The sequence below is a fragment of the Streptomyces sp. NPDC047017 genome, from assembly GCF_040644175.1.
Classification (GTDB): domain Bacteria; phylum Actinomycetota; class Actinomycetes; order Streptomycetales; family Streptomycetaceae; genus Streptomyces.
The window spans coordinates 1-115,343 of sequence record NZ_JBEYVW010000012.1 but is presented as its reverse complement, the minus strand read 5'-3'; the positions used below and the strand labels follow the sequence as shown (position 1 = coordinate 115,343).

Annotated in this window: 57 protein-coding genes; 40 read left to right on the top strand and 17 right to left on the bottom strand. The window is 74.5% G+C overall.

Going from position 1 to position 115,343, the window contains the following annotated elements:
• Positions 1-9: 9 nt before the first annotated feature.
• The 10 genes from ABZ858_RS20900 (at position 10) to ABZ858_RS20855 (ending at position 13,033) form a co-directional block, all read left to right on the top strand.
• Positions 10-570: a hypothetical protein gene (locus tag ABZ858_RS20900; RefSeq protein ID WP_361380413.1), complete on the top strand. Its 561-nt coding sequence runs from the start codon at positions 10-12 to the stop codon at positions 568-570.
• Positions 567-1,874 carry a carotenoid oxygenase family protein gene (locus ABZ858_RS20895; protein ID WP_361380410.1) on the top strand — a complete coding sequence of 436 codons (1,308 nt, stop codon included), beginning with the start codon at positions 567-569 and terminating at the stop codon, positions 1,872-1,874. The genes ABZ858_RS20900 and ABZ858_RS20895 overlap by 4 nt, the downstream gene beginning before the upstream one ends.
• Positions 1,875-1,971: 97 nt before the next feature.
• Entirely contained in the window at positions 1,972-3,786 is a 1,815-nt protein-coding gene (locus tag ABZ858_RS20890) for a fatty acyl-AMP ligase (protein ID WP_361380407.1), read from the top strand.
• Entirely contained in the window at positions 3,780-5,510 is a 1,731-nt protein-coding gene (locus tag ABZ858_RS20885) for an acyl-CoA dehydrogenase (RefSeq protein WP_361380404.1), read from the top strand. Before ABZ858_RS20890 ends, ABZ858_RS20885 begins: the two co-directional genes overlap by 7 nt.
• Positions 5,511-5,565: 55 nt before the next feature.
• Entirely contained in the window at positions 5,566-5,868 is a 303-nt protein-coding gene (locus ABZ858_RS20880; protein ID WP_361380401.1) for an acyl carrier protein, read from the top strand.
• Positions 5,868-8,873, top strand: coding sequence for a beta-ketoacyl synthase N-terminal-like domain-containing protein (locus ABZ858_RS20875; protein ID WP_361380398.1), 3,006 nt, complete (start codon positions 5,868-5,870; stop codon positions 8,871-8,873). Before ABZ858_RS20880 ends, ABZ858_RS20875 begins: the two co-directional genes overlap by 1 nt.
• A gap of 94 nt (positions 8,874-8,967) precedes the next feature.
• On the top strand, positions 8,968-9,984 hold the full coding sequence (locus ABZ858_RS20870; RefSeq protein WP_361380395.1) for a 3-oxoacyl-ACP synthase III family protein: 1,017 nt from the start codon (positions 8,968-8,970) through the stop codon (positions 9,982-9,984).
• Between the two features lie 3 nt (positions 9,985-9,987).
• Complete coding sequence (locus ABZ858_RS20865; protein WP_361380392.1) at positions 9,988-11,934, top strand: HAD-IIIC family phosphatase; 1,947 nt, start codon at positions 9,988-9,990, stop codon at positions 11,932-11,934.
• On the top strand, positions 11,931-12,191 hold the full coding sequence (locus tag ABZ858_RS20860; RefSeq protein WP_361380389.1) for an acyl carrier protein: 261 nt from the start codon (positions 11,931-11,933) through the stop codon (positions 12,189-12,191). Before ABZ858_RS20865 ends, ABZ858_RS20860 begins: the two co-directional genes overlap by 4 nt.
• A complete protein-coding gene (locus tag ABZ858_RS20855) occupies positions 12,188-13,033 on the top strand; it encodes a 4'-phosphopantetheinyl transferase superfamily protein (RefSeq protein WP_361380385.1) in 846 nt (281 codons plus the stop codon). Before ABZ858_RS20860 ends, ABZ858_RS20855 begins: the two co-directional genes overlap by 4 nt.
• Positions 13,034-13,099: 66 nt before the next feature.
• Here the strand turns inward: ABZ858_RS20855 and ABZ858_RS20850 are convergent, their stop codons facing one another.
• On the bottom strand, positions 13,100-14,161 hold the full coding sequence (locus ABZ858_RS20850) for a helix-turn-helix transcriptional regulator (RefSeq protein WP_361380382.1): 1,062 nt from the start codon (positions 14,159-14,161) through the stop codon (positions 13,100-13,102).
• A gap of 219 nt (positions 14,162-14,380) precedes the next feature.
• Between ABZ858_RS20850 and ABZ858_RS20845 the strand changes: the two genes are divergently transcribed.
• A complete protein-coding gene (locus ABZ858_RS20845) occupies positions 14,381-14,551 on the top strand; it encodes a hypothetical protein (RefSeq protein ID WP_361380379.1) in 171 nt (56 codons plus the stop codon).
• Positions 14,552-14,622: 71 nt separating this feature from the next.
• Here ABZ858_RS20845 and ABZ858_RS20840 read toward each other — a convergent pair whose 3' ends face one another.
• Complete coding sequence (locus tag ABZ858_RS20840; RefSeq protein ID WP_361380376.1) at positions 14,623-15,333, bottom strand: 4'-phosphopantetheinyl transferase superfamily protein; 711 nt, start codon at positions 15,331-15,333, stop codon at positions 14,623-14,625.
• A gap of 319 nt (positions 15,334-15,652) precedes the next feature.
• Between ABZ858_RS20840 and ABZ858_RS20835 the strand changes: the two genes are divergently transcribed.
• From ABZ858_RS20835 to ABZ858_RS20825, 3 genes are all read left to right on the top strand, one after another.
• Positions 15,653-16,483 carry a metallophosphoesterase gene (locus ABZ858_RS20835; protein ID WP_361380373.1) on the top strand — a complete coding sequence of 277 codons (831 nt, stop codon included), beginning with the start codon at positions 15,653-15,655 and terminating at the stop codon, positions 16,481-16,483.
• 228 nt (positions 16,484-16,711) lie between these two features.
• Entirely contained in the window at positions 16,712-19,666 is a 2,955-nt protein-coding gene (locus ABZ858_RS20830; RefSeq protein ID WP_361380369.1) for an AAA family ATPase, read from the top strand.
• 65 nt (positions 19,667-19,731) lie between these two features.
• The gene (locus tag ABZ858_RS20825) at positions 19,732-19,953 is read left to right on the top strand and encodes an MbtH family protein (RefSeq protein WP_361380366.1); all 222 of its coding nucleotides are present in this window, start codon (positions 19,732-19,734) and stop codon (positions 19,951-19,953) included.
• Here the strand turns inward: ABZ858_RS20825 and ABZ858_RS20820 are convergent.
• Positions 19,918-20,820 (bottom strand): hypothetical protein, encoded by a 903-nt coding sequence (locus ABZ858_RS20820; protein WP_361380363.1) that lies wholly within the window; start codon positions 20,818-20,820, stop codon positions 19,918-19,920. The two genes, ABZ858_RS20825 and ABZ858_RS20820, sit on opposite strands and share 36 nt — an antisense overlap.
• Before the next feature lie 2 nt (positions 20,821-20,822).
• Positions 20,823-21,107 (bottom strand): hypothetical protein, encoded by a 285-nt coding sequence (locus ABZ858_RS20815; RefSeq protein WP_361380360.1) that lies wholly within the window; start codon positions 21,105-21,107, stop codon positions 20,823-20,825.
• Positions 21,108-21,421: 314 nt separating this feature from the next.
• Between ABZ858_RS20815 and ABZ858_RS20810 the strand changes: the two genes are divergently transcribed.
• Positions 21,422-22,363: a polyprenyl synthetase family protein gene (locus tag ABZ858_RS20810; RefSeq protein WP_361380357.1), complete on the top strand. Its 942-nt coding sequence runs from the start codon at positions 21,422-21,424 to the stop codon at positions 22,361-22,363.
• 242 nt (positions 22,364-22,605) lie between these two features.
• Here ABZ858_RS20810 and ABZ858_RS20805 read toward each other — a convergent pair whose 3' ends face one another.
• Positions 22,606-24,405, bottom strand: a complete 1,800-nt coding sequence (locus tag ABZ858_RS20805) for an AMP-binding protein (protein WP_361380354.1) — start codon at positions 24,403-24,405, stop codon at positions 22,606-22,608.
• A complete protein-coding gene (locus tag ABZ858_RS20800) occupies positions 24,402-26,849 on the bottom strand; it encodes a LuxR C-terminal-related transcriptional regulator (protein WP_361380351.1) in 2,448 nt (815 codons plus the stop codon). The genes ABZ858_RS20805 and ABZ858_RS20800 overlap by 4 nt, the downstream gene beginning before the upstream one ends.
• 146 nt (positions 26,850-26,995) lie before the next feature.
• Here ABZ858_RS20800 and ABZ858_RS20795 point away from each other — a divergent pair, with 146 nt between their 5' ends.
• Positions 26,996-27,706 (top strand): DUF2993 domain-containing protein, encoded by a 711-nt coding sequence (locus tag ABZ858_RS20795; RefSeq protein ID WP_361380348.1) that lies wholly within the window; start codon positions 26,996-26,998, stop codon positions 27,704-27,706.
• A 390-nt stretch (positions 27,707-28,096) separates the two neighbouring features.
• On the opposite strand, the gene ABZ858_RS20790 is transcribed toward ABZ858_RS20795, so the two are convergent.
• The 3 genes from ABZ858_RS20790 to ABZ858_RS20780 all read right to left on the bottom strand — a co-directional run bounded on the left by ABZ858_RS20790 (position 28,097) and on the right by ABZ858_RS20780 (position 33,433).
• On the bottom strand, positions 28,097-30,616 hold the full coding sequence (locus tag ABZ858_RS20790) for a BTAD domain-containing putative transcriptional regulator (RefSeq protein WP_361380345.1): 2,520 nt from the start codon (positions 30,614-30,616) through the stop codon (positions 28,097-28,099).
• Between the two features lie 13 nt (positions 30,617-30,629).
• Positions 30,630-31,619 (bottom strand): AfsA-related hotdog domain-containing protein, encoded by a 990-nt coding sequence (locus ABZ858_RS20785; protein ID WP_361380342.1) that lies wholly within the window; start codon positions 31,617-31,619, stop codon positions 30,630-30,632.
• Between the two features lie 368 nt (positions 31,620-31,987).
• Positions 31,988-33,433 carry a helix-turn-helix transcriptional regulator gene (locus tag ABZ858_RS20780; protein ID WP_361380339.1) on the bottom strand — a complete coding sequence of 482 codons (1,446 nt, stop codon included), beginning with the start codon at positions 33,431-33,433 and terminating at the stop codon, positions 31,988-31,990.
• 156 nt (positions 33,434-33,589) lie between these two features.
• Between ABZ858_RS20780 and ABZ858_RS20775 the strand changes: the two genes are divergently transcribed.
• Positions 33,590-35,047 (top strand): MFS transporter, encoded by a 1,458-nt coding sequence (locus ABZ858_RS20775; protein ID WP_361380336.1) that lies wholly within the window; start codon positions 33,590-33,592, stop codon positions 35,045-35,047.
• 81 nt (positions 35,048-35,128) lie between these two features.
• Here ABZ858_RS20775 and ABZ858_RS20770 read toward each other — a convergent pair whose 3' ends face one another.
• The gene (locus ABZ858_RS20770) at positions 35,129-36,139 is read right to left on the bottom strand and encodes an AIR synthase-related protein (RefSeq protein WP_361380333.1); all 1,011 of its coding nucleotides are present in this window, start codon (positions 36,137-36,139) and stop codon (positions 35,129-35,131) included.
• A gap of 276 nt (positions 36,140-36,415) precedes the next feature.
• On the opposite strand from ABZ858_RS20770, the gene ABZ858_RS20765 reads away from it, so the two are divergent.
• From ABZ858_RS20765 to ABZ858_RS20690, 16 genes are all read left to right on the top strand, one after another.
• A complete protein-coding gene (locus ABZ858_RS20765) occupies positions 36,416-37,972 on the top strand; it encodes an amidase (RefSeq protein WP_361380330.1) in 1,557 nt (518 codons plus the stop codon).
• A gap of 28 nt (positions 37,973-38,000) precedes the next feature.
• Entirely contained in the window at positions 38,001-38,792 is a 792-nt protein-coding gene (locus ABZ858_RS20760; protein ID WP_361380327.1) for an alpha/beta fold hydrolase, read from the top strand.
• A gap of 124 nt (positions 38,793-38,916) precedes the next feature.
• On the top strand, positions 38,917-39,732 hold the full coding sequence (locus tag ABZ858_RS20755) for a hypothetical protein (RefSeq protein ID WP_361380324.1): 816 nt from the start codon (positions 38,917-38,919) through the stop codon (positions 39,730-39,732).
• Positions 39,733-39,737: 5 nt separating this feature from the next.
• Positions 39,738-41,690 carry a non-ribosomal peptide synthetase gene (locus ABZ858_RS20750; RefSeq protein ID WP_361380321.1) on the top strand — a complete coding sequence of 651 codons (1,953 nt, stop codon included), beginning with the start codon at positions 39,738-39,740 and terminating at the stop codon, positions 41,688-41,690.
• Positions 41,691-41,775: 85 nt separating this feature from the next.
• Positions 41,776-42,807 (top strand): methyltransferase, encoded by a 1,032-nt coding sequence (locus ABZ858_RS20745; RefSeq protein WP_361380318.1) that lies wholly within the window; start codon positions 41,776-41,778, stop codon positions 42,805-42,807.
• A gap of 71 nt (positions 42,808-42,878) precedes the next feature.
• Complete coding sequence (locus ABZ858_RS20740; protein WP_361380315.1) at positions 42,879-43,130, top strand: phosphopantetheine-binding protein; 252 nt, start codon at positions 42,879-42,881, stop codon at positions 43,128-43,130.
• Positions 43,131-43,201: 71 nt separating this feature from the next.
• Entirely contained in the window at positions 43,202-58,450 is a 15,249-nt protein-coding gene (locus tag ABZ858_RS20735; protein ID WP_361380312.1) for a type I polyketide synthase, read from the top strand.
• A gap of 74 nt (positions 58,451-58,524) precedes the next feature.
• Positions 58,525-70,314, top strand: a complete 11,790-nt coding sequence (locus ABZ858_RS20730) for an SDR family NAD(P)-dependent oxidoreductase (RefSeq protein WP_361380309.1) — start codon at positions 58,525-58,527, stop codon at positions 70,312-70,314.
• A gap of 126 nt (positions 70,315-70,440) precedes the next feature.
• Complete coding sequence (locus ABZ858_RS20725) at positions 70,441-75,807, top strand: SDR family NAD(P)-dependent oxidoreductase (protein WP_361380306.1); 5,367 nt, start codon at positions 70,441-70,443, stop codon at positions 75,805-75,807.
• Between the two features lie 6 nt (positions 75,808-75,813).
• A complete protein-coding gene (locus ABZ858_RS20720; protein ID WP_361380303.1) occupies positions 75,814-78,918 on the top strand; it encodes a beta-ketoacyl synthase N-terminal-like domain-containing protein in 3,105 nt (1,034 codons plus the stop codon).
• Positions 78,919-79,042: 124 nt separating this feature from the next.
• On the top strand, positions 79,043-79,903 hold the full coding sequence (locus tag ABZ858_RS20715; RefSeq protein ID WP_361380300.1) for a hypothetical protein: 861 nt from the start codon (positions 79,043-79,045) through the stop codon (positions 79,901-79,903).
• A 1-nt stretch (position 79,904) separates the two neighbouring features.
• Positions 79,905-81,311, top strand: coding sequence for an ABC transporter ATP-binding protein (locus tag ABZ858_RS20710; RefSeq protein ID WP_361380297.1), 1,407 nt, complete (start codon positions 79,905-79,907; stop codon positions 81,309-81,311).
• Positions 81,308-82,045: an ABC transporter permease gene (locus tag ABZ858_RS20705; RefSeq protein WP_361380294.1), complete on the top strand. Its 738-nt coding sequence runs from the start codon at positions 81,308-81,310 to the stop codon at positions 82,043-82,045. Before ABZ858_RS20710 ends, ABZ858_RS20705 begins: the two co-directional genes overlap by 4 nt.
• 555 nt (positions 82,046-82,600) lie before the next feature.
• On the top strand, positions 82,601-83,500 hold the full coding sequence (locus ABZ858_RS20700) for a proline iminopeptidase-family hydrolase (RefSeq protein WP_361380291.1): 900 nt from the start codon (positions 82,601-82,603) through the stop codon (positions 83,498-83,500).
• 244 nt (positions 83,501-83,744) lie between these two features.
• Positions 83,745-85,160: a DEAD/DEAH box helicase gene (locus tag ABZ858_RS20695; RefSeq protein ID WP_361380288.1), complete on the top strand. Its 1,416-nt coding sequence runs from the start codon at positions 83,745-83,747 to the stop codon at positions 85,158-85,160.
• A 67-nt stretch (positions 85,161-85,227) separates the two neighbouring features.
• On the top strand, positions 85,228-85,470 hold the full coding sequence (locus ABZ858_RS20690) for a DUF5302 domain-containing protein (RefSeq protein WP_361380285.1): 243 nt from the start codon (positions 85,228-85,230) through the stop codon (positions 85,468-85,470).
• A 104-nt stretch (positions 85,471-85,574) separates the two neighbouring features.
• On the opposite strand, the gene ABZ858_RS20685 is transcribed toward ABZ858_RS20690, so the two are convergent.
• The 6 genes from ABZ858_RS20685 to ABZ858_RS20660 form a co-directional block, all read right to left on the bottom strand.
• A complete protein-coding gene (locus ABZ858_RS20685) occupies positions 85,575-87,716 on the bottom strand; it encodes a condensation domain-containing protein (protein ID WP_361380283.1) in 2,142 nt (713 codons plus the stop codon).
• 53 nt (positions 87,717-87,769) lie between these two features.
• The gene (locus ABZ858_RS20680) at positions 87,770-98,638 is read right to left on the bottom strand and encodes an SDR family NAD(P)-dependent oxidoreductase (protein WP_361380280.1); all 10,869 of its coding nucleotides are present in this window, start codon (positions 98,636-98,638) and stop codon (positions 87,770-87,772) included.
• 22 nt (positions 98,639-98,660) lie between these two features.
• Entirely contained in the window at positions 98,661-99,929 is a 1,269-nt protein-coding gene (locus tag ABZ858_RS20675; RefSeq protein WP_361380277.1) for an alanine racemase, read from the bottom strand.
• A complete protein-coding gene (locus ABZ858_RS20670) occupies positions 99,926-101,434 on the bottom strand; it encodes an AMP-binding protein (RefSeq protein WP_361380274.1) in 1,509 nt (502 codons plus the stop codon). The genes ABZ858_RS20675 and ABZ858_RS20670 overlap by 4 nt, the downstream gene beginning before the upstream one ends.
• A gap of 157 nt (positions 101,435-101,591) precedes the next feature.
• The gene (locus tag ABZ858_RS20665; protein WP_361380271.1) at positions 101,592-103,172 is read right to left on the bottom strand and encodes an AMP-binding protein; all 1,581 of its coding nucleotides are present in this window, start codon (positions 103,170-103,172) and stop codon (positions 101,592-101,594) included.
• Between the two features lies 1 nt (position 103,173).
• Complete coding sequence (locus ABZ858_RS20660) at positions 103,174-104,130, bottom strand: ACP S-malonyltransferase (protein ID WP_361380268.1); 957 nt, start codon at positions 104,128-104,130, stop codon at positions 103,174-103,176.
• A 233-nt stretch (positions 104,131-104,363) separates the two neighbouring features.
• Between ABZ858_RS20660 and ABZ858_RS20655 the strand changes: the two genes are divergently transcribed.
• On the top strand, positions 104,364-105,971 hold the full coding sequence (locus ABZ858_RS20655) for an acyl-CoA carboxylase subunit beta (RefSeq protein ID WP_361380265.1): 1,608 nt from the start codon (positions 104,364-104,366) through the stop codon (positions 105,969-105,971).
• Positions 105,968-106,156, top strand: a complete 189-nt coding sequence (locus tag ABZ858_RS20650; RefSeq protein ID WP_361380262.1) for an acyl-CoA carboxylase subunit epsilon — start codon at positions 105,968-105,970, stop codon at positions 106,154-106,156. The genes ABZ858_RS20655 and ABZ858_RS20650 overlap by 4 nt, the downstream gene beginning before the upstream one ends.
• A gap of 1,046 nt (positions 106,157-107,202) precedes the next feature.
• Here ABZ858_RS20650 and ABZ858_RS20645 read toward each other — a convergent pair.
• Positions 107,203-107,772 (bottom strand): hypothetical protein, encoded by a 570-nt coding sequence (locus ABZ858_RS20645; RefSeq protein WP_361380259.1) that lies wholly within the window; start codon positions 107,770-107,772, stop codon positions 107,203-107,205.
• Positions 107,773-107,948: 176 nt separating this feature from the next.
• On the opposite strand from ABZ858_RS20645, the gene metK reads away from it, so the two are divergent.
• From metK to ABZ858_RS20620, 5 genes are all read left to right on the top strand, one after another.
• Positions 107,949-109,148: a methionine adenosyltransferase gene (gene metK, locus ABZ858_RS20640; RefSeq protein ID WP_361380256.1), complete on the top strand. Its 1,200-nt coding sequence runs from the start codon at positions 107,949-107,951 to the stop codon at positions 109,146-109,148.
• Between the two features lie 14 nt (positions 109,149-109,162).
• A complete protein-coding gene (locus tag ABZ858_RS20635) occupies positions 109,163-110,149 on the top strand; it encodes a carbohydrate kinase family protein (RefSeq protein WP_361380253.1) in 987 nt (328 codons plus the stop codon).
• Positions 110,146-113,664: a methionine synthase gene (gene metH / locus ABZ858_RS20630; RefSeq protein ID WP_361380250.1), complete on the top strand. Its 3,519-nt coding sequence runs from the start codon at positions 110,146-110,148 to the stop codon at positions 113,662-113,664. Before ABZ858_RS20635 ends, metH begins: the two co-directional genes overlap by 4 nt.
• A complete protein-coding gene (metF, locus tag ABZ858_RS20625) occupies positions 113,661-114,587 on the top strand; it encodes a methylenetetrahydrofolate reductase [NAD(P)H] (protein WP_361380247.1) in 927 nt (308 codons plus the stop codon). Before metH ends, metF begins: the two co-directional genes overlap by 4 nt.
• A partial coding sequence (locus ABZ858_RS20620) for an adenosylhomocysteinase (RefSeq protein WP_361380244.1) occupies positions 114,568-115,343 on the top strand: 776 nt, incomplete at its 3' end. The genes metF and ABZ858_RS20620, both read left to right, overlap by 20 nt.

Sequence of the window (115,343 nt, the reverse complement as noted above, 5' to 3'; positions counted from 1 at the left end):
GAGAGATCAATGTCCTACCTGCGTGCGTTTCTTCCGTGGATCGTCTTCGCCGTGATCCCTTCGGGCAGCTGGCAGTGGGGCGCGCTGGCCGCCCTGGTGGCCGCCGTGGCGATCATCGTGCAGCAGGCGCGGGACGGGGCCCGTTTCGACGCACTGATCATCGAGACCGGATCGGCGGTCTTCTTCGCGGTCCTCGCCGCCATCGCCTTCGCCGATCCGCACTCGGGCGTCCATGACTACTCCGCGGCCCTGTCCTCGGGTGTCCTCGCCCTCATCGCCGGTGTCTCGCTCGCCATCGGCAAGCCCTTCACCCTGGGCATCGCCAAGCGCACCACCCCGCCCGAGGTGTGGAACCTGAAGCCCTTCATCCGCACCAACACGGTCATCACCGCCGTGTGGACCGCGGCCTTCCTGGTCACCGCCCTCGCGCTCGCCGCCATGGCCCACGCGGGGCACGGCCACTCGACCACCGCGACGATCGTGCAGATCGCCGGCTTCGTCGTCCCGATGGTCTTCACCGTCCGCTACGTCGCCCTCGTGCAGGCCCGCGCCGGGCAGGTGGCCCGATGAGCTCCCCCACCCCCAAGCACCTCGCCGGCAACTACGCCCCGGTCACCGAGGAACTCACCGCGCACGACCTGCCGGTCACCGGCACCGTCCCGCCCGAGCTGTCCGGCTGGTACCTGCGCAACGGCCCCAACCCGGCGGACGCCGCCTCCGGGCACTGGTTCTTCGGCGACGGGATGATCCACGGCTTACGGCTGGACGGCGGGCGCGCGGTCTCCTACCGCAACCGCTGGGTGCGCACCACGAGCTTCACCGAGGGCGCGCGGATGTACGACGAGCAGGGACACCGCGACCTCAGCGCGGGCCCGGCCAACACCCACGTCGTCCGGCACGCCGGCCACACCCTCGCCCTGGTCGAGACCGCCCTGCCCTACGAGCTGACCTGCGACCTGGACACCAAGGGCCCCTACGACTTCGGCGGCCGGCTGCACACCGCGATGACCGCCCACCCCAAGACCTGCCCGGCCACCGGCGAACTGCACTTCTTCGGCTACGGCGTGCTGGAGCCCACGCACCTCACCTACCACCGCGCCGACGCCTCCGGCGAGCTGGTGATCAGCCGGCCCATCGAGGTGCCCGCGGCCACCATGCTGCACGACTTCTGCCTGACCGAGCGGTACGTCGTCTTCCTGGACCTGCCGGTCGTCTTCGACCTCGAACTCGCCATGGCGGGCCGGACCATGCCCTACGCCTGGGACGACGGCTACGGCGCCCGGCTGGGCGTGCTGCGCCGCGACGACCCGTACGGCGAGGTGCGCTGGTTCGAGATCGACCCGTGCTACGTCTTCCACTCGCTCAACGCCCATGAGGCCCCGGACGGCACCCTCGTGCTGCACGTGATGCGCTACGCCGAGATCTGGCGGCGCACCCCGCAGGGCCTGACCCCGCCACAGGACGCCGTGCTGTGGAAGTGGACCATCGACCCGGCCGCCGGGCGGGTCCGCGAGGAGCAGCTCGACGACCGGCCGGGCGAGTTCCCCCGCGTCGACGACCGGCTCACCGGCCGCGCCGCCACCCACGGACACGTCACCTGCGACAACTCCCTGGTCCGCTACGACCTGACCACCGGCGCCGTGACCGCGCACGACTTCGGCCCCGACCGCACCCCGGGCGAGGCCGCCTTCGCCCCCGCCGACGACCGGCCCGGCGGCCCCGGCTGGCTGCTGACGTACGTCCATGACGCCGCCACCGACCGCAGCGACCTCGTCGTCCTGGACGCCGACGACCTCGCCGCGGAGCCCGTCGCCACGGTCCATCTGCCCTCCCGGGTGCCGTTCGGCTTCCACGGCAACTGGCTCGCGGACTGACCGGACACCCGGCGGGGGCGTGCAAGCGCCCCTTTAGGCAACCCGTGGAAGATCCCTTCGACATGGGTACGCGAGCCATGCGCGACATGCGAGGGGGATGCAGTTGTCACGCTTCGCCACTTTCACCGACCTCGTCCGGACGCGGTGCGCCGAGTTCGCGGGCGATGACGCACACATCCAACTGCGCGACGCCAAGGACGGCCCGGACGCCGACCGGCTGACGTACGGGGAACTGGACCGCGCCGCGCGCCGCGTCGCGCGGGCGCTGCGGGCGCACGGGGTCGAGGGGCGGCCCGTGCTGCTCATGTACCCGGGCAGCCTGGAGTTCCTGAAGGCGTTCACCGGCTGCCTGTACGCCGGGGCCGTCGCCGTGCCCGCGCCGCTGCCCGAGGGCACCGCGCACGGACGGCTCGGCCGCAGCTCGTCGATGCTGCGCGACTGCGGCGCCAAGGTCGTGCTCACCGACCGGGCCAGCGCCCCGGACGTCGCGCTGTGGCTGGCGACCGAGGGCTGCGGCGACGACGTGGTGTGCGTGGCGAGCGACGCCCTCAAGCCGGACGCCGCGGACGAGACCTGGCAGCCGCCCGCGACCGGACCCGACGACCTCGCCTTCCTGCAGTACACCTCCGGCTCGGTGTCCGAGCCGCGCGGTGTCATGGTCACCCACCGCAATCTGCTGGCCAACCAGGCCGCGTTGCAGCGGGTGCTGGGCACCACGCCCGAGGACCGGTTCGGCGGCTGGCTGCCGCTCTACCACGACATGGGTCTCATCGCGCACCTGCTGCACCCGATCTGGCTGGGCAGCGCTTCGGTGATGCTGTCGCCGACCGCGTTCATCCGACGGCCGCTGCGCTGGCTCCAGGCCATCGACAGCCACCGCGTCACCATCGGCGGCGGCCCCAACTTCTGCTACGACCTGGCGCTGCGCCGTGTCACCGACGAGCAGATCGGCCGGCTCGACCTGTCCCGCTGGCGGCTCGCGCTGAACGGCGCCGAACCGGTGCGCGCCGACACCCTCGACGCGTTCGCCCGCCGCTTCGCCGCCGCCGGTCTGCGCGCCGAGGCCATGTACCCGTGCTACGGGCTGGCCGAGGCCACCCTCGTCGTCTCCGGCGGCGTGCGCGGCGAGGGCTTCCGGCGCCGGGCTGTGGACGCCGCGGCGCTGGCCCGTGACACCGTCGTGACCGCCGAACCGGGCCAGGACAGCCGCACCCTGGTCAGCAGCGGCCGGATCACCGACTTCGACGTGCGGATCGTCGACCCGGTCGGCTACCGGGAGCTGCCCGAGGGCGCCGTCGGGGAGATCTGGCTGCGCGGCGACAGCGTGGCCGCCGGGTACCACGGCAGGCCCGAGCAGAGCGAGGCGACCTTCCGGGCCGTCCTGGACAACGGCGAGGGCGGCTTCCTGCGCACCGGCGACCTCGGCGTCCTCGACGACGGGCAGCTCTATGTCACCGGGCGGCTCAAAGAGGTCGTCATCATCAACGGGCGCAACCTCTACCCGCAGGACGTCGAGCACGCCGTGAAGGCGCTGCACCCCGCGCTCGCCGCGGGCTCCGGCGCCGCGTTCTCCGTGGAGGCCGGCCGCGAACAGCTCGTCCTCGTCCAGGAGGTCCGCGGCGGACAGCTCGACGGGCCGCGCCTGCGCGAACTCGCCCAGCACATCCAGCAGTTGATCGGCAAGGACTTCCACGTCCCGGCGGGCAACGTGCTGCTGGTACGGCCGGGCACCGTGCGCCGCACCACCAGCGGCAAGGTGCAGCGCACCCTCATGCGCAAGGAGTTCCTGGCCGGCGAGGTGCACGGCGAGTACGAGGTGTTCGACCCGGCCGTGCGCGCCCTGGTGCGCCCCGACGACGTCCTGCTCGGGCAAGGGCTCCTGCAGTCCGCCGCCGGCGGTGGCGCATGGTGACGCTCACCGCGGCACCGGTGCGCGAGGCCGAGGCCCAGCGCCGGGTCGCCGCCGTCGAGGACCTGCTGGGCGACCCCGGCGACAGCGCCAACCCGTGCGGCTACGCGGCGCTGTTGGAGGCCGACCGCGACGCCGTGCGCAGCGAGGCCGGCGAGGACGCCCTGGAGCGGTCCGGCATGCACCGCGAGTACGTGCCCGTGGAACTCGGCGGGCGCCTGGAGTCGATGGACACCCTGGTTCGCGTCATGCGCCCGGTCTTCCGGCGGGACGTCGGCCTCGGCATGGGATACGGCGCCATGTCCTTCATGGCCGCCGTCGACGTGTGGATGGCCGGCACCGGCGGCCAGCAGGCCGAGCTGGCCCGGCGGATGCTGCGCGGCTCGCGCGCGGCCATCGCCCAGCTGGAGACCGCGCACAGCAATGACTACGTGCGCAGCCAGGTCTCCGCCCGGCCCGGCGCGCACGGCGGGCTGCTGCTCAACGGCCGCAAACCCGTCATCAACAACTACGACCGGGCCGACGCCCTGGTGCTGTTCGCCCGCACCGACCCCGAGCCCGGCCGCCGCAGCCACACCGCGCTGCTGCTGGACCCGGCCGCCTTCCCCGAGGGCCGCGCCGAGCCGCTGCGCCGCCACACCTCGCTCGGGCTGCGCGGCTGCGTGTTCGGCGGGGTCGACTTCGACGACTGCCCGGTCCCGGACGGCGCCCTGCTCGGACCGGTCGGCGACGGCGTGCCGATCGCGCTGCGCTCCTTCCAGGTCACCCGCACCGTCATCTCCTCGATGGTGCTGGCCGCCGTCGACACCAGCCTGCGCACCGCCGTCGCCTTCGACCACGAGCACCGCGGCGGCGGCTGGTCCACCGGCGGCTCCGACCCGCAGCGCACCGCCGCCACCATCACCGGCGCCTTCGTCAACCTGCTGCTGTACGACGCGCTCGCCACCGTCGCGACGAGGGCCCTGCACATCCTGCCCGAGCAGACCAGCGTGTACTCGGCGGCCGTGAAGTACCTGCTGCCGCGGGTGCTGACCGAGACGATGTACGACCTGTCGATCGTGCTCGGCGCCGGGCTCTACACCCGCGAGGGCACCCTCGGCATCTTCCAGAAGCACCTGCGGGACGTGCCCGTCGTCACCCTCGGGCACGCCGGCAGCGTCGCCTGCCAGGGCACGATCATCCCGCAGCTGCCGCGCCTGGCCCGCCGTTCCTGGTTCGTCGAGGACGAGGCACCGGCCGCGCTGTTCCGGCCGCGCGAGGCGCTGCCGCCGTTCGACGCCGACCGGCTCGCGCTGGCCTGCGGACAGGACAGCCTCAGCGCCACCCTGCTCGCGGTGGCCGCCGAGACACCCGGGCGGGGCGCCGCCGAGCGCGCGCTGCGCGACCTCGCGCTCGTCCTCGTCGACGAGTTCCGCGACCTGCGCGCCCGGGTGCTGGCCCTGGGCCCCGAGCCGGGCGCCGCGCCGTTCCCGCTGATGGACCGCTACGCCCACCTGCTGGCCGCCGCCGCGGTGCTCGGCGTGTGGCGGCACAACCAGGACGGCTCCGACCCGTTCCTCGCCGACCCCGCCTGGGCGGCGGCGGCCCTGCACCGCGTCGCCCGCCGGCTCGGCGCCCCGGCCCCCGACCTGCCGCCCGAGTGCGAGCTGCGCGTGCGCCACGAAGTGCAGCTGCGCTTCAGCGACCGGCGCGGCTACGACCTCTACGACACCCCGCTGCCGGGATGAGCGCGCCCCACGCCCCGCGTCCCGTCCGGCGAATTCCAGCGAAAGGCGTTCGGCCATGAACGTACCGACCACCCGGCAGACCCCGCTGTCCACCTCCGTCCATGTCCCGCCGCGCGGCTGGCTGCTCGACCGGGTCGCGCTCTACCTGGGCAGGGACGCCGACACCATCGACCCGGCCGTGCCGCTGGCCGAGTACGGCATGGACTCGGTGTGCGCGCTGAGCCTGTGCGGCGACCTGGAGGACGAGTTCGGGCTGATGGTCGAGCCGACCCTGCTGTGGGACCACCCCACCGTGGCCAGCCTGCTGGACTTCCTCGCCGTGCAGCTGGCGCCGGCCGGCGCGAACGAGGAGCGGTGATGGCGGACGGGCCCGCCTACGGCGACGGCGTCGCGATCGTCGGCATGGACTGCGCCTTCCCGCTCGCCCGGGACACCGACGCGTACTGGGAGCTGCTGCTGCGCGGCGGCGACGCGATCGGGGACGTACCGGCGCAGCGCTGGGACCCGGCGGACTTCGCGGCCGGTGACGGGCCGGGGCGGGCCGGTCTCGACCGGGGCGGGTTCCTCGACGACGCCGATGTGTTCGACAACGAGTTCTTCTCCGTGTCGCCGCGCGAGGCCGCCGCCATGGACCCGCAGCAGCGGCTGCTGCTGCACTGCGCGTGGCGGGCCGTGGAGGACTCCGGGGTGGCGCCCGGCGCGCTGGCCGGCAGCGGCACCGGGGTGTACGTGGGCGTGATGGGCGGCGAGTGGGGCCGGCTGCACCTGGGCGACTACGACCGGGTGACACCGCAGCTCGGCGCGGGCAGCAGCGCCGGCATGACCGCCAACCGGATCTCCTACCAGCTCGGTTTCACCGGCCCCAGCATGGCCGTCGACACCGCCTGCTCGTCGTCGCTGGTCGCGGTGCACCTCGGGGTGGGGGCGCTGCTGTCGGGGGAGTGCGACACCGTGCTCGCCGGCGGCGTCAACCTCGTCATGTCGCCCACGCTCGGCCTCGTCTACCACCAGCTGGGGCTGGCCGCCGAGGACGGGCGGTGCAAGCCGTTCAGCCTGCACGCCGACGGGATCGGCCGCAGCGAGGGCGTGGGCCTGGTCGTGCTGCGCCGGCTCGCCGACGCGGTCGCCGACGGGCAGCGGATCTACGCCGTGATCCGCGGCACCGCCGTCAACCAGGACGGCCGCAGCAACGGCATCACCGCGCCCAACCGCTGGTCGCAGGAGCAGGTCGTGGCCACCGCCTGCAAGCGGGCCGGGGTGCAGCCGCGGGAGATCTCCTTCATCGAGGCGCACGGCACCGGCACCGCGCTCGGCGACACCATCGAGTGCGCGGCGCTGGGCAGCCTGCACGGCGAGGGCCGCGAGGAGCCGTGCGCGATCGGCTCGGTCAAGGGCAACCTCGGGCACACCGAGGGCGCCGCCGGGATCGCCGGACTGATCAAGGTCGCGCTCGCCCTGCACCACCGGATCGTGCCCGCCAGCCGGTTCGCGGACCGCGAGAACCCGCAGCTGCGGCTCGCCCGGCGCGGGCTGCGGCTGCTCAAGTCACCGCTCAGGCTGCCCCCGGCCCCGGTCCTTGCCGGACTGTCCAGCTTCGGGATGGGCGGCACCAACGCGCACGCCGTGCTCGGCTCCGCGCCGCGCCCCGCCCCGCGCACCAGCGCCGTACGGTCCCGGCCCGGCGTCGGCGTGTTCACGCTCACCGCGGACACCCCGGGCGCCCTGATCCGCAACCTCACCGAGCAGGCGGACGCCGTCGCCCGCCGTCCGAGGACCGGCGCCGCCGCGCTGTGCCGGCGCAGCAACCGGGTCAAGACCGGTCTGCCGTACCGTTTCGCCGTCACCGCCCGGGACACCGAGGAACTGGCGGCCGCGCTGCGCCGGGCGGCCGCCGGCGGCCTGCCCGAGCAGGTGGCGCACCGGCCGTGGAGCCTGCCGTCGGTGGCGTTCCTGTTCTCCGGGCAGGGCGTGCAGTACCCCGGGATGACCGAGGGCCTGTACCGCGAGTCGGCCGCCTACCGGCAGGCCCTGGACGCCGCCGACCGGGCGCTGCTGCCCTACACCGACGTCTCGGTGCGCGCAGCACTGCTCTCCGGCGACGAGCAGGGCGTGCGCGGGGAACTCACCCAGCCCGCGCTGTTCGCCGTTCAGTACGCGCTGGCCGCCACCCTCACCGGGCTCGGCGTACGCCCCGCCGCCGTGCTCGGGCACAGCATCGGCGAGTTCGCCGCCGCCGTCACCGCCGGGGTGCTCACCCTCGACGAGGCCGCGCATCTGGTCGCCACCCGCGGCCGGCTGACGCACGCGCTGCCGGAGGGCGGCGCCATGCTCTCCGTGCAGGCCGGGCCCGAGGCGCTGCGGCAACTGCTCGCCGAGGAACCGCGGGCACACCTCGCCGCGCTGAACGGCCCCCGCGACACCGTGCTGTCCGGCACCGCGGAGGCGCTGGAGCGGATCGCGGAGACCTTGCAGGAGGCGCAGGTCCGCGCCCGTGACCTGGCGGCACCGGCCGCGTTCCACTCGCCGCTGATGCGCCCGGTGCTCGACCGGCTGCGCGCGGCGGCCGCCGGCACCGACCCGAAGGCACCCGAGGTGCCCGTCTTCTCCACCCGCCACGGCCGCTGCCTGGAGCCGGGCGAGCGCATGGACGGCGACTACTGGGCCGAGCAGGCCGCCTCGCCGGTGCTGTTCGCAAACGCGCTGGCCGACCTGGAGACGGTGTGCGCGCCCACCCACCTGGTGGAGATCGGGCCGCGCCCCCAGCTGCTGCCGCTGGCCGGCCGGGCCGGGCTCTCGGCCGGCGTGGAGTTCCTGCACCCGGCCCCGGGACCGGAGGCCGGCGGTGCCGAACTCGCCGACATCGTCGCCCGGTTGTACCGGGCCGGACTCGACCCCGACTGGGAGCGGCTGTACGACTGGGAGACCGCCTCCGGCACCACCGAGAAGCTGCGCGGCTACGCCTTCTCCACCGCGCACCGGTACTGGACCGCCGCACCGGCGCCGCGCGCCGGGCAGGGTGCCCGGCCACGCACCGAGGCCGCGCCGCCCCGGCCCGTGTCGCGCGCCGAGGCGCCCGGGACGGCCGACCCGGTCTCCCGGGACCGCGATCCGGTGCTGGCCGCCGTCGTGGACGCGGTCGCGGAGGTCGGCTCCTACCCGCTGGAGCAGGTCGTCTCCACCGCCCGCTTCTACGAGGACCTGGGCTTCGACTCGGTGATGATCATGCAGTTGAAGGACCGCGTCGAGGCCCGGCTGCCGCACCTGGGCGAGCTGTCCGTGCAGCAACTGCTGCCCGCCCTGCGGTCGGTGGGCACCCTCGCCCAGTTCCTCGGCGGGCACCTCAGCGAAGGGGCCATGGCGTGAGCGCGGCGGGGAACCGCACCGGAGGAGTGACGCCCGGCGGCGTCGGAGTGACCGGGGCCGGCACGTTCGGCCTCCGACCGGAAGGAGTGTGCGCGTGAGCGCAACCGTCTACGTCGCGGCGACCGCGAGCGCGCTGCCCGGCCCGCCCGTCGACAACGCGACCCTCGGCAGGGCGCTCGGGGTCAGCGAGGAATGGGTCGACATCTTCGTCGGCACCCGCACCCGGCACTTCGGCTGGGACCTGGAGACCGGACAGGTCCGGCACACCCTGGCCGACCTGTGCGCGCAGGCCGGCGGCGCGGCCATCGAGGCGGCCGGACTCGACCCGGTCGACATCGAGTTCGTGCTGCTGGCCACCGCCACCCCGGACACCCTGCTGCCGACCACCGCCAGCGAGGTCGCCGACCGGCTCGGCCTGATGTACCTGCCGGCCTTCCAGCTCCAGTCCGGCTGCTCGGGCGCCGTGCAGGCGCTCGACCTGGGCCGCACCCTGATCTCCGGCGGCGCCCGGGCCGGCCTCGTCATCGGCGGCGACGTCACCCACCGCCACCTCGACGTGCACCGCGACGTGGCCCGGATGCCCACCGAGGAACTCGTCAACTACGTGCTGTTCGGCGACGGCGCCGGCGCGGCCGTGCTCACCGCCGAACCGGTCGCCGAACGCGTCGCCATCCGCGGTGTCCTCAACCGCTTCACCGGACTGGGCCGCCCGGCCGGCCAGACCGTCGACTGGTACGGCATCAGCGACCGGCACAGCGAACGCCCCATGGTGATCGAGGACTACAAGGCCATCGAGGAGTCCGTGCCGGTGATGGCCCGCGAGATCCTCTGGGAACTCCTCGACCAGCTGGAGTGGACCCCCGACGACCTGGACTTCCTGCTGCCGCCGCAGCTGTCGGGCCGGATGACCGAGCGGATCACCGAACAGCTCGACGTGCCCGGCGCCAAGGAGGTCTCCTGCGTCGCCGAGACCGGCAACACCGGCAACGCCCTGGTCCTCCAGCAGCTCTCCCGGCTCCTGCCCGACCTGCCCACCGGCGGCCGGGCCCTGGCCATCGCCGTGGAGTCCAGCAAGTGGATCAAGACCGGGCTCGGCCTGGAGAAGGTGTAGGACATGGCCGTACTGGAGCGCGCGACGAGGCGCGGCGAGCCCCTGGACAGACTGCGGGAACTCGCCGCGCAGGGGCGCCTGGAGACGGCGTACGACGAGGTCGCACCGCTGCTGGCCGAGCTGGCCGACGACCCGGCGCCCCGGCCCGGCTGGGCCCGGCGGGCCGGGCGGCTGCTGGGCCGCGCCGACACCGCCGCCGTGCTCGCCCGCCATCCCGCCCTCAGCCGCGTCACGGTCGCGGTCACCGGGCAGTCCACCGTCGCGGACGTCGTCGAACCGCTGACCGGGGAACTGGCCCGGCACGGACTGCTGCTGGACGCGGTCGTCGGTGACCACGGCGCCTATCTGCGCGACCTCACCGACCCGTCCGGTGCCTTCGCCGGCGTCGCCGCCGACCTCACGCTGTGCCTGCTGGACGACTCCACCGTCTTCGCCGAGGTGCCCGCCGTATGGGGCCCCGACGACGTCGCCCGCGCGGCCGGCGAGGTGGCCGCCCGTATCGAGGGCCTGGTCCGCCGGCGCGCCGCGACCGGGGCCGGCACCCTCGTCCTCACCACGCTGCCACTGCCCCGCGAACGCACCCACCAGCTCCTCGACCACCGCTCCCGGGCCCGGCTCGGCATGGTGTGGCGGGAGTTCAACACCCGGCTGCTGCGCCTGGGCGCCGAGGAGGCGGGCGTCGTCGTCCTCGACCTCGACCCGCTGCTCGCCGCCGGCCCCCCGGCCGCCGACGTCCGCCTCGCCCAGTACGCCGGGGCCCGCCTCGGCGCCGCCCTCCTGGACGCCTGCGCCCGCGAAGTCGCCCACCTCGCAAGGGCGTTGACCGGACGCACCCGCAAGTGCCTGGTCCTGGACCTCGACCACACCCTGTGGGACGGCGTGCTCGGTGACGACGGCCCCGACAAGATCGCCGCCGCCGGGACGCTGCGCGGCGAGGCGTTCGGCGCCTTCCAGCGCGTGGTGCGCCAGCTCGCAGGACAGGGCGTGCTGCTCGCCGTGAGCAGCAAGAACGACCGCGACACCGTGCTGCGGACCCTGCGCACCCACCCCGACCTGCTGCTGCGCGAGGACGACTTCGCGCGCGTGCACGCCGACTGGGAACCCAAGAGCGGCCATCTCGCCGCCGTCGCCGGTGCGCTCGGCATCGGTGACGACGCGCTCGTCCTCGCCGACGACTCGCCCGCCGAACGCGCCGAGGTACGCCACTCGGGCGTCCGCGCCGCCGTCGTACCGCTCGACGACGAACCCGCCCTGCACGTGCAACGGCTGCTCGCCGACGGCTGGTTCGACACGCTCGCCGTCACCGACGAGGACCGGGCCCGCACCGCGCACTACCGGGCCGCCGGGGAGCGCGCCGCACTGCGCGCCACGGCCGGCACCCACCAGGACTTCCTGCGGGAACTCGGGGTCAGCGTCGAGCTGTCCGCGCCCGCGCTCCACGAGCACGAACGGCTCTCCCAGCTCACGCAGCGCACCAATCAGTTCAACCTGACCGGGCTGCGGCTGACCCCCGCCGAGGTGGCCCGGGCCGCCGCCGACCCGGGACGGCTGCTGCTGGCGGCCCGCACCGCCGACCGGTTCGGCGCCGGCGGCCTGACCGGCGCCCTGCTGGCCGGCCGCGAGCAGGACGTGCTGCGGATCGACAACGCCTGGCTGAGCTGCCGGGTGCTGGCCCGCGGCATCGAACAGGCACTGCTCGCCGCCGTACTGGACCACGCCCGGCGCCAGGGGCACCGCGCGGTGCTCGCCGTCTTCCGGCCCACCGCGAAGAACACCCGGGCCCGCGGCCTGTACCCCTCGCTCGGCTTCACCGCCGAGGGCGAGCGGGAAGGGGCGCTGCACTTCCGGCACGACCTGCTGGAGCTGCCCGCCCCGCCGGAGCACGTGCGGATCACCGGGCCGCTCACCGGCGGCCTCGACCGAAGGAACGACAGAAGGAAGCAGACATGAGCGCGGCCGACACCCTCGACGGGTTCCTCGCACTGCTCAGGGACGAACTGGGCCTGGAGGCGACGGCCGGGCAGGCCCGCGGCAACCTGACGGACCTGCCCCGCTGGGACTCGCTGTACCTGCTGCGCCTGGTCACCCTGGTCGAGGAGGAGACCGGCCGGCGGCTGCCGCTGTCCGAGGTCCTCCAGGCCCGCACGCTCGTCGAGATCCACGCCGTCGTGGCACGGCGCCAGCATCAGGTGGAGGCACAGGCATGACCGTCCCCGGCAATTCCACGCTCGGGCCGCCGCTCGGCACACCCGTCGAGGTGGGCACCGACGACGCCGCGTGGGACCGGGTCAGGGCCGACCTCAAGGAGCGCGGGACCGCCCTGCTGTACGCCCACCGGCCCGTACTGCAACCGCGGTTGCCCTCCGGGGACGGGCTGCGCAGGCTGCTCGGCCGGGACTGGTCGCGCTACCTCGACCTCGCCCACGCCGACGTCCGCGACCGGTACGCGGCCTCCCGGATGCTGCTCAAGTCGGCGGCGGCCGCGGTGCTGCGCGGCGACCCGGAGGCGCTGGAGCTGGCGTACGGGCCCACCGGGCGGCCGTATCTGCGCGGCTGCGACCAGGTCGACATCAGCCTCAGCCACACCGACGAACTCCTCGTCGTCGGACTGACCACCCGCGGCCTGATCGGCGTCGACGCCGAGCGCGCCGACCGGCAGATGTACGGCGGCGGCCTGGGCCGGCACGTGTGCACCCCGTACGAGATGATCACGCTGGCCGCGCTGCCCGAGGAGCAGCGCAATCCGTCCCTGGTACGGCTGTGGACGCTGAAGGAGGCGTACAGCAAGGCGATCGGGCAGGGCATGCAGTTCCGGTTCACCGAGTTCGGGTTCGGACCCGACGGCAAGCCGGTGCGGGTGCAGCGGCCCGACGGCAGCGCCGGAACCGGGGACGAGTGGGCCTTTCGTACGTTCCCGCTGGCCAGCGGTTACTGCGTGAGCGCGGCCGTGTACGACGCCGGGTTCGGGGAGCCGGGCGACACGGACATCACGACCATGCTGGACGCGGACTGCGTGGAGACCATCGAGGAGACGCTGGACGAGACGTGAGACGTGAGACGTGGGAGGTGGGAGGTCGGAGGTGGGAAGTGACAGCTGAGGCGCGGGGCCGGGGCGTCAGGCGGGACCCGGGCCGGGGTCGGTGTCCCGGCCGGGGTTCACGCGCTGCCGCATCTCGGACATCGCCGCGTTGTAACCGGCCTGGAAGCGGCTGGTGGCCTCCAGTTCCTCGGTGATCTCCGAGATGTGCCGGCGGCAGGTGCGCACCGACATGCCCAGGCGCCGGGCGACCATCTCGTCCTTGTAGCCCTTCGCCATCAGGCGCAGGATGGACTGCTTGAGGTCGTCGGCGATGGTGGGCGCGCGCGTGGTGTCCGGCACGAACGGCGTGGCGCCGTCCCACAGATGCTCGAAGACGTTGCAGACGAACGCCACCAGGGTGGGTTCGCGCACGACGATCGCCCCGTTGATGGCGTGCTCCTCCGCGTCCGACCGGTCGCGGGTGGGCAGGAACACCGTCTCGCGGTCGTAGATGAGGATCCGCTCGATCACCTGGTCGGCGGTGCGTATCTCGGCGCCGGCCGCCGTCACGTCGCGCACATAGGCGCGGGTGGCGAGGTCGCTGCGGGCGGTGTGCTGGTAGACGGTGCGCACCGCGACCCCGCGCTCGCGCATGCTCAGGGCGGACTGGCGGGCCGCGAGCAGGGCGGGGCGGGGGCGGGAGCCGCCCGGGGCGACGGATTCCATGGTCTGCCGGCAGTGCTGGCTGAGGTGGTCGAGCATGGACTGCACGGTGTCGCGGTCGGTGATGACGTCGAACGCCTCCAGCCGGTTGCGCAGCCGGCGGCCCTCGAAGTAGACGGGGGTGAGCGACATCAGGCGGCCGCGCACATCGGTGACCGCCTGCTGCAGGTCGCGGACCTGCGTCTCGGCCGAGCTGACCAGGTCGGCGGTGGCGACGTCGGGGGCCACGGGGACGAGGACGTCGGGGCTGCCCGGCATGGGCTGGAGCAGGCGCAGCAGGATGAGCACCTTTTCCGCGCGCTCGATCTCCGCCGGGGAGAGCGCCAGTTGAACGGCTATGTCCTTGCCGATGAAGCGGCCCAATTCCACAGCCTGTCCATAGGCTGCGGCGCTGATGTCGTCCAGCTCCGCGAATTCGGAATGGGAGTAATTCATTCCGTCCACCCGAACGAAGCGCGGCCGGTGCGGAGTTGTTGCCGTGCAGCTTTGAGCCAGCGCGTGACTCTTGGGTTGTGCTCGGGTGTTTCGAGATGGTGTTCCTGTCGGCGGGAGAGACCGGCGGTGAACTCGGAACCCACCGGGTTCATGACGCTCCTTCCCGTTCGGCACCGACACATCGATCCTGTGGGGGGAACCGTGCACGTCATGTCAAGCATGATCAACATCGTCGCTCGTGGTGCAGCTCTGGGTAGTGCTCTTGGTGTGTTGTTTACCGGCGCCTTGCTCGCCGGGCAGCACGACGGCGCGGCGGGGGTTGCCGCGCAGTCCAGAACGGTGATCAGTGTATCGACCGGCATGCACACCGACGACGACCAGTGGATCTGACCGCGCACTGTCCTCGCACCGCTTCCGGGACATCCGCGCGACCCGTGCACCCGTGACAGGCGCCTCCCCGCTCAGACGAGCTGGGGGGCGCCTGCCGTCGTACGGGGCAGGGTGGCGGCGTGCCGCGCCGCCGGTACCGCGATGGCGCTCAGCACCAGGCCGCCGGTGGCCGAGAAACGGCCGGTGAACACGCGCCGGGGGGAACCGGGGGCGGCGGCCGGGTCGTTGAGCAGCGCCGCGCGGAACGTGCCGCGTTCGGCGTCCACCGTGAGCAGCGCGTCCTCGAACTCCAGGGTGTGGCCGGTGAGCGGGAAGTACGCCTTGTAGACGGACTCCTTCATGGAGAACAGCAGCCGGTCCCAGCGGACTTCGGGCAGGGTGCGCAGCAGCCGCGCCACCCAGGACCGCTCCTGCGGCAGCCCGATCGACTCCAGGATGCCCTCGGGCAGCGGCTGGTTGGGCTCGGCGTCGATGCCCAGCGCGGCGATGTCGCCGGCCCGGGCCAGGGCGGCGCCCCGGTAGCCGGCGCAGTGCGTGACGGAACCGACCAGGCCGGGCGCCCACTGCGGCGCGCCGCGCAGGCCCGGCAGCACCGGGGCGGCCTCCTGGCCGAGGACGGCCATCGCGCGCCGGGCGCACCAGCGGGCCGTGGTGTACTCCCGCCGCCGCGCCTCGACCGCGCGGGCGATCTGCTCCTCCTCCGCCGGGAAGAGAGCCACGTCGGTGCGGTCCACGGTCGTGTCGACCGCGGCGACCTCGGCCGGGAGCAGCGTTTCGATCATGGTGATCACCCTTGCGGACGGGCCGCTGCCAAGGGGGCCGCGGCGGTGAATCCACCGTCGCCGCCGGCCCCCCGCCCCCTCAACGCGTAGCCGCCCGCCCGGCCCGGAGGGCACCCTTCCGCCCCACTGGAGCACCTGTGCCCTGCTAGGGGCGGGGCGGTGGGGTGGGGGGCTGTCATGAGGTTGCTATAGGTCCACGGTCCACCCTCGGCGGGGGCCCGCGGTCCCCGCTCCGCGCCGCGCGTCGTCGCGCCGCCCGGTGGCGGTAGGGGGTTTCAGGGGGTACGGCGGCGGTGGGCGGGGCGCCTATGGTCGCGGGATGGCGCACGGAAAGCTGATGGCCATCAGTGACCTGCACGTGGCGTTCGAGGACAACCGGCGGGTTCTGGAGGAGCTGCGGCCCGAGGACCCCGGGGACTGGCTGCTCGTCGCGGGGGACGTGGGGGAGCTGCTGTCGGACGTCGAGTGGGCGCTCGGGGTGCTCGCCGACCGCTGGGCGCGGGTGGTGTGGGCGCCCGGCAACCACGATCTGTGGACCGCCCAGGAGGACCCCGCCCAGCTCCGCGGCGACGCCCGCTACCGCCGGCTGGTGCAGATCTGCCGGAGTCTCGGCGTGCACACCCCCGAGGACCCCTACCCCGTCTGGTGCGGGCCCGGCGGCCCCGCCGTCGTGGCGCCGCTGTTCCTGCTCTACGACTACTCGTGGCGCACCCCGGCCGCGGCCACCGCCCAGCAGGCGCTGGAGCAGGCGTACGCGGCCGGCGTGGTGTGCTCGGACGAGTTCCTGCTGCACCCGGACCCGTACCCGAGCCGCGAGGCATGGTGCCGGGCCCGGGTCGCGCAGACCGGACGGCGGCTGGCCGAGTGCGACCCGAGCCTGCCGACCGTGCTGGTCAACCACTTCCCGCTGGTGCGCACCCCCACCGACATCCTGCGCCACCCCGAGTTCGCCCAGTGGTGCGGCACCGAGCTGACCGCCGACTGGCACCTGCGCTTCCGGGCCGCCGCGGTCGTCTACGGCCACCTGCACATCCCGCGCACCACCGTGCACGACGGCGTCCGCTTCGAGGAGGTGTCGGTCGGCTATCCGCGCGAATGGCACCGCCCCGGCCGGCCCAGGCCCGTCCCGCGGCGCATTCTGCCCGCTTGACAGTCGCCGGCCGCCGCCGCTGGGGACTTGCTGTCGTGCAGCTTTCGGCCAGCGGCAGCCGCCGATCCGCTCCGTAGACTGCTCCTTGATGGACGGTTGCCCCGCGCAAGGGAATTGCTTTGCGCTGTCTTGGGGAAAGCATGGGGGCGCCTGGAGGAAGTAACCAAGAAGTCCCCGTCGGTACTCCTGAAAGTCCCGGTGGATTTCGGCTTCCTTGACAACGGGGGGATGGTGACGGCGGCGATGCGCAGGAACCGGGAAAACCAAATCCGCTTGCTGAAAAACGCGGTGCGCGAAGCGTTCGACGGATCGGCCAGAGTCGTGCTCGGCGAAGGCGCGGTGGGCTGCGGAAAGACGGAACTGATCGAATCCGCCGCCGAAATGGCGGCCGGTGCGGGGGCGCTGGTGCTGCGCGCGGAAGGCACCCGGGCTGAACGGAACATTCCCTTCGGGGTGATCGCCCAGTTGGCGGCCTGTGCCCCGGAGGGCGCCTTCGACGCCGTACCGCCCGCCGTACCGCCTTCCGTACCGCCCGCAGCGCCGGACGGGGACCCGGCGCGCGGGGCCGGCGGCGTCGCGGCCCGCCAGGCGTTCGTCACCGCCGTGCAGCGGCTCGCCGCCCGCGCGCCGGTGGCCATCTGCGTCGACGACCTGCACCACGCCGACGAACCCTCCCGCCGCTACCTGCTGCACTCGGCGGGCCGGCTGCGCCAGGCCAGCGCCCTGCTGGTGTTCACCGAGTCCCTGCACGAACGCACCGACGACCCCGAACTCGGCACCGACCTGCTGCGCAGACCCGGCTTCGCCCGGATACGCCTGGAACCCCTCACCCGCGAGGGCGTCGCCGCGGCCCTGGCCCGCACCGGCGACACCTCCCGTGACCCGGCCGAGGCGCACGCGCTCACCGGCGGCAACCCGCTGCTGCTGCGCGCCCTCACCGAGGACGACGGCCCCGGACGCGCCTATGTGCAGGCGTTCCTGGCCTGCCTGCGGCGCAGCGGCGACCACACCGAGGACATCGCGGGCGCGCTCGCCGTCCTCGGCGCCCTCGCCACCCCCGCCACCACCGCGGGCCTGCTCGGCCTGCCGGAGGCCCAGGTACGGGCCGGCCTGGACACCCTGCACCGCGCCGGGCTCCTGGACGGCACCGCCTTCCGGCACTCCGCCGCCCGCGCCGCCCTGCTCGACCAGCTCGACCCCGCGGTACGCGCCGAGCGGCACCGCAAGGCCGCCGAACTCGCCCACGCCCAGGGGCATCCCGCCGCCGACGTCGCCGCCCAGCTCCTCGCGGCCGGCGGTCCGGCGCCCGCCTGGGCCGTCCCCGTGCTGCGCGCCGCGGCCGACCGGCTGCTGGCCGACGGGGAGCACCGGCGGGCGCTGCGCTGCCTGACGGCGGCCCTGGAGGGGGCCGGCGACGACGCGGCCGGCGCCGAACTGCGCACCGCGCTGGCCGCCGCCCAGCTCGCCGTCGACCCGGCCGCCGCGGAACGGCAGTTGGCGGAGCCGCTGGCCGCCGCGCGGGCCGGACGGCTGCCCGCCCCCGTCGCCGCCCGGCTCGCCCGCCTCCTGGTCACCCAGGGCCGGATCGACGAGGCCGGCGAGGTGCTGCGGGAACTCGGCGTCGACACCGCCGCCGCCGAGGGCAGTCCGTGGGACGACCTCAGAGGCGTACCGCTGCTTGACGGCCTGTCCGCCTTCCCGTACTGGTCCGCGCGGACCGCGCCGCCCACCGCCGCGCCCCGTCCGAAGGACCACCCCGCACCCCACCGCGGCGCCCCGGCCGCTGCCGCGCCGCACCGCCCCGCCCTCGCGCCGAGTGGCGGCCATGGCTATGTGTCGGGCGGCCTCGCGCAGAGCGGTCACGGGCAGAGCGGCTTCGCGCCGAGCGGCAACGGACAGCTGGGCCACGGGCAGCTGGGCCACGCACCCGGCGGCCATGCCCAGAGCGCCCACGCCCCCGGCACCCCCGTGCCGGGCGGTCCCGGCTGGGCCGCGGCCTTCTGGGGCGTGCCCGAGTGGGAGCGCTCGGCCCGCGGCACCGAGATGGCCGAGGCGCTGCTGCGCCGCACCAGCCCCGCCGAGACCACCCTCGCCCCCGTGCTCCAGGCGATGCGCGCCCTGCTGTACCTCGACGGGCCGCGCCGCGCACTGCCCTGGACCCGTACCTACATGGACGAGGCGGCCCGCCGCGGCGCACCCGGCTGGCAGGCCGTGTTCGCCCTGGTCCGGGCCGAGGCACTGCTGCGCCAGGGCGACCTGCCCGGCGCCGAGTCGCTCGCCCTCCAGGCCCGCGCCCTGGTCCCCGAACACGACGACAGCCTCTTCCACAGCGGCGCGGGCGCGCTGCTCGCCGCCGCCCGCACCCCGATGGGCCGGCACGACGACGCGGGCCGCGAGGTGTGCCGGCCGCAGCCGGACCACCTCGCCCAGAGCCGGTACCTGCTCACCCACCTGCGGGCGCGCGGCTCCTACTACTTCGCCACCAACCGCTACCAGGCCGCGCTCGCCGACTTCCTCGACATCGGCCGGGCCATGCGCCGCTGGGGCATCGACCGGCCGGTCGTCCTGCCCTGGCGCACCCTGGCCGCCGAGGCCCTGCTCCAACTCGGTGAGGTACGGCAGGCCGGGCGGCTGGTCGCCGACCAGTTCGCCTCGCGCGACATCGCGCACCCCTGGGTCAACGGCCTGACGCTGCGCACCAAGGCCGCGCTGGGCGAGCCCGCCGAGCGGCCCGCGCTGCTCACCCGCGCCGTCGACGACCTGCGCCGCTCCGGGGACCGGCTCGAACTCGCCCGCGCCATGGCGGACCTGGGCGACGCGTTCAAGCAGTGCGGCGACCCGGGCCGGGCCAACATGGTCAACCGGCGCGCCTGGCAGCTGGCCAAGGAGTGCGGCGCGCAGACCCTGCGAGAGCGGATCCTGCCCGGCCGGACGGCGGGCGTCGCCGAGCCGCCCGACGCCGCCCGGCACGCCGAACTCGACGCGAAACTCAGCGAGTCGGAGAAGCGGGTCGCCCTGCTCGCCGTGCACGGCCACACCAACCGGGAGATCGCGCTGAAGCTGTACATCACCGTGAGCACGGTCGAGCAGCACCTCACCCGCGTCTACCGCAAGCTGAACATCACCCGCCGCCAGGACCTGCCCGCCGACCTCCCGTTCAGCGAGGCCCTCGACCTGGCCTGAGCGCGCCCGAGCGTGCCGGAGTCGCCGGAGTCCCCGGCCATCATGAGGAAGAAAGAGGTACGACCGTGAGCGGTACGCCGTTCGAGAACCCCGACGCCGAGTACCTGGCGCTGGTCAACGACGAGGGCCAGTACTCGGTGTGGCCGGCCGCCGCCGAGGTGCCCGCGGGCTGGCAGGTCGCCCTGGCGCGCTCGCCCCGGCAGGCCGTGCTCGACCACATCGACCGGCACTGGAGCGACGCCCGGCCCGTCTCACTGCGGGCCGCCGACGGGCAGCCGCGCGAGTGAGGCCCGCGCGTACACCGCCTGGCAGCCGGGGACGATGAACAGGGACTCGCGCAGCGCGGAGGCGGACTCGGTCGTCAACTCCTCGACCGCGTCCGCCTCTTCGTACATCAGAGCGCGTTCCAGCTCGAAGTAGTGCAGGTTGAAGGCGTCCACCTGCCGCTGGTACAGCCACCAGCGGTGGCCCTCCTCGGGGGTGCCGCGCGCACGCAGGTAGGCGGCCGTCAGCTGCTCCTCCAGGCGGTGCGCCAGCCGCTCGGAGGCCAGCCGGGCGCGGATGCCGGTGCCCGGCCGGGCCCGTTCGTACAGGCAGTGGCCCAGCTCGTGGGCGACCCCGGCCAGTGCGCCGAGGGTGGGTCCGTCGGCGCCGAGGATGACGGCGGCGTGCGGCGGGCCGACCGTGCGGAACGGTGTGCCGCGCTCGGCCAGCGAGGATGCGGCGAGGATGCGCAGCACCTGCGCGCGCCAGGGCCGTAGCTGCGGCAGTTCGGGCAGGATCTGCGCGGCCGGGGCGTGCGTGGGGTGGCTCAGGATCAGGTCGTCGGCCGGCAGCGGCAGCGGCAGCTCGGCCAGGTGCACCAGCATGGAGCGGCGCAGCGGGAGCACGGCCGCGTACCGGGGCGCCGCCAGGACCTGGCGCACCTGCCGGTGGGTCACGTCGAACAAGCGCCGGACCCAGGGCAGTCGCCGCAGTGCGGCGAGCCGGGCGCGGCGCTCGGTGAGCAGCTTCTCGATCAGGTCCCCGGTACCGAGGACGGCCTCGCGCTGGAGGCGCCGGCGTTCGTCCCGGTAGGCGGCGACGGCCAGAGGGTCGCCGGGGAGGTCGTGCTGCGGGGCGGGCCGGTGCGCCCCGCCCCGCGGGGAAGCCATCGTCAGTTGTTGATGCTGTTGTTCGCGTTGTCGCTGCTGATGTTGTTGCCGTTGTTGTTGTTCGCGTTGTTGTTGCTGTTGTTGTCGTTGGCAACGATCGACAGGTCCTCCGCGAGCGCGTTGATGTCCGTGGCGGTCACGCTCTGCAGGCGCGGGGCGTTGATGTCGTCGGACATCGACGGGTTGGCGTTGTCGTTGTTCGCGTTCTCGTTGTTGTTGTTGTTGTTGCTGGTGTTCGCGTTGGTGCTGTTGTTCGACAGGGAGTTGTTCGCCGGGGAGTTGTTCACGGTGGGTCTCCTGTGGACGAGCGGGTCGCCGGGGCGGTGCCCGGTCTGCGTGTCGAGCAGCGAGTCCATTGACGGCCATGGCGCTAAAGCGGCGGATGGCCGACGCAAGCGCAGGGCCTGCGGCGTCGGCGGCATGCAAGCGCATGGCAAGGGCATGGCAAGGGTGCCGGCGGGCAGGCCCCGGACATGGCAGGAAACAGCCGCGTGCCCGGCGGGGGCCGGGGAAAGACTCGGAACGTCCGCTTCCCGCGTTGTGGTCGGGTGACGTATCCGGCAGGGTCGGTCGCAGTCCGTAGCCCGGCAGGAGGCCCATCATGATCACGGATTGGGACCACACGGCGCCGTCCCCGACACGGCAGCGCGAGGAGCTGCTCGACCGCGTCGAAGCCAGGCTGCGGTCACTCCTCAACGACGAGTACCGCCGCCACTCGGGGCACGCGCGGGCCGCCGTCCTCGTCGAGTCGCTGGCCGAGCTGGTCGCGGCGGGCGGCGAACGGGTGCGTCCCGTCGTGCTGTTCACCGGCTACCTCGCGGCGGGCGGCAGCCCGGACGACCCCCGCGCGGTCGACACGGCCGCCGCCCTCGAACTCCTGGACACCGCGACCCTGCTGCGCACCGACGTGCACGACAACGTGGCCGTCCGCCGCGGCATGCCCACCCCGCACGTGGTCCGCGCCGCCGAGCACGAGCGCGGCGGCTGGGGCGGCGACGCCCGGCGCCACGGCGCCTACTCGGCCACGCTCGCCGGTGACCTCGCGCTGGCCTGCGCCGACCGGCTCGCGGGCGCGCTGACCGGCACCGCCCGGGCCCACTGGGACGAACTGCGCGCCGACCGCTGCGTCGGCATGTACGCGCGCGAGGCGATGACCGTCGCCTACCTCGACAACCCGTGGCCGGGCCGGTGCGTGTCCGGCTGCGACAGCGGCTGCCGGGCGGGCTGGTACGCGCTGCGCGGTCCGCTGCTGATCGGCGCGGCGCTGGCCGGCCGCGACGACCTCGCCCCCGCCTACGAGGCGTACGCCGGCGCCCTGCACGCCGCCTGGCGGCTGCGCGGCTTCCTCGACGGCGGGCCCGAGTACGCCTGGGAGGCGGACCTGCTGCGCGAGATGCTGCTCGACGGTGAGGAGCGCGACATCGCCGAGCGCATGATCCGTGACCTCGTCCACCGCGCGGGCCGCGCGGCCGACGGCGCCCCCCTGACCGGCCAGTGGCGCGGCGAACTGGCCTCGTTCGGGGAGCGGGTGGCGTCGGTGTGAGGCGGCGGGGCGGCGCGGGGGCGTCGGTGTGAGGCGGTGGGGGTGCGCGGGGCGCGGGGGTCCGATGGCGGGCGCGGTGACGGCTTCCGCGTGCGCGGGGGTGTGACCCTTGCGGGTACGTACGGTACGAGGCTCTGGGCGGTGCGGGGGCGGGCGGTCGCCCTGGTCGTCGGCCGGGGCGGGCGCCGTACGGGGTGCCGCGCCGCCGGTGGCGGAGTGCCCATATCCCGACGGGCGTGGCCTCACTCGTGCGGCGGGTCCTCCGGGGCGGTCGGCGCGCGGCGCGGGGTGCCCGGGCGCAGGCGGGTGAGCCAGGTGCGCAGAACCTCCTTGCGGAGTTCGCCGCGGGCGTCGCGGGGCAGGGAGCCGACCAGTTCCAGGCGGGTGGGCAGGAACGCCTCCGTCAGGCCGCGCCGGGCGAGGTGGTCCCGGAGTTCCACCAGGCCCGGCGGCTCCTCCTGGAGCGCGGGGACGACGACCGCGCAGGGCATCTCCCCGTACGTCGCGTCCGTGTACTCCACCACGGCCGCCTCCCGTACCCGCGGATGCGCGCGCAGCCCCACCTCCAGCTCGTCGACCGGTACGACGAACAGCCCGCCGGTGCGTTCGCCGGCCCGGCCCACCACCGTCACCTCGCCCGGCCGCCCCGGAACGGCCGCGTCCCCCGTGTCCAGCCAGCCCTCCGCCGTCCCCCAGGCGCCCTCGACGCCCTCGCCGTGCCGCCAGGCCGCCAGCGCCACCGAGGGACCGCGCACCCGCAGCCGCCCGCCGGACACGGTGGCCTCCACGCCCGGCAGCAGCCGCTTCCCGGACCCGTACGACCGCTTCCCGGACCCGTACGACAGGGCTCCGAGCCCCGCCTCCGGGGAACCCCAGGCGCTGCGCACCCGGACGTCGAACTCCCCGCTCAGCTCGTCGAGCAGGGCCTCGGGAGTCTCCACCCGGCCGCCGGTCAGGGCGTACCGCAGCCCGGACAGGTCACGGCGTTCCTGGCGCTGGGCGGCCAGCAGCTCCGCCCACAGCGCGGGGGTGGCGTACACCCGGTCCACCCGGGCGGACTCGACGAGACCGAGGAACACCCGCGGGTCCCACCCGTCCTGGAGCACCCCGGTGCCGCCGGACGCCAGCGGCCAGCACACCGTGTAGAGCAGCCCGGCGAGCGAGGTGAGGGGGAGGGGCGAGGCGAACACCGGGTTCGCCGGGGGCGGTACCGCCGCCTCTTCCGTGTCCTCCGTCGCCGCCTCTGCCCGCTGCGCCGCCAGCCCGGCGTACAGCGTGTTGCCCGTGTGCAGCACCGCGCCGTGGTCCTCGCCCATCCCCATGACGTTCAGCAGCAGCGCCGGGCGGTCCGGGCCGGCCGGGGAGAGGGACGACTCCCGTCCGTGCGGCCCGCGTTCGTGGGCGGTGCGCAGGAAGTACGTACCGAAGTCCACCGCGCCCGTCGCCGCCGCGTCACCGATCACCACCCGGCGGCGCAGCCAGGGCAGCCGGTGCGCGAGCTGGGCCAGCACCTCGGCGTTCCCGTACTCCTCCCAGCGGTCCGGGACCACGCACACCCGGGCCTGCGCGGCGGTCAGGACCCGCTCCAGGTCGGGCGCGCGCACCCCGGGCAGCACCGGCACCACGACCGCGCCGATCCGCCAGCAGGCCAGCGCCAGCGCCGCCGCCTCCCACCAGTTGGGCAGTTGCAGCGCCACCGGATCGCCCGCGCCGATGCCCAGTGAGCGCAGCGCCGCCGCGAAGCGGTCCATGTACAGCGCGAGCCGGGCGTACGACACGGTCACCGACCTGCGGCCGGCGGGCAGGTGGGCGCGGTGGCCGGTGAACGCCGGGCGGTCGGGAGCCGCGGCGGCCGTGCGCAGCACGTCGTGCACGAAACCCCCGGCCCGCCACAGCCCGGCCGCGCGCCAGCGGTCCGCGACCGGGGCAGGGACGCCGGAGCCGTCGGGCAGCGGGCCCAGCGCCCGGGGGGCCGGGGTATGCGTGTGGTCCGCGATGCCCCTCGCGTTCGTCTTGTCCGCGATGCCCGTCGCGTTCGTCATGACCACCGGCCCACCGACCAGGCGACCTGGAGGCGGGAGGCGCAGCCGAGCCGGCGCATGATCTGCCGGACGTGGTTGACGACCGTCCACTCGGAGATGTCCAGGCGCGCGGCGATCTGCCGGTTGGTCAGCCCCTCCGCGACCAGCATCGCCACCTGCACCTGGCGCGGGGTGAGCGGCTGGGCCTCGGGGGTGGGGGCCGCCGGGCGGGCGTCCGGGGCGGGCGCGGCCAGGGCCTCCGCCACGGCGACGGCGGGCGGCATGCGCGTGCCCTCGGCCCAGGCGGCCGCGTAGGCGGTGGCGTGCAGGCGGGACCGCAGGGTCTCCAGGGCCTCGTCGACGGCGGCCCGGCGGGCGGCGGGGGGCGTGCTGCCCAGGGCCCGGCGCAGGGCCGCGCAGGCCGCCAGCGCGCGGGTCGCCCGGGGCCCGGCCGAGGGGTCGGTGCGCAGCCACAGCAGGGCCAGTTCCTCCAGTACGCCCGGCAGTTCGGTGCGTTCACCGAGCGTGTGGTACAGCTCCAGGCACTCGCGCAGCGCGGCGGCCGCGGCCCGGGTGTCGTCGTGTTCCCCGGCGGCGGCCGCCGTCTCGCGCAGCGCCGCCGCCAGGCCGCGGGCGTCGGCGACCCGGCGGTGCGCGTCCAGGCCCTTGTCCAGCAGGTCGCGCGCCTTGCGGGCGTCGCCCCGGGCGCGCAGCGCCGCCGCCAGCGCGACGGCCGCGTCCGCCGCGGGGGCCGCCGCGCCCAGCGACTCCAGGGAGGTGAGCGCGGGGCCGAGGGCCGCGACGGCACCCGCCGGGTCACCGAACTGGAGCAGTGCCGACCCCATCCGCGCCGTGACCAGCGCCGTCTGCCGCCGGTCACCGAGCCGTTTGCACAGGGCGAGGGCGCGCCGGTGGCGGCGTACGGCGAGGTCGGCGTCGCCGAGCGCCAGCGTGAACGTCGCGGAGAGATCGACGAGACGGGCGCGCAGCGGCTCGGACAGCGCGGACCGGACGGCGCCCACGCCGACGGCTCCCCCCGCTTCCCTCACCGGACTCGCCGCCCCCACGCCTGCCGCGCCCGCCGTCCACGCGCCCCCCGCCGCCGTCCCGGCCTCCGGCTCCGCGTCGGGGTCGGACGCGTCGCACCACTGGACCCACTCCAGGCCCTCTCTGAGGTGCCCCCGCACGAGCCAGGGCAGGCGCAGCGCGAGGACCAGCGAGGCGACCTCCTCGGCCGCACCGCACTGCCGCAGGCGGCGCAGCGCGGCCACGATGTTGCCGTGCTCGGCGGCCAGCACGCGCAGCCAGTGGCCCTGCCGGGGCCCGGTCAGGCGCGGCTCCACGCCGGTCACCAGCCGCCGGTACGCGGCGGCGTGCCGGTCCAGGGCCGCGTCGAGCAGGCCGTCGGCGGCCAGTTCCTCGCCCATGTGCGAGCGGACCGGCTCGGGCACCGCGAACCTCGGCTCCTCCTGCTCCTGGTCGAGCGCCACCACGAGGCTCCGGTCGAGCAGCGAGTCGAACACGGCGTCGGTGTCGGCGCGCGGCAGCGGCGTCACCCGTTCCAGCATCGGCAGCCCGAACCCCGGTTCGAACACGGCGAGTTGCCCGAGCAGTGCGAGCTGGCCGCGGCTCAGCCGTGCCACGGAGGACTCCGCGAGCGCCGCCAGCGAACGGTGCCGGGCCGGAGCGCCGGCCGGCCCGCCGGACAGCGCGGTCAGGGCGCCCCCGCGGTGCCGCAGCCGGGCCAGCAGCACCTGCGGCGTGAACAGCCGCAGCCGTCCCGCCGCCAGTTCCAGCGCCAGCGGCAGACCTTCGAGCAGGGTGCACAGGGCGGCCACCGCGCCCGCGTTCTCCTCGGTCAGCGCGAAGCCGGGCACCGCGTCGCGCGCCGCGTGGGTGAACAACGCGGCCGAGGCGTTGCCGGCCAGGTCGGCCAGGTCGGCCAGGTCGGCCGGATCGGCCGGAACGTGGGCGCCGGTCGCCGGAACCGGCAGCCGGCCCACCGGGAACAGCCGCTCACCGGCCACCCGCAGCGGCTCCCGCGAGGTGGCCAGCACCCGCAGCCGGCCCGCCGGGGCGAGCAGTTCGGCGAGCATCGTGGTGAGCGGCTCCCCGTGGTGGTCGCAGCCGTCCAGGACCAGCAGCGCGTCCGCGGCGCCGGGCACGCGGCGCAGTTCGGCCGCCAGTCGCAGCACCGTCGCCGCTGCCTCGTCGGCGGACGCCGCAGGCCCCAGATGGGCCGCCCGCACCCCGCGGAACTGCTCCGGTTCCGCCTCGAACGCCAGCGCCAGCGCGCTCTTGCCGACGCCTCCCGGGCCGATGAGCGTCACCAGCCGCGCGTCCGGGTCCGCCAGCCTGCCGCGCAGGACGAGGAGTTCGGTCTCCCTGCCGACCAGCGCGCGCCCGCTGCCCGCCGGCACCGGCCGTATCCCCTGCGCACCCGGAACCTGCTGAGCGACGGTCATGGCTTCCCCCTGGAGGTTTGCAGGGGAGCAGGGTGCCGGGTCCGGCCAAAGCGCGGCTAAACGCCTCCTCGGGGAGGGCGCCCGGAGGCGGGTGTTCGTGATCGAACTATCATCGCCCGGACATCAGGACAACGGGGGGAAGAGACGTGGGACGTCGATGGGTGAAGGTCCTGGCGATCACCGTGGTGGTGCTTGCCGTGCTGTTCACGGCCGCCGACCGGATCGCCGTGCACTACGCGGACAAGGAGGCCGCGCGGCTCGCGCGGGAGAAGTACGACTACGGCAACACCACCGACGGCTCCCTGGACGTGTCGGTGAAGGGCTTCCCGTTCCTGACACAGGCGGCCGGCGGTGACTTCGACCATGTCGAACTGACCGCGCAGAAGTTCTACGTCGACAGCACCGGCAACCGGCAGGGCGGCTATCTCACCGTCGACCGCCTCCACCTCGACCTGCGCGGCGTCACGGTGTCCTCCCTGACGGCGCGGAGCGCGGAGGCGAACCTCGTCACGGGCACCCTCACCCTGTCGTACGCGCAGTTGTCCGACGTGGTGACCCGGATCGGGGGCAGCGGCCCGATCCGGGTCTCCCAGGCCCCGGGCTCGGACGGCCAGGCGGCCCGCCTCAAGGTGTCGGGCACGGTCGGCGGTACGCCGCTGAACAGCACCGGAACCCTGCTGGCCCAGGGCGACGAGCTGTCCCTGACGGTGCCCGGCGCCGGCCGCGCCACCTCCTCGTGGCGGATCGGCCTCCCGCAGAACGTCGGCTTCACCGCGGCCCGCTCCACCGCCGACGGCGTCGAGATCAGCGTGGTCGGCCACCAGGTGTCCCTCGGCACGTCACGCTTCGGGGGCTGAGGGACGGACGGGACGACCGGGAAGTCACCGGGGCCGGCCGTGACGATCTCGGGCCCACCAGCACCTGGAGCGCTCCGTCGACGACGGAGAACGGCTCGGACGAGTGGTCGTGCCGGTGCGGGACCGCGCCGTCGGCGCCGCGCGCGACCTGGACCCGGCGGGGGCGCTGAGCGCGCCGCCGGTGGCACCGGCGTCGGCCAGTAGCCGGTGCCCGGTCTCGGGCACCTGCTCGGCGTCGTCCGCGCGGACGACGACCGGGGCGTACGGAGTGGAAGGCATCGAAGCGGTGTTCGTGGACGCACACCTGGGGCAGGAGCGCGGAGTTCTTCCAGGAACTCGGTGACGAGCCGGAGACCTCCGAGGGCGACGGCTCCGGGGCGGGCCGTCCGGTTACGCCGCCTCCCGAAGGCGCCACACCCCCGGGCGGACCTCCACCGCCGGGTCGGGGTCGTCCGGGGTGTCGGTGAGGCGGCGGAGGCAGCGGCGGGCGTAGGCCTCCAGGCGGCGGTCGCGCAGGGCTGTGGCCAGGTCGCGGCAGGCGGTGAAGCGGGCCGTGGCGGTGGCCTCGTCGCCCTGGTCCAGGGCGAGCAGCGCGCCGGCCCGCAGGGCGTCGAAGCGGGCCGGGGAGCGGTCCGGCAGGGAACCGAGCGCCGTGTCCAGGAGGGTGCCCGCCTCGTCGTAGGCGCCCGCGTCCAGCCGTACATCGACCAGGCCGACCAGCGCCCGCCCGTGCTCATGGCCGTCCGCGCAGCCCAGCGCGGCCCGCGCCGCCGCCTCGTACAGCTCCTCGCAGCGCGCCAACTGCCGCTGCTGCCAGGCCAGATCGCCCAGCGACCGCAGCATCCGCGCCTCGCCCGCCCGGTCCCTGGACCGGCGCGCCGCGTCCAGGCCGAGGGTGTGCGCGGTGCGCCACAGCGGCCAGGCGGCGTGCGACTCCAGGCCGCCGGACAGCGCGTCGGCCAGCCGCAGCGCCGACGGCCAGGCGCCGTGGGCGTGCGCGGTGCGCAGCACCTCGACCTGGCCGGCCAGCTCCGCGCCCGAGGGCGCGGGGGCCGCGGCCGCCAGGGTGCCGGCGTGCGCCTCGGCCAGGCGGCCCGCCGCGTCCCGGGCCGAGTCCTCCGGCTCGTGCCGGGCGAGGAGTTCGGCCGCCAGCAGCCGCAGCAGGCGATGGAAGCGGTAACGGCCCTCCGCGTCGGCCTCCAGCAGCCGCGCGTCGACCAGGGCCTCCACCCGGTGGCCGGCCTCCTCGGCCCCCACGCCCAGCACGGCCGCCGCCGCACCCGTCCCGAACGGGGCGTCCGGCAGCAGGGCGAGCAGCCGGAAGGACCGCTGCTGGCGGGCGGGCACCGCCGCGTACGCCGCCGACAGCACGCCGTGCACGTCGAGTTCGCCGACGCCCAGCGCGGCCAGCCGGTCCCGGGCGCCGCGCAGCCGGTCCGCGAGGGTCCGCGGCGTCCAGTGCGGACGGGCGGCGAGCTGCGCCGCCGCCGCGCGCAGGGCCAGCGGCAGCCGGCCGCACAGCTCGGCCACCTCCGTGAGGGCCGCGTCCTCCCGGCCGAGGCCCGCCGCCGTCGCCAGCAGCGCCCGGGCCGCCGCCGGCCGCAGCGGCGCCAGCGACACCGTACGGACCGAGGGCAGCGAGGCGGGCGTGCGGCGGATGGTGATCAGGGCCCGGCAGCCCTCGGCGGCCGGCAGCAGCGCGCGTAACCGCGCCTCGGAGTCCGCGTGGTCGAGGACCAGCAGCACCCGCCGCCCGGCAAGGAAGGAGTGCAGGGCGTCCCGCAGGTCCTCCACCGCCTCGGGCAGCGGACCGGTCTCGCCCGCCCGCCGCAGCAGCCGGGTCAGCGCCTGCGCGCCGGTCAGCGGACGGCCCGGCTCGGGCTCCAGGTCCAGGAAGAGCCGGCCGTCCGGGAACGCGTCCGCGCACCGGTGCGCCGCCTCCACGGCCAGCGCGGTCTTGCCCACCCCCGGCATCCCCGCCACGGCCACACACGTGCCCGGCGCCGACGACGTCAACAGCTCCGTCACCCGCGTCAGTTCGTCCTCGCGGCCGGTGAAGGCCGGGTCCGCCGCGGGCAGCGCGACGGGCCGCCCGCCGCCCGCGCTCACCGTGACCGCACCGGGACGCGCGGCCTCCTCGACGAGCAGGCTCTCGTCCCCCGCCAGAATGCGCCCGTGCAGCCGCTGCAACGCCGGGCCCGGCTCGATCGCCAGCTCCTCCACGAGCGTGCGCCGCAGCAGCGTGAACGCGCGCAGCGCTTCCGCCTGCCGCCCCGTCCGGAACAGCGCCAGCATCAGATGGCCGTGGAACTCCTCGCGCAGCGGGTACCGGGTCGTCACCGACTGGAGTTCGGCGATCAGGTCGCGGTGCCGGCCCAGTTCCAGATCGGCGCGCACCCGCTGCTCCAGCGCGGCCACCCCGGCCTCGTCCAGCCGTACCGCCGCGGCCCCCAGGGCCGGGCCGTGCGGGGTGTCCGACAGCAGCGGGCCGCGCCACAGCTCGATCGCCCGGCGCTGCAACGCCGACGCCTGCGCGAAGTCGCCCGCCTCCAGCGCCCGCCGGCCGCTCGCGTGCAGCGCCTCGAACCGGGTCAGGTCCAGCTGGTCCGGCTCCAGCCGCAGCACATAGCCGGGCTGCCGGGTCACCAGCGCCTGCCGGCCGAACCCGTCCCCGGCGGCGTCGAGCTGCTTGCGCAGCTGCGAGATGTACACCTGGAGCGTGGTCGTCGCGGTGCGCGGCGGGCCGTCCTGCCACAGCTCGTCCGTCAGCGCCTCCACGGACACCACCTCGCCGCTGCGCACCAGCAGCGCGCCGAGGACGACACGGAGTTTCGCGGCCCGCGGCGTGTACGACACGTCGGGGCCCGCGCTGCCCTCGATCTCCATCGGGCCGAGGATACGGAATCTCATCGGGGCGCCCGGGTCACAGATCCTGCACGACGCTGGTGCGGGCCTCGGCCACCGCGCGCCGGTGCTGCGTCACCGTCAGCGTCACCGGCACCGAGGGCCGGCCCTCCGCGTCCCGCTCCAGCGGCCCCGGCACCGCCACGCAGCGCAGCGGCAGCCCCGCCTGCGCGTACCCGCGGAAGTGCACGTCCCAGCCGGTCACCAGGGCCCGGTCCGCGTCGAAGCCGCTGGCCCGGCCGGCCGTCAGGATCGACGTCTGGCGCAGCGCCTCCAGCAGCAGCAGCCCCGAGACCTGGCCGTCCCCGGACGGCGCCAGCGCCGGATTGTCCCCCCGGGTCAGCACCCACGTCGTCAGCCGCCCCTGCGCCGACACACTCGGCTCGCACACCACCACGTTGCCGGGCGCGCGCCGGCCGATCTCCGCCGGGTCCACCGGCCAGCCCGCGCCGTCCGGCACGTCGTCCAGCTCCGGCGCCGCGCGCAGCGCACGCCGGCTGTGCTCGATGTGGTTGCGGTGCAGCACCGGGGTCAGGAACACCAGCCCGGCCCGGCCCGTGCAGCACGGCACGTCGTCGATGCGCACCTCGACGTCGAAGGTCAGCCCGCGCGGCACCCCGCCGATCACATGGTCGGGGCGCGCGGTCAGCCGGGTCGTCATCCGGGGCGGCTCCGCCCCGTCCGCCCGCCAGGCCCGTACGTCGGTCAGGTCCAGCGCGAACCGGTAGAACAGCCCCGGCCGCTCGCGCGGCACACCGAAGTACCGGTGCCCCACGAACTCACCGACCTCGCGCACCTCCTCGGTGACGGACTGCGCGTCGTGGAAGTGCCCGGGACCGTCGTTGAACAGCGGGTGCCCGGTGGGCACGGAACCGGCCAGTACGAAGTTCTCCTCGCCGCTGCTGGGCGCGTCCAGGAGGTAGTGCTCCCAGGACGTCGGGCAGTGGATCAGATGGCGGGTGGCGTACTTGAGTTCCTGGACGGTGGTGCTCGTCGTGTCGACAGTCATGGTCTCTCCTCGGCGCGATGGGAGCGCTCCCTGCTCGCAGAGCGTGGGGGAGGGCCCGTCGTGCGGCGCGCGCTGTCCCCGTGGCCGTCACGCGGACGGCCCGCGCCCACCAGGGTGCGGATCGCAAGGGTGCGGATGCCAGCCGGGGACGGTGGCAGCAAGTTGCACGGCAGGTTGTTGAGGTGCGGGACGGGGTACCCGCAGTTGTTTCGGCGCCGGTTCGGGGTCCTCCGGCGCTGATTCGGGGTCTTCTGGGCCGGTGTCGATGTCGGCTCCGGTGCCGGCCTCGGTGTCAGGCCCGCTTTAGCGCGGCTCAGGCGGGCGGCGGCACAGTGGCCGGCACGGCACGGTCACCGCTGAACCCCCCGTCACCGTGTGCCCGTGCCGGGCGCCTGCCCTGCCCCGGAACGTCGTCCCCCGCCGTCCGGGGCGGGGCCCGCGCCCCGTCCCACCCAGTGCGCCACCTGCGCCCGCGAAGTGATCGCGAGCTTCTTGAAGATGCGGCTGAGATGGGTCTCGACGGTCTTCGGACTGACCTGGAGCCGGACGGCGATCTGCTGGTTCGTGCACCCCTCGCTGACCAGGACGGCCACCTGTGCCTCCCGCCTGCTCAACACCGCCGCCGGCGGGAGCGGATGAGGGGCGGGGGACTCGGGAACGTGACCGGAAAAGGGAGAGGCAGAGGCAGAGGCAGAGGCAGAGCGAGCGGGGACGGGCGGTTCGTGGTCCTGGACCATCCGTACCTCCCGCAGCCGGGCCGCCGCCCGGTCCCGCCACACTCCGCCCAGCGGGTGCGCGGCCCGTGCCGCCGACTCGGCGGCGGCCAGCGCGGCGGTGCCGTCGCCCGCGGCCAGCCGCACCCGGGCCAGACACAGTTCCGCGTCCACGGCCAGCGGCACCGCGCCCGTGCGGTACGCCGTCGCGGCCGCCCGCTCGGCCCACCGCCCGGCCGAGGCCAGGTCCTCCGCGGCGAGCCGGGCCCGGGCGAGCCCCAGCTCCAGCCGGCCCGCCACCTCCTCCTGGGCCGACTCGCGCGCCCTCACCAGCGCTTCCTCCAGCCGCCGTTCCGCCGCGTGCCGGCGGCCCGTACGGAACAGGGCGTCGGCCAGCCGGTGCACCGCGTCCAGCCGCCGCAGCGCGGCGTCCTCCCCGAGCCGGTCCAGCGCCTGAGCGGCCTCGTCGGCCGCGTCGAGCGCCGCCCCGAAGAGCCCTGCGGCGGCGTAGGCGGCGGCCAGCAGGCAGCGGGCGTGCGCGAGATCGGCGGCGCAGGCGTCCGTACCGGCGTCGGTGTGCCCGTATGTGGGCCCGTGCGTGGGCCCGTACGTGTCACCGGTGACGTACGCCAGTGCCGTCCGCGCCCACTGCTGTGCCGTGCGGCCCAGGACCGGTTCGCCCCGGTCCAGGGCGAGGGCGGTGCCCTCCACGGCCCACTCCGTGCCCCGTTCCGCCGAGCCGTCCAGGCAGCGTTCGGCGAGGTCCCAGCGGCCCAGCAGCCGCAGCGCCGCCGCGCGGGCCGGCGCGTCGTCGCCCGCGTCCGGCGGCACCCGGGCGAACGCCCGCAGCGCGGCCTCCGGGCGGCCGGCCAGCACCAGCGCCCGCCCGCGCAGCAGCCCCGCCGCCGCGTCGCCGGGCGGCAGCAGCCGCAACAGCGACGCGGCGGTGGCCGCCTCACGGTGCAGCCCGTCCGCCGCGACGCGCAGCAGCACGGCCCCCGGCAGCAGCCCCGTACCGTCCAAGGCGCTGTCGAGCAGCCCCGTACCGTCCATGACCCCGCCGCGCAGCCCGCTGCCGTCCATGACCCCGTCGACTCGCATCCGCGCTCACCCTCCCCTTCGGGGACGAGCCTCTCCCGCCCGCGCCCCCGGTTCCAAGGTCCCCGCCCTGTCCGGTAGTTGCACGACAGGAAGTCCCCCGGGTGTCCGGTGAATCCCCGACTACTGCGCCGGCCGGGAGCGGGTCAGGCTCGGACCATGGCTGTCGACTCCACGCCCCTCGCCCGCCCGGGGACCGCGCCCCCGGTACCCGGAACCGGCCGCGGACCGCGCGCGGGGTACGCCTCCGGCGCCCTGGTCACCGGCGTGTTCAGCACGCTGCCCGGGCTCCTCCTGCTGCCCTACCTCACCGACACCCTCGGCACCGGCGCGGTCCTCGCCGGAACCGTGGTGCTCCTCCCCAAGGCGTGGAACGCCCTGCTGGGGCCCCTCGTGGGCCACGCCGGGGACCGCAGGCCGCGCCGCCGCGCCCATCTGCTGGGCGGCGGTGTCTGCGTGGCCGCCGCGTTCGTCCTGATGTTCTCGGCGCCCGGGCCCGCCTCCGCCGGGGTGTGGTGGGCCGCGGCGGGCTTCTTCCTCGCCGCGACCGCCTACGCGTTCTTCCAGGTCCCCTACGCCGCGCTGCCCGCCGAACTCACCGACCGCCCCGCCGCCCGGGTCGCCCTCGTGGCCGCCCGGGTCGCCGCGATCGCCGTGTCCGCGCTGCTCATCGGCGCGGTCGGGCCCTCGCTCGCGGACGCGGGCGGCGGCGGGGTGCCGGGCTACCGGCTGGTGGGCGTGTTCGGCGCGGTGTCCGTGCTCGCCGGCACGCTCGGCGTACTGCTCGGCATCAGGGGCCTCCCGCTGGGCGCCGCGCGGCTCCCGCTGGGCGCCGCGCGGACTTCGTCCCCGGCCGCCCCGTCCGTCCCGGCCGCCCCGTCCGTGCCGGCTGCCCCGTCCATGTCATCCATTTCATCCGACCCGGCCGCCCCGGCCGAGGGGGCCGTGCCGTCCGCCTGGTCCGGGCTGCGCGGGCAGCTCGCCTTCGCCCGCCGGGTGGCGGGGTTCCCCGCGCTGCTCGCCGGGATCGTCGTCCAGTCCGTCGCCACCGGCGCGCTGACGGCCGGCGCGTCCTACTTCAGCGAGCACATCATCGGGGACAAGAACGCCACCGGACTGCTCGTCGCCGCGTTCGTCGTCCCGAACCTGCTCACCGTACGGGCCTGGACGCGCCTGGGAGCCCGCCGGGGCCACCGCGCCGGATACCGGTGGGCGTGCGCCGTGTTCGCCGCCGGCTGCCTGCTGCTGTGCGCCGCGCCCGTGCTGCCGCTGCCGGTGGTGCTGCTGGTGATGGCCGTGGCCGGCGCCGGGCACGCGGGCCAACTGCTGTTCCTGTACTCGCTGTTGCAGGAGAGCATCGCGGGCGAGGGACTGCGCGGGGCGGGGGTGTCCTCCGGGCTGTTCACCACCTGCGAGACCCTGGGCCTGGCCGTCGGCCCGTTCCTGTACGCGCTCACCCTCGCGCTCTTCGGCTACGCCTCCTCCGGCACCGGACACGCCGCCGCCCAGTCGACCACGGCCCACGCGGGCATCCTCGTCGGCATCGGCGTGCTGCCCGCACTGGCGGCGGTGGCGGCGACGGCGGTACTGGGGCGGGGAGCCCGGACAGGCTCGTAGCAGGGCCACGCGGAGCACCGCACCACACACCCGCAGAGCCCCCCCACGGCCCCCCCACGGACAGGCCGGAGCGCCGGCCGTTCACAGCAGCCGAGCCGGTGCGTCCCCTTCCGACTCGTCCGGCAGCGGTGTCAACGCGCCCGCCAGGGACCGTACTTCCACCGCACCGGCCGGGGCGCCGCGCACCTGGCCGACCGATGTGGCCAGCCGGCCGCCGCGGTGTCCGCGCAGCGCGGCCAGGGCGGCGGCCTCCAGCGCCGGGTCGACGACCAGGCAGACACAGCCCGCCCCGGCCGCGTACAACGGGTCAAGGCCCAGGACGTCGAACGCCTCGCGGGCCCCGTACGGCACCGGCAGCGCGGCCTCGTCGACGCGGACCGCCGAACCGGAGGCCCGCGCGAAGCGGCGCAGCACGGCCGCGAGGCCGCCCTCGCCGACCATGTCGGCCGCCCGTACCGCGTCCGCGGGCAGGGCCGCGCGGACCGTCTCGACCAGGGCGCCGAGCGGGGCCACGTCACTGGGCACGTGGTACTCGAAACCGAGCCCGGCGCGCAGCGACAGCACATGGACGGCGTGGCTGCCCAGCGGGGCGGACAGCAGCACCCGGTCGCCGGGGCGGATCGCGGCGGCGTCCAGCGGCCCGCGGGTGAACGCGCCGAAGCCGGTGACGGCGAGCGTGATCCGGTCGACCTCACCGGCCCGCACCACCCGCGCGTCCACCGCCGAGACCCGCACCCCGGCCTCCCGCACCGCGTCCCGCACCGAAGCGGCGGCCCGGTGCAGCAGCGCGGCGGGCAGCCCCGCCTCGATGACCGCGGCCAGCGTCAGCCGGCGCGGCGCCGCACCGGCGACCGCGAGCGCGTTGACGGCCGCGCACACCGCGAGCCGCCCGATGTCGCCGTTGCCGAAGAACGGCGGCTCGACGACGCAGGAGACGGTACGCACGGCCAACGGGGCCCGCTCGGTGAGCGGTCCGGGGTCGTAGAGGTCGCCGAGCGCCGCGGTGAACACCCCGGCCGGCGACGTGCCGCCGCCGTGGCCGTCACGCAGCGCCACCTGCCCCACGGGCAGCGGAACGTCGTCCCGCAGCAAGGAAATCCCCCCTCCCGGACCCGGGAAAACATGGCGGCTTCCACCACCACTGTGCGCGCCGGTCCCCGCCGGCGCCACCGCAACCGTAGCCCGGAATCCGAGGGACAACGCGCAGGCAGGGGTGGGAATTGAGGGGTGGACAGGGGTCCGTCAAGGGGGACTGCCCGCCCCCGCGGCCTTCCTAGGGTCGAAGACCCGGAGCGCGCAGCGCCCGGGACACCCGCAGCGCCCGCAGCGCCCGCAGCGCCCGGGACAGCCAACCGACTGGGAGCGGCCATGGTGGACCTCAGTACGCGACCGGCGCGGCAGCAGGCCGCCGCCGACCGCCTCGACGAGCGGCTCGGCGTGTTCGTACGCCGCTTCGGCACACCCGGTGCGGAGCCCGCCGGGGCCACCGGCGGACAGGCGGCGGGGACCTCCGGTGAGCAGGCCGCAGGGACCTCCGGCCGGCAGGCGGCGGCCGGGGGCGACGGGCCGCTGCGCGGTGTCACCCTCGGGATCAAGGACCTCTTCGCCACCCGCGAGGCGGTGCCCACCGCGCACAGCAGGGTGCACGACCCCGACTGGCACCGCGGCCGCGACGCCGTCGCCGTGCACCGGCTGCGGGCCGCCGGCGCCGTGCCGGTGGGCATGACCACCGCCGGCGAACACGCGCTGGGCCGCCCCGACCCGGCCCTGCCCTTCCCCGTGCCCCGCAACCCCTGGGACCCCGACCGCTACCCCGGCGGCTCCAGCAGCGGCAGCGCCGCCGGACTCGTGCACGGCCTGTTCGACGTGGGCCTGGGCACCGACACCGGCGGCAGCATCCGCATCCCCGCCGCGCTGTGCGGCGTCACCGGCGTCAAGCCCACCCACGGCCTGATCCCGACCGCCGGCTGCCGCGCCCTGGCGCCCAGCCTCGACACCGTCGGCACCCTGGCCCGCACCGTCCGCGACGCCACCCGCACGCTCGGCGTCGCCGCCGCCTGGGACACCCCCGAACCCCGCTGGCGCACCGGCCTGGACGGCGTCCGCGTCGGCGTGCCCGACCGCGCCCTGGAAGAGGCCGGACAGCTCACCCCGGAGTGCCGCGACGCCTTCGACACCGCCCTGGAACGGCTGCGCGACCAGGGCGCCAAGGTGATCAGCGTCGAACTGCCCGAGCTGTACCCGCTGTTCGCCGCCCAGCTGATCACGCTACTGTCCGAGGGCTTCGAACGGCACGGCGCCGGACTGCGGGCCGGCTGGGACCAGTACGGCCGCCCCTTCCGGCGCACCCTGGTGCTCGGCGGCCTGATCCCCGCCTCCGTCTACGTCCACGCGCAGCGCGTACGCGCCTGGGGCGCCGCCGAACTGCGCGGCCGGCTGGCCGGACTCGACGCCGTCGCCACCCCCACCTGGCCCGGCGCCGCACCCCGCTACGACGACGCCGCCGCACTGGCCGCCGTGTCCTGGCTGCCCAGCCTGTGGAGCGCCGTCGGCTTCCCCGCCGTCGCCCTGCCGATGGGCTTCGACACGGCCGGACTGCCGCTGTCCCTGCAACTGGCCGGCACCCCCGGCACCGACCGCGCCCTGCTCACCGTGGCCGACGCCTACCAGCGGCACACCGACTGGCACCTGCGGGCCCCCGCCCCGCTGCCCGCCACCCGGCCGGCCCCCGTCGCCCTGCCGCAGGGCGCGCCCAGCGAGGCGGAGGCGCAGCGGCTGCTCGGCGAGGCGCTGCGCCGCGCCCAGGTGCCCGTACCGGCGTCCGAACTCGTCGAGTTCGCCGGGCAGTGGCAGCTCACCGAAATGCTCTTCGGTTTCCTGCCGGACATTCCCGAGCCGGATCTTTTCGACGACGAGACCCGATAAACCCGCTGAACCCGCTGAAGGGGCCTTCATGACCGTCCAGCAAAGCCTGCCGCAGACCGTCTCCGCCGTGCCCGAGGAAAGTGCCTGGGTCCGCCGCTACCACCCCGCCGTCGCCGGTGCGCCGCGCCTGGTCTGCTTTCCGCACGCGGGCGGTTCGGCGAGTTTCTATTTCCCCGTCGCCGGCGCCCTGACCCCCGCCGTCGACGTCCTCGTCGTGCAGTACCCCGGCCGCCAGGAACGCCGCCGCGAACCCCTCATCGACAACGTCCCCGAACTCGCCGACCGCGCCTTCGAGGAACTGCGCCACTACACCGACCGGCCGCTGTACCTGTTCGGCCACAGCATGGGCGCCACCGTCGCCTTCGAGATCACCCGCCGCTTCGCCGCCGCCGGGCTGCCCGCCCCGGCCCGGCTGTTCGCCTCCGCCCGCCGCGCCCCCTCCCGCACCCGCGACGACCGCGTCCACACCCGCGACGACGAGGGCGTCATCCGCGAACTGCGCAGGCTCAGCGGCACCGACGCCCGGGTCCTGGGCAACGAGGAGATCATGCGGATGGCACTGCCCGCCATCCGCAACGACTACAAGGCCGTCGAGACCTACCGCGCCGCCGCCGACGCCCGCATCGACAGCCCCGTCACCGTCCTGACCGGCGACAGCGACCCCAACACCACCCTCGACGAGGCCCGCGCCTGGGCCGGGCACACCACCGCCGGCTGCGAGGTCCAGGTGTTCCCCGGCGGCCATTTCTACCTCGTCGACCAGCAGCGTGCCGTACTCGACGCCATCAGCGCGCACATCACCGCTCCGGCCGCCCGGTGAGGTTAGGGGTGGCCCCGCCGCGAGGTAGGGGTCCGCAACGCGGCCATCCGCATCTAGCGTGAACTTCACCGCTGCTGCCACGAATTCTCCTTTTGTGGCCCGAGGACAGGAACAGGGAATCGCCGTGAGTCGAATAGCGTGGAAGACGCTGAGCAGCGGGGAGAGTGACACACTCCTGCTGGCGGTCGACTTCGCCGCGGGAAGCCGCGCGCCAGCCCAATTCGCCGACCTCGCCCCGCTCCTCGATCCGCCGCTCACCCTGTGGGCGAGCCGGCCCCCCGGCCCCGACGATCAGGTGCCGCCCACCGGGCACGCCTACCTCGACTGGTGGCTCGGCGAGGTCCGCGCCGACGGCACCCCCGTCGAGGCGGTGCTCGGCTACTGCGCCGGCGCCGTCTTCGCCGCCGCCCTCGCCGAACGCGTCGCCGACTGGCAGCCGGCCCCCCGGATCATCCTGCTCGACCCCGAACTCCCCGCCGCCAGCGGCCTCTACGAGGACTTCCACACGGCCGGCGACTCCCTCGGGGCGCTGCTCACCCCCGCCGAACTCGACGCCTTCCACGCCCGCGGCGAGGCCCTGAAGGCCCAGTACGGCGACGACCAGCTGCCCGTCGTGGGACGCGAACTCGCCGACACCTTCACCGCCGCGGTGGCCGCCGCCGCCGACCGGCTCGACCTGGACGAGGACATCCGCGACGAACTCTCCGGCGCGTTCGTCTCCCTGGTCTCCTACCTCACCGCGGCCACCACGCTGAGCCCGCTGCCCGCCTGGGCCACCGCCGACGCCCTCACCACCACCGCCCCCGGCCGGCCGGTCGGCCGCGAACGGCGCCTGCCCGTCGCCCACGACGACCTGCTGCGCTCCCCGGCCACCGCACACGCCCTGCGGGACCTGCTGGCCGACACCCCGGCCACCACCGCGCCCGGCCGGGCCGGGTGACCACGATGACGACCACGACCCCACCCACCACCGGCACGGACACCCGGGCGGCCGCCACGACCGAGGGCCCCCGGACGGACGGCGCCACCCCGGCCACCCCGGCCACCTCGGCCACCTCGGTCACCGAGTCTCGGTCCACGGCCACCACCGAGCCGACCGCCCAGCTCGCCGCCCAGCCGCCCGCCCTGCTCCCCGCCCTGCTCGCCCGGCAGGCCCGCCGCACCCCCGGCGCGATCGCCGTCGCCGACGGCGACACCCGCCTCACCTACCGCGAACTCGCCGAGCGATCAGCACAGTTGGCACACCACCTGATCTCCCTCGGCCTCGGTCCGGAGGACATCGTCGCGGTCGGCATGCGGCGCGGCGCGGACCTCGTCACCGCCTTCCTCGCCGTACTCAAGACCGGCGCCGCCTACCTGCCGCTGGACCTCCTGAACCCGGCGCGGCGCCTGGCCCTGATGACCGAGGACGCCCGCCCCGCCGCCCTCATCACCCACACTCACGCGCAGAGCACCGCACCGGCCGGCGCCGCGGCCACCGTCCTCCTCGACGACCCCGCCACCCGCGCCCGGCTCGCCGCCGCCCCCACCACCGACCCCGGCGACACCGACCGCGTACGGCCGCTGCGACCCGACCACCCCGCCTACATCATCTACACCTCCGGCTCCACCGGCCGGCCCAAGGGCGTCGTCGTCACCCACCGCCCCCTCGCCGCCTACCTCGACTACGCGCGCGCCACCTACCCCAGCGCCGCCCGCACCACCCTGCTGCACTCCTCGGTCGCCTTCGACATGACCGTCACCACCCTGTACGCCCCCCTCACCAGCGGCGGCACCATCCGCGTCGGCACGCTGGAGGAGTCCGGCGCGAGCCCGGCCCTGCTCAAGGTCACCCCGTCCCACATGGCGCTGCTCGCCACCCTGCCGCCCGAGGCCGCCCCCACCGAGGACCTCGTCGTCGGCGGCGAACTCCTGCTCTCCGAGACCGTCGACGCCTTCCGCGCCCGCCACCCCCGGGTCACCGTCCTCAACGAGTACGGCCCCACCGAGGCCACCGTGGGCTGCTGTGTGCACGCGGTCCGCCCCGGCGACACCCTCCCGGCCGGCGCCGTCGCCATCGGCCGCCCCACCTGGGCCACCGAACTGCGGGTCCTGGACGAGGAGTTGCGTCCCACCGACGACGGTGAGCTGTACATCGCGGGCGGCCAGCTCGCCCGCGGCTACCTGCGCCGCCCCGCCCTCACCGCGGAACGCTTCGTCGCCGACCCCTACGGCCCGCCCGGCAGCCGCATGTACCGCACCGGCGACCGCGTACGCCGCGACCAGGACGGCACCCTGTACTTCCTCGGCCGCCTCGACGGCCAGGTCAAGATCCGCGGCTACCGCGTCGAACTCGGCGAGATCGAGTCGGCCCTGCTGCGCCACCCCGCCGTCTCCCGCGCCGCCGTCACCATCCACCGGACCACCACCGGCGACACCCACCTCGTCGCCTACGTCGTCCCCGGCACCCGGGACGGCGCCGACGGCCATCACGGCATTCAGGCTATTCGGACTATTCAGGGTATTCACGGCATCCGCAGTGACGAGCTGAGGAAGCACCTGGCCGACACCCTGCCCGACTACATGGTGCCCAGCGCCTTCCTCACCCTCGACACCCTGCCCCTGAACGCCAACGGCAAACTGGAGACGGACCGCCTCCCGGCCCCCGACTTCGCCGCCGTCACCGGCTACCGGGCCCCCGCCACCCCCGAACAGATCCTGCTGTGCGAGCTGTTCGCCCAGTTCTCCGGCGCCTCCCAGGCCGGCCTGGACGACGACTTCTTCGCCCTCGGAGGCACCAGCCTGGGCGCCGCCCAGGTCGCCAACAAGGCCCGCAAGCAGGGCCTGCGCGTCAGCCTCCAGGACATCACCGACCACCGTACGGTCCAGCGCCTGGCGGAGGCACTGACCGCCCGTTGAGCACCGTACCCACCGAGCACCACCCGGCCCCGGCCGGCTTCGACCGACGTACCACCAGCAACCAGCAAGAGGATATGGAGACACGATGGAGCTGCTGCAGCTCGCCGGCATGGGCTGGATCTCCCGGTCCCTCAGCGTGGCCGCCCGGCTGGGCCTGGCCGACCACCTCGCCGACGGACCCAAGACCCCCGCCCAGCTCGCCGAACTGACCGACGCGGACCCGGACGGCGTGCTCTACCTGCTGCGCGTCCTGGGCATCGTCGGCGTCTTCCACGAGCGCGAGGACGGCACCTTCGAGCAGACCCCGACGTCCGAGCGGATGCGCGAGGACCACCCGCAGTCCATGCGCTACTGGTGCGTCCTGGGCGGCGAGATGTACTACGACGTCTGGCGCGACCTGCTCACCACCGTCAAGAGCGGCAAGCCCGCATCCCGCTCCGAGTACGGCGAGTCCATCTACGCCTACATGGACAAGGACAGCGACGCCGGCGAGGTCTACGACAAGGCCATGGCCGACATCACCCGCCCGGCCGCCGCCGAACTCGCCCGCGACTTCGACTTCTCCCGCATCTCCACCGTCGTCGACGTCGGCGGCGGCTCCGGCCACCTCCTCAAGGGCATCCTCGCCGCCCACCCCGACATCCACGGCACCGTCGCCGAGCGCGCCGACGTCGCCAAGCGCGGCACCCAGCTCCTGGAGGAGTCCGGCGACCAGGACCTCATCCGCCGCCTGTCCTTCGCCGAGGCCGACTTCTTCCAGGAGATCCCCAGCGGCGCCGACGCCTACTTCCTCAAGAACGTCCTGCACAACTGGAGCCCCGCCAGCAGCACCCGCATCCTGGAGACGGTCCAGCGGGCCATGACCCGCACCGTCGAGGAGTCCGAGGGCCTGGCCGCCGAGCCCGTCCTGTTCGTCATCGAGCCGCTGCTCGGCCACGACAACGCCTCCGCGATCCGCTCCCTGTTCCAGATGGTCGTCTGCGAGGAGGGCACCCGCATCCGCTCCGAGGAGGACATGCGCGAGCAGGCCGAGGGCGCCGGACTCCAGGTGCGGTCGATCCGCAATCTCTCCACCGAGCACAGCGTCGTCGAATGCGTGCTCGCCCCGCGCGACTGACCGCCCGCCCGGCCCCCCGGGCCCCCTGTCCACTGCCCGGCCCGCCATCCCCCAGAGAGGACCAACCCGCCATGTGGGACGACCAGTTCGAGGGCATCGTCCGCCCGCACCTCGGCTTCCTCCCCGAGGACGCCCCCTTCACCCAGGATCTCGATCTGCGTGACTCCGGCCTCGACTCGCTCGGCATCGTCGACCTCCTGATCGAGATCGAGAACGCCTACGACGTCAAGTTCACCGACGACGCGCTGTCCATGGAGACGTTCAGCACCCCGGGCGCGCTCTGGCGCACGCTGTCCGCCCTGCGGTCCGCCGCCGTGAGCTGACGGCACCCGCCACCCCCGCTGCTCCTCCCTTCTCCTCCCGCCCGCTCCTCTCCCACAGGTGGACGAACCGCATGTCGAATGAGTCGAACGAACAGAAGCTCCTCGACTACCTCAAGAGGGCCACGACCGAACTGCGCGACACCCGCAGGCGGTTGCGCGAGGAGGAGGAGAAGCAGTACGAACCGATCGCCGTCGTCGGCATGGCCTGCCGCTACCCGGGTGGAGTGACCTCCCCCGAGGACCTGTGGCGGCTGCTCGCCGCCGGCGGCGACGCCATCACCCCCTTCCCCGCCGACCGCGGCTGGGACGTCGCCGGCCTGTACGACCCGGACCCGGACGCCCCCGGCAAGACGTACTCCGTCGAGGGCGGCTTCCTGGAGCAGGCCGCCGACTTCGACGCGGACTTCTTCGGCATCAGCCCGCGTGAGGCCCTGGCCACCGACCCGCAGCAGCGCCTCCTCCTGGAAACGTCCTGGGAGGCGTTCGAGCGGGCCGGTATCGACCCGTCATCCCTGCGCGGCAGCGCCACCGGCGTCTTCGCCGGCGTCATGTACCACGACTACGGAGCCCACCTCCAGGACATCCCCCAGGACCTCTCCCCCTTCCTCGGCAACGGCAGCGCCGCGAGCGTCGTCTCGGGCCGGGTGTCGTACGCGTTGGGGCTTGAGGGTCCGGCGGTGACGGTGGACACGGCGTGCTCGTCGTCGCTGGTCGCCGTGCATCTGGCGGCGCAGGCGCTGCGGGGTGGTGAGTGCTCGCTGGCGCTGGCGGGTGGTGTGACGGTGATGTCGACGCCGGACACGTTCGTGGACTTCAGCCGGCAGCGGGGCCTGGCCGCTGACGGCCGCTGCAAGCCGTACGCGGACGCGGCGGACGGTACGGGCTGGGGTGAGGGCGTGGGTGTCCTCGTCCTGGAACGCCTCTCGGACGCGCGCCGCAACGGCCACCGCGTGCTCGCGGTCGTCCGCGGCTCGGCGGTCAACCAGGACGGCGCGAGCAGCCAGCTCACCGCCCCCAACGGCCCCTCCCAGCAACGCGTCATCAAGCAGGCCCTCGCCTCCGCCCGGCTCACCGCCCAGCAGGTCGACGTGGTCGAGGGCCACGGCACGGGAACCCGGCTGGGCGACCCGATCGAGGCGCAGGCGCTGCTGGCGACGTATGGGCAGGACCGTGGCGGTGAGGTGCCGTTGTGGCTGGGTTCGGTGAAGTCGAATCTGGGTCATACGCAGGCTGCGGCGGGTGTGGCCGGGATCATCAAGATGGTCCTGTCGTTGCGGAACGAGGAGTTGCCTCGGACGTTGCATGTGGATGCGCCGTCCTCGCATGTGGACTGGTCGGCGGGTGCGGTGCGGCTGCTGACGGAGGCGCGTGCGTGGGAGGCGGGGGAGCGGACCCGTCGTGCGGGGGTGTCCTCGTTCGGGATCAGTGGCACCAATGCTCACGTGATCATCGAGGAGGCGCCTGCCGAGGAGAGGGCAGAGGCCGTCGAGGCGGGGGCGCTTCCGGTGGTGCCGTGGGTGGTGTCCGGGAAGACGGAGGAGGCGGTACGGGGGCAGGCGGTACGGCTGCTGGAGCATGTCGGCGGGCACGGTGAGCTGGACCCGGCCGATGTCGGGTTCTCGCTGGTCACGCAGCGGTCTGCGTTCGCGTATCGGGTGGCGGCGGTCGGGGCGGACCGGGATGCGCTGATCGCCGGCCTGGAGGCCATCGCCCGCAAGGAGATCCCTGCGGCCGGGGGCGGGCAGGTGGCGTTCCTGTTCACGGGGCAGGGCAGCCAGCGGGCCGGGATGGGACGGGAACTGTACGAGGCGTTCCCCGTGTTCGCCGCCGCCCTGGATGACGTGTGCGCCGTCCTTGACCCGCATCTCGAACGGCCGTTGAAGGACGTCATGTTCGGCGGGGAGGGCCTGGACGAGACGGGCTTCACGCAGCCCGCGCTGTTCGCCCTGGAAGTGGCTCTGTTCCGGTTGTTGGAGGCGTGGGGTGTACGCGCCGATGTGCTGGCCGGGCACTCGATCGGTGAGCTGGCCGCCGCGCACGTGGCGGGACTGTGGTCGCTCGAAGATGCTGCGCTGATCGTGTCGGCGCGGGGGCGGCTGATGCAGCGGCTTCCGGCCGGGGGAGCGATGGCCGCCGTACAGGCCACCGAGGAGGAGGTGCTGACCGTGCTCCCGGAGGGGACGGGTATTGCGGCCGTCAACGGGCCGGTCTCCGTCGTCGTCTCCGGTCCCGAAGCGGGCGTGGAGGAGGTCGTACGGCACTTCTCCGACGCGGGTCGCAAGACGAAGAAGCTGGCCGTCAGCCACGCTTTCCACTCGCCGCTGATGGAGCCGATGCTCGCGGAGTTCGAGGAGATCGCGGTCGGGCTGACGTACCACGAGACCACGATCCCGATCGTGTCGACGCTGACGGGCGAGGCGGTCACGTACGCGGATCTCGCCCAGCCCTCCTACTGGGTCCGGCACGTCCGTCAGGCCGTCCGTTTCGCCGATGCTGTGGCGACGCTGGACGGGCGGGGTGTGCGGACCTTCCTGGAGTTGGGCCCGGATGCCGTGCTGACCGCGATGGCCGCCGACACGGGTACCGAGGCGGCGGTCGTGGCGGGGCTGCGGCGGGACCGTTCCGAGCCGCAGGCTCTCACCGAGGCGCTGACCCGGCTGCCCTCCGTGGACTGGGCCGCGTACTTCGGTCCCGGCCGGCAGCCGGTGGACCTGCCCACCTACGCCTTCCAGCACCAGCCGTACTGGCTCGACGCCTACGCGGGTGCGGCGCGCGGGGACGTGGCCGGTGCCGGGCAGACGGACGCCGAGCACGCGCTGCTGAGCGCGGCGGTGGAACTGCCGGACGGCGACGGGGTGTTGTTCACCGGCCTGCTGTCCCCGGCCGTCCAGCCGTGGCTGGCCGAGCACGCGGTGCACGGTGCCGTCGTGCTCCCGGGGGCCGCGCTGGTCGAGATCGCCGTGCGGGCGGGGGATCAGGTCGGCTGCGGGACCGTACGGGACCTGACCCTGCACGCCCCGCTCGTCCTGCCCGCCGACCGCGCGGTGGCCCTGCGGGTGCGGGTCGGTGAGGGCGACGAACCCGCGCTCACCGTGCACTCCCGCCCGGAGGGCGACGAGGAGTGGACCCTGCACGCCGAGGGCTCGCTGTCGGCCGATGCTGTGGAGCCCGCCGCCGGACCGGCCGAGTGGCCGCCGGCCGGGGCCGAGGCCGTCGATCTCGCGCGCCTGTACGACGAGTTGGCCTCCGTGGGCCTGGAGTACGGGCCGCTCTTCCAGGGCCTGACCGCCGCCTGGCGCGCCGCCGACGGTGCCGTCTACGCGGAGGTCGCGCTGCCCGAGGGCGCCGACACCGACGGTTTCGGCATCCACCCGGCCCTCCTCGACTCCGTCCTGCACGCCATCACCCTGGCGCAGGAGGCCGGTTCGCCGGCCCAGCTGCCGTTCTCCTGGTCGGACGTCACCCTGCACGCCACGGGCGCGTCCGCGCTGCGGGTGCGTATCGCGGCCGAGGGCTCGGGGTGCCGGCTCGATCTCGCCGACCCGGCGCGCACCCCGGTGGCCACCATCGGCGCGCTGGCCCTGCGACCTGTCGCGGCGACGGCGGAAGCGGCGGACACGAACACGGTCCGGGATCTGTACCGGGTCGACTGGACTCCGGTCGCCGGGCAGGCCAGTGAGCCTGTGACGGCGTACACCGTCCTCCAGGCCGGTACGGCCGCCGAACTGCTTCCGCAGCTTCAAGCCCACCTGGAGACGGACGGCACTCTCCTGGTCGTCACCCGCACCGCCGCCACCGACCCCGAACAGTCCGCCATCCGCGGCCTGGTCCGGGCCGCCCAGGCCGAACACCCCGACCGGATCACCCTCCTCGACACCGACGATGCCCAGGAGATCCCCGGCCACATCCCGGCCGGGGAACTCGAACTCGCCCACACCGCAGGGGCGTTCCTCACTCCTCGCCTGGTGCGGGAGACGGCCCGTATCGACGGCTCGTGGTCCACGTCCGGCACGGTGCTGGTGACCGGTGGCACCGGCGGGCTGGGCGCGCTCACCGCCCGGCACCTCGTGGCCGAGCACGGTGTCCGCAGCCTCCTGCTCGTGGGCCGACGCGGCACCGACGCGCCCGGGGCGGACGAACTCGCCGCCGAACTGCGCGCGTCGGGCGCCGAAGTGACTGTCGAGGCGTGCGATGTGTCCGACCGGGACGCGCTGGCGCGGCTGTTCGACGCCCATCCGGACGTCACGGCGGTCGTCCACACCGCCGGTGTCGTCGACGACGGCACGGTGGAGACGCTCACCCCGGAGCGCCTGGAGACCGTGTGGGCCGCCAAGGCGCGTGCGGCGCGGTATCTGCACGAGCTGACCGCCGGCCGCGACCTCGACGCGTTCGTCCTCTACTCGTCGAGCGCGGCCACCTTCGACGGCACCGGCCAGGCCAACTATGCCGCCGCGAACGCCTACCTGGACGCGCTCGCCGCCCAGCGGCAGGCGCACGGACTGCCGGGTGTCTCGCTGGCCTGGGGCCTGTGGGACCCGGCGGTCGGCGGCATGGGCGCCGGGCTCACGGCGGCCGACATCGACCGGATGGCCCGGGTCGGCGTCCTGCCTCTCGACGCCGAACGCGGCCTGGCCCTGCTGGACGCGGCCCTCACCGGCGCCGCCGCCCCGCACCCGCACCTGCTCCCGGTGGCCATGGACGCACGGGCACTGGAGCAGCGCGCCAAGCGCGGCGAACTGCCCCGTGTCCTGAACGGCCTCGTCCGGCCCGCGGCCGTGCGCCGCGCCGCCGCCTCCGGTGCCGCCGCCTCGGCCGGCGACCTGGCCGCCCGCCTCGAACGCCTCCCGGTCACCGAACGCATCCGCGTCCTGCTCGATCTGGTGCGCCGCCATGTCGCCTCCGTCCTCGGCTTCGGCGGGCCCGGCGAGGTCGCGCCCGAGAAGCCGTTCAAGGAGTTCGGCTTCGACTCCCTCACGGCCGTCGAGTTCCGCAACCGGCTCGGCGCGGAGGCCGGCATCCGGCTGCCCGCCACCCTCGTCTTCGACCACCCCACTCCCCAGTCGGTCGCCGGATTCCTCGCGACCGAACTCCTCGGCGGTGAGGCGGAGTCGGCGGCGGCCGTCCCAGCGGCTTCGGCGGCCTCGGGTACGGACGATCCGATCGTGATCGTCGGTATGGCCTGCCGCTACCCGGGCGGAGTGACCTCCCCCGAGGACCTGTGGCGGCTGCTGGCGGCCGGCGGCGACGCGGTGTCCGCGTTCCCGTCCGACCGCGGCCCGCTGTGGCAGGAGTCGTACGACCCCGACCCGGACGCCATCGGCAAGACCTACACACGGCACGGCGGATTCCTCACCGAGGCCGCCGCCTTCGACCCCGGCTTCTTCGGGATCAGCCCGCGCGAGGCGCTGGCCATGGACCCGCAGCACCGGCTGCTGCTCGAAACGTCGTGGGAGGCGTTCGAGCGGGCCGGTATCGACCCGGCCGCCGTGCGCGGCAGCGCCACCGGTGTCTTCACCGGCGTGATGTACCACGACTACGCCACCGTCCTGGAACGCTCCGCCCACCACGACACCGAGGGCTTCATGGGCGTCGGCGGCAGCATCGCCTCCGGCCGGGTGTCGTACGCGCTCGGGCTTGAGGGTCCGGCGGTGACGGTGGACACGGCGTGCTCGTCGTCGCTGGTCGCCGTGCACCTGGCGGCGCAGGCGCTGCGGGGTGGCGAATGCTCGCTGGCCCTGGCCGGCGGTGTGACGGTGATGGCCACCCCGGACACCTTCGTGGACTTCAGCCGGCAGCGGGGCCTGGCCGCTGACGGCCGCTGCAAGCCCTTCGCGGACGCGGCGGACGGTACGGGCTGGGGTGAGGGCGTGGGTGTCCTCGTTCTGGAACGCCTCTCGGACGCGCGCCGCAACGGCCACCGCGTGCTCGCGGTCGTCCGCGGCTCGGCCGTCAACCAGGACGGCGCCAGCAACGGCCTGACCGCCCCCAACGGCCCCGCCCAGCAGCGCGTCATCAAGCAGGCCCTCACGGCAGCCGGGCTCTCACCCGCCGAGGTGGACGCCGTCGAGGCACACGGCACGGGTACGAAGCTGGGTGACCCGATCGAGGCGCAGGCGCTGCTCGCGACCTATGGGCAGGAGCGCCCGGAGCCGTTGTGGCTGGGTTCGGTGAAGTCGAATCTGGGTCATACGCAGGCTGCGGCGGGTGTGGCCGGGATCATCAAGATGGTCCTGTCGTTGCGGAATGAGCAGTTGCCTCGGACGTTGCATGTGGATGTGCCGTCTTCGCATGTGGACTGGTCGGCGGGTGCGGTGCGGCTGCTGACGGAGGCGCGTGCGTGGGAGGCGGGGGAGCGGACCCGTCGTGCGGGGGTGTCCTCGTTCGGGATCAGTGGGACGAACGCTCACGTGATCATCGAGGAGGCGCCTGCCGAGGAGACGGCAGAGGACGTCGAGGCGGGGGCGCTTCCGGTGGTGCCGTGGGTGATCTCCGGCCGCACCGCCGACGTCGTCCGCGACCAGGCCGCCCGCCTGCTCACGCTGGTGAGCGAAGAGGCCGCCGGGGCGGAGACGGCCGACATCGCCTACTCCCTGGCCACCCAGCGGTCGTCGTTCACCTACCGGGCGGCGACGGTCGGGACCGACCGCGACACCCTCCTCGCCGGCCTGGGGGCCATCGCCGAGGGCAAGGTGACGCCTTCGGCGGCCGGCGGTTCGCTGGCGTTCCTGTTCACGGGGCAGGGCAGCCAGCGGGCGGGGATGGGACGGGAGCTGTACGAGGCGTTCCCGGTGTTCGCCGCCGCCCTGGATGACGTGTGCGCGGCGCTTGATCCGCATCTCGAACGGCCTTTGCAGGAGGTCATGTTCGGCGGGGAGGGTGAGGGGCTGGACGAGACGGGCTACACGCAGCCCGCCCTGTTCGCTCTTGAGGTTGCTCTGTTCCGGTTGTTGGAGGCGTGGGGTGTATGCGCCGATGTGCTGGCCGGGCACTCGATCGGTGAGCTGGCCGCCGCGCACGTGGCCGGACTGTGGTCCCTCGAAGACGCGGCGCTGATTGTGTCGGCGCGGGGGCGGCTGATGCAGCGGCTTCCGGCCGGGGGCGCGATGGCCGCCGTACAGGCCACCGAAGAGGAAGTCCTCCCGGTGCTGCCGGAGGGGACGGGTATTGCGGCCGTCAACGGGCCGGTCTCCGTCGTCGTCTCCGGTCCTGAAGCGGGTGTGGAGGAGGTCGTACGGCACTTCGCGGACGCGGGCCGTAAGACGAAGAAGCTGGCCGTCAGCCACGCTTTCCACTCGCCGCTGATGGAGCCGATGCTCGCGGAGTTCGAGGAGATCGCGGCCGGGCTGACGTACCACGAGACCACGATTCCGATCGTGTCGACGCTGACGGGTGAGGCAGTGGCCTACGAGGAGCTGGCGCAGCCCTCGTACTGGACCCGCCACGTCCGCCAGGCCGTCCGCTTCGCCGACGCCCTCGCCACCCTCGACGCGCAGGGCATCGGCACCTTCCTGGAGCTGGGGCCGGACGCCGTGCTGACCGCGATGGCCGCCGACACGGGTACCGAGGCGGCGGTCGTGGCGGGGCTGCGGCGGGACCGTTCCGAGCCGCAGGCTCTCACCGAGGCGCTGACCCGGCTGCCCTCCGTGGACTGGGCCGCGTACTTCGGTCCCGGCCGGCGCTCCGTCGACCTGCCCACCTACCCCTTCCAGCACGAGACCTACTGGCCCGTGCCCTCGCCGCACGGTGCGGGTGACGTCCAGGGCGCCGGAGTCACCACGGCGGACCACCGGCTGCTGGCCGCCACGGTCGAACTCCCCGACTCCGAGGGAGTGTTGTTCACCGGTCGGTTGTCGTTGGCCACGCATCCGTGGCTGGCGGAGCACGCGGTGAGCGGGACGGTCATCGTGCCGGGTGCCGCGCTGGTGGAGATCGCGGTGCGGGCCGGTGACGAGGTGGGGCGGGGTACGGTCCGTGACCTGACGCTGCACGCTCCGCTGGTGGTGCCGGAGAGCGGCGCGGTCGCCCTGCGGGTGCGGGTGGGGGAGGGCGACGAGCCCGCCGTCACCGTGCACTCCCGACCGGAGGGTGAGGGGGAGTGGACCCTGCACGCCGAAGGCACCCTTGTGGCGGAGGCGGCGGACCCCGCCGACCTGACCACGTGGCCCCCGGCCGGCGCCGAAGAGGTCGACACCACCACCCTCTACGCCGACCTCGCCGCCCTCGGCCTGGAGTACGGCCCCCTCTTCCGGGGCGTCACCGCCGCCTGGCGTGACTCCGGCAGCGACACGGTTTACGCCGATGTCCTCCTGCCCGAGGACACCGCCACCGACGGCTTCGGCATCCACCCCGCCCTCCTCGACGCCTCCCTGCACGCCATCGGGCTGCTGCCCGGGGACGACGGAACACAGGCTGAGCTGCCCTTCGCCTGGTCGGACGTCACCCTGCACGCTTCCGGGGCCTCGGCCCTGCGCGTGCGCGTCACCAAGGAAGGAGCCGGTCAGCGGCTGGACCTGGCCGATCCGGCCGGTACTCCGGTCGCCACGGTGGGCGGGTTGGTGCTGCGTCCGCTGGCGGCGGAGACCAGCACCGTACGCGACCTGTACCGGATCGACTGGACCCCGGTCACCGCGACGGCGAGCGAGCCTGTGACGGCGTACACCGTCCTCCAGGCCGCCACCGCCACCGAACTGCTCCCACAGCTCCAAGCCCACCTGAACGGCGAGCAGCCGCTGCTGGTCGTCACCCGCACCGCCGCCACCGACCCCGCACAGTCCGCCATCCGCGGCCTGGTCCGAGCCGCCCAGGCCGAACACCCCGACCGGATCACCCTCCTCGACACCGAAGGCACGGAAAACACCGAGGAGATCCCCGACCTCATCCCGGCCGACGAACCCGAACTCACCCACAGCGCAGGCACCTTCACCGCCCCCCGCCTGGTCCGCGAGACGGCTCCCGGCCAGGCCGCCACCGCCACCCCCTGGCCCACCACCGGCACCACCCTCATCACCGGCGGCACCGGCGGTCTCGGCGCCCTCACCGCACGCCACCTCGTGCACCAGCACGGCGTCCAAAGCCTCCTGCTCACCAGCCGCCGCGGCACCCACGCCCCCGGCGCCACCCAACTCGCCACCGAACTCACCCAGTCCGGCGCCCGGGTCGAGATCACCGCCTGCGACGTCACCGACCGCGACGCCCTCGCCCGACTCCTCGACACCCACCCCGACATCACCGCCATCGTCCACACCGCCGGAGTCCTGGACGACACCACCATCGAACACCTCACCACCGACAGCCTCACCACAGTCCACGCACCCAAGGCCGACGCCGCCCGCCACCTCCACGAACTCACCACCGAACGCGGCATCACCCTCGAAGCCTTCGTCGTGTACTCCTCGGCGGCCGGCAGCTTCGACGGCATCGGCCAGGCCAACTACGCCGCCGCCAACGCCTACCTGGACGCCCTCGTCGCCCACCGGCGGACCCAGGGGCTCCCGGGTGTCTCCCTCGCCTGGGGCCTGTGGGCGCCGGAGGTCGGCGGCATGGGCGCCGGGCTCACCGCCACCGACATCGAGCGGATGGCACGCGCGGGCGTCGAGGCCATCGGCGCCGAGGAAGGCACGGCACTCTTCGACGCGGCGCTGGCGGCCGCGGCGGAGGACGCCGGGGGCTGCGGGCACGTCCTGCCCATCAAGTTCAACCTCACCGCGTGGGAGGCGGACGACACCGCCCCGGCGCTCCTGCGTGACCTCGTACGGCCCCGCATCCGCCGTGCCGCACGAGCCTCGCTCGCCCCGAACACCGGCCGGCCGGGCGCGAACTCCCTCCAGGACCGCCTCGCGGCCCTGCCCGGCCCGGGAGCCCGCCGTGACCTGCTGCTCGACCTGACCCGCAAGTACGTGGCCGCGGTGCTCGGCTTCGGCGGGGCGCACGCGGTCGCCACCGACGCCGCCTTCACCGAACTGGGCTTCGACTCGCTCACGGCCGTCGAGTTCCGCAACGCGCTCGCCGCCGAGACCGGCGTACGGCTGCCCGCCACGCTCGTCTTCGACCACCCGAGCCCCGCCGCCGTCGCCGCGTACCTGCTGGCCGAACTGGTCGGCCCCGACACCGACACGGACACCGCGCCGGGCGCGGCCGTCGCCGTGGCCGCCGCCGCGGACGAGCCGATCGCGATCGTCGGCATGGCCTGCCGCTACCCCGGCGGTGTCGACTCCCCCGAGCAGCTGTGGCGGCTGCTCGCCGCCGGCGGCGACGCGATCACCCCGCTGCCCACGGACCGCGGCTGGGACGTCGCGGGCCTGTACGACCCGGACCCGGAGGCCATCGGCAAGACGTACGCCCGCCATGGCGGCTTCCTCACCCAGGCCGCCGAGTTCGACCCCGCGTTCTTCGGGATCAGCCCGCGCGAAGCCCTGGCGACCGACCCGCAGCACCGGCTGCTCCTGGAGACGTCGTGGGAGGCGTTCGAGCGGGCGGGCATCGACCCGGCCACCGTGCGCGGCACCGCCACCGGTGTCTTCGCCGGTGTCATGTACAACGACTACGGCATCCGCCTCAACGGCTACCCGGCCGACCTGGAGGGCTACCTCGGCACCGGCAGCTCCGGCAGCGTCGCCTCGGGCCGCGTCGCCTACGTCCTCGGTCTGGAGGGCCCGGCGGTCACCGTCGACACGGCGTGCTCGTCCTCCCTGGTCACGGTCCACATGGCGGCGCAGGCGCTGCGCAGCGGCGAGTGCTCGCTCGCACTGGCCGGCGGGGTCACCGTGATGGCGACGCCCGAGACCTTCGTCGGCTTCAGCCGTCAGCGCGGGCTCGCTCCCGATGGCCGCTGCAAGCCGTTCGCGGAGGCCGCGGACGGCACCGGCTGGGGCGAGGGTGCGGGCATGCTCGTTCTGGAGAAGCTGTCCGACGCCCGCCGCAACGGCCACCGCGTTCTCGCGGTCGTGCGCGGCTCCGCGATCAACCAGGACGGCGCCAGCAACGGCCTCACGGCCCCCAACGGCCCCTCCCAGCAGCGGGTCATCAAGCAGGCTCTGGCCTCCGCCCGGCTGACCCCGCAGCAGGTGGACGCGGTCGAGGCGCACGGCACGGGTACGAAGCTGGGTGACCCGATCGAGGCGCAGGCCCTGCTCGCCACCTACGGCCAGGACCGCAAGGACCCTCTGTGGCTCGGCTCGGTGAAGTCCAACCTCGGGCACACCCAGGCCGCCGCGGGCGTCGCCGGGATCATCAAGATGGTCCTCTCCCTGCACCACGAGGAACTCCCGCGCACCCTGCACGTCGACACCCCGTCCTCGCACGTGGACTGGGAGGCGGGCGCGGTGCGGCTGCTGACCGAGGCCCGGCCGTGGCGGGCGGGGGAGCGGACCCGGCGCGCCGGTGTCTCCTCCTTCGGCATCAGCGGCACCAACGCCCACGTCATCATCGAGGAGGCACCCGCCGAGAGCGCGGCCGAGCCGGTTCCGGCCGCCCGCCGGCTGCCGGTCCTGCCCTGGATCGTCTCCGGCAAGACCGCCGACGCCACCCGCGCCCAGGCCGCCCGCCTCCTCGACTTCGCCACCGCCCACCCCGAACTGGACTCCACCAACATCGCCCACGCCCTCACCGCCCACCGCGCCTCCTTCCCGTACCGGGCGGCGGCCGTGGCGGCGGACCGGACCGGCCTGCTCGCCGGCCTCGAAGCCATCGCCCACAAGGAGATCCCCGTGGCCGGGGGCGGGCGGACGGCGTTCCTGTTCACGGGGCAGGGGAGCCAGCGGGCGGGGATGGGACGGGAGTTGTACGAGGCGTTCCCGGTGTTCGCGGCGGCGCTGGACGAGGTCTGTGCTGCCCTTGACCCGCATCTCGAACGGCCTCTGAAGGAGGTCATGTTCGGCGGGGAGGGCCTGGACGAGACGGGTTACACGCAGCCCGCGCTGTTCGCTCTCGAAGTCGCCCTCTTCCGGCTGTTGGAGGCTTGGGGTGTACGGCCGGATGTGCTGGCCGGGCATTCGATCGGTGAGCTGGCCGCCGCGCACGTGGCCGGACTGTGGTCGCTGGAGGACGCGGCCCTGATTGTCTCGGCGCGGGGGCGGCTGATGCAGCGGCTTCCGGCCGGGGGAGCGATGGCCGCCGTACAGGCGACCGAGGAGGAGGTGCTGTCCGTCTTGCCGGAGGGGACGGGGGTCGCCGCGATCAACGGGCCTACGTCTGTTGTCGTCTCCGGTCCGGAAGCAGGCGTGGACGAAGTCGTACGCCACTTCTCCGACGCCGGGCACAAGACCAAGAAGTTGACCGTCAGCCACGCTTTCCACTCGCCGCTGATGGAGCCGATGCTCGCGGAGTTCGAGCAGGTCGCGGCGGGACTGACATACAGCGAGACCACGATTCCGATCGTGTCGACACTGACGGGCGAGGCGGTCACGTACGAGGAGCTGGCGCAGCCCTCGTACTGGACCCGCCATGTCCGCCAGGCCGTCCGTTTCGCCGACGCCCTCGCCACCCTCGACGCGCAGGGCATCGGCACCTTCCTCGAACTCGGCCCGGACGCCGTGCTCACCGCCATGGCCGACGACCCGCGTGCCCTGCCCACCCTCCGCCGCGACCGCACCGAACCCCAAGCCCTCTTGGAAGCCCTCACCCGGCTCCCCTCCGTGGACTGGGCGACGTACTTTGCCGAGACCGGCAGGCTGGCTGTCGAGCTGCCCACCTACGCCTTCCAGCACGGCACGTTCTGGCTCGCGGACTCGGGTACCGGGACGGCGACCGGGTTCGGCCAGTCGGACGCGGAGCACCCGTTGCTGAGCGCGGCGGTGGAACTGCCGGACGGTGACGGGGTGTTGTTCACCGGGCGGTTGTCGCTGGCCACTCACGCGTGGCTGGCGGAGCACGCGGTGCACGGCACGGTCGTCGTGCCCGGTGCCGCCCTCGTCGAGATCGCGGTCCGCGCCGGAGACCAGATCGGCTGCGGGACCGTACGGGACCTGACCTTGCACGCCCCGCTCGTCATCCCGGAGGACGGCGCTGTCGCCCTGCGCGTGCGAGTCGGTCAGGGCGACGAACCCGCCCTCACCGTGCACTCCCGCCCCGAAGGCGACGAGGAGTGGACCCTGCACGCCGAGGGCTCGCTGTCGGCCGACACCGTCGAGACCGCCGACCTGACCGCCCCCTGGCCACCGGCCGGCGCCGAAACCATCGACACCACCACCCTCTACACCGACCTTGCCGCCCTCGGCCTGGAGTACGGCCCCCTCTTCCAGGGCGTCACCGCCGCCTGGCGCGACTCCGGCGGCGACACGGTCTACGCCGAAGTGGCCCTGCCCGAGGGCACCGCCACGGAGGGCTTCGGTATCCACCCCGCTCTCCTCGATGCCTCCCTGCACGCCATCAGCCTGCTGGACGGCGACGACGACACCGCCCAGTTGCCCTTCTCCTGGAGTGACTTCGCCCTGCACGCATCGGGGGCCTCCGCGCTGCGGCTGCGGATCGGACGTACGGGATCGGGCTTCCGGCTCGACGCCGCCGACCTCGCCGGTGCTCCGGTCGCCACGGTCACCGACCTGGCGTTGCGTCCGCTGGCGGTGGAGACGAGCAGTGTCCGGGATCTGTACGGGGTCGACTGGACCCCGGTCACCGCGACGGCGAGCGAGCCTACAGCGGCGTACACCGTCCTCCAGGCCGCTACCGCCACCGAACTGCTCCCACAGCTCCAAGCCCACCTGAACGGCGAGCAGCCGCTGCTGGTCGTCACCCGCACCGCCGCCACCGACCCCGCACAGTCCGCCATCCGCGGCCTGGTCCGGGCCGCCCAGGCCGAACACCCCGACCGGATCACCCTCCTCGACACCGAAGACGCCGAAGGCGCCCAGGAGATCCCCGACCTCATCCCGGCCGACGAACCCGAACTCACCCACAGCGCAGGCACCTTCACCGCCCCCCGCCTGGTCCGCGAGACGGCTCCCGCACAGGCCGCCACAGCCACCCCCTGGCCCACCACCGGTACCACCCTCATCACCGGCGGCACCGGCGGTCTCGGCGCCCTCACCGCACGCCACCTCGTCACCACCCACGGCGTCCAAAGCCTCCTGCTCACCAGCCGCCGCGGCACCCACGCCCCCGGCGCCACCCAACTCGCCACCGAACTCACCCAGTCCGGCGCCCGAGTCGAGATCGCCGCCTGCGACGTCACCGACCGCGACGCCCTCGCCCGCCTCCTCGATGCTCACCCCGACATCACCGCGATCGTGCACACGGCGGGCGTGGTGCGGGACGGAACGATCGGCGCGCTCACGCCGGATGCGCTGGACGCGCTGCGGGCGCCGAAGGCGGACGCGGCCCGGGCGCTGCACGAGCTGACGGCCGGGCGCGGTGTCGAGGCGTTCGTGCTGTACTCGTCGGCCGCCGGGGTGCTCGGCGGCCCGGGGCAGGGGGCGTACGCCGCGGCCAACGCAGCCCTGGACGCCCTGGCGGCCGAGCGGCACGCGCAGGGGCTGCCGGGTGTCTCGCTGGCCTGGGGGCTGTGGGCGCCGGAGGCCGGCGGCATGGGCGCCGGGATCGGCGCGGCGGACATCGAGCGGATGGCACGCTCGGGAGTGCGGCCGCTGAGCGTGGCGGACGGGCTGGCGCTGCTGGACGCGGCGGTCGGCTCGCCGCGGGCCCTGCTGGTCCCGGCGGGTCTCGATCTGCCGGCGCCGGCCCGGTCCGCGGGCGAGCGGGTGCCGCCGCTGTTCGCCCAGCTGGTGCGGCCGGTGACCGTGCGCCGGTCCGCCGCCGGTACGGGCGCCGCGGCCGGACAGGATCTCGCGCGGCGGCTCGCCGGGCTCGCCGGGCCCGACCGGCAGCGGCTGGTCCTCGGTCTGGTCAACCGGCACGTCGCCGCCGTCCTCGGTGCGGTCGGCGGCAACGGGGCCCCGGAGATCACCCCGGACAAGCCCTTCAAGGAACTCGGTTTCGACTCGCTCACCGCGGTCGAGCTGCGCAACGGCCTGGGTGCCGAAGCGGGGGTGCGCCTGCCGGCGACGCTCGTCTTCGACTACCCCACCCCGGCCGAACTCGCCGGATTCCTGCTCCGGCAACTCGTTCCCGAGACGGCCGACGGGGCCGGCGAGGGAGCGTACGAGGAGACCGTGCGCGAGGCCCTGCGGGCGATCCCGCTGGCCCGGCTCAGGGACGCGGGTCTGCTGGACTCCCTGCTCGAACTCGCGGGTCACCGGCCCGCGGGGACGGGGGCGCCCCTGTCGGCCGACGACCCGGCGGGTGACACCGGCGGGACCGTGGACGACATCGACGACATGGATGCCGAGAGCCTCATCTCGATGGCGCTCGAAGGATCGGACTTCTGATGACGCGGCTGACGACGCGTGACGCGGATTGGGTGAGGTAAGAGGTGTCTGGACAGAACGTGCCCGCACAGAAGGTGTCTGCACAGAACGAGAAGATCGTCGAGGCTCTCCGGGCGTCCTTGAAGGAGACCGAGCGGCTGCGCGAGCAGAACCGCAGGCTGACGGCCTCCGCCCACGAGCCGATCGCGATCGTCGGCATGGCCTGCCGCTACCCCGGCGGGGTCGACTCGCCGGACGGCCTGTGGCGGCTGCTGGCCGCCGGCGGCGACGCCATCAGCCGGTTCCCCGAGGACCGCGGCTGGGACACCGAGGGTCTGTACGACCCCGATCCCGACGCGGCCGGCCGGACCTACTCGGTCGAGGGCGGATTCCTGGAGCGGGCCGCCGAGTTCGACCCCGGCTTCTTCGGGATCAGCCCGCGCGAGGCGCTGGCCATGGACCCGCAGCACCGGCTGCTGCTCGAAACGTCGTGGGAGGCGTTCGAGCGGGCCGGTATCGACCCGGCCACCGTGCGCGGCACTGCCACCGGTGTCTTCGCCGGTGTCATGTACCACGATTACAGCGAGGTCCTGGAACGCGCCACGGACGACCTGGAGGGCTTCCTCGGCGTCGGCGGCAGCATCGCCTCCGGCCGGGTGTCCTACGCGTTCGGCTTGGAGGGCCCCGCCGTCACCGTGGACACCGCGTGCTCGTCCTCGCTGGTGGCCGTGCACCTGGCCGCGCAGGCCCTGCGCAGCGGTGAGTGCACGCTCGCGCTGGCCGGTGGTGTGACGGTGATGGCCACCCCGGACACCTTCGTCGACTTCAGCCGGCAGCGCGGGCTCGCTCCCGACGGCCGCTGCAAGCCGTTCGCGGAGGCCGCGGACGGCACCGGCTGGGGCGAGGGCGTGGGCATGCTCGTTCTGGAGAAGCTGTCCGACGCCCGCCGCAACGGCCACCGCGTCCTCGCGGTCGTGCGCGGTTCCGCGATCAACCAGGACGGCGCCAGCAACGGCCTGACCGCCCCCAACGGCCCCTCCCAGCAGCGCGTGATCCGCCAGGCCCTCGCCGCCGCCCGCCTCTCGCCCGATCAGGTCGACGTGGTCGAGGCGCACGGCACCGGCACCAAGCTCGGTGACCCGATCGAGGCGCAGGCCCTGCTCGCCACCTACGGCCAGGAGCGGCAGGAGCCCCTGTGGCTCGGCTCGGTGAAGTCCAACCTCGGGCACACCCAGGCCGCCGCGGGCGTCGCCGGGATCATCAAGATGGTCCTCTCCCTGCGCAACGAGCGGCTGCCGAAGACCCTGCACGTGGACGCGCCGTCCTCGCACGTCGACTGGACCGAGGGCGCCGTCGAGCTGCTCACCGAGGCCCGGCCGTGGCGGGCGGGGGAGCGGACCCGGCGCGCCGGTGTCTCCTCCTTCGGCATCAGCGGCACCAACGCCCACGTCATCATCGAGGAGGCGCCCGCCGAGGAGACGGCGCAGGCCACCGGGCCGGCCGGAGCGCTGCCGGTGGTGCCGTGGCTCGTCTCCGGCCGTACCGCCGCCGCCGTGCGCGCCCAGGCCGCCCGCCTCCTCGACTTCGCCGCCGCCCACCCCGGGCTGGACCCCGCCGACATCGGCCGTGCCCTCGCCACCGGCCGCGCGGCCCACCCGTACCGGGCGAGCGCCGTGGCCGCCGACCGCGACGGCCTGCTGACCGCCCTGGAGGCGATCACCCGGTCCGAGACGTCCCCCGCCAGGCGCGGCCCGTCCGCGTTCCTGTTCACCGGGCAGGGCAGCCAGCGGGCGGGCATGGGACGGGAGCTGTACGACGCGTTCCCCGTGTTCGCCGCCGCCCTGGACGAGGTCTGCGCCGCCCTCGACGCGCACCTCGAACGGCCCCTGAAGGACGTCATGTTCGGGGGCGAGGGGCTGGACGAGACCGGTTACACGCAGCCCGCCCTGTTCGCTCTCGAAGTCGCCCTCTTCCGGCAGTTGGAAGCCTGGGGCGTACGGCCCGAGGTGCTGGCCGGGCACTCCATCGGTGAGCTGGCCGCCGCGCATGTGGCGGGGTTGTGGTCGCTGGAGGACGCGGCGCTGATTGTGTCGGCTCGGGGGCGGTTGATGCAGCGGCTTCCGGACGGGGGCGCGATGGCCGCCGTACAGGCCACCGAGGAGGAAGTCCTCCCGGTGCTGCCCGAAGGCACCGGTGTCGCCGCCGTCAACGGGCCCACCTCCCTCGTCGTCTCCGGTCCGGAGGCGGGTGTCGACGAGGTCGTACGGCACTTCTCCGGCACCGGCCGCAAGACGAAGAAGCTGGCCGTCAGCCACGCTTTCCACTCGCCGCTGATGGAACCGATGCTCGCGGAGTTCGAGCAGGTCGCGGCCGGGCTGACGTACCACGAGACCACGATCCCGCTCGTCTCCACCCTCACCGGGGCGGCGGTCACGTACGAGGAACTGGCCCAGCCCGCCTACTGGGTGCGCCACGTCCGCCAGGCCGTCCGTTTCGCCGACGCCCTCGCCACCCTCGACGCGCAGGGCATCGGCACCTTCCTCGAACTCGGCCCGGACGCCGTGCTCACCGCCATGGCCGACGATCCGCGCGCCCTGCCCACCCTGCGCCGCGACCGCAGCGAGCCGCAGGCCCTCGTCGAGGCGCTCGCGCGGCTGCACGGGGCCGGGGGCGAGGTGAGCTGGGCGGCGTTCTTCGCGGACGCCGCCGGGCACCACGTCGAGCTGCCCACGTACGCCTTCCAGCACGAGCGGTACTGGCCCGCCACCGCCCCGTACGCCGCGTCGGACGCCACCGGGCTCGGGCTCACCGCCGCGGGGCACCGCATCCTCGCCGGGGCCATGGAACTGCCCGACGCCGAGGGCGTCCTGTTCACCGGGCGGCTGTCGCTGACCACGCACCCGTGGCTGGCCGAGCACGCGGTCAACGGCACGGTCGTCGTGCCCGGTGCCGCCCTCGTCGAGGTCGCGGTCCGCGCCGGAGACCAGATCGGCCGCGGCACCGTACGGGACCTGACCCTGCACGCCCCGCTCGTCCTGGACGAGCGCGGCGCCCTCGCGCTGCGCGTCGGCGTGCGGCTCGGCGAGGGCGAGGGCGACGAGCCCGCCGTCACCGTGCACTCCCGCCCCGAGGGCGAGGAGGAGTGGACCCTGCACGCCGAGGGGTCGCTGTCGGCCGACACCGTCGAGACCGCCGACCTGACCGCCGCCTGGCCCCCGGCCGGCGCCGCACCCGTCGACACCACCACCCTCTACACCGACCTCGCCGCCCTCGGCCTGGAGTACGGCCCCCTCTTCCAGGGCGTCACCGCCGCCTGGCGCGCCGACGACGGCGGCACCGTCTACGCCGAGGTCGCCCTCCCGGAGGGCGCCGACACCCAGGGCTACGGCATCCACCCGGCGCTCCTCGACGCCTCCCTGCACACCATCGCCCTCTTCGACGGCGACGGCGACGAGGGCGGGAGCGGTGAGGGCGCGCGGCTGCCGTTCTCCTTCAGCGACTTCGCGCTGCACGCCGCCGGGGCGTCCGCGCTGCGGGTGCGGGTCGCCGCCCACGGCAGCGGCCACCGGATCGACCTGGCCGACCCGTCCGGCGCGCCCGTCGCCACCATCGGCGCGCTCGCCCTGCGCGCGCTGCCCACCGCGCCCGCCCGCGGACACGGGCACGACTCGCTGTTCCGGCTCGACTGGCAGAGCGTCGCCGCCGCCCGCACCGGCACGGCGTCCGCGCCGGCCGTCGCCTGCCATGTCAGCGGACCCGACCCGCTCGGCCTGGCCGATCTGATCGCGCAGGCCGGCGGCCGGCACACGACCGACGCCGACACGACCGACGCCGACACGGCCGAACTGGTCCTCGCCACCTTCGTCACCGGCGGCCCGGCCCCGCGCGAGACCGTGCACCGCGCCCTGGCCACCGTCCAGGAGTGGCTGGCCGGCGACCGGCCCGAGGGGGCCCGCCTGGTCCTGGTCACCTCGGGGGCCGTGGCCGCCGCCGCGGGCGACCGGGTGCCCGACCCGGCCGCCGCCGCCGTGGTGGGCCTGGCCCGGTCCGCGCAGTCCGAGAACCCGGGCCGCATCGTCCTGGTCGACCTGGACGCGTCCGCCGAGTCCGCCGACGCCCTGCTGCCCGCCCTGACCGGCACCGAGGAACCCCATCTCGCGCTGCGCGCCGGACAACTGCTCGCCCCCCGCCTGGTGCGCGACACCGGCGCCGAGCTGAGCCTGCCCCAGGGCGACGCGCCCTGGCGGCTCGACTTCACCCCCACCGGCACCCTGGACAGCCTCTACGTCGCCGACTTCCCCGAGGCCGCCGCGCCGCTCGCCGAAGGACAGATCCGGGTCGCGCTGCGCGCCGCCGGCGTCAACTTCCGCGATGTCATGAACGTCCTCGGGATGTACCCGGGAGACGCCGGCCGGCTCGGCCTGGAGGCGGCCGGTGTCGTCGTGGAGACCGGGCCCGGCGTGGACCGGTTCGCCGTGGGCGACCGGGTCATGGGCCTGTTCTCCGGGGCGTTCGGGCCGCTGGCCGTCGTCGACCACCGGCTGGTGTCCGCGATGCCGTCCACCTGGACGTTCGCCGAGGCCGCCGCCGCCCCCGTCGTCTACCTCACCGCGTACTACGCCCTGGTCGACCTGGCCGGGCTCGGCGCCGGGGAGTCCGTGCTGGTGCACGCCGCCGCCGGCGGTGTCGGCACGGCGGCCGTGCAGCTCGCCCGGCACCTGGGCGCCGAGGTGTACGGCACGGCCAGCCCCGCCAAGTGGGACGCCGTGCGCGCCCTCGGCGTGGACGAGGACCGCATCGCCAACTCCCGCACCCTGGAGTTCGAGCAGCACTTCCTGGAGGCCACCGGCGGGCGCGGCATGGACGTCGTGCTCGACTCGCTGGCCCGGGAGTTCGTGGACGCCTCGCTGCGGCTGCTGCCGCGCGGCGGACGGTTCGTGGAGATGGGCAAGACCGACATCCGCGACGCGGCGACGGTCGCCGCCGAGCACCCCGGCGTCGCCTACCGGGCGTTCGACGTGATGGACGCCGGACCCGACCGCATCCAGGAGATGTACGCCGCGCTGCTCGTCCTCTTCGAGAGCGGCGCGCTGCGCCCGCTGCCCGTCACCGCCTGGGACGTGCGCGAGGCCCCCGAGGCGCTGCGCGTGATGGGGCAGGCCCGGCACACCGGCAAGCTGGTGCTGACCGTGCCCGCGCCGCTGGACCCCGAGGGCACCGTCCTGGTCACCGGCGCGACCGGCGCGCTCGGCGGGCTGCTCGTACGGCATCTGGTCACCGAGTACGGCGTACGGCACCTGCTGCTGGCCGGCCGGCGCGGCGCGCGGGCCCCCGGCGCGACCGAACTCGTCGATTCAATACGGGCGTTGGGCGCCGAAGTGGAGCTGGTGGCATGCGACGCCGCCGACCGGGACGCGCTCGCCGCCGCCCTGGACGGCGTACCCGCCGCGCACCCGCTGACCGCCGTCGTGCACGTCGCCGGCGTCCTCGACGACGGCGTGCTCGGCTCCCTCACCCCAGAACGCCTCGACAAGGTCCTCGCGCCGAAGGCGGACGCCGCCCGGCACCTGCACGAGCTGACCCGGCTCGCCGACCTGTCCGCGTTCGTGCTGTTCTCCTCCGCCGCCGGCACCTTCGGCAACCCCGGGCAGGCCAACTACGCCGCCGCCAACGCCTACCTGGACTCCCTGGCCGCGCACCGCCGCGCCCAGGGCCTGCCCGCCGTCTCCCTCGGCTGGGGCCTGTGGGCCGCCGAGGGCGGCGGCATGGCCGAACAGCTCGACGAGGCCGAACGCGCCCGCATGGCCCGCTCCGGCGCCGCCGCCCTCACCGGCGACCAGGGCCTCGCCCTGTACGACACCGCGCTCGCCCTGCCGCACGCCGCGCTCGTCCCGATGCACCTGGACCTGCCCGCCTCCGCCGCGCCCGAGGAGGTGCCCGCGCTGCTGCGGGCCCTGGTGCGCACCCCGGCCCGGCGCACCGCCCGCGCCGCGCAGCGGACCGCCGACGGGAACGGGGAACTGGCCGGCCGGCTCGCCGGGCTCGGCGCCGACGAGCAGCACGCGCTGCTCCTGGACGTCGTCCGCACCCACGCCGCCGCCGTCCTCGGCCACGGCGGGCCGGAGGCCGTCGACGTCACCCAGGCGTTCAAGGACCTCGGCTTCGACTCGCTGACCGGCGTCGAGTTCCGCAACCGGCTCGCCGCCGCCTGCGGCCTGCGGCTGCCCGCCACCCTGGTCTTCGACTACCCGGCGCCCGAACTGCTCGCCGGCCACCTGCGCGAGGAACTCCTCGGCTCGCTGCCCGCCGCCACGACCGGCGCCACCACGGCCGTCGGCGCCGACGAGCCGATCGCGATCGTCTCCATGGCCTGCCGCTTCCCCGGCGGGGTCCGCTCGCCCGAGGACCTGTGGCGGCTGCTGGCCACCGGCGGCGACGCCATGGGCGCCATGCCCGGCGACCGCGGCTGGGACATCGACGCCGTCGTCGACCCGTCCGGTGAGCGGCCCGGCACCAGCTACACCGACCAGGGCGGCTTCCTCCCGGACGCACCCCTGTTCGACGCCGCGTTCTTCGGCATCAGCCCCCGCGAGGCCCTCGCCATGGACCCGCAGCAGCGGCTCCTGCTGGAGACCTCCTGGGAGGCGCTGGAGCGCGGCGGCCTCGACCCGCACACCCTGCGCGGCAGCAGCACCGGCGTGTTCGCCGGCCTGATCTACCACGACTACGGCAACGGCGCCGGCTACAGCCACCTGCCCGACGGCGTCGAGGGCTTCCTCGGCACCGGCACCTCCGGCGGTGTCGCCTCCGGCCGCATCTCCTACGTCCTCGGCCTCGAAGGCCCCGCCGTCACCGTGGACACCGCCTGCTCCTCGTCGCTGGTCGCCCTGCACATGGCCGTCCAGGCACTCCAGCGCGGCGAGTGCGACCTCGCGCTGGCCGGCGGTGTCACCGTGATGGCCACCCCGGACACCTTCGTCGACTTCAGCCGGCAGCGCGGCCTGGCCGCCGACGGCCGCTGCAAGGCGTTCGCGGAGTCCGCCGACGGCACCGGCTGGGCCGAGGGCGTCGGCATGGTCCTCGTCGAGCGGCTGTCCGACGCGCGGCGCCACGGCCACGACGTCCTCGCCGTGGTCCGCGCCAGCGCCCTCAACCAGGACGGCGCCAGCAACGGCCTCACCGCCCCCAACGGCCCCTCCCAGCAGCGCGTCATCCGCCAGGCGCTGACCACCGCCGGGCTCGCCGCCGCCGACGTGGACGCCGTCGAGGCGCATGGCACCGGCACGAAGCTCGGTGACCCGATCGAGGCACAGGCCCTGCTCGCCACCTACGGCCAGGACCGCCCCGAGGACCGGCCGCTGTGGCTGGGCTCGGTCAAGTCCAACCTCGGCCACACCCAGGCCGCCGCGGGCATCGCCGGCGTCATCAAGATGGTCGAGGCCCTCGGCCACGAGGAACTGCCCGCGACCCTGCACGTGGACGAGCCCAGCTCGCACATCGACTGGGAGGCCGGCGCCGTACGCCTGCTCACCGAGGCCCGGCCCTGGCCGCGCCGGGAGGCGGCACCGCGCCGCGCCGGAGTCTCCGCGTTCGGCTTCAGCGGCACCAACGCCCACGTCATCCTGGAGGAAGCCCCCGCCCCGGCCGCCGCTCCGGAAGCGGCGTCCGACCCGGCCGCCACCGGCCCCGTGCCGTGGCTGCTGACCGCCCGCACCCCCGAGGCGCTGCGCGCCCAGGCCCGCCGCCTGCACGACCAGCTCGCCGCGGGCACCAGCACCGGCGCGGGCGGGAGCGCACCGGACGCCGCCGCCCTCGGCCGGATCGGCCACTCCCTGGCCACCACCCGCACCCCCTTCGAGTACCGGGCCGTCCTCGTCGGCGACGACGGCGACCAGTTCCTCCAGGGCCTGTCCGGCCTCGCCGAGGGCGTCCCCGCCGCCGGTGTCGAGGAAGGGCTAGCCGGGCCGGTCGGCAAGACCGTGTTCGTCTTCCCCGGCCAGGGCTCCCAGTGGCTGGGCATGGCCCGCGACCTCATGGACACCTCCGAGGTGTTCCGGGCCCGTCTCGAAGAGTGCGCCGCCGCCGTCGACGCGTTCACCGACTGGTCGCTCCTCGACGTGCTGCGCGGCGCCGAGGACGCCGCCTCCCTGGACCGCGTCGACGTCGTCCAGCCCGCCCTGTGGGCGGTCATGGTCTCGCTGGCCGCCGTGTGGGAGTCCCTCGGGATCGTGCCGTCCGCCGTCGTCGGCCACTCCCAGGGCGAGATCGCCGCGGCCTGCGTCGCCGGCGCGCTCAGCGTCGAGGACGCCGCCCGCGTGGTCGCCCTGCGCAGCCGCGCCCTGGTCAAGCTGGCCGGCACCGGCGGCATGGTGTCCGTGCCGCTGCCCGCCGCCCGCGTCGAGGACCTGCTGGAGCGGTGGCCCGGACAGATCTCCGTGGCCGCCGTCAACGGCCCCGCCTCCACCGTCGTCTCCGGCGACCCGGACGCCCTCGACGCCCTCCTCGCCAGTTGCGAGAGCGACGGCGTACGCGCCCGGCGCATCCCCGTCGACTACGCCTCCCACTCCGCGCACGTGGAGTCCCTGCGCGAGGAACTGGAGGAACTGCTCGCCCCCGTACGCCCCCGCGCCGGCCGCGTCCCGCTGCACTCCACCCTGGAGGACCGGCTGATCGACGGGCACGAGATGGACGCCTCCTACTGGCACCGCAACCTGCGTCACACCGTCCGCTTCGAACCCGCCGTGCGCGCCCTGGCCGGCAGCGGCCACACCGTGTTCGTCGAGTGCAGCCCGCACCCCGTGCTGACCGTCGGCCTCACCGACACCCTCGCCGACGCGGGCGCCGACACGGCCGTCGTCACCGGCACCCTGCGCCGCGACGACGGCGGCACCGCCCGCGTCCTGACCAGCCTCGGCCGGCTCGTCGCGCACGGCGTACGCCCCGACTGGGACGCCGTGTTCGCGGGCCGCGCCACCGGACGCGCGGCGCTGCCGACCTACCCGTTCCAGGGCGAGCGGTACTGGCTGGAGCCCACCGCGGCCACCGGCGACCCGGCCGCGGTCGGCCAGCGCGACGCCGGGCACCCGCTGCTCGGCGCGGCCGTCGCCCTGCCCGGCGACGGCGGGCTCGTCCTGACCGGACGGCTCTCCGCCACCGCGCAGCCCTGGCTCACCGACCACGCCGTCGGCTCCACCGTCGTCGTACCGGGCACCGCCCTGCTGGAACTGGCGGTCCGGGCCGGCGACGAGACCGGCCACCCGTACCTGGCCGACCTCACCCTGGAAGCACCCCTCGTCCTGCCCGACCGCACCGACGTGCACCTGCGCGTCGTCGTCTCCGCGAACGGCGGCACCGACGACGAGCGCGCCGTCACCGTGCACTCCAGGGCCGCCGACGCGGCCCCCGACGAGCCGTGGACCCGGCACGCCACCGGCCTGCTCACCGCCGGGCCCGCCCCGGCCGGCGAGCACCTGGCGGCCTGGCCGCCGGCCGGCGCCGAGAGCGTCGACACCGCACAGCTCTACGCCGGCCTGGGGGCCCTCGGCCTCGACTACGGGCCCGCCTTCCGCGGCCTGCGCTCCGCCTGGCGCGCCGACGACGCCCTGTACGCCGAGGTCGCCCTGCCCCTGGAGACCGCCGCGCAGGCCCCCCTGTTCGGCCTGCACCCGGCGCTGCTCGACTCCGCGCTGCACGCCATCGCGCTCGGCGGGTTCCTGGAGGCCGGCGACGGCGGCCCGTGGCTGCCGTTCACGTGGTCCGGGGTGACCCTGCACAGCGCCGGGGCCACCGCGCTGCGGGTCAGGATCGCCGCCGCGGGCGAGGGCGCCGTGTCCGTCACCGTCTGCGACACCGCGGGCGTGCCGGTCGCCACCGTCGAGTCGCTGGGGCTGCGGCAACTGCCCGCCGACGCGCTGGCCCGGCTGTCCCGGGCGAGCGGCAACCCGTTCCGCGACACCCTCTTCCACGTCGAGTGGACGGCCCTGCCCGCCCCCGAGACCGGCGAAGTGCCCGACGACTGGGCGGTGTTCGGTGACGACCCGCTCTTCCCCGGCCTGCCGGAGATCTTCAGCACCGAGGAACTCGACGGCGGCGTCGGCACCGTCCTGGCCCCCGTGCACTGGCAGTCCACCGTGGACGACGCCGTGATGCAGACCCTCGGTGACCTCCAGGTGTGGCTGTCCGACCCGCGCACCGACACCGCCCGCCTGGTCGTCGTCACCCGCGGCGCCGTCTCCACCGCGCCCGGCGAGGACATCGCCGACCTCGCGCAGGCATCCGTGCACGGCCTGGTCCGCACCGCGCAGACCGAGAGCCCCGACCGGATCGTCCTCGCCGACATCGGCACCGAGGTCCCCTCCCGCGCCCTGCTGGCCGCCGCCCTCGCCACCGGCGAACCCGAGTTCGCGCTGCGCGACGGCGAGATCCGGGTGCCCCGCCTGGCCCGTACGGAGGCCGCAGACGCCCCCGGGACCACCGAGCCCGGCGAGGGTGTCGAAGGCGCTGAGGGTGCCGCCGAGCACACCTGGGCGCCCGACGGCACCGTACTGATCACCGGCGGCACCGGCGGACTCGGCGCCCTCGTCGCCCGCCACCTCGCCGGCCGGCACGGCGTACGCCGCCTGGTCCTGGCCGGCCGCCGCGGCCCCGACACCCCCGGCGCGACCGAACTCGCCGCCGAACTGGGCGAGTCGGGCACCGAGGTCACCGTCGAGGCGTGCGACATCACCGACCGCGACGCGCTCGCCGCGCTCCTCGCCCGGCACACCCCGCGCGCGATCGTGCACGCCGCCGGCGTCCTCGACGACGCCACCCTGGGCCGGCTCACCCCGGAGAAACTGGAAGCGGTCCTCGCGCCCAAGGCCGTCGCCGCCCAGCACCTGCACGAGCTGACCGCCGGCAGCGACCTGGACGCCTTCGTCCTGTTCTCCTCCTCGGCGGGCGTCCTCGGCAACGCCGGACAGGGCAACTACGCCGCCGCCAACGCCTACCTGGACGGCCTCGCCGCCCACCGGCGCGCGAGCGGCCTGCCCGCCACCTCGCTGTCCTGGGGCCTGTGGGCCGAGCCCAGCGGCATGACCGGCCACCTCGACACCGCCGACCTCGGCCGCCTAGCCCGCTCCGGCGTCCGCCCGCTCGACCCCGAACAGGGCCTCGCCCTGCTGGACGCGGCCCTCGGCGCGTACGGCCACGACCACCCGCACCTCGTACCGATCGGCCTGAACACGGCCTCGCTGCGCGGCGCGGGCGACGGCGCACCCGTCCCGCACCTGTACCGCGGCCTGGTCCGCACCCAGGCCCGGCCCACCGCGCAGGGCACCGCCCCCGTGGCCACCGCCGCGGACGGCGCCGGCGGCCCCGGCGAGGCCCTGCGCACCCGCCTGGCCGCCCTGCCCGCCGACGGCCGGGAGACGGCACTGCTCGACCTCGTCCAGTCCTACGCCGCCGCCGTGCTCGGCTTCGCCGGGCCCTCGGCGGTCGGCGCCACCCGCTCCTTCAAGGAACTCGGCTTCGACTCGCTGACCGCCGTCGAGTTCCGCAACCGGCTCACCGCCGCCACCGGCATCCGGCTCTCCGCCACCGCCGTCTTCGACCACCCGACCCCGCTCGCCCTGGCCCGCCTGCTCCTGGCCGAACTGGCCCCCGAGCAGAGCGACCCGGTCGACGGCGTCCTGGCCGAACTCGACCGCCTGGAGAGCCACCTGCCGGACGCCTCGCTCGACGACGAGGCGCACCGGGCCGTCACGGCCCGCCTGGAAGACCTGCTCGCCCGTTTCAAGAGCATGCGCACCGCGCACGCCGACGGCACGGACGACGTGGGCGCACGACTGCAGGACGCCTCGTCCGACGAGGTCCTGGCCTTCATCACGGACGAACTCGGCATCTAGGCACCGGCGGCACCGGCAGGTACCGGCAGGCCCCCGCGGGGGTTCCGGCAGGTACCCGCCGGAACCTGCCGGTACCCGCGGGCCGAACACGTCGCACGAGGGGATCAGAGGGGAAGTAGGGAAGAAATGGCTGACGAGAAACAGCTGGTCGACACATTGAAGCGGGTCGCAGCCGACTTGCACGACACCCGTCGGCGGCTGCGCGAGGCCGAGGAGAGGGAACACGAGCCGATCGCGATCGTCGGCATGGCCTGCCGCTTCCCCGGCGGCGTCACCTCGCCCGAGGACCTGTGGGCCATGCTCGACGCCGGCCGCGACGGCATGTCCCCCTTCCCCCGCGACCGCGGCTGGAACCTGGAGCAGCTCGCCGCCAGCGACGGCCACGACGACACCGGCAGGCGCGCCGGGTTCCTCCAGGACGCCGCCGGGTTCGACCCCGAGTTCTTCGGCATCAGCCCCCGCGAGGCGCTCGCCATGGACCCGCAGCAGCGGGTCCTCCTGGAGACCTCCTGGGAGGCCCTGGAACGCGCGGGCATCGACCCGCACACCCTGTCCGGCACCCGCACCGCCGTCTACGCCGGCGTCAGCAGCAACGACTACCTGCGCGGCCTGACCCGGATGCCCGACTCCATCGCCGGCCACATGATGACCGGCGTCGCCGCCAGCGTCCTGTCAGGCCGTGTCTCCTACGCGCTCGGCCTGGAGGGCCCCTCCCTCACCATCGACACCGCCTGCTCGTCGTCCCTGGTCGCGGTGCACCTCGCCGCCCAGGCACTGCGCGGCGGTGAGTGCTCGCTCGCCTTGGCCGGCGGCGTCACGGTCATGGGCTCCGCCGGTACGTTCCTGGAGTTCAGCCGCGCCGACGGCCTCTCCCGGGACGGCCGTTGCAAGGCGTTCGCGGACGCCGCCGACGGTACGGGCCTGTCCGAGGGCGTCGGCGTCCTCGTCCTGGAGAAGCTGTCCGACGCCCGCCGAGGCGGCCACCGCGTGCTGGCGGTCGTCCGGGGCTCGGCCGTCAACCAGGACGGCGCGAGCAACGGCCTCACCGCCCCCAACGGCCCCTCCCAGCAGCGGGTCATCAAGCAGGCCCTGGCCGCCGCCCGGCTCTCACCCCAGCAGGTGGACGCGGTCGAGGCGCACGGCACCGGCACGAAACTCGGCGACCCGATCGAGGCGCAGGCCCTCCTCGCCACCTACGGCCAGGACCGCGCCGCCGACACCCCCCTGTGGCTCGGCTCCATCAAGTCCAACCTCGGCCACACCCAGGGCGCCGCCGGCATGGCGGGCGTCATCAAGACCGTCCTCGCCCTGCGCCACGAACGGCTCCCCCAGACCCTCGGCGTGGACGCCCCCTCCGCACACGTCGACTGGACGGCGGGCGCCGTCGAACTGCTCACCGAGGCCCGTCCGTGGCCGGCCGGGGAGCGGACCCGGCGCGCCGGTGTCTCCTCCTTCGGCATCAGCGGCACGAACGCCCATGTGATCGTGGAGGAGGCTCCGGCGGACGAGCCGGCGCAGCCGCGGGAAACTCCGGCAGCCGCCGGCGCGCCGCTGCCGGTGGTGCCCTGGATCGTCTCCGCGACCGGCGAGGACGCCGTCCGCGCCCAGGCCGCCCGCCTCCTGGCCCACGCCCGCTCCCACCCGCACCTCGACCTCGCGGACACCGGCCACTCCCTGCTCACCCGCCGCTCCGCCCTCCCCTACCGCGCCGCCGTCGTCGCCGGCGACCGTGACGCCATGCTGACCGGCCTGGAAGCCGTCGCGGAGGGCGCCCGCCTGCCCGGCATCGGCCACGGCCCCCTCGCGTTCCTGTTCACGGGGCAGGGGAGCCAGCGGGCGGGAATGGGACGGGAGTTGTACGAGGCGTTCCCGGTGTTCGCCGCCGCGCTGGACGAGGTCTGCGCCGCCCTCGACGCGCATCTCGAACGGCCCCTGAAGGACGTCATGTTCGGGGGTGAGGGCCTGGACGAGACCGGTTGCACGCAGCCCGCCCTGTTCGCCCTGGAAGTGGCTCTGTTCCGGTTGTTGGAGGCGTGGGGTGTACGCGCCGATGTGCTGGCCGGGCACTCGATCGGTGAACTGGCCGCCGCGCATGTGGCGGGGTTGTGGTCGCTCGAAGACGCCGCGCTGATCGTGTCGGCCCGGGGGCGGCTGATGCAGCGGCTTCCGGCCGGGGGCGCGATGGCCGCCGTACAGGCCACCGAGGAAGAAGTCCTCCCCGTCCTGCCGGAAGGTACGGGAATCGCCGCTGTGAACGGGCCGACGTCCGTGGTCGTCTCGGGCCCGGAGGCGGGTGTCGATGAGGTCGTACGGCACTTCGCGGACGCCGGTCGCAAGACCAAGAAGCTGACCGTCAGCCACGCTTTCCACTCGCCGCTGATGGAGCCGATGCTCGCGGAGTTCGAGCAGGTCGCGGCCGGGCTGACGTACCACGAGACCACGATTCCGCTCGTGTCGACGCTGACGGGCGAGGCGGTCACGTACGAGGATCTCGCCCAGCCCTCCTACTGGGTCCGGCACGTCCGTCAGGCCGTACGTTTCGCCGACGCCGTCGCCACCCTCGACGCGCAGGGCATCGGCACCTTCCTCGAACTCGGCCCGGACGCCGTCCTCACCGCCATGGCCGACGACCCCCGCGCGCTCCCCACCCTCCGCCGCGACCGCACCGAACCCCAAGCCCTCGTGGAAGCCCTCACCCGACTGCCCTCAGTGGACTGGGCGGCGTACTTCGGTCCTGGCCGACAGCCGGTGGACCTGCCCACCTACGCCTTCCAGCACCGCCCCTACTGGTTCCGCAGCAACTCGGTGGGGTCGGGGGAGCCCGGTGACTTCGGGCTCGCACCGGTCGGGCACCCGCTGTTCGGAGCGACGGTAGAACTCCCGGATACGGAAGGTGCGTTGTTCACCGGTCGGTTGTCGTTGGCCACGCATCCGTGGCTGGCGGAGCACGCGGTGAGCGGGACGGTCATCGTGCCGGGTGCCGCACTGGTGGAGATCGCGGTGCGGGCCGGTGACGAGGTCGGGCGCGGGACCGTACGCGACCTCACCCTGCACGCTCCGCTGGTCGTGCCGGAGAGCGGCGCGGTCGCCCTGCGGGTGCGGGTGGGTGAGGGCGACGAGCCCGCCGTCACCGTGCACTCCCGACCGGCGGGCGAGGGGGAGTGGACCCTGCACGCCGAGGGCTCGCTGACGGCCGACACCGTCGAGTCCGCCGACCTCACCGCCTGGCCCCCGCCCGGCGCCGCCCCCCTGGACACCGAGCATCTCTACGCCGCCCTCGCCGCCCTGGGCCTCGACTACGGTCCCCTCTTCCAGGGGCTGACGCGCGCCTGGCGGGACGGGGACGCCGTATGCGCCGAGGTCGCCCTGCCCGAGGACGCCGAGAGCGACGGCTACGGCATCCACCCGGCCCTGCTGGACGCGGCCCTGCACGCCGTGGCCGCCGGGGAACTGCTGCCCGCGCCCGAACCCGGCTCGGCCTGGCTGCCGTTCTCCTGGTCGGACGTCACCCTGCACGCGGCGGGCGCCCGCACGCTGCGCGTCCGGGTGGCCGCGACCACCCCCGGTTCCGTCACCCTCGACGCCGCCGACCCGGACGGGCGGCCCGTCCTGTCGGTCGGCACCCTCGCCCTGCGCCCGGTGCCGGTGACCTCCGGCGCGGGCCGGCCGGGCACGGGAGACGCGGCGTACGGAGTCGACTGGACCACCGTGGCGACGGCGGATACCGGCAGTACCGGCGAGCCGCTGCCGCTGCCCGGGCCCGGTGCCGTACTGCCGCTGCCCGTGGCGGGCTGGTCCGCGCTGGTCGCCCCGGCCGGCGGCCTGCCCGCCGAGACCGCGACGGCTGTCCTCGAAGGGCTCCAGGAGTGGCTGGAGGGGACCGGGGCCGCGCCGGACGAGCGGCTGCTCGTCGTCACCCGGGGCGCCGTGGCCACCGCGCCCGGCGAGGACGTCACCGAACTCGGCCAGGCCGCCGTCACCGGGCTCCTCCGCGCGGCCCGGACCGAGTACCCCGGGCGGCTGCTGCTCCTGGACCTCGACACCGACGAACTGCCCGCCGCCGCCCTCACCGCCGACGAGGACGAACTCGCCCTGCGCGGCGGCACGTTGCTCGCCCCCCGGCTGGTGCGCGGCACGACCGCCGCCGAGCCGGAACCGGCCTGGCCCACCACCGGCACCGTCCTGGTCACCGGCGGCACCGGCGGCCTCGGCGCACTCGTCGCCCGCCATCTGGTCACCGCCCACGGCGTCCGCGGCCTGCTGCTCGCCGGCCGCCGCGGCCCCGACGCCCCCGGCGCCGCCGAACTCGCCGCCGAGCTGCGCGCGTCGGGCGCCGAGGTCACCGTCGCCGCCTGCGACGTCGCCGACCGGGACGCGCTCGCCGCACTGCTCGCCGCACATCCCGGCATCAAGGCGGTCGTGCACACGGCGGGTGTCGTCGACGACGCGACCGTGGCCCGGCTCACCCCCAAACAGCTCCGCCGCGTCCTCGCCCCCAAGGCCGACGCCGCCCGCCACCTCCACGAACTCACCGGCGACCTCGACGCGTTCGTGTTGTTCTCCTCCGCCGCCGGTGTGCTGGGCGGCGGCGGCCAGGCCAACTACGCCGCCGCCAACGCCTGCCTGGACGCCCTCGCCGCCCACCGCCGCGCCCACGGGCAGCCCGCGGTCTCCCTGGCCTGGGGCCTGTGGGACCCGGCCACCGGCGGCATGGGCGCCGACCTCACCGCCACCGACCTGGAGCGGATGGCCCGCACCGGAGTACGCCCCCTCGCCGCGGAAGCGGGCCTCGCCCTGCTCGACGCCGCCGTCGCCGGTCCCGACGCGCTCACCGTGGCCGTACGGTTCGACGTGCCCGCGCTGGCCCGTTCCCTCAGCGGGGGCGTACCGGGGCTGCTGCGCTCCCTGGTCCGCGTCCCCGCCCGCCGTACCGCCGCCGGAGCACCGGGCGGCGCGGGCGGCGGGGGCGGAGACGTGCTGCGCGAGCGGATCGCGGCGCTGGGGGACCGGGACGAGCGGACCGCTTTCCTGCTCGACCTCGTGCGCCGGCACGTCCGTAGCGTCCTCGGCTTCCCCGCCGGGCAGGGGGTCGAGGCCGAGAAGCCGTTCAAGGACTTCGGCTTCGACTCGCTGACCGCCGTCGAGTTCCGCAACGCGCTCGCCGCCGAGACCGGCGTACGGCTGCCCGCCACCCTCGTCTTCGACCACCCCACCCCGCACGAACTCGCCGCCCACCTGCACAAGGAACTGGCGCCCGCCGACGACGACCCCGCCACCGCCCTGCTGCGCGGCCTCGACCACCTCGAACCCCTCATCGGCACCCGGGAGCTGGACCAGCTGACCCGGACCCGGATCACCGTACGGCTACAGGCCCTGCTGGCCCGCTGGCAGGACACGGACCCGCAGCCGGCGGCGGACCAGGCGGCCGGTGACCTGGCAGAGGCATCCGACGACGAACTCTTCGCCCTCCTCGACGGCGAGACCGGGAGCTGAACGACCATGGCAGCAGCCACAGGCATCACCGCGGCCACCACCGCAGCACCGGGAGACCGCGAGCAGAAGCTGCGGGACTACCTGAAGAAGGCCACCGCCGACCTGATGCAGGCCCGCCGGCGCATCGAGGACCTGGAGTCCCGCACCCGCGAGCCCATCGCCATCGTCGGCATGGCCTGCCGCTACCCGGGCGGCGTCGCCTCCCCCGACGACCTGTGGCGGCTCGTCGCCGCCGGCGGCGACGGCATGCGCGGCTTCCCCGACGACCGCGGCTGGGACACCGGCAACCTGTACGACCCCGACCCGAACGCCCTCGGCAAGAGCTACGCCAAGGAAGGCGGCTTCCTCGACGCGGCGGGCGAGTTCGACGCCGCGTTCTTCGGGATCAGCCCGCGCGAGGCGCTCGCCATGGACCCGCAGCAGCGGCTGCTCCTGGAGACCTCCTGGGAGGCGTTCGAGCACGCCGGAATCGACCCGGCCGTCGCGCGCGGCACCCGTACCGGCGTGTACGCGGGCGTCATGTACCACGACTACGGCTCGGACCGCGCCGCCCTGCCCGACGGCGTCGAGGGCTTCCTCGGCACCGGCACCGCGGGCAGCGTCCTGTCCGGCCGGATCGCCTACTGCCTGGGCCTGACCGGGCCCGCCGTCACCGTCGACACCGCCTGCTCGTCCTCGCTGGTCACCCTGCACCTGGCCGCGCAGGCCCTGCGCGCGGGGGAGTGCTCACTCGCCCTGGCCGGCGGTGTCACCGTCATGGCCACCCCGGACACGTTCATCGACTTCAGCCGGCAGCGGGGCCTCGCCCCCGACGGCCGCTGCAAGCCGTTCGCCCGGGCCGCCGACGGCACCGGCTGGTCCGAGGGCGTCGGCGTCCTCCTCCTGGAGCGCCTTTCCGACGCCCGCCGCAACGGCCACCGCGTCCTGGCCGTCGTGCGCGGCTCCGCCATCAACCAGGACGGCGCCAGCAACGGCCTCACCGCGCCCAGCGGCCCCTCCCAGCAGCAGGTCGTCCTCGACGCGCTCGCCTCGGCCGGCCTGTCCACCGACGACGTCGACGCCGTCGAGGCGCACGGCACCGGAACCGTCCTCGGCGACCCCATCGAGGCCCAGGCGCTGCTGGCCACCTACGGCCAGGGCCGCTCCCCGGACGCCCCGCTGCTGCTCGGCTCCGTCAAGTCCAACCTCGGCCACACCCAGGCGGCGGCGGGCGCGGCCGGTGTCATCAAGATGGTGCAGGCGCTGCGCGCGGGCGTCCTGCCGCGCTCCCTGCACATCGACGCGCCCTCCCCGCACGTCGACTGGTCGGCCGGCGCCGTGGAACTCCTCACCGAGAACCGCCCCTGGCCCGCAGGCGACCGCCCGCGCCGGGCCGCCGTCTCCGCGTTCGGCATCAGCGGCACCAACGTCCACGTCATCATCGAGGAGGCGCCCGCCGCGGAACCGGCCGCGGCGGCCGCCGCGGCCGGTCCGCTGCCGGTGATCCCGTGGACCCTCTCCGGCCGCACCCCCGCGGCCGTCCGCGCCCAGGCCGCCCGCCTCCTCGCCCACGCCCGCTCCCACCCCGGCCTCGACCCCGCCGACATCGGCCACTCCCTCGCCACCCGCCGTACCTCCTTCCCGCACCGCACGGGCGCCGTCGCCACCGACCGCGACACCCTCCTCGCCGGCCTGGAGGCCATCACCGAGGGCAAGGTGACGCCTTCGGCGGCCGGCGGTTCGCTGGCGTTCCTGTTCACGGGGCAGGGCAGCCAGCGGGCGGGGATGGGACGGGAGCTGTACGAGGCGTTCCCGGTGTTCGCGGGGGCGTTGGACGAGGTGTGCGCTGCCCTCGACGCGCATCTCGAACGGCCGTTGAAGGACGTCATGTTCGGGGGTGAGGGGCTGGACGAGACGGGCTATACGCAGCCCGCGCTCTTCGCCCTCGAAGTCGCCCTCTTCCGGTTGTTGGAGGCGTGGGGGGTACGGCCGGATGTGCTGGCCGGGCACTCCATCGGTGAGCTGGCCGCCGCGCATGTGGCGGGGTTGTGGTCCCTCGAAGACGCGGCCCTGATCGTCTCGGCGCGGGGGCGGCTGATGCAGCGGCTTCCGGGCGGGGGCGCCATGGCCGCCGTACGGGCGACGGAGGAGGAAGTCCTGCCGGTGCTGCCGGACGGGACGGGCATCGCCGCCGTCAACGGGCCTATGTCTGTTGTCGTCTCCGGCCCCGAGGCGGGTGTCGACGAGGTGGTACGGCACTTCGCGGCCACGGGTCGCAAGACCAAGAAGCTCGCCGTCAGCCACGCTTTCCACTCGCCGCTGATGGAGCCGATGCTCGCGGAGTTCGAGCAGGTCGCGGCGGGACTGACGTACCACGAGACCACGATTCCGCTCGTGTCGACGCTGACGGGCGAGGCGGTCCTGTACGAGGAACTGTCCCAGCCCTCGTACTGGGTGCAGCACGTCCGCCAGGCCGTACGTTTCGCCGACGCCGTGGCGACGCTGGACGCGCAGGGTGTGGGCACCTTCCTGGAGCTGGGCCCGGACGCCGTGCTCACCGCCATGGCCGACGACCCGCGCGCGCTGCCCACCCTCCGCCGCGACCGCACCGAGCCGCAGGCACTCGTGGAGGCCCTGACCCGGCTGCCCTCCGTGGACTGGGCGGCGTACTTCGGTCCTGGCCGGCGGCCGGTGGACCTGCCCACCTACGCCTTCCAGCACCAGCACTACTGGCTCGCGTCGGCGGGGCGGGCGGCCGGTGGAGGCGTGACGCAGGGGGTGGTGCTCCCGGAGGCCGGGCGGCCGGCGGACGAGGACGAGCGGGAATCGCTGCTGACGGCGTTGCGGGCGGCCGACGAGGCCGGGCGGACCGTGCTGCTCGGGCAACTGGTGCGCGACGCCACCGCGGCGGTGCTCGGGCACACCGGCGCGGACGACGCCATCGGGTCGGACAGCGATTTCCTGGACCTGGGATTCACCTCGCTGCTCGCGGTCGAATTCCGGGACCGGCTCACCGCCGCACTGGGCCTCAAGCTGCCCGCCGCGGTGATCTACGAATACGGAACACCGGAAGAACTCGTCGAATACCTGACCGAAGAACTCGACGACGTACTGGAGGGTGCCGCCCCCTAGGGGGCGCTAGGGGTAGCCATAGGGGCTCTCAGCGGGCATGCCCACTTCTAGCATCGAGACACCCGGCACAACCAGCGCGATCCCAAGTCGAGAACTCGACAGACAAGTCAGGAAGGGGCAGCCGGTGGATAACAACGACGTGTGGCTGAAAATAGGCGGTACCAGCAGCCGGGACGATCTGGTGCTCGCCGTCGACTTCACCGCCACCGGCCGTCCCGACGCCCGTTTCTCCGATCTCTTCTCGCTCACCGCGGCGGGACGCCACCACGTCTGGGAGACGATGCCCCAGGCCATCGCCACCGACGTGGGGCCCGGCGGCCAGGACTACCTGGACCGCTGGTTCGAATCCGTACGAGAGACCGGCCGGCCGGTCAGCGCGGTGCTCGGCTTCTGCGCCGGCTCGGTGTACGCGGCAGCGCTCGCCGAACGCCTCACGCAGTGGCAGGAAAGCGCCCCGCAGCTCATTCTCTTCGACCCGGAACTCGCCAACCCGCTCGGTCTGTACTGGCAGTTCCACACGTCCCTGAGTCTCTTCGAATCCATCGTCGGCCCGGAACCGGTCTCGGTGGCGAACACCGAAGGACACCGGGTCCTGGAACGCACCGACGACATTCGGGAGCTGGGGACCGAACTCGTCCGGCTTTTCCGCGGCGTGAGCGAACCGGCGTTCGACACGCTCGATCTCGACGAGGAGAGCCGGGCCGAATTCACCGAGTCGTTCACGGCTTTCGTCGCCTACGTCGTCGCCGCGGGCGATTTCGGCTCGATGGAGAACTGGCACCGGGCGGTCGCCTTCAGTTCCGCCAGCCCGCTCAGCGGACTCAACCGGCTCCGCTCCACCGACCCGGAGACCGCGGCCGGCGTCGTGGCCAGGGAGATCCGGTTCGGCAGTGAGCACATGAACCTGCTGCGCGACGAGGCCGCCGCGAAGGCACTGGACGCGCTGCTGTCCCCGCAGGACCTCTCCCGACAGATCCGGATGTGACATGACGACGACCCCAGAGACCAGGACCGTACGGGACGAGGGAGGCACCACCGTCATGGCCCCGTCCCCGGCTCCCGACGCCGCACCGGCGCCGGCCGAGGCGAAGAAGCCCGCCGCCAGGAAGCAGCCCGCGAAGAAGGCGGCGACCCCGCGGAAGGCGGCGGCGCGCAAGACGGCCGCCAAGAAGACCGCGGCGAAGAAGACGACGACGGCCGCCGCCACCCGCAAACCGGCGGCGACGACGGCGAAGACTGAAGCGGCGGCGACGGAAGCGGCGAAGGTGACGGAAGCGGCGGCCGTGACCGCTGTGACCGCCGTGACCGCACCGGAGACCGCCGCCGAGCCGGCCGCCGCGCCCGGGACGAAGCCCACGCCCGCGCCCGCGCCCACGCCCACGCCCGCGCCCGTGCCCGAGTCCGCAGCCGAGCCCGCCCCCCGCCCCGCCGCCGTGAAGAAGCCCGCGGCCGGCGCCGGCACCGGCGTCGAGCCCGCCCTGCGGATCATCGGCCTGCGCAAGGACTACGGCGAGGTCAAGGCCGTCCGCGGTGTCGACCTGGCCATCGCGCCCGGCGAGGTCGTCGCCCTGCTCGGCCCCAACGGCGCCGGCAAGTCCACCACCGTCGACATGATCCTCGGCCTGGCGAAGCCGACCGCGGGCTCGATCACCCTCTTCGGCAAGGCCCCCCACATCGCCGTACGGCAGGGCCTGGCGAGCGCCGTGCTCCAGGAGGGCTCCCTCATCGACGACCTGAGCGTCCGCGAGACCCTCGGCATGATCTCCTCGCTCTACAAGAACCCGCTCCCGATGGACGAACTGCTGCGCCGCGCCAACATCGAGGACATCGCCGACCGCCGCGGCACCAAGCTCTCCGGCGGCCAGCGCCAGCGCGCCCGGTTCGCCTGCGCCCTGGTCGGCAACCCGCAGCTGCTCATCCTGGACGAGCCGACCTCCGCGATGGACGTCGGCAGCCGCCGCAAGTTCTGGGAGTCGATGCGCAAGTTCACCGACACCGGACGCACGGTCGTCTTCGCCACCCACTACCTGGACGAGGCCGAGGAGTTCGCCGACCGCGTCGTCCTGATGCGGGCGGGCCAGATCGCCGCCGACGGCACGGTCGCCGAGATCCGCGCCCTGACCGCCGGCCGCATGCTGCGCGCCGCGGTGCCCGGCGCGGAGGCCGACGACCTGCGGCGGCTGCCCGGCGTCACGGCGGCCACCGTCCGGCTCGGCCAGGCGGAGCTGCACTGCGACGACTCCGACGCCGCGGTCCGCGCCCTGGTGACGCGGTACCCCGGCGCACACGACATCGAGATCAGCGCCACCGGCCTGGAGGAGGCGTTCCTCACCCTGACGGCCGACGACGCGGCGCAGGACGACACGCAGAACACGGAGGACGAGGCCGCATGACCGGCTACCTGGCCATCGAGATCAAGCGAATGCTGCGCGGGCCGCGGTTCATCGTCTTCGCGTTCGTCGTGCCCGTCGTGATGTATCTGCTGGAGTGCATGCTCTACAAGAAGCAGACCATCCCCCACTCCCACGGCATCACCTACAGCGCCTGGCTGATGTGCAGCCTGGCCGCGTACAGCGCGTTCACGTCCTCGATGCACACGACCGCCCGGGTCGCGCACGAACGGCAGATCGGCTGGCACCGGCAGCTGCGCCTGACCCCGCTGCTGCCGCGCACCTACCTGCTGACCAAGGTGCTGGTGGCGATGATCGTCGCGCTGCCCGGCCCGGCGTTCGTGGCGCTGTTCGGCTGGCTGGTGCAGGACGTGCACATGTCCACGGCCGGCTGGCTGCAGATCACCCTCGGCATCTGGATCGCCGCCCTGCCGTGCGCGGTCCTCGGCCTGGTCATCGGCCTGTACGTGGCGCCCGAGCAGCAGCAGATGTACCTCCAGGGCCTGATCATCCTCTTCGGCTTCCTGGGCGGCCTGCTCCTGCCGACCACCGGGTTCCCGGACTGGCTGGTCACCATCGTCAAGATCATGCCCAGCTACTGGCTGGCCGACATCGGCCACGGCGCCCTGCTGCACGACACCCGCGCGGCGGTCGGCGCGGCCGTGCTCGCCGCGTGGACGCTGGTGTTCTCCGGCGCGGTGTTCCTGAGCTACCGGCGCGAGGCCGCCCGCGCCTGAGCGGCCCCGGACCGTACGGGAGACAGAGGGGCGCCGGCCGCACAGGCCGGCGCCCTTCCGCGCATCCCGCCCGTCCGGCCGCCACCGTCCGTCCGGCCGACTGCCACCGTCCGTCCGACTGGCCGCCACCGCCCGGCCGACTGCCACCGTCCGGCCGACCGGCCGCCACCGTCCGACCGGCCGCCACCGTCCGACCGGCCGCCACCGTCCGGCCGACTGCCACCGTCCGACCGGCCGCCACCGTCCGGCCGACTGCCCACTGCCCGTCCGGCCGCCACCGTCCGTCCGGCCGCCACTGCCCGACCGGCCGCCACTGCCCGACCGGCCGCCACCGCCCGTCCGACTGCCCACCGCCCGACCGGCCGCCACTGCCCGACCGGCCGCCACCGCCCGTCCGACTGCCCACCGCCCGACCGGCCGCCACCGTCCGACCGACCGCCCACCGTCCGACCGACCGCCTCGCCCCGGCCCGGCCCGTCCGCCCCACCCCGGCCCGCCCCACCCCGCCCCGCCCCGGCCCGTCCGCCCCGCCCCGATCCGTCCGAGAGGGACCCCATGTTCCTGGCCCCCAGCCGCAAGGGCGTCGTCCCCTTCCGCGGCCACCACACCTGGTACCGCGTCACCGGCGACCTGCACAGCGGCCGCACCCCGCTCGTCGTCGCGCACGGCGGCCCCGGCTCCGTCCACGACTACCTGCTGAGCCTGACCGCGCTCGCCTCCGACGGACGCCCGGTCATCCACTACGACCAGCTCGGCAACGGCCAGTCCACCCGGCTGCCCGACCGCGGCGCCGACTTCTGGACCGTCGACCTGTTCCTCGCCGAACTCGACGCCCTGCTCGACCACTTGCACATCGCCGATGACTACCTGCTCTTCGGCCAGTCCTGGGGCGGCATGCTCGGCGCCGAGCACGCGGTGCGCCGGCCGGCCGGGCTGCGCGGCCTGGTCATCGCCAACTCACCCGCCTCCATGCCGTTGTGGCGCGCCGAGTGCGAACGCCTCAAGGACGCGCTGCCCGCCGACGTCCGCGACACCCTGCGCCGCCACGAGGCCACCGCCGACTACGCGCACCCCGACTACCAGCGCGCCGTCCTCGCCTTCTACGAACGCCACCTGTGCCGGGCCCGCCCGCTGCCCCCCGAGGTCGCCACCACCCTGCTCGCCCTGCAGAGCGACCCCACCGTCTACGGCACCATGAACGGCCCCGCCGACTTCCACGTCATCGGCACCCTCAAGGACTGGACCGTCGTCGACCGCCTGCACGCGATCGACGTGCCCACCCTGGTCATCACCGGCGCCCACGACGAGGCCACCGAGGCCACCATCCGCCCCTTCCTCGACCACATCCCCCGCTCCCGCTGGGAACTCTTCGAGGACTCCAGCCACATGCCCCACGTCGAGGAACCGGAACGCTTCGAACGGGTCATGCGGGAGTGGCTGGCGGAGGTGGGCTGAGCACGGACGGCACGGACCGGCTGCGCGCGGGCGGGTCCGTGCCGCTGCCGGAGCCGACGGGCCGCGCAGCGGGCAGCTGTCGTCACGCCTTCCGCTTGTGTTAGTGTCATGCGTTTGCGTGGTCGTCGCGGTGGGCGATTCCGTCCGTTCGGTTCCGCTGGTGCACAGGCTGTACGGGGGCTGTACGTGAGCTGTTCGATCCCGCCGGGCCTTCCTCGGTACGTTCCCCTGCGGAAGGCTGTTCATGAATCATCCCGCTGACTCCGGCATCGCTCACGGCGGTCCCGCCCGGCCCGGGGCCACGCCCCCCACGCCGCCCCCGGCCGTCTCCTTCGCCGGCCTGGGACTGCCGGCGGAGGTGCTGAGGACGCTGAGCGGCCTCGGGGTGCGCGAACCCTTCCCGATCCAGGCCGCCACACTGCCCGACGCCCTCAAGGGACGCGACGTCCTGGGGCGCGGGCGCACCGGCTCGGGCAAGACGCTCGCCTTCGGCCTGCCGCTGCTGACCCGTACGGCCGGGCGGCGCGCCGAACCGAAGCAGCCCCTCGCCCTGGTCCTCGTGCCCACCCGGGAGCTGGCCCAGCAGGTCACCGAGGCGCTGACGCCGTACGCCGAGGCACTGCGGCTGCGGACGGCCACGGTCGTCGGCGGCATGTCGATCGGCCGGCAGGCCGCCGCGCTGCGCCAGGGAGCCGAGGTGGTCGTCGCCACCCCCGGACGCCTGCACGACCTGATCGAGCGCAACGCCTGCCGCCTGGGACGGGTGCGGATCACCGTGCTGGACGAGGCCGACCAGATGTGCGATCTGGGATTCCTGCCGCAGGTCGCCGACGTCCTCGACCAGGTGCGCCCCGACGGTCAGCGGATGCTGTTCTCGGCCACTCTGGACCGCGACGTCGACCAGCTGGTCCGCCGCTACCTCCACGACCCCGTCGTCCACTCGGTCGACCCGTCCGCGGGCACGGTCTCGACGATGGAGCACCACGTCCTGGTCGTCCACGGCCCTGACCGCTACGCCGTCACCACGGAGATCGCCGCCCGCGACGGCCGCGTCCTGCTGTTCCTCGACACCAAGCACGCCGTCGACCAGCTCACCCGGCATCTGCGGGCCAGCGGGGTGCACGCCGGGGCGCTGCACAGCGGCAAGTCCCAGCCGCAGCGCACCCGGACCCTGGCGCAGTTCAAGAACGGCCAGATCACCGTTCTGGTGGCGACCGATGTCGCGGCCCGTGGCCTGCACGTCGACGACCTCGATCTCGTGGTCAACGTCGACCCGCCCACCGACCCCAAGGACTATCTGCACCGGGCGGGCCGTACCGCCCGCGCCGGTGAGTCCGGCCGCGTGGTCACCCTCGTGCCGGCGGACCGGCGCCGCGAGACGAGCCGCGTGATGGCCGGGGCGGGCATCGAGGCGACCGTCACCAAGGTGCGCTCGGGCGAGGCGGAGCTGAGCCGGATCACCGGCGCCAAGGCCCCGTCCGGGACCCCGCTCGACGGCGGGCCCGCCGTCCCCCGGCCCAAGAACACCAACGCTCCCTTCCGCGGCCTCGGCACCAGCAAGGATGCCTCCCGCGGCGCCGGCGGCAAGTCCCGGAAGGCCGGCGAGGCCCGCAAGCTCGCCGAGGCCCGCAGGGCCGCCCTCGTGCGGCGCAACGGCTGAGAGCCGCTGCCCTGCCGGCGAACCATGACAAGCTGTGCCTGCCCACCCCCGAACCCAGGAGGTCACCATGACCGCAGAGCCCGCGACCACGGAAGGTTCGGAGCCGGCCGACACCGGGACGTCTCCTCTGGCGCCGGACAGCGACGGCAACTACGACCTCAAGCGTAAGTTCCGCGAAGCCCTGGCGCGCAAGCGCGGTGCGCAGGCGGACGCGGCCGACACGGGCGCCGGCCCGGACGCGTCGAAGGTGCGTGCGGCGCACGGCCCGGCCGCGAGCCAGCGGTCGTTCCGGCGCAAGAGCGGCGGCTGAGCCGATCGGTCCCGCGGCCTGCCACCGCATGACGGCAGGCCGCACGCCCGGTCACTGGCACGCCCGGCCCCCCGGCCCGCGTCTCCGGCCGTCGCCCACCCCGCCTACGCCGCCTGCGACTTCTCCGCGATGAACCCCGCCAGCGCCTTCGGCGTCGGGTGGGCGAAGAGGTCCGCGAGGCGGATACGGACCTTCACGTCCGTGGTCCGCTTGATCCGCTGGAGGAGTTGCACGCCGAGCAGCGAGTGGCCGCCGCTGGCGAAGAAGCCCGAACCGGACTTGAGGTCCTCGCGCTTGAGGAACTCACGCCACAGGTCGAGGAGTTGGCCGGTCAGCTCCTCGGTGTCCACCGCGGTCCCCGCGTCCTCCTCGCGGGCCCGGCCGGCCAGCGCCTCCGCGCGCAGCCGCAGGCCCTCCAGGTCGGGCCGGCCACCCACCGAGGGCAGCGCCTCCACCACGACCAGCCGCTCCGGCTCGGCCGCGGCCGGCAAGGACACCTGGAGCTGCTTGAGCAGCCGCTCCGCCAGCCCCTCCGTGGCCGTACCGCCCGCGGGCGCCACGAACGACACCACCCGCCCCGACACGGCCACGCTCGCCGCGCCGGCCACCTCCGCGTGCGCCAGCAGCACCGCGTCGATGTCGTCCAGGCCGAACGTGACGCCCTGCACGCTCACCCGCCGGTCCAGCCGCCCCAGCAGCTCAAGGCGCCCGTCCGGCAGCCAGCGCGCCAGCTCCCCGGTGCGCCGCAGCGTCCCGTCCGCCTCCGCCAGGCACAGCTCACCGCGCACCCGCACCGGCAGCTCGCCGCCGTCCGGCGCGGCCACCAGGGCCCGTACGGCCGACCACTCGCCCGGCGCGTACGACGAGAACTGGGCGACGGCGGGGGAGGAGGGCAGCGCCGACGGCAGCCCGTGCCGGTGCCCGCCCGCCACCGCGGCCCGGTCCGCGTCACTCCACACCGACAACTCGCCCACCGGCGCCGCCAGTTCCGCACCGAGCCGGACCAGCAGGGCGTCGTAGCGGGCCAGCAGCAGCCCCACCTCGGCCGCCGAGAACACCTGCGTGCGGAACACCGCGCGGATGCGCAGCTCCTGCTCGCCGTCCTCCTGCGCGGCGCCGGGCATGAAGAAGAACTCCAGGTCGAACTTGCTGAAGCCGTTCTCCACCTCCCGCATCCGCGCCGGGAACCCGCCGACCGCGAAGTCACCGCCGGTCCCGCCGGGCACATAGTTGAACAGGTGCGTGCACAGCGAGTTGCGCCAGCTCGCGCCGGAGTCCGCGTCCCGCACCTCGTCCAGCACCCGCTCGGCCGGCACCCCGCTGTTCCCGATGCCCTCGAGGAAGACCGAACGCACCCGGTTCACCAGCCGCTTGAACGGCTTCGCCGGATCGATCCGCACCCGCAGCGGCAGCACGTTCACGTGGTAGCCGATCGCCGCCTCGTGCCCCGGCGGCCGCACACTCACCGGCGACCCGACGACCAGATCCTTGCCCGCGCCGTGCCGCGACAGCAGCAGGCTGTACGCCGACAGCAGGATGACCGCCTCCGGCGCGCGCAGCTCACGGCACAGCCGCCGCACCACGTCACGCGCCGGCCGCGACAGCGTGTACCACGTGCTCTCACCGGCCAGATCCGGCGTGTCGGAGGGCGGATTGCCGTACCACAGTCCGCCGCCCCCCTCGCTCCCGTCGCCGCCGCGGAACCCCCGCAGCTGCTCCCGCCAGAACTCCACGCTCTCCGCGGACGGCTCCGGCTCCACGGCCGCCGCCACCGGCGTCGTGTCGTACCCGTCCGGGTCGTGCAGCGCGCCCAGCAGCTCCCCGAGGAACGACACCGTCGACATCGCGTCGAACACCAGATGGTGCAGCGCCACACTCACCGTGCAGCCGCCGCCCTCCGGCAGGAACACCGCCCCGCGCACCAGTGGCGAGCCGTCCAGCGCGAACGGCGCCGCCACGAACTCCTGCACGGCCGCCGATACGTCCTCACCCCCGCCCACCGGCACCCCGGGCACCGAGAGCTCCACCGCCCCGGGCGCGATCACACTCCGGGTCAGCTCGGTCTCCGACGCCCGGAAGACGGTCCGCAGTATCTCCTGCCGGCGTACCACGAGCGTCAGCGCCCGGGACAGCGCGGCGGGCTCGACGACCCCGTCCACATCGAACGTGACGGACAGATTGTTGACCCCGGCCCCTGGTACGAGCCGCTCCAGCAGCCACAGGTCGGTCTCCTTGCGCGTGGCCATGACGGTGCTCCTCATCGCGGTGACAGCCCGAAGGCTGATGTCAGTGGCTGATGTCAGTCGATGTCGATGCCCTCGAACTCGCTGTCGAGAATGTCGAAGATCTGCTCGGCGTCGGCGTCCGCCAGCGAGTCGGCCGCCGCCTCCCCGGCCTCCCCGGCCGCGTGCAGCTCCGACCAGCGCGCGGCGAGCGTGCGCAGCGTCTGGGCCACCCGGGCGTGATCCCCCGAGTCGAGCCCGTCCGCACCCACCACGCGCAGCAACTTCGCTTCCAGCGCCGCGAGTTCGACCTCCACCGCGCGCAGCGCGGCAGGCCCGGTCTCGTCCGGTACGAGCTGCTCGCGCACATACTCGGCGAGCGCCCGCGAGGTCGGGTAGTCGAACGTCAGCGTCGCGGGCAGCCGCAGCCCGGTCAGCGGCGCGAGCTGGTTGCGCAGTTCCACCGCCGCCAGCGAGTCGAACCCGAGCCCGCCGAACCCGCGCTCCGGGTCCACCGCGTCGCCCGAGGCGTGCCCGAGCACCGCCGCGACCCGCGCCCGCACCAGCCGCAGCACATGCGGCGTCCGCTCCTCGGCCGGCAGCCGCAGCAGCGTCTCCTTGAGCGCCTCCGCGCCCTGCGCCGCGGCCGTATCCGCCGCCCCGCGCCGCCGGGCCGCGCCCGGCACCCGGACCAGCCCCCGCAGCATCGCGGGCAGCGTGCTGTCCCCGGCCCGCCGCTCCAGCGCGCCCGTGTCGAACGGTACCGGCACCAGATGCGCCCGCCCGCTGCCGAGCGCGGCGTCCAGCAGGGCGAGCCCCGCCGCCCGGCCCAGCGCCCGCGGCCCGGTCCGCGCGACCCGCTCCACGTCGGCCGCCGTGAGCCCGGCGCCCATCCCGCCGACCTCCGGGTCCCACAGCCCCCAGGCCAGCGAGATCCCCGGCAGCCCCTGCGCCTGCCGCCGCGCGGCGAGCGCGTCCAGGTAGGCGTTGGCGGCGGCGTAGTTCGCCTGCCCCGTGCCGTCGAACGTCGCCGCGGTGGACGAGTAGAGAACGAAGGCTTCGAGGGTGATGCCGCGTTCGGTGGTGAGTTCGTGGAGGTGGCGGGCGGCGTCGGCCTTGGGTGCGTGGACTGTGGTGAGGCTGTCGGTGGTGAGGTGTTCGATGGTGGTGTCGTCCAGGACGCCGGCGGTGTGGACGATGGCGGTGATGTCGGGGTGGGTGTCGAGGAGGTGGGCGAGGGCGTCGCGGTCGGTGACGTCGCAGGCGGTGATCTCGACTCGGGCGCCGGACTGGGTGAGTTCGGTGGCGAGTTGGGTGGCGCCGGGGGCGTGGGTGCCGCGGCGGCTGGTGAGCAGGAGGCTTTGGACGCCGTGGGTGGTGACGAGGTGGCGTGCGGTGAGGGCGCCGAGGCCGCCGGTGCCGCCGGTGATGAGGGTGGTGCCGGTGGTGGGCCAGGGGGTGGCGGTGGCGGCCTGTGCGGGAGCCGTCTCGCGGGTCAGGCGGGGGGCGGTGAAGGTGCCTGCGCTGTGGGTGAGTTCGGGTTCGTCGGCCGGGATGAGGTCGGGGATCTCCTGGGCGCCTTCGGCGTCTTCGGTGTCGAGGAGGGTGATCCGGTCGGGGTGTTCGGCCTGGGCGGCTCGGACCAGGCCGCGGATGGCGGACTGTTCGGGGTCGGTGGCGGCGGTGCGGGTGACGACCAGCAGCGGCTGCTCGCCGTTCAGGTGGGCCTGGAGCTGTGGGAGCAGTTCGGTGGCGGTAGCGGCCTGGAGAACGGTGTACGCCGTCACAGGCTCGCTCGCCTGCCCGGCGACCGGGGTCCAGTCGATCCGGTACAGGTCGCGTACGGTGCTGGTCTCCGCCGCCAGCGGACGCAGCACCAACCCGCCCACCGTGGCGACGGGGCCGCCCGTGGCGTCCGCGAGATCGAGCCGGTAACCCGAGCCCTCGGCGGCGACCCGCACCCGCAGCGACCGCGCCCCCGAGGCATGAACGGCCACGTCGCTCCAGGCGAAGGGCAGCTCGGCCTGCTCGGCGGCGCCCGCGTAGGTGAGGGCGTGCAGAGCGGCGTCCAGGAGGGCCGGGTGCAGTGCGAACGCTCCCGTCTCCGCGTCCTCGGGAAGGGAGACCTCCGCGAGGACCGCACCGTCAGCGGTACGCCAGGCGGCGGTGACGCCCTGGAAGAGGGGGCCGTACTCCAGGCCGAGGGCGGCGAGGTCGGTGTAGAGGGTGGTGGTGTCGATGGTTTCGGCGCCGGCCGGTGGCCAGGGGGCGGTCAGGTCGGCGGTCTCCACGGTGTCGGCCGACAGCGACCCCTCGGCGTGCAGGGTCCACTCCTCGTCGCCTTCGGGGCGGGAGTGCACGGTGAGGGCGGGTTCGTCGCCCTGACCGACTCGCACGCGCAGGGCGACAGCGCCGTTCTCCGGGATGACGAGCGGGGCGTGCAGGGTCAGGTCCCGTACGGTCCCGCAGCCGATCTGGTCTCCGGCGCGGACCGCGATCTCGACGAGGGCGGCACCGGGCACGACGACCGTGCCGTGCACCGCGTGCTCCGCCAGCCACGCGTGGGTGGCCAGCGACAACCGCCCGGTGAACAACACCCCGTCACCGTCCGGCAGTTCCACCGCCGCACTCAGCAACGGGTGCTCCGCGTCCGACTGGCCCAACTCCGACGCGTCACCCGCCCGCCCGGCCGTGGCGGCGAGCCAGTACGGCTGGTGCTGGAAGGCGTAGGTGGGCAGGTTCACCGGCTGTCGGCCCGGTCCGAAGTAAGCGGCCCAGTCCACGGAGGGCAGTCGGGTGAGGGCTTCCACGAGGGCTTGGGGTTCGGTGCGGTCGCGGCGGAGGGTGGGCAGGGCGCGGGGGTCGTCGGCCATGGCGGTGAGGACGGCGTCCGGGCCGAGTTCGAGGAAGGTGCCGATGCCCTGCGCGTCGAGGGTGGCGAGGGCGTCGGCGAAGCGGACGGCCTGGCGGACGTGCCGGACCCAGTAGGAGGGCTGGGCGAGATCCGCGTACGTGACCGCCGCCCCGGTGAGGGTGGAGACGATCGGGATCGTGGTCTCGTGGTACGTCAGCCCGGCCGCGATCTCTTCGAACTCCGCGAGCATCGGCTCCATCAGCGGCGAGTGGAAAGCGTGGCTGACGCTGAGCTTCTTCGTCTTACGGCCCGCGTCCGCGAAGTGCCGTACGATCTCGTTCACGCCCGCTTCGGGACCGGAGACGACGACGGAGACCGGCCCGTTGACGGCGGCGATGCCCGTCCCCTCCGGCAGGACCGGCAGGACTTCCTCCTCGGTGGCCTGTACGGCGGCCATCGCGCCCCCGGCCGGAAGCCGCTGCATCAGCCGCCCCCGCGCCGACACAATCAACGCCGCGTCCTCCAGCGACCACAACCCCGCCACATGCGCGGCGGCCAGCTCACCGATCGAGTGCCCGGCCAGCACATCGGCGCGTACACCCCACGCCTCCAACAACCGGAACAGAGCCACTTCGAGAGCGAACAGGGCGGGCTGCGTATAGCCCGTCTCGTCCAGCCCCTCACCCTCCCGGCCGAACATGACCTCCTTCAAAGGCCGTTCGAGATGCGGGTCAAGGACGGCGCACACGTCATCCAGGGCGGCGGCGAACACGGGGAACGCGTCGTACAGCTCCCGTCCCATGCCCGCCCGCTGGCTGCCCTGCCCCGTGAACAGGAACGCCACCTGCCCGCCCCCGCCCGCAGGGATCTCCTTGCGGGCGATGGCCTCCAGGCCGGCGATCAGCGCATCCCGGTCCGCCCCGACCACCGCCGCCCGATACGCGAACGCAGACCGCTGCGTGACCAGCGAGAACCCGACATCGGCCGGGTCCAGCTCACCGTGCCCGCCGACATGCTCCAGCAGCCGTACCGCCTGCCCCCGTACCGCCTCCTCCGTCTTCCCGGACACCACCCACGGCACCACCGGAAGCGCCCCCGCCTCGACAGCCTCTGCCGTCTCCTCGGCAGGCGCCTCCTCGATGATCACGTGAGCGTTCGTGCCACTGATCCCGAACGAGGACACCCCCGCACGCCGGGTCCGCTCCCCCGCCTCCCACGCACGCGCCTCCGTCAGCAGCCGCACCGCACCCGCCGACCAGTCCACATGCGAGGACGGCGCATCCACATGCAACGTCCGAGGAAGTTCCTCGTTCCGCAGGGACAGGACCATCTTGATGATCCCGGCCACACCCGCCGCAGCCTGCGTATGACCCAGATTCGACTTGATCGATCCCAGCCACAGCGGCTCCGGGCGCTCCTGCCCGTAGGTCGCGAGGAGGGCCTGCGCCTCGATCGGGTCACCGAGCTTCGTGCCGGTTCCGTGGCCCTCGACGGCGTCCACATCCGCAGGTGTCAGGTTCGCGGAGGACAGCGCACGCTTGATGACGCGTTGCTGGGAGGGGCCGTTGGGGGCGGTGAGCTGGCTGCTCGCGCCGTCCTGGTTGACCGCCGAACCCCGCACCACCGCCAGCACGCGGTGGCCGTTGCGGCGCGCGTCCGAGAGGCGTTCCAGAACGAGGACACCCACACCCTCACCCCAGCCCGTACCGTCCGCCGCGTCCGCGTACGGCTTGCAGCGGCCGTCAGCAGCCAGGCCCCGCTGCCGGCTGAAGTCCACGAACGTGTCCGGCGTCGACATCACCGTCACCCCACCCGCCAGCGCCAGCGAGCACTCACCACCCCGCAGCGCCTGCGCCGCCAGATGCACGGCGACCAGCGACGACGAGCACGCCGTGTCCACCGTCACCGCCGGACCCTCAAGCCCGAGCGCATACGACACCCGGCCCGAGACGACACTGCCGAGGCCGCCGTTGCCGAGGTAACCGGCCAGTTCCTCCGGGACGTCGTGCAGGCGGGGGGCGAAGTCGTGGTACATGACGCCGGCGAAGACGCCGGTGGCGCTGCCGCGCAGGGATGACGGGTCGATGCCGGCCCGCTCGAACGCCTCCCAGGACGTTTCCAGGAGCAGGCGCTGCTGCGGGTCGGTGGCCAGGGCCTCACGCGGGCTGATGCCGAAGAAGTCCGCGTCGAAGTCGGCGGCCCGGTCCAGGAAGGCGCCCTGGTCGACGTAGGTCTTGCCGATGGCGTCCGGGTCGGGGTCGTACGACTCCTGCCACAGCGGGCCGCGGTCGGACGGGAACGCGGACACCGCGTCGCCGCCGGCCGCCAGCAGCCGCCACAGGTCCTCGGGGGAGGTCACTCCGCCCGGGTAGCGGCAGGCCATACCGACGATCACGATCGGATCATCCGTACCCGAGGGCCCCGAAGCCGCTGGGACGGCCGCCGCCGACTCCGCCTCGCCGCCGCCGAGTTGTTCGTCCAGGTGGCGGGCGACGGCCAGGGCGTTCGGGTAGTCGAAGGTGAGCGTGGCGGGCAGCCGCAGGCCGGTCGCGGCGCCGAGCTTGTTGCGCAGGTCCACGGCGGCGAGCGAGTCGAAGCCGAGGGTGCCGAAGCCGCGCTCGGGGTCCACGGCCTGCGGGCCGTCGTGGCCGAGGGCGGCGGCGACGTGGGTGCGGACCAGGGTGAGCAGCCGGCGTTCGCGGTCGGCGGCGTCGAGCCGGGCCAGTTCCTCCGCGAGGGAGCCGTCGCCGGTCCCGGCCTGGCCTGCGGCGCGGCGGGCCGGGGTGCGGACCAGGCCGCGCAGGACGGCGGGCAGTTCCTCGGTGCGGGCGCGGCGGGTCAGCGCCTGCTGGTCGAGGCGGAGGGCGAGCAGATGGGCGGCGTCGGGCAGGGCGGCCGCCGCGTCGAGCATCGCCAGGCCGGCCGCGACGCCGTGGGCGGGCGTGCCGGCGCGGGCCGCGCGGGACATGTCGGCCGGGGCGAGTCCGGCCGCCATGCCGCCCGCCTCCGGGTCCCACAGGCCCCAGGCCAGCGAGAGGCCCGGCAGCCCCTGGGCCTGGCGCTGGGCGGCGAGGGCGTCCAAGTAGGCGTTGGCGGCGGCGTAGTTGGCCTGGCCGAGGGCGTCGAAGGTGGCGGCGGCCGACGAGTAGAGGACGAACGCGTCGAGGTCGCGGCCGGCGGTCAGTTCGTGCAGGTGGTGTGCCGCGCGTGCCTTGGGGGCCCAGACCCGTTCCAGTTGCTCGGGGGTCAGGGTGTCGAGGGTGGCGTCGTCGAGGACGCCCGCCGCGTGTACGACGGCCGTGATGCCGGGGTGGGCGTCGAAGACCCGCGCGAGCGCGTCCCGGTCGGAGACGTCGCACGCCTCGACGGCCACTTCGGCGCCCAACGCACGCAGATCGGCGGCCAGTTCGAGCGCTCCGGGGGCGTCCGTGCCCCGGCGGCCGACCAGGAGTACGGATCGCACCCCGTGTCCGGTCACCAGATGGCGGGCGGTGAGCGCGCCCAGGCCGCCCGTGCCACCGGTCACCAGCACCGTGCCGGACGTGGACCACGAGCCGTCGCCCGCCGGAACGCTCCGCCGGACCAGGCGCGGCACGAACCACCGGCCCGCCCGCACCGCCAACTCCGGCTCACCGTCCGGGAGTACGTACGGAGTGGCCGTCTCACCGTCCTCGTCGACGAGGACGATCCGGCCCGGATGCTCCGCCTGCGCGGCACGCACCAGACCCCACACGGCGGCCTGCTCCAGGTCCGCAGGCGCGGCGCTCGCACCACCCGCGTGGGCGTCCGTGGCCTCCGTGACGCCCACCGCGCCCCGGGTCACCACCAGCACCCGCGCCTCGCCCGCCAGCGCCGGCCGGAGGCCCGCCAGCACCTGCGCCACCGTCTCGCCGCGCACCACCTCGAAGCCGGAACCGGCGGTGTCCGCCGACGGGGTCGGGGCCGGTGCCCACTCGACCCGGTACAGCGGTACGGCCCGTCCCGCCCGGCCGCCGTCCAGGGCGGCGGGCCGCAGGACGAGCGAGCCGACCGTGGCGACGGGGGCGCCGGCCGGGTCCGCCAGGTGCAGGCGGACGCCGGAGGCGGCCGGGGTGACGTGCACCCGCAGCGCGGTCGCCCCGGCGGCCGCCACCGCCACGTCGGTCCAGGCGAAGGGGAGTTCGGGTCCGTGGGCGTCCTCGGTCTCCTCGTCGAGGCCGATGACGTGCAGGGCCGCGTCCAGCAGCGCGGGATGCACGGCGTAGCCGGCCGCGTCGACGCCGTCGGGCAGGGCGACCTCGGCGAACAGTTCCTCGCCGCGCCGCCAGGCCGCCCGCAGCCCCTGGAAGGCGGGACCGTACCCGTACCCCTGGGCGTCCATGCGGGCGTAGGCGCCGCTCACGTCGAGGGGCCGGGCGCCCTGCGGCGGCCAGGCGGCGGGCTCGCCCGCCGGGGCGGCGGCAGCGGCCGGGACCGGGGACAGCAGACCCTGGGCGTGCACGGTCCAGTCGGTGTCGGCGGTACGGGAGTGCACGGTCAGCGGGCGGCGGCCGTCCGCGTCCGGCTCGTCCACGACGAGCTGGATCTCGACACCGGACGCGTCGTCCTCGTCCATCGTCAGGGGAGCCTGGAGGGTGAGTTCCTCGACGGTCTCGCAGCCGGCCAGCGCGGCGGCGTGCGCGGCGAGTTCGACGAAGCCGGTGCCGGGCAGCAGGACCGTACCGCCGACCGCGTGATCGGCCAGCCACGGGTGCGCGCGCACCGAGAGCCGGCCGGTGAGCACCAGGCGCTCCGCGCCCGCCACCGTCAGCGCGGCTCCCAGCAGCGGGTGCCCGGCGTCCGCGACACCGAGGGCGGCCGGGTCGGCCGGGCCGTCGTCCAGCGCGTCCAGCCAGTGGCGGCTGCGCTGGAAGGCGTACGTGGGCAGGTCGGCGGCCTCGTGGCCGGTGTCCGGGCGGGTCCGCCAGTCGGCCGGCAGGCCCAGCTGGGCGCGCCAGTCGACCGGGACGCCGCGCAGGTGCAGCGCGGTGACGGCACCGGCCAGCGCGCGCGGCTCGTCATGGCCCCGGCGCAGCGCGGCCAGCAGCGTGCCCTCGGTCACCGACTCGGCGCCCATCGCGGTGAGCACGGCGTCCGGGCCCAGCTCCAGGAACGTGCTGACGCCCTGCTCCTGGAGGGCGCGGACCGCGTCCGCGAACCGCACCGCCTCACGGACGTGCCGCACCCAGTACTCGGGGTCGGCCAGCTCCTCGTACGGCACCTCGCGGCCGGTCAGCGTCGACACGATCGGAAGGACCGGCCGCAGCGGCTCCACCAACTGCGCGAACTGGCGGAACTCGGCGAGCATCGGCTCCATGAGCGGGGAGTGGAAGGCGTGGCTGACGGCGAGCTTCTTGGTCTTGTGCCCGGCGGCAGAGAAGTGACGTACGACCTCGTCGACGCCTGCCTCGGGGCCGGAGACGACAACAGACGTCGGCCCGTTGACGGCCGCGATGCCCGTCCCCTCCGGCAGGGCGGGCAGCACCTCGTCCTCGGTGGCCTGTACGGCGGCCATGGCGCCCCCGGCCGGGAGCTGCTGCATCAGCCGCCCCCGCGCCGACACGATCAGCGCGGCGTCTTCGAGCGACCACAACCCCGCCACGTGCGCGGCGGCCAGTTCACCGATGGAGTGCCCGGCCAGCACATCCGGCCGTACCCCCCACGCCTCCAACAGCCGGAACAGCGCGACTTCGAGAGCGAAGAGCGCGGGCTGCGTGTAGCCCGTCTCGTCCAGCCCCGCACCCTCCCCGCCGAACATGACCTCCTTCAGCGGCCGTTCGAGATGCGGGTCGAGGGCGCCGCAGATCTCGTCCAGCGCGGCGGCGAACACCGGGAACGCGTCGTACAGCTCCCGTCCCATCCCGGCCCGCTGGCTGCCCTGCCCCGTGAACAGGAACGCGAGCAGGCCCTCGGCGGGCTCGCCGGACAGCGGGGCCTCGCCGCGCGCGATCGCGTCGAGGCCGGACAGCAGCGCCTCCCGGTCGCCCGGGTCCGCGACGACGGCGGCCCGGTAGGCGAAGGCCGTACGCCCGGCGAGCGCCGCAGCCACGGACACGGACACGGACGCGGACACGGCCTCGGACACCGACGTGGCCTCGGACACCGACGTGGCCCCGGCCTCGGACACCGACGTGGCCCCGGCCCCGGACACCGACGTGGCCCCGGCCCCGGACACCGACATGGCCCCGGCCCCGGACACAGACCCGGCCCCGGCCCCGGCCCCGGCGTCCGAGCCGGAGGAACGCTCCCGCAGCTGGCCCGCGATCCGCCCCGCCTGCGCACGCAGCGCCTCCGGCGTCTTTCCGGACACGAGCCACGGCACCACCGGCGGCACACCCACCTCGGTAGCCCCGACAGCCGTCTCCCCGCCGGGCGCCTCCTCCACGATGACGTGCGCGTTCGTACCGCTGATCCCGAACGAGGACACACCCGCGCGCCGCACCCGCTCCCCGGCCGGCCACGGACGGGCCTCCGTCAGCAGTTCGACGGCGCCCGCCGACCAGTCCACCCGGGAGGACGGCTCGTCCACGTGCAGGGTGCGCGGCAGCAGTTCGTGCCGCAGGGCCTCGACCATCTTGATGATGCCGGCCACGCCCGCCGCGGCCTGGGTGTGCCCGAGGTTGGACTTGACCGAGCCGAGCCACAGCGGGCGGTCCTCGGGGCGGTCCTGGCCGTACGTCGCGAGGAGCGCGCCCGCCTCGATCGGGTCGCCGAGCCTCGTGCCGGTGCCGTGCGCCTCGACGGCGTCCACGTCGGCGCCGGCCAGCCCGGCGGAGGCGAGGGCCTGGCGGACCAGGCGGCGCTGCGCGGAGCCGTTCGGCGCGGTCAGGCCGTTGCTGGCGCCGTCCTGGTTGACGGCCGAGCCGCGGACGACCGCGAGCACGCGGTGGCCGTTGCGGCGCGCGTCCGAGAGGCGTTCCAGGACGAGGAAGCCGGCGCCCTCCGCCCAGCCGGTGCCGTCGGCGGCCTCCGCGAACGGCTTGCACCGCCCGTCGGGCGCGAGGCCCCGCTGCCTGCTGAACGCGGTGAACGTGCCCGGACTGGACATCACCGCGACCCCGCCCGCCAGCGCGAGCGAGCATTCGCCGGCGCGCAGCGCGTGCGCCGCCAGGTGGATCGCGACCAGCGACGACGAGCAGGCCGTGTCGACACTGAGGGTGGGGCCCTCCAGACCGAGGGTGTAGGCGACCCGGCCGGAGATGACGCTGGTGGCGGCGCCGGTCAGCAGGTGGCCCTCGAAGCCCTCGGGCGCCTGGTGCAGGCGCGGCCCGTACTCCTGGGGTTCGGCGCCCACGAAGACGCCGGTGGCGCTGGAGCGCAGCGCGGTCGGGTCGATGCCCGCGTGTTCCAGCGCCTCCCACGTGGTCTCCAGGGCGAGCCGCTGCTGCGGTTCCATCGCGGCCGCCTCGCGCGGGCTGATCCCGAAGAAGTCCGCGTCGAACTCCGTTGCCCCGTACAGGAATCCGCCCTCGCGGGCGTATGTCTTGCCGGGCGCGTCCGGGTCCGGGTCGTACAGTCCGGCCACGTCCCAGCCGCGGTCCTCGGGCAGCGGGCCGATCGCGTCGCCGCCCGCCGCGAGCAGCTCCCACAGCTGCGCGGGGGAGGCGATGCCGCCCGGGTAGCGGCAGGCCATGCCGACGATGGCGACCGGCTCGTCCGCGTCCGCGTCCCGCACCGGCCCGTGACCGCCGGCCGCTTCGGTCGCGGCCCCCGCCCCCTCGGCCGGCTCGCCCCGCGTCTCCCGTACCAGGCGGGCGGCGAGCGCGCGCGGTGTGGGATGGTCGAAGGCGACGGACACCGGCAGGTCCAGGCCGGTCGCGGCGGTCAGCCGCCGCTGGAGGTCGACGATGGCCAGCGAGTCGAGCCCCGACTGCCGGAACGGCGCGCCCGGATCGAGCGCCCCGGCCGGTTCCCGGCCCGCCTTGCGCAGCGCGGCGCCGGCCTGCTCGACGACGAGCCGGAGCAGCCGCCGCTCCTGGGCGGCCCGGGACAGCCCGGCCGGCTCGGCGGCCGTCAGGGGCTGTGCGGTCGTGTCCTCGTGGTCTGCGGCGGGCTGGGCGGCGGACTCGGTCATGGTCACTGAACTCCAGTGTGGGTTATGCGACTTCAGTACGGGACGAGACGAGACGCGAGGCCGAGACCACCTCGCCGCCGCGGAGCAGCAGCTCCGCCGGGGCCGGACGGCCCAGGAACAGCAGCAGGCTCGCGGTGGGGCCGTAGGCGCCCGTGTTCGGCACCGCGAGCACGTCGCCCGGCCGCGGCGCGGGCATCCGCACCGAGCGGGACAGCAGGTCGCCGGGGGTGCACAGCGGTCCCGCCAGGCTGACCTGGACCGCTTCGCCGGTGCGGTGGCCCGCCGGGTCCACGGACAGCGGCAGCAGCCGGCCGAGACCGGCCATGCCGCCGAGCGTGTTGATGCCGGCGTCCAGGACGGCGAAGGTGCGGCCGCGGCTCTCCTTGACGTTGGTGACCCGGGTCAGCAGCCGCCCGCTGTCGCCGACCAGATGGCGGCCCGACTCGCAGGCGATCTCCAGGCCGTCCGTGCGCCAGCGCGGCAGCCGGGTGTCGAGGGCCTTCTCCAGGGCGGCCCGCAGGTTCGGGTAGTGCGGCCGCTCGCCGGGCACCGAGTACGGCGCCGCGAAGCCGCCGCCGATGTCCAGGACCGACAGCGGCAGCCCGAGGTCGTGCTCCAGCGCCGCCGCCTGCTCGACGGTCGCCGTGAACTCGGCGGTCAGGCTCTCCTCGTCCTTGGAGTTGGACAGCGGGAAGAAGTGCGCGCCGACGACCTCGGTGCCCGGCACTTCGAGCAGGGCGGGCAGCAGGCCGGGCAGGGTCTCCGCGTCGATGCCGAACTGCGAGGGCGTACCGGTCATCCGGATGCTGGTGGTGGCCGCGGCCGCCGCGCTGTTGACGCGCAGCAGCACCCGGGCCACCGTGCCGTGCCGTACCGCCTCGGCGCCCAGGCGGCGCAGGTCGCCGGGCGACTCCACGGAGAAGGTGCGCACCCCCGCCGTGAGCGCGGCGGCCATCTCGACGGCCGTCTTGCCCGGCCCCGAGTACAGGATCGTGTCCGCCGGGTGCCCGGCCTCCAGCGCACTGGCCAGCTCGCCCGTGGAGCACACCTCCGCCCGGCAGCCGCCCGGCCCCTCGCGCAGCGCGCGGACCAGGCCGGGGTGCGGGTTGGCCTTGAGCGAGTAGTAGAGCGTGAACCCGTCGGGCAGGGCCGCCCGCAGGTCGGCGCGGGCCCGCTCCACCCGGTCCAGGTCGTACACGTACAGCGGTGAGCCGTACCGTTCCACCAGCTCGCGGTCGAGCGCGGCCTGCCCGCCGGGCGCCACCGCCGCTTCCGCCGTCTCCGCGCTCACTTGGCGCCCTCGGCGTCGAGCAGCGCGGCCAGTTGCTGCTTGGCGTTCTTGCCGTTCGAGGTCAGCGGGAAGGCGTCGAGGACCTTGCACAGGGCGGGCACCTTGACGGCCTCCAGCCGCCGCGCCAGCTCGCGCAGCACCGCCTGCGGGGTCAGGCCGTCCGCCTCCACGAAGATCATCAGGTCGCGGTCGGCGGTCGGCTTGAGCGCCGCCGCGTTGCGCACGCCGGGGATGTCCATCGCGGCGCCCTCGATCTCGATCGTGGACACCCGCATGCCCTTGCGCTTGAACATGTCGTCGCGGCGGCCCTCGAAGTACAGGTAGCCGTCGCCGTCGACGTGCCCGTAGTCGCCGGTGAACAGGCGGGTGCCGCCGGTCTCCGCGTCGGGCCGGTAGGTGCGCGCGGTGATCTCCGGCAGGTTCCAGTACCCGGCCATGACGTGCGGCCCGGTCACCGTGATCTCGCCGCTCTCCCCGGCGGGCACCTCGTGGCCGTCCGCGTCCAGGATCGCCACCCGGGTGCCGGGGATCGGCAGCCCGGAGGAGCCGGGGCGCTCGCGGTCCTGCCCGGGCGGCATGATGGTGATGCGCTTGCACTCGGAGATGCCGTACATGCGCACCACCCGCGCGTCCGGGAAGCACTTCCACAGGCCGTCGATGACGCGCTGCTCCAGGGCCGCGCCGGTGCTGGTGAACATGCGCAGCCGGGTGGGGCGCGGGTCGCGCTGGGCGAGCCGGATCAGCGGGCCGCCCAGCGAGGGCACCAGCGGCAGCACCGTGGCGCCGCTCTCCCGGACCAGGATGTGCAGCTTGGAGTCCGCCTCGGAGTCGGCCAGCACCAGGGTGGCGCCGGCGACGGCGCACAGCAGCACCTGGAACAGGCCGTAGTCGAAGGAGAGCGGGACGCGGACGAAGACGGTGTCGTCGGCGCGGTAGCCCAGCACCTCGTTGATGGACCGGGCCGCGAACAGCATCTGCGCGTGCGGGCAGATGATGCCCTTGGGCGTGGACGTCGAACCGGAGGTGTAGATGAGCACGGCCGGGCTGTCGGAGGGCTGACCCGCCTCGGTGGTGTCGCCGTCGGTGTCCAGTTCCGACCAGAGCGCGCCCACTTCGTGCACGGGTACGTCGGTCAGGCCCGACACCCACTCGCCGGCGCCGTCGGTGACGACCACGAGCCGCGGCGCGCAGTCCGCGATGACCGCGCGCAGGTGGAACTCCTTCATCTCCGCGCTGATCGGGACCAGCGCGGCCCCGGCGCGGGAGGCGGCGTACAGCAGCGCCGTCGTCTCCCGCACGTTGGGCAGGCGTACGACGATCCGGTCGCCCGGCACCACCCCGGCCCGGCGCAGCCGGTCGGCGGCGGCCCGGCTCTGCGCCGCGAGCTGCTGCCACGTCCAGGAGTCCCGGGCGTCGCGCACGGCGACGTCCTGGGGGCGGGCGGCGGCCTGCGCGTCCAGGAGGTGGTGCAGCAGCCGGGCGTCCTGGGGGAAGTTCTCGTCCACGGGAAATCTCCTTGTCGTCCGTGGCTGGTGGGGTCGTCCGTGGCTGGTCGGGCTGTCCGTGGCCGGTCGGGTTGTCCGTGGCCGGCCGGTACGGCGGGCAGCTCAACTCGGCTCAACTCGGCTCGGCTTGGTTCGGCCGGGCCCGGTCCGGCCGGGCTCAGCTCCGGCCGCGGCCGCCGTCCAGCAGGGTCAGCGCACGGGCCCGCAGCGCCGCACGGTCGATCTTGCGGTTGGCGTTCATCGGGAACTCGTCGAGGTGGACCAGCAGCCGCGGCACCGTCGCCTTGGGCAGGCCGGCGCTCAGCTCCTTGGCGAGCAGGGCGCGCTGCGCCGGGCGGCCGGTGTAGAAGGCGGCCAGTTCATGGCTGCCGCCCACCGGCACGGCGACCGTCACGGCGTCCTCCACCCCGTCCAGGGCGCGTACGGCGTGGCTGATCTCGGACAGCTCCACCCGCCAGCCCTGCACCTGCACCTGGTCGTCGGCGCGGCCCAGGTAGGCGATCTCGCCGTCCGGCCAGCGGCGCACCCGGTCGCCGGTGCGGTACCAGCGGCGGCCCTCGTGCACGAGGAAGCGGCCCTCGTCCTCGGCGGGGTCGAGATAGCCGTCGAACATCTGCGGTCCGGTGACGCACAGTTCGCCCTCGTCGCCGCCGGTGGACCCGTCGGGCGCCACCAGCACGTGGTCCAGGGCGGCGTGCACCGGACCGATGGGCACCACCCCGTTGACGTACCGCTCGTCGGGGGTGTGCGCGGCCAGCCGGTGCACGGTGACCGTGATGGTCAGCTCGGTCGGGCCGTACAGGTTCTCCACGGTGCTGTGCGGGGCGGCGGCCTGCCACGCCTCGGCGTCGTGCCGGTGCAGCGGCTCGCCCGCGAACAGCGACCAGCGCAGCCCGTCCAGGGCGCCCGCCGCCAGCGCCCCCGAGCGGCGGGCCAGCGCGATGGCGGCCGGCGTGGAGAACCACACCGTGACCCGCTCCTCGGCGAGGAACTCCGGCAGCGCCCGGTAGGCCCGCATCGGCAGCGGCACCACCCGCGCGCCCGCGCCCCACGCGCAGAACAGGTCGAACATCGCGCAGTCGAAGGTGAGGTCGAAGGTCTGCGTGAACACGTCGCCGGGCCCGAAGTCGTACCGGGCGCGCAGTGTGCGGAAGTAGCTGTCGGCGGCCCGGTGCGTGGTCGGCACGCCCTTGGGGCGGCCGGTGGAGCCCGACGTGAACAGGATGTACGCGGTGTCCTCCGGGTCGACCGTACGCGGCTCCGCCAGCGGGGTGCCCGCGAACCGGTCAGCGCCGGCCGCGACCAGCGGGACCCCCGGCACGCCGATCCGCTCGAACGCCCTTTCGCCCCGGGCGTCGGCGACGACGGCGTCCGCCTCGGCGGCCTCCAGCACGGCCCGGTTGCGGGCGGCGGGGAAGTCGGGGTGCAGGGGCACGGCCCGCGCGCCCAGGTACAGCGCGGCCAGCAGCCCGGTGTACGCCTCGCCGCTCTTGCTGCCGAGCACCGCCACGGTCCGCGGTATCCCGCGGCACGCCGCCACCAGGGCGCCCGCCAGCGCGAGCGCCGCCCGGTGCGCCTCGGTGTACGTGGTGCCCTGCCCGTCGACGCGGAAGCACTCCCGGTCGGGGGAGAGGGCCAGGCCGCGCAGGAACAGCCCGTGCAGGCTGTGCGCGAACCGCTCGTCGGGGTACGTCGCCTGCTCCGCGCGGGCGGAGACCGGGGCCGGGGTCGCCGTCATCTCACACCCCCGCCGGAGCCGAGGCGGAAGCCGGAGCCGAGGCGGAAGCCGGAGTCGCGGTGGCGGCCGGAGCCGTCGCCGGGCGCGGGGTCCGGTCCGGCGGCACCGCGACCACCTCGAACCGGGACGTCGCCGACTCCACCCGCCCGAACAGCGCGTCAGGCCCGGGGATCACCAGCCGCTCCACCCCGCGCGCCCGCAGCGCGTCCAGGGTCGCCGGCCAGTCCACGGGCCGCACGAAGTGGTCCAGGAGCATGGCACGCAGCCCGTCCGCGGTCCTCACCTCGGTGCCGTCCTGGTCGGCGATCACCGGCAGCAGCGGATCGCGCAGCGGCAGCGCGTCCACCACCTCGCGGGCCGCCAGCTCACGCAGCCCCGTGAACAGGGAGGAGTGCATCGGCGGGCGCATCACGTACAGCGGCAGCGCGCCGATCGCCCGCAACTCCCGCTGGAAGGTGTCCAGTTCGTCCTCGCGTACGGACACCATCTGGAAGCCCTCGTCGAGGCGACAGGCCACCTCGTGCCAGGCGCCCCGCGCGTCCATGCCCGCGAACAGCTCCGCGAGCGGTGCGGCCGGGGCCCGTACGAAGGACTGCGTGACCACGTCCCGGTGCTCGCGCGCGAAGTACGCCTCCGTGCAGCGGGCCAGGCCCGCCGTCATCCGGACCGTGTCCGCGAAGTCCAGCGCCCCGCTGAAGCCGAGCGCGGGCTTCTCGCCGAAGCTGGCCCCGGCGCACACCGACGGCTCGGCGCCCAGCTCCTCGCGGGCCCGTTCGGCGAGCGCCGTGCACACCACCATGAACGCGACCTGCGCCGCGGGCGCGTACGCGTCCTCGCTCTCGCGGAACGCGTCGAAAAGGGAATGGCCGAGAACATCGTCCGCGACCGAAAGCAGCTTCTTGGCGCGGGAATCGAGAAGAAGGAAGCGTCCGAGTTCCCGGAAGCGCACAGGCCCCATTCCCGGGAATACCATCGCCGTTGTCATCGCAGCACCCGTCTTGTCGCGAACTGGCCTCGTTCGGACAGTTCTAGATGCCGGGCAACGCCCCACCAACCCCTAACGCACCCCGCCCGCCCCTTAATAGGGGTCGCCGGCGCCGACCATAGGGGGTGTGCGCTGTGGCCCCTGGCGGGAACGCGCGGTTTGAATTGACGGTCCGCATACCCTTCAGCCACACGGACGGGTGACCCATGACCGTGACCGAGGACACCGCCTCCCTCGCCCCCCTGACGCAGCCGCCGCCGCGCCCCGACCCGCGTTCCCGCGTGGCGCTGCTCGACCTGGTCAAGCAGACGGTGCGGGAGGGGCCGGGTCCGCGCGCCACCGAACAGCAGTGGGCCAAGGGCAAACTGACCGTCCACGAACGCCTGGAACTCCTCTTCGACAAGGGCAGCTTCCAGGAGATCGAGCCGCTGCGCCGGCACCGCGCCACCGGGTTCGGCCTGGAGAACAAGCGGCCCTACACCGACGGCGTGATCACCGGCTGGGGCACGGTCGAGGGCCGTACGGTCTTCGTGTACGCCCATGACTTCCGCATCTTCGGCGGCTCCCTCGGCGAGGCCCACGCGGCGAAGATCCACAAGGTGATGGACCTGGCGCTGGCCGCGGGCGCGCCGCTGGTCGCGCTGAGTGACGGTGCCGGCGCCCGCATCCAGGAGGGCGTGACCGCGCTCGCCGGGTACGGCGGCATCTTCCGCCGCAATGTGGCCGCCTCCGGGGTCATCCCGCAGATCAGCGTGATGCTCGGCCCGTGCGCGGGCGGCGCCGCGTACTCGCCGGCCCTGACCGACTACGTGTTCATGGTGCGCGGCACCTCGCAGATGTACATCACCGGGCCGGACGTGGTGCAGGCCGTCACCGGCGAGGAGATCAGCCACAACGGGCTCGGCGGCGCCGATGTGCACGCCACCGTCTCCGGCGCGGCGCACTTCGCCTACGAGGACGAGACCGAGTGCCTGGCCGAGGTCCGCTACCTGCTGTCGATGCTGCCGCGGAACAACCGCGAACTGCCGCCCGCCGTACGCCCCGAGGACGCGCCCGACCGCCGCTGCGAGGCGCTGCTCGATCTGGTCCCCGGCGACCCGGGGCGCTCCTACGACGTCCGGCCGGTCATCGAGGAGATCGTCGACGACGGCGAGGTCTTCGAGGTGCACGCCGGCTGGGCCACCAACATCATCTGCGCCCTGGCCCGCCTGGACGGCCAGGTCGTCGGCATCGTCGCCAACCAGCCGGCCTCCTACGCGGGCGTCCTGGACATCCACGCCAGCGAGAAGGCGGCCCGCTTCGTGCAGTCCTGCGACGCGTTCAGCATCCCGCTGGTCACGCTGGTGGACGTGCCGGGCTTCCTGCCGGGCCGCGAGCAGGAGCACGGCGGCATCATCCGGCACGGCGCGAAACTCCTGTACGCCTACTGCAACGCGAGCGTGCCGCGGATCTCGGTGATCCTGCGCAAGGCGTACGGCGGCGCGTACATCGTCATGGACAGCCAGTCCATCGGCGCCGACCTGACCTTCGCCTGGCCGACCAACGAGATCGCGGTGATGGGCGCGGAGGGCGCCGCCAACGTCGTCTTCCGCCGCGAGATCGCCGCCGCGCCGGACCCGGAGACGGCCCGCGCCGAACGCATCAAGCAGTACCAGGAGGAGCTGATGCACCCCTACTACGCGGCCGAACGCGGCCTCGTCGACGACGTCATCGACCCCGCCGACACCCGCGCCGTGCTGATCCGCTCGCTGGCCATGCTGCGTGCCAAGCACGCCACCATGCCGTCCCGCAAGCACGGGAACCAGCCGGTATGACCGCCGCCCCGGACCACCCCATCCGCGTGGTACGCGGCGAGCCCGACGCCGAACAGCTCGCCGCCGTCACCGTGGTCCTCCTCGCCCTCCTGCGCGGCACCGCCCCCGAGACCCCCCCGCCCCCACCACCCCCCGGCTGGACCCAGGCCGCCCACCGCCTCCCGGGAGCCTGGGCCTCGACATAGCCCCACCCCAACCAACAGAACCCACCGGATCGACGGCACCCACCACAGGGCCCCGTCGATCCGGCTTGCCACCCCCGCGCCACCGGGCCGCGTGGGCCATCTGCCTTGCCATTCCCGCGCCACCGGGCCGCGTGGGCCATCTGCATCCGGGCTACCGTGGCACAGGGGCCACGCTCATCCGGGCTACCAGGCCACATGGGCCACCCTCACCTAGGTCACCGGCCGTACGGTCAACCAGCCTTCCGGTCAACGGGCCACCGGGCTGCCGGGCTGCCGGGCCACCGGGCCACCGGGCCACCGGGGCGCTGGGTGACCGGGCCGCCGGGCCTTTCAGCCGCCTGGCCGTCCACGCCTTCCCGCCGCTTGGCCCCGGCCTGCCGGCCCACCTGGCCACGGGCCCACCTGGCCACGGGCCCTCCGGGCCGCTTGGCAGCCGGGCTGCCCGGTTCCCCCGGCCGCCGGGCCGCTCGGGCTACCAGGCCCCCGGGCCGCCTGCACCTGAACCACCAGGGCATCCGGCCTTCCGCCACGGGCCCTCCGGCTGCCCAACTGCCTGATCACCGTGCCACCCCGGCCGCCTGGCCGTCCGTCCCGCCTTGGCCACCCGGCCACCCGGCCACCCGGCCACCGGGCCGTCCGGGCCTTCCGGCCGCCGGGGCTCTCCAGTCGCCCGGCCGTCCGGCCGCCGAGCCACCCGGGCCGGCCGTGCCTCCTGGCCACCGAGCTGCCCAGCCATCAGACCGCCCGTGCCTCCTGGCCACCGAGCTGCCCAGCCATCAGACCGCCCGTGCCCCCGGCCCCCGTCGGAGCCCGCCCTACCCGTGCCCGCCGTGCAGCCGACAGCCGACAGCCGACCGCCAGGCACCCAGCACCCGGCAGCCGGCCACCTCAGTCAGCCCCCACCCCACCCCACCTCACCCCCACCCCACCTCACCCCCACCCCCACCACCTCACCCCCACGCCACCTCACCCCACCCCCGCACGCGAAAGAGCGCCGCTGCTCCGGAGACCGGAACCGCGGCGCTCAGTCGGTGTGCGGGGTCATGTCAGTGGACGGCGGTCTGGCGGGCTCGCTGGGCGGCGATCGCCGGATACCGCATGGTGAACAGGACGGGGATCACGAAGGTGACGACCTTGATGACGATCGCGGCGGTCGTGGCGTGCGGGTTCGCCTTGATCAGCAGGGCCAGCGCACCGGCCGCGACGACGAAGGACACCCCCCACACGGAGGTGATCGTCGCGTTGGTGCGGAAGAACGCCGGCGTCTTCCACACGTGCTCCGGTGCGATCTTGCGGGCCAGGCCGAGCGTGAACGGCCGCCCGATGATGAGTGAGCCGAACGCCGTGGCGGCGAGCCAGGCGTCGACGAGCGCGGGACCGTAGGGGATCAGGCTGGAGTCGGGCTGCTTGTACGAGAGCCAGGTGATGCCCGCGAAGAACAGCAGGGCACTCACCTCGATCACCATCTCGTCCAAGTGCTTGCCCGACCGGCGCCCCTGGAAGATCACGAAAACGGCGATCCCCAGTCCCCACTCCGCGCCACTGCGCCACTCGTCGCTCGTCGCGATCGCGGCGTAGGCGATCCAAGGTAGGAAGCTGATGAGGTAGCGGGTCATGGAAAGCTCCTTTCTACCCGCTGATTAAGTCAGCCCCTCCTTGCGGGACGCTAAAGCGGAACGCATCGCCCCGCGAGCGTTGCTTTAGCAGTTCCCAAGCAGGACGGAACATGTTTCTACGACAACAATTCCCGGACCCTATGCCAGTTCCGGCTGCAGGAACGGCTGGAGGAAACGTGTCCCGTCGACTGTTCACCTCGGAGTCGGTTACCGAGGGCCATCCCGACAAGATAGCCGACCAAATCAGCGACACCATTCTCGACGCCCTCCTCGCCCAGGACCGCACGGCCCGCGTCGCGGTGGAAACCCTGATCACCACCGGCCAGGTGCACATCGCGGGCGAAGTCACCACCTCCGCCTACGCCGATATCCCGGCGCTGGTGCGCGAGACGATCCTCGGTATCGGCTACGACGCCTCCGCCAAGGGATTCGACGGCGGCTCCTGCGGTGTCTCGGTCTCCATCGGCGCCCAGTCGCCCGACATCGCCCAGGGCGTCGACGACGCCTACGAGACCCGCGTGGAGGGCGCCGCCGAGGCCGACGAGCTGGACCGGCAGGGCGCCGGCGACCAGGGCCTGATGTTCGGCTTCGCCTGCGACGAGACCCCCGAGCTGATGCCGCTGCCGATCGCGCTGGCGCACCGCCTCGCCCGCCGCCTGGCCGAGGTGCGCAAGGAGGGCCCGCTGCCCTACCTGCGGCCCGACGGCAAGACGCAGGTCACCATCGAGTACGACGGCGACCGCCCGGTCCGCCTGGACACCGTCGTCATCTCCTCGCAGCACGCCCCCGACATCAGCCTGGAGAGCCTGCTCGCCCCCGACCTGCGCCGGCACGTCGTCGAACCGGTCCTGGCCGGCCTCGACCTGGACACCACCGGGCACCGCCTGCTGGTCAACCCCACCGGGCGGTTCGAGATCGGCGGCCCGATGGGCGACGCCGGACTGACCGGCCGCAAGATCATCGTCGACACCTACGGCGGCATGGCCCGGCACGGCGGCGGCGCGTTCTCCGGCAAGGACCCCTCCAAGGTGGACCGCTCCGCCGCGTACGCCATGCGCTGGGTCGCCAAGAACGTCGTCGCCGCGGGCCTGGCCCGGCGCTGCGAGGCCCAGGTCGCCTACGCCATCGGCAAGGCCGCCCCGGTCGGCCTGTTCATCGAGACGTTCGGCACCGAGACCGTGCCCGTGGACCGTATCCAGCAGGCCGTCACCGACGTGTTCGACCTGCGCCCGGCGGCCATCGTGCGCGATCTCGACCTGCTGCGCCCGCGCTACGCGCAGACCGCCGCCTACGGCCACTTCGGGCGCACCGGCGCCGACTTCACCTGGGAGGCCACCGACCGGGCGGACAAGCTCCGCCAGGCCGTGACGGGCTGAGCGGGGGCCGGGACATGCGGATCGCCGTCACCGGTTCCATCGCCACCGACCACCTGATGACGTTCCCCGGGCGTTTCACCGACCATCTGGTCCCCGGTGAGCTGTCGACCCTGTCGCTCTCCTTCCTCGCCGACACCCTGGAGGTACGCCACGGCGGAGCCGCCGCGAACATCGCCTACGGCCTCGGCCGGCTCGGGCTCACCCCGGCCCTGGTCGGCGCCGTCGGCCCGGACTTCGCCGGCGGCTATCAGGTCCACCTGAAGGAACACGGCGTCGACACCGACTCCGTGCATGTCTCGGCCACCGCGCAGACCGCCCGCTTCGTGTGCACCAGCGACCTCGCGCAGAACCAGATCGCCACCTTCTACGCCGGCGCCATGGCCGAGGCCCGCACCCTGAGCCTCGCCCCGGTCGCCGACCGGCTCGGCGGCCTCGACCTCGTCCTGGTCTCGCCCAACGACCCCGAGGCGATGGTCCGGCACACCGAGGAGTGCCGGCGGCTCGGCATCCCGTTCGCCGCCGACCCCTCCCAGCAGCTCGCCCGCCTCGACCCGGACGCCGCCCGCACCCTGGTGGACGGCGCCCAGCGGCTGTTCACCAACGCCTACGAGTCGGTGCTGCTGCGCGAACGCACCGGCTGGACCAGCCGGCAGATCCTCGACAGGGTCGGCTCCTGGGTGACCACCCTCGGCGCCGACGGCGTCCGCGTCGAACGCGCGGGCCGGGGCGCCCTGACCGTGCCGGCCGCCCCGGTGCGCGCGGCCGCCGACCCCACCGGCGTCGGTGACGCCTTCCGCGCCGGCTTCCTGGCCGCCCTCGCCGCCGGCCGGCCGGAGCGGGACGCGGCCCGCCTCGGCTGCGTACAGGCCGCCCTCGCCCTGGAGGCCCCCGGCCCCCAGGACTACGACCTCGACCGTACGACCGTGACGGCCCGGCTCACCGAGGGCTACGGCGCCCCGGCCGCCGCCGCCCTCGCCCCCTTCCTGGAGGCCGCCCTGTGAGCACTCTCCGCGCGGCCACCGCGGCCGGGCTCCGACACGCCCTGGCCACCCGGGTGGTGGTCGCTGACGGCGCCATGGGCACCATGCTCCAGGCCCACGACCCCACCCTCGACGACTTCCAGGGCCACGAGGGCTGCAACGAGATCCTCAACGTCTCCCGCCCCGACATCGTGCGCTCGGTGCACGACGCGTACTTCGGCGCGGGCGTGGACTGCGTGGAGACCAACACCTTCGGCGCCAACCTCGCCAACCTCGGCGAGTACGGCATCGCCTCCTGCATCCGCGAACTCGCGGAGGCCGGCGCCCGCCTCGCCCGCGAGGTCGCGGACGGGCACAGCACCGCCGACCGCCCCCGCTGGGTGCTCGGCTCCATCGGCCCCGGCACCAAACTGCCCACCCTCGGGCACGCCCCGTACGCCGAACTGCGCGACGCCTACCAGGAGCAGAGCGAGGGCCTGATCGCGGGCGGCGCGCACGCCCTGCTCGTGGAGACCACCCAGGACCTGCTGCAGACCAAGGCCGCCCTGATCGGCGCCCGCCGCGCGCTGCGCCGTACCGGCACCGACCTGCCGCTGTTCGTGCAGATCACCGTCGAGACCACCGGCACCATGCTGCTCGGCTCGGAGACCGGCGCCGCCCTCACCGCGCTCGAACCCCTCGGCATCGACCTGATCGGCCTCAACTGCGCCACCGGCCCCGCCGAGATGAACGAGCACCTGCGCCAGCTGTCCCGGCACGCCCGCACCGGCATCTCCGCGATGCCCAACGCGGGCCTGCCCCAGCTGACCGCCGACGGCGCCCACTACCCGCTCGGCCCGGACGAACTGGCCGCGGCACACCGGCAGTTCGTCACCGAGTACGGGCTGAGCCTGGTCGGCGGCTGCTGCGGCACCACGCCCGAGCACCTGCGCCGGGTCTGCGAGGCCGTACGCGACCTCGAACCGGCCCGCCGCGACCCGCGCCCCGAGCCGGCCGCCGCCTCCCTCTACACCGCGGTGCCGTTCCGGCAGGACACCTCCTACCTGGCCATCGGGGAACGCACCAACGCCAACGGCTCCAAGAAGTTCCGCGAGGCGCTGGTCCGCGAGGACTGGGACACCTGCGTCGAGATCGCCCGCGACCAGATCCGCGACGGCGCCCATCTGCTCGACCTGTGCGTGGACTACGTGGGCCGCGACGGCGTCGCGGACATGAAGGAACTCGCCGGCCGCCTGGCCACCGCCTCCACCCTGCCCGTCGTGCTGGACTCCACCGAGCCCGCCGTCCTGGAGGCCGGGCTGGAACGGCTCGGCGGCCGGGCCGTGGTCAACTCCGTCAACTACGAGGACGGCGACGGCCCCGACTCCCGCTTCCAGCAGATCATGCCGCTGGTCGCCGAGCACGGCGCCGCCGTCGTCGCGCTCACCATCGACGAGGAGGGCCAGGCCCGTACCGCCGAGTGGAAGCTGCGGGTGGCCGAACGCCTCATCGCGGACCTCACCGGCCGCTGGGGCATGGCCGAGAGCGACATCCTGGTGGACTGCCTGACGTTCCCCATCGCCACCGGACAGGAGGAGACCCGCCGCGACGGCGTGGAGACCATCGAGGCGATCCGGCAGCTCAAGCTCCGCCACCCCGATGTGCAGACCACCCTCGGCCTGTCCAACATCAGCTTCGGCCTCAACCCGGCCGCCCGGACCGTCCTCAACTCGGTGTTCCTGCACGAGTGCGTGGCCGCGGGCCTCGACTCGGCCATCGTGCACGCCTCCAAGATCCTGCCGCTGTCCCGCATCCCCGAGGAGCAGCGTGCGTGCGCGCTCGATCTGGTGCACGACCGGCGCCGCGAGGACTACGACCCCCTCCAGCGCTACCTCCAGCTCTTCGAGGGCGTCGACACCCGCTCGGTCAAGGCCACCCGTGCCGCCGAACTCGCCGCGCTGCCGCTGCCCGAGCGGCTGCGCCGCCGGATCGTCGACGGGGAGCGCACCGGCCTCACCGACGACCTCGACGAGGCGCTGACCTGCCACTCCGCCCTTCAGATCGTCAACGAGATCCTGCTGGACGGCATGAAGACCGTCGGTGAGCTGTTCGGCTCCGGGCAGATGCAGCTGCCGTTCGTGCTCCAGTCCGCCGAGGTGATGAAGGCCGCGGTGGCCCATCTGGAGCCGCACATGGAACGCGCCGACACCGCGGGCAAGGGCACCCTGGTGCTGGCCACCGTCAAGGGCGACGTGCACGACATCGGCAAGAACCTCGTCGACATCATCCTCACCAACAACGGCTACCACGTCGTCAACCTCGGCATCAAACAGCCCGTCTCCGCGATCGTCGAGGCCGCCGAACAGCACCGCGCCGACGCCATCGGCATGTCCGGCCTGCTGGTGAAATCCACGATGATCATGAAGGAGAACCTCCAGGAGCTGAACGACCGCGGCCTGGCCACCACCTACCCCGTCATCCTCGGCGGCGCCGCCCTGACCAGGGCGTACGTCGAACAGGACCTGCACGAGCTGTACGACGGCGAGGTCCGCTACGCCCGCGACGCCTTCGAGGGCCTGCGCCTCATGGACACCCTGACCGCCCTCAAACGCGGCGAGGCGGGAGCCGCCCTGCCCGAACTCAAACGCCGCCGCGTGCGCGCCGCCACGACCGCCCGCACCCTGGAGGAGCGGCCCGCCGGGCCGTCCCGCTCCGACGTCGCCGGCGACAACCCGGTGCCCACGCCACCGTTCTGGGGCACCCGCGTCACCAAGGGCATCCCGCTCGCCGACTACGCCTCCTGGCTGGACGAACGCGCCACCTTCATGGGCCAGTGGGGCCTGAAGTCCGCGCGCGGCGGCAGCGGCCCCAGCTACGAGGAACTCGTCGAGTCGGAGGGCCGGCCCCGGCTGCGGGCCTGGCTGGACCGGCTGCACACCGACAACCTCCTCGAAGCGGCCGTCGTGCACGGCTACTTCCGCTGCGTCTCCAAGGGCGACGACCTGATCGTCCTGGACGAGAACGGCGCCGAGAGCACCCGGTTCACCTTCCCCCGCCAGCACCGCGACCGCCACCTGTGCCTGGCCGACTTCTTCCGCGCCGAGGAGACCGGCGAGAGCGACGTCATCGCCTTCACCACGGTCACCATGGGCAACCGGGTCTCCGAGGCCACCGCCGAACTGTTCGCCGCCGACGCCTACCGCGACTACCTCGAACTGCACGGCCTGTCCGTGCAACTGACCGAGGCGCTGGCCGAGTTCTGGCACGCCCGTGTCCGCGCCGAACTCGGCATCGCCCACCAGGACCCCGCCGACCTGGCCGGCATGCTCCGCACCGACTACCAGGGCTGCCGCTACTCACTGGGCTACCCGGCCTGCCCCGACCTGGAGGACCGCGCCAAGATCGCCGCCCTGCTGCGCCCCGAACGCATCGGCGTCACCCTCTCCGCCGAGCACCAGCTCCACCCCGAGCAGTCCACCGACGCCCTGATCCTGCACCACCCGGAGGCCGTCTACTTCAAGACGACCGGCGGCCCGGCCGAGGAGAACCCCCGATGACCGCGCCCGCCCCCGCCACCCCGTCCGCCGGCTCCCTGCGCGACCTGCTCGCCGCCGGCGTGCGCACCTACTCCTTCGAGTTCTTCCCGCCCAAGACCGAGAACGGCGAGCGCACCCTGTGGGACGCCATCCGGCGGATCGAGGCGGCAGGTCCCACGTTCGTGTCGGTGACCTACGGCGCCGGCGGCTCCTCCCGGGACCGCACGGTCGCCGTCACCCGCCGCATCGCCGCCGACACCACCCTGCGGCCCGTCGCCCACCTCACCGCCGTCGACCACTCGGTGGCCGACCTGCGGCACATCGTCGGCCAGTACGCCGACGCCGGCATCCGCGACGTACTCGCCCTGCGCGGCGACCCGCCCGGCGACCCGCGCGGCCCCTGGACCGCCCACCCGGACGGCCTGCGCCACGCCTACCAGCTCGTCGAACTCCTGCGCTCCGCCGGGGACTTCAGCGTCGGTGTCGCCGCGTTCCCGGAGAAGCACCCGCGCTCGCCCGACTGGGACAGCGACATCCGGCACTTCGTCGCCAAGTGCCGCGCGGGCGCCGACTACGCGATCACGCAGATGTTCTTCGACGCCGAGGACTACCTGCGGCTGCGCGACCGGGTCGCGGCGGCCGGCTGCGACACCCCGATCATCCCGGAGATCATGCCCGCCACCGACGTACGGCAGATCACCCGGTTCGCACAGCTCAGCGACGCCCGCTTCCCGCGCGGCCTCGCGGAGCGCCTGGAGGCCGCCCGGGACGACACGGCCGCCGCCCACCGCATCGGCGTCGACCACGCCACGGCCCTGGCACAGCGCCTCCTGGCCGAAGGGGCGCCCGGCCTGCACTACATCACCCTGAACCGCTCCACCGCGACCTTGGACATCCACCGCAATCTCACCGAGAGGCCCGCACATGCCCGCCACGACCACTGACTTCACGGACTTCAAGGTCGCCGACCTGTCCCTGGCCGTCTTCGGCCGCAAGGAGATCACCCTCGCCGAGCACGAGATGCCCGGCCTGATGGCGATCCGCGAGGAGTACGCCGAGGCGCAGCCGCTGGCCGGCGCCCGGATCACCGGCTCGCTGCACATGACCGTCCAGACGGCCGTGCTGATCGAGACGCTGGCCGCGCTCGGCGCGCGGGTCCGCTGGGCGTCCTGCAACATCTATTCCACTCAGGACCACGCGGCCGCCGCGATCGCCGTGGGCCCGGACGGCACCCCGGAGAATCCCCGGGGCATCCCGGTCTTCGCCTGGAAGGGTGAGAGCCTCCAGGAGTACTGGTGGTGCACGGAGCAGGCGCTGACCTGGCCGGACAGCCCCACCGGCGGCCCGAACATGATCCTGGACGACGGCGGCGACGCCACCCTCCTGGTCCACCAGGGCGTCCAGTACCAGAAGACGGGTGAACTCCCGCCGGCGGACAACGAGGAACTGGCCGTCGTACGGGCCCTGCTGGAGGCCGGCTCCCTCGACTGGACAGCGGTCTCGTCCGGCATCCGTGGTGTGACGGAGGAGACCACGACGGGTGTGCACCGTCTGTACGAGATGCAGCGTGACGGCATCCTGCTGTTCCCCGCGATCAATGTGAACGACGCGGTGACGAAGTCGAAGTTCGACAACAAGTACGGGTGCCGGCATTCGCTGGTGGACGGGATCAACCGGGCGACGGACGTGTTGATCGGCGG

Bases quoted from the DNA above. Each gene is read 5' to 3' on its own strand.
- ABZ858_RS20740 (WP_361380315.1), top strand. From the start codon at position 42,879: ATGTGGGACGACCAGTTCGAGGGCATCGTCCGCCCGCACCTCGGCTTC.
- ABZ858_RS20780 (WP_361380339.1), bottom strand. From the start codon at position 33,433: ATGCGAGTCGACGGGGTCATGGACGGCAGCGGGCTGCGCGGCGGGGTC.
- ABZ858_RS20900 (WP_361380413.1), top strand. From the start codon at position 10: ATGTCCTACCTGCGTGCGTTTCTTCCGTGGATCGTCTTCGCCGTGATC.
- ABZ858_RS20720 (WP_361380303.1), top strand. From the start codon at position 75,814: ATGGCAGCAGCCACAGGCATCACCGCGGCCACCACCGCAGCACCGGGA.
- ABZ858_RS20660 (WP_361380268.1), bottom strand. From the start codon at position 104,130: ATGGGGCCTGTGCGCTTCCGGGAACTCGGACGCTTCCTTCTTCTCGAT.
- ABZ858_RS20820 (WP_361380363.1), bottom strand. From the start codon at position 20,820: ATGGCTTCCCCGCGGGGCGGGGCGCACCGGCCCGCCCCGCAGCACGAC.
- ABZ858_RS20700 (WP_361380291.1), top strand. From the start codon at position 82,601: ATGTTCCTGGCCCCCAGCCGCAAGGGCGTCGTCCCCTTCCGCGGCCAC.
- ABZ858_RS20690 (WP_361380285.1), top strand. From the start codon at position 85,228: ATGACCGCAGAGCCCGCGACCACGGAAGGTTCGGAGCCGGCCGACACC.
- ABZ858_RS20890 (WP_361380407.1), top strand. From the start codon at position 1,972: ATGCAGTTGTCACGCTTCGCCACTTTCACCGACCTCGTCCGGACGCGG.
- ABZ858_RS20645 (WP_361380259.1), bottom strand. From the start codon at position 107,772: ATGACCCGCTACCTCATCAGCTTCCTACCTTGGATCGCCTACGCCGCG.
- ABZ858_RS20895 (WP_361380410.1), top strand. From the start codon at position 567: ATGAGCTCCCCCACCCCCAAGCACCTCGCCGGCAACTACGCCCCGGTC.
- ABZ858_RS20680 (WP_361380280.1), bottom strand. From the start codon at position 98,638: ATGACCGAGTCCGCCGCCCAGCCCGCCGCAGACCACGAGGACACGACC.
- ABZ858_RS20725 (WP_361380306.1), top strand. From the start codon at position 70,441: ATGGCTGACGAGAAACAGCTGGTCGACACATTGAAGCGGGTCGCAGCC.
- ABZ858_RS20760 (WP_361380327.1), top strand. From the start codon at position 38,001: ATGACCGTCCAGCAAAGCCTGCCGCAGACCGTCTCCGCCGTGCCCGAG.
- ABZ858_RS20805 (WP_361380354.1), bottom strand. From the start codon at position 24,405: ATGACGAACGCGACGGGCATCGCGGACAAGACGAACGCGAGGGGCATC.
- ABZ858_RS20880 (WP_361380401.1), top strand. From the start codon at position 5,566: ATGAACGTACCGACCACCCGGCAGACCCCGCTGTCCACCTCCGTCCAT.
- ABZ858_RS20665 (WP_361380271.1), bottom strand. From the start codon at position 103,172: ATGACGGCGACCCCGGCCCCGGTCTCCGCCCGCGCGGAGCAGGCGACG.
- ABZ858_RS20695 (WP_361380288.1), top strand. From the start codon at position 83,745: ATGAATCATCCCGCTGACTCCGGCATCGCTCACGGCGGTCCCGCCCGG.
- ABZ858_RS20635 (WP_361380253.1), top strand. From the start codon at position 109,163: ATGCGGATCGCCGTCACCGGTTCCATCGCCACCGACCACCTGATGACG.
- ABZ858_RS20735 (WP_361380312.1), top strand. From the start codon at position 43,202: ATGTCGAATGAGTCGAACGAACAGAAGCTCCTCGACTACCTCAAGAGG.
- ABZ858_RS20765 (WP_361380330.1), top strand. From the start codon at position 36,416: ATGGTGGACCTCAGTACGCGACCGGCGCGGCAGCAGGCCGCCGCCGAC.
- ABZ858_RS20830 (WP_361380369.1), top strand. From the start codon at position 16,712: ATGGTGACGGCGGCGATGCGCAGGAACCGGGAAAACCAAATCCGCTTG.
- ABZ858_RS20785 (WP_361380342.1), bottom strand. From the start codon at position 31,619: ATGACTGTCGACACGACGAGCACCACCGTCCAGGAACTCAAGTACGCC.
- ABZ858_RS20745 (WP_361380318.1), top strand. From the start codon at position 41,776: ATGGAGCTGCTGCAGCTCGCCGGCATGGGCTGGATCTCCCGGTCCCTC.
- ABZ858_RS20840 (WP_361380376.1), bottom strand. From the start codon at position 15,333: ATGATCGAAACGCTGCTCCCGGCCGAGGTCGCCGCGGTCGACACGACC.
- ABZ858_RS20790 (WP_361380345.1), bottom strand. From the start codon at position 30,616: ATGAGATTCCGTATCCTCGGCCCGATGGAGATCGAGGGCAGCGCGGGC.
- ABZ858_RS20810 (WP_361380357.1), top strand. From the start codon at position 21,422: ATGATCACGGATTGGGACCACACGGCGCCGTCCCCGACACGGCAGCGC.
- ABZ858_RS20710 (WP_361380297.1), top strand. From the start codon at position 79,905: ATGACGACGACCCCAGAGACCAGGACCGTACGGGACGAGGGAGGCACC.
- ABZ858_RS20650 (WP_361380262.1), top strand. From the start codon at position 105,968: ATGACCGCCGCCCCGGACCACCCCATCCGCGTGGTACGCGGCGAGCCC.
- ABZ858_RS20800 (WP_361380351.1), bottom strand. From the start codon at position 26,849: ATGACCGTCGCTCAGCAGGTTCCGGGTGCGCAGGGGATACGGCCGGTG.
- ABZ858_RS20775 (WP_361380336.1), top strand. From the start codon at position 33,590: ATGGCTGTCGACTCCACGCCCCTCGCCCGCCCGGGGACCGCGCCCCCG.
- ABZ858_RS20865 (WP_361380392.1), top strand. From the start codon at position 9,988: ATGGCCGTACTGGAGCGCGCGACGAGGCGCGGCGAGCCCCTGGACAGA.
- ABZ858_RS20835 (WP_361380373.1), top strand. From the start codon at position 15,653: ATGGCGCACGGAAAGCTGATGGCCATCAGTGACCTGCACGTGGCGTTC.
- ABZ858_RS20655 (WP_361380265.1), top strand. From the start codon at position 104,364: ATGACCGTGACCGAGGACACCGCCTCCCTCGCCCCCCTGACGCAGCCG.
- ABZ858_RS20705 (WP_361380294.1), top strand. From the start codon at position 81,308: ATGACCGGCTACCTGGCCATCGAGATCAAGCGAATGCTGCGCGGGCCG.
- ABZ858_RS20685 (WP_361380283.1), bottom strand. From the start codon at position 87,716: ATGGCCACGCGCAAGGAGACCGACCTGTGGCTGCTGGAGCGGCTCGTA.
- ABZ858_RS20845 (WP_361380379.1), top strand. From the start codon at position 14,381: ATGATCAACATCGTCGCTCGTGGTGCAGCTCTGGGTAGTGCTCTTGGT.
- ABZ858_RS20850 (WP_361380382.1), bottom strand. From the start codon at position 14,161: ATGAATTACTCCCATTCCGAATTCGCGGAGCTGGACGACATCAGCGCC.
- ABZ858_RS20860 (WP_361380389.1), top strand. From the start codon at position 11,931: ATGAGCGCGGCCGACACCCTCGACGGGTTCCTCGCACTGCTCAGGGAC.
- metF (WP_361380247.1), top strand. From the start codon at position 113,661: ATGACCGCGCCCGCCCCCGCCACCCCGTCCGCCGGCTCCCTGCGCGAC.
- ABZ858_RS20750 (WP_361380321.1), top strand. From the start codon at position 39,738: ATGACGACCACGACCCCACCCACCACCGGCACGGACACCCGGGCGGCC.
- ABZ858_RS20875 (WP_361380398.1), top strand. From the start codon at position 5,868: ATGGCGGACGGGCCCGCCTACGGCGACGGCGTCGCGATCGTCGGCATG.
- ABZ858_RS20855 (WP_361380385.1), top strand. From the start codon at position 12,188: ATGACCGTCCCCGGCAATTCCACGCTCGGGCCGCCGCTCGGCACACCC.
- ABZ858_RS20885 (WP_361380404.1), top strand. From the start codon at position 3,780: ATGGTGACGCTCACCGCGGCACCGGTGCGCGAGGCCGAGGCCCAGCGC.